General features: G+C 45.1%; 101 protein-coding genes and 1 tRNA gene (1 of these 102 only partly in view). 38 read left to right on the top strand and 64 right to left on the bottom strand.

What is annotated here, in order from left to right; all coding sequences use genetic code 11:
* The first annotated feature begins 10 nt into the window (after positions 1-10).
* Positions 11-1,888, top strand: coding sequence for a DNA-directed RNA polymerase subunit gamma (locus H6G17_RS01020; RefSeq protein WP_192153509.1), 1,878 nt, complete (start codon positions 11-13; stop codon positions 1,886-1,888).
* 87 nt (positions 1,889-1,975) lie between these two features.
* Positions 1,976-6,112 (top strand): DNA-directed RNA polymerase subunit beta', encoded by a 4,137-nt coding sequence (locus tag H6G17_RS01015; RefSeq protein ID WP_347276397.1) that lies wholly within the window; start codon positions 1,976-1,978, stop codon positions 6,110-6,112.
* A gap of 81 nt (positions 6,113-6,193) precedes the next feature.
* Here H6G17_RS01015 and H6G17_RS01010 read toward each other — a convergent pair whose 3' ends face one another.
* Positions 6,194-7,402 (bottom strand): HhoA/HhoB/HtrA family serine endopeptidase, encoded by a 1,209-nt coding sequence (locus H6G17_RS01010; protein ID WP_192153507.1) that lies wholly within the window; start codon positions 7,400-7,402, stop codon positions 6,194-6,196.
* A gap of 254 nt (positions 7,403-7,656) precedes the next feature.
* Here H6G17_RS01010 and H6G17_RS01005 point away from each other — a divergent pair, with 254 nt between their 5' ends.
* Entirely contained in the window at positions 7,657-8,058 is a 402-nt protein-coding gene (locus H6G17_RS01005; protein ID WP_192153506.1) for a metal-sensitive transcriptional regulator, read from the top strand.
* Positions 8,059-8,100: 42 nt separating this feature from the next.
* On the opposite strand, the gene H6G17_RS01000 is transcribed toward H6G17_RS01005, so the two are convergent.
* The 5 genes from H6G17_RS01000 to H6G17_RS00980 form a co-directional block, all read right to left on the bottom strand.
* Complete coding sequence (locus H6G17_RS01000; protein ID WP_192153505.1) at positions 8,101-8,835, bottom strand: class I SAM-dependent methyltransferase; 735 nt, start codon at positions 8,833-8,835, stop codon at positions 8,101-8,103.
* A 21-nt stretch (positions 8,836-8,856) separates the two neighbouring features.
* Entirely contained in the window at positions 8,857-10,845 is a 1,989-nt protein-coding gene (gene cobJ / locus H6G17_RS00995) for a precorrin-3B C(17)-methyltransferase (protein ID WP_192153504.1), read from the bottom strand.
* Between the two features lie 203 nt (positions 10,846-11,048).
* Positions 11,049-11,426 (bottom strand): hypothetical protein, encoded by a 378-nt coding sequence (locus H6G17_RS00990; RefSeq protein ID WP_192153503.1) that lies wholly within the window; start codon positions 11,424-11,426, stop codon positions 11,049-11,051.
* An 85-nt stretch (positions 11,427-11,511) separates the two neighbouring features.
* Positions 11,512-13,224, bottom strand: coding sequence for an AarF/UbiB family protein (locus H6G17_RS00985; protein ID WP_192153502.1), 1,713 nt, complete (start codon positions 13,222-13,224; stop codon positions 11,512-11,514).
* Positions 13,225-13,573: 349 nt separating this feature from the next.
* Positions 13,574-16,183 (bottom strand): M1 family metallopeptidase, encoded by a 2,610-nt coding sequence (locus H6G17_RS00980; protein WP_192153501.1) that lies wholly within the window; start codon positions 16,181-16,183, stop codon positions 13,574-13,576.
* 346 nt (positions 16,184-16,529) lie between these two features.
* Here H6G17_RS00980 and H6G17_RS00975 point away from each other — a divergent pair, with 346 nt between their 5' ends.
* Positions 16,530-17,165 carry a hypothetical protein gene (locus H6G17_RS00975; protein ID WP_192153500.1) on the top strand — a complete coding sequence of 212 codons (636 nt, stop codon included), beginning with the start codon at positions 16,530-16,532 and terminating at the stop codon, positions 17,163-17,165.
* 55 nt (positions 17,166-17,220) lie between these two features.
* Here the strand turns inward: H6G17_RS00975 and H6G17_RS00970 are convergent, their stop codons facing one another.
* Together H6G17_RS00970 and H6G17_RS00965 are read right to left on the bottom strand one after the other, a co-directional pair.
* Positions 17,221-17,421: a type II toxin-antitoxin system HicA family toxin gene (locus H6G17_RS00970; protein WP_192153588.1), complete on the bottom strand. Its 201-nt coding sequence runs from the start codon at positions 17,419-17,421 to the stop codon at positions 17,221-17,223.
* A gap of 18 nt (positions 17,422-17,439) precedes the next feature.
* Entirely contained in the window at positions 17,440-17,658 is a 219-nt protein-coding gene (locus tag H6G17_RS00965; RefSeq protein ID WP_192153587.1) for a type II toxin-antitoxin system HicB family antitoxin, read from the bottom strand.
* Positions 17,659-17,980: 322 nt separating this feature from the next.
* Here H6G17_RS00965 and H6G17_RS00960 point away from each other — a divergent pair, with 322 nt between their 5' ends.
* On the top strand, positions 17,981-19,267 hold the full coding sequence (locus H6G17_RS00960) for a DEAD/DEAH box helicase (RefSeq protein WP_192153499.1): 1,287 nt from the start codon (positions 17,981-17,983) through the stop codon (positions 19,265-19,267).
* Positions 19,268-19,336: 69 nt separating this feature from the next.
* Positions 19,337-20,560 carry an HNH endonuclease gene (locus tag H6G17_RS00955; RefSeq protein ID WP_192153498.1) on the top strand — a complete coding sequence of 408 codons (1,224 nt, stop codon included), beginning with the start codon at positions 19,337-19,339 and terminating at the stop codon, positions 20,558-20,560.
* A 160-nt stretch (positions 20,561-20,720) separates the two neighbouring features.
* Here H6G17_RS00955 and H6G17_RS00950 read toward each other — a convergent pair whose 3' ends face one another.
* From H6G17_RS00950 to H6G17_RS00940, 3 genes are all read right to left on the bottom strand, one after another.
* On the bottom strand, positions 20,721-20,921 hold the full coding sequence (locus H6G17_RS00950) for a hypothetical protein (RefSeq protein WP_199316286.1): 201 nt from the start codon (positions 20,919-20,921) through the stop codon (positions 20,721-20,723).
* Positions 20,918-21,262, bottom strand: a complete 345-nt coding sequence (locus tag H6G17_RS00945; protein ID WP_192153497.1) for a hypothetical protein — start codon at positions 21,260-21,262, stop codon at positions 20,918-20,920. Before H6G17_RS00945 ends, H6G17_RS00950 begins: the two co-directional genes overlap by 4 nt.
* A gap of 84 nt (positions 21,263-21,346) precedes the next feature.
* On the bottom strand, positions 21,347-23,560 hold the full coding sequence (locus H6G17_RS00940; protein WP_192153496.1) for a phosphoketolase: 2,214 nt from the start codon (positions 23,558-23,560) through the stop codon (positions 21,347-21,349).
* A 370-nt stretch (positions 23,561-23,930) separates the two neighbouring features.
* Here H6G17_RS00940 and H6G17_RS00935 point away from each other — a divergent pair, with 370 nt between their 5' ends.
* Both H6G17_RS00935 and H6G17_RS00930 read left to right on the top strand, forming a co-directional pair.
* On the top strand, positions 23,931-25,277 hold the full coding sequence (locus H6G17_RS00935; RefSeq protein ID WP_192153495.1) for a cytochrome P450: 1,347 nt from the start codon (positions 23,931-23,933) through the stop codon (positions 25,275-25,277).
* A 112-nt stretch (positions 25,278-25,389) separates the two neighbouring features.
* Positions 25,390-26,136, top strand: coding sequence for a DUF2993 domain-containing protein (locus H6G17_RS00930; RefSeq protein WP_192153494.1), 747 nt, complete (start codon positions 25,390-25,392; stop codon positions 26,134-26,136).
* A 77-nt stretch (positions 26,137-26,213) separates the two neighbouring features.
* On the opposite strand, the gene H6G17_RS00925 is transcribed toward H6G17_RS00930, so the two are convergent.
* Both H6G17_RS00925 and purU read right to left on the bottom strand, forming a co-directional pair.
* Positions 26,214-26,369 carry a hypothetical protein gene (locus tag H6G17_RS00925; protein WP_192153493.1) on the bottom strand — a complete coding sequence of 52 codons (156 nt, stop codon included), beginning with the start codon at positions 26,367-26,369 and terminating at the stop codon, positions 26,214-26,216.
* Positions 26,370-26,528: 159 nt separating this feature from the next.
* Positions 26,529-27,383: a formyltetrahydrofolate deformylase gene (gene purU / locus H6G17_RS00920; protein WP_192153492.1), complete on the bottom strand. Its 855-nt coding sequence runs from the start codon at positions 27,381-27,383 to the stop codon at positions 26,529-26,531.
* A 473-nt stretch (positions 27,384-27,856) separates the two neighbouring features.
* Between purU and H6G17_RS00915 the strand changes: the two genes are divergently transcribed.
* On the top strand, positions 27,857-28,150 hold the full coding sequence (locus H6G17_RS00915; RefSeq protein WP_192153491.1) for a hypothetical protein: 294 nt from the start codon (positions 27,857-27,859) through the stop codon (positions 28,148-28,150).
* A 106-nt stretch (positions 28,151-28,256) separates the two neighbouring features.
* Here the strand turns inward: H6G17_RS00915 and trxA are convergent, their stop codons facing one another.
* Positions 28,257-28,574 carry a thioredoxin gene (trxA, locus tag H6G17_RS00910; protein WP_192153490.1) on the bottom strand — a complete coding sequence of 106 codons (318 nt, stop codon included), beginning with the start codon at positions 28,572-28,574 and terminating at the stop codon, positions 28,257-28,259.
* 155 nt (positions 28,575-28,729) lie between these two features.
* Between trxA and fabG the strand changes: the two genes are divergently transcribed.
* Both fabG and groL read left to right on the top strand, forming a co-directional pair.
* Complete coding sequence (gene fabG, locus H6G17_RS00905; protein ID WP_192153489.1) at positions 28,730-29,494, top strand: 3-oxoacyl-[acyl-carrier-protein] reductase; 765 nt, start codon at positions 28,730-28,732, stop codon at positions 29,492-29,494.
* A gap of 117 nt (positions 29,495-29,611) precedes the next feature.
* Positions 29,612-31,285: a chaperonin GroEL gene (gene groL, locus H6G17_RS00900; protein ID WP_192153488.1), complete on the top strand. Its 1,674-nt coding sequence runs from the start codon at positions 29,612-29,614 to the stop codon at positions 31,283-31,285.
* A 48-nt stretch (positions 31,286-31,333) separates the two neighbouring features.
* Here the strand turns inward: groL and selD are convergent, their stop codons facing one another.
* The 4 genes from selD to H6G17_RS00880 all read right to left on the bottom strand — a co-directional run bounded on the left by selD (position 31,334) and on the right by H6G17_RS00880 (position 36,410).
* Positions 31,334-33,721: a selenide, water dikinase SelD gene (gene selD, locus H6G17_RS00895; protein ID WP_192153487.1), complete on the bottom strand. Its 2,388-nt coding sequence runs from the start codon at positions 33,719-33,721 to the stop codon at positions 31,334-31,336.
* Between the two features lie 74 nt (positions 33,722-33,795).
* Positions 33,796-34,659 carry a DMT family transporter gene (locus H6G17_RS00890; protein WP_192153486.1) on the bottom strand — a complete coding sequence of 288 codons (864 nt, stop codon included), beginning with the start codon at positions 34,657-34,659 and terminating at the stop codon, positions 33,796-33,798.
* Positions 34,656-35,738, bottom strand: coding sequence for a methylated-DNA--[protein]-cysteine S-methyltransferase (locus H6G17_RS33825; RefSeq protein ID WP_277875901.1), 1,083 nt, complete (start codon positions 35,736-35,738; stop codon positions 34,656-34,658). Before H6G17_RS33825 ends, H6G17_RS00890 begins: the two co-directional genes overlap by 4 nt.
* A gap of 105 nt (positions 35,739-35,843) precedes the next feature.
* Positions 35,844-36,410 (bottom strand): DUF3611 family protein, encoded by a 567-nt coding sequence (locus H6G17_RS00880; RefSeq protein ID WP_192153484.1) that lies wholly within the window; start codon positions 36,408-36,410, stop codon positions 35,844-35,846.
* Between the two features lie 265 nt (positions 36,411-36,675).
* Here H6G17_RS00880 and H6G17_RS00875 point away from each other — a divergent pair, with 265 nt between their 5' ends.
* Positions 36,676-37,278, top strand: a complete 603-nt coding sequence (locus H6G17_RS00875; RefSeq protein WP_192153483.1) for an SMI1/KNR4 family protein — start codon at positions 36,676-36,678, stop codon at positions 37,276-37,278.
* Positions 37,279-37,301: 23 nt separating this feature from the next.
* Here H6G17_RS00875 and H6G17_RS00870 read toward each other — a convergent pair whose 3' ends face one another.
* A complete protein-coding gene (locus H6G17_RS00870) occupies positions 37,302-38,123 on the bottom strand; it encodes a PD-(D/E)XK nuclease family protein (RefSeq protein WP_192153482.1) in 822 nt (273 codons plus the stop codon).
* A 73-nt stretch (positions 38,124-38,196) separates the two neighbouring features.
* Here H6G17_RS00870 and H6G17_RS00865 point away from each other — a divergent pair, with 73 nt between their 5' ends.
* Positions 38,197-39,651: a phosphoglucomutase/phosphomannomutase family protein gene (locus H6G17_RS00865; protein ID WP_192153481.1), complete on the top strand. Its 1,455-nt coding sequence runs from the start codon at positions 38,197-38,199 to the stop codon at positions 39,649-39,651.
* Between the two features lie 53 nt (positions 39,652-39,704).
* Entirely contained in the window at positions 39,705-39,974 is a 270-nt protein-coding gene (locus H6G17_RS00860) for a LapA family protein (RefSeq protein ID WP_192153480.1), read from the top strand.
* 10 nt (positions 39,975-39,984) lie between these two features.
* Here the strand turns inward: H6G17_RS00860 and H6G17_RS00855 are convergent, their stop codons facing one another.
* Positions 39,985-40,521, bottom strand: a complete 537-nt coding sequence (locus tag H6G17_RS00855) for a phosphate-starvation-inducible PsiE family protein (protein ID WP_192153479.1) — start codon at positions 40,519-40,521, stop codon at positions 39,985-39,987.
* Positions 40,522-40,827: 306 nt separating this feature from the next.
* Between H6G17_RS00855 and H6G17_RS00850 the strand changes: the two genes are divergently transcribed.
* Complete coding sequence (locus H6G17_RS00850) at positions 40,828-41,397, top strand: DUF4168 domain-containing protein (protein WP_192153478.1); 570 nt, start codon at positions 40,828-40,830, stop codon at positions 41,395-41,397.
* A 67-nt stretch (positions 41,398-41,464) separates the two neighbouring features.
* Here H6G17_RS00850 and H6G17_RS00845 read toward each other — a convergent pair whose 3' ends face one another.
* The 4 genes from H6G17_RS00845 to H6G17_RS00830 form a co-directional block, all read right to left on the bottom strand.
* Entirely contained in the window at positions 41,465-44,149 is a 2,685-nt protein-coding gene (locus tag H6G17_RS00845; protein WP_192153477.1) for a CHAT domain-containing protein, read from the bottom strand.
* A gap of 371 nt (positions 44,150-44,520) precedes the next feature.
* Entirely contained in the window at positions 44,521-44,757 is a 237-nt protein-coding gene (locus H6G17_RS00840; RefSeq protein ID WP_192153476.1) for a hypothetical protein, read from the bottom strand.
* Positions 44,758-44,949: 192 nt separating this feature from the next.
* Positions 44,950-48,510, bottom strand: coding sequence for a filamentous hemagglutinin N-terminal domain-containing protein (locus H6G17_RS00835; RefSeq protein ID WP_192153475.1), 3,561 nt, complete (start codon positions 48,508-48,510; stop codon positions 44,950-44,952).
* A 69-nt stretch (positions 48,511-48,579) separates the two neighbouring features.
* A complete protein-coding gene (locus H6G17_RS00830) occupies positions 48,580-48,729 on the bottom strand; it encodes a hypothetical protein (protein WP_192153474.1) in 150 nt (49 codons plus the stop codon).
* 223 nt (positions 48,730-48,952) lie between these two features.
* Here H6G17_RS00830 and H6G17_RS00825 point away from each other — a divergent pair, with 223 nt between their 5' ends.
* Together H6G17_RS00825 and H6G17_RS00820 are read left to right on the top strand one after the other, a co-directional pair.
* Positions 48,953-49,177 (top strand): CopG family transcriptional regulator, encoded by a 225-nt coding sequence (locus H6G17_RS00825; RefSeq protein ID WP_181246293.1) that lies wholly within the window; start codon positions 48,953-48,955, stop codon positions 49,175-49,177.
* Positions 49,164-49,499 (top strand): type II toxin-antitoxin system PemK/MazF family toxin, encoded by a 336-nt coding sequence (locus H6G17_RS00820; RefSeq protein WP_192153473.1) that lies wholly within the window; start codon positions 49,164-49,166, stop codon positions 49,497-49,499. Before H6G17_RS00825 ends, H6G17_RS00820 begins: the two co-directional genes overlap by 14 nt.
* A gap of 1 nt (position 49,500) precedes the next feature.
* Here the strand turns inward: H6G17_RS00820 and H6G17_RS00815 are convergent, their stop codons facing one another.
* Entirely contained in the window at positions 49,501-53,466 is a 3,966-nt protein-coding gene (locus H6G17_RS00815; protein ID WP_192153472.1) for a filamentous hemagglutinin N-terminal domain-containing protein, read from the bottom strand.
* A gap of 345 nt (positions 53,467-53,811) precedes the next feature.
* Here H6G17_RS00815 and H6G17_RS00810 point away from each other — a divergent pair, with 345 nt between their 5' ends.
* Positions 53,812-54,714, top strand: a complete 903-nt coding sequence (locus tag H6G17_RS00810; protein ID WP_192153471.1) for a DUF928 domain-containing protein — start codon at positions 53,812-53,814, stop codon at positions 54,712-54,714.
* Positions 54,715-55,004: 290 nt separating this feature from the next.
* The gene (locus tag H6G17_RS00805) at positions 55,005-57,134 is read left to right on the top strand and encodes a CHASE2 domain-containing serine/threonine-protein kinase (protein ID WP_192153470.1); all 2,130 of its coding nucleotides are present in this window, start codon (positions 55,005-55,007) and stop codon (positions 57,132-57,134) included.
* Positions 57,135-57,203: 69 nt separating this feature from the next.
* On the opposite strand, the gene H6G17_RS00800 is transcribed toward H6G17_RS00805, so the two are convergent.
* The 6 genes from H6G17_RS00800 to pds all read right to left on the bottom strand — a co-directional run bounded on the left by H6G17_RS00800 (position 57,204) and on the right by pds (position 65,677).
* Entirely contained in the window at positions 57,204-57,413 is a 210-nt protein-coding gene (locus H6G17_RS00800; RefSeq protein ID WP_192153469.1) for a hypothetical protein, read from the bottom strand.
* 93 nt (positions 57,414-57,506) lie between these two features.
* A complete protein-coding gene (gene polA, locus H6G17_RS00795; protein ID WP_192153468.1) occupies positions 57,507-60,488 on the bottom strand; it encodes a DNA polymerase I in 2,982 nt (993 codons plus the stop codon).
* Between the two features lie 105 nt (positions 60,489-60,593).
* Positions 60,594-61,472, bottom strand: coding sequence for an alpha/beta fold hydrolase (locus tag H6G17_RS00790; RefSeq protein WP_192153467.1), 879 nt, complete (start codon positions 61,470-61,472; stop codon positions 60,594-60,596).
* Positions 61,473-61,607: 135 nt separating this feature from the next.
* A complete protein-coding gene (gene malQ, locus H6G17_RS00785) occupies positions 61,608-63,128 on the bottom strand; it encodes a 4-alpha-glucanotransferase (RefSeq protein ID WP_192153466.1) in 1,521 nt (506 codons plus the stop codon).
* Positions 63,129-63,315: 187 nt separating this feature from the next.
* Positions 63,316-64,251: a 15-cis-phytoene synthase CrtB gene (gene crtB, locus H6G17_RS00780; RefSeq protein WP_192153465.1), complete on the bottom strand. Its 936-nt coding sequence runs from the start codon at positions 64,249-64,251 to the stop codon at positions 63,316-63,318.
* Positions 64,235-65,677 (bottom strand): 15-cis-phytoene desaturase, encoded by a 1,443-nt coding sequence (gene pds, locus H6G17_RS00775; protein WP_192153464.1) that lies wholly within the window; start codon positions 65,675-65,677, stop codon positions 64,235-64,237. The genes crtB and pds overlap by 17 nt, the downstream gene beginning before the upstream one ends.
* Positions 65,678-66,109: 432 nt before the next feature.
* Here pds and H6G17_RS00770 point away from each other — a divergent pair, with 432 nt between their 5' ends.
* Positions 66,110-66,535, top strand: a complete 426-nt coding sequence (locus H6G17_RS00770) for a CAAD domain-containing protein (RefSeq protein WP_192153463.1) — start codon at positions 66,110-66,112, stop codon at positions 66,533-66,535.
* Positions 66,536-67,052: 517 nt separating this feature from the next.
* Positions 67,053-67,778, top strand: a complete 726-nt coding sequence (locus H6G17_RS00765; RefSeq protein WP_199316284.1) for a VWA domain-containing protein — start codon at positions 67,053-67,055, stop codon at positions 67,776-67,778.
* A gap of 50 nt (positions 67,779-67,828) precedes the next feature.
* Here H6G17_RS00765 and H6G17_RS00760 read toward each other — a convergent pair whose 3' ends face one another.
* Complete coding sequence (locus H6G17_RS00760) at positions 67,829-68,191, bottom strand: thioredoxin domain-containing protein (RefSeq protein WP_277875899.1); 363 nt, start codon at positions 68,189-68,191, stop codon at positions 67,829-67,831.
* Between the two features lie 172 nt (positions 68,192-68,363).
* A complete protein-coding gene (locus H6G17_RS00755; RefSeq protein WP_192153461.1) occupies positions 68,364-68,996 on the bottom strand; it encodes a MarC family protein in 633 nt (210 codons plus the stop codon).
* 252 nt (positions 68,997-69,248) lie between these two features.
* On the opposite strand from H6G17_RS00755, the gene rnhA reads away from it, so the two are divergent.
* Positions 69,249-70,169: a ribonuclease HI gene (gene rnhA / locus H6G17_RS00750; RefSeq protein WP_192153460.1), complete on the top strand. Its 921-nt coding sequence runs from the start codon at positions 69,249-69,251 to the stop codon at positions 70,167-70,169.
* Here rnhA and cruG read toward each other — a convergent pair.
* Both cruG and cruF read right to left on the bottom strand, forming a co-directional pair.
* Positions 70,132-71,349 (bottom strand): 2'-O-glycosyltransferase CruG, encoded by a 1,218-nt coding sequence (cruG, locus tag H6G17_RS00745; RefSeq protein WP_192153459.1) that lies wholly within the window; start codon positions 71,347-71,349, stop codon positions 70,132-70,134. The two genes, rnhA and cruG, sit on opposite strands and share 38 nt — an antisense overlap.
* Positions 71,350-71,422: 73 nt before the next feature.
* Positions 71,423-72,340 (bottom strand): gamma-carotene 1'-hydroxylase CruF, encoded by a 918-nt coding sequence (gene cruF, locus H6G17_RS00740; protein ID WP_192153458.1) that lies wholly within the window; start codon positions 72,338-72,340, stop codon positions 71,423-71,425.
* 385 nt (positions 72,341-72,725) lie between these two features.
* Between cruF and H6G17_RS00735 the strand changes: the two genes are divergently transcribed.
* Positions 72,726-73,187, top strand: coding sequence for a hypothetical protein (locus H6G17_RS00735; protein ID WP_192153457.1), 462 nt, complete (start codon positions 72,726-72,728; stop codon positions 73,185-73,187).
* Between the two features lie 94 nt (positions 73,188-73,281).
* On the opposite strand, the gene H6G17_RS00730 is transcribed toward H6G17_RS00735, so the two are convergent.
* The 5 genes from H6G17_RS00730 to H6G17_RS00710 all read right to left on the bottom strand — a co-directional run bounded on the left by H6G17_RS00730 (position 73,282) and on the right by H6G17_RS00710 (position 76,802).
* Positions 73,282-73,521 (bottom strand): type II toxin-antitoxin system HicA family toxin, encoded by a 240-nt coding sequence (locus H6G17_RS00730; protein WP_192153456.1) that lies wholly within the window; start codon positions 73,519-73,521, stop codon positions 73,282-73,284.
* Positions 73,521-73,745 (bottom strand): hypothetical protein, encoded by a 225-nt coding sequence (locus H6G17_RS00725; protein ID WP_015152601.1) that lies wholly within the window; start codon positions 73,743-73,745, stop codon positions 73,521-73,523. The genes H6G17_RS00730 and H6G17_RS00725 overlap by 1 nt, the downstream gene beginning before the upstream one ends.
* A gap of 21 nt (positions 73,746-73,766) precedes the next feature.
* The gene (locus H6G17_RS00720) at positions 73,767-74,054 is read right to left on the bottom strand and encodes a hypothetical protein (RefSeq protein WP_192153455.1); all 288 of its coding nucleotides are present in this window, start codon (positions 74,052-74,054) and stop codon (positions 73,767-73,769) included.
* A gap of 41 nt (positions 74,055-74,095) precedes the next feature.
* Entirely contained in the window at positions 74,096-74,788 is a 693-nt protein-coding gene (gene bioD / locus H6G17_RS00715; RefSeq protein WP_192153454.1) for a dethiobiotin synthase, read from the bottom strand.
* A 124-nt stretch (positions 74,789-74,912) separates the two neighbouring features.
* A complete protein-coding gene (locus H6G17_RS00710; protein ID WP_192153453.1) occupies positions 74,913-76,802 on the bottom strand; it encodes a serine/threonine-protein kinase in 1,890 nt (629 codons plus the stop codon).
* Positions 76,803-77,243: 441 nt separating this feature from the next.
* Between H6G17_RS00710 and H6G17_RS00705 the strand changes: the two genes are divergently transcribed.
* The gene (locus H6G17_RS00705) at positions 77,244-78,236 is read left to right on the top strand and encodes a ribose-phosphate pyrophosphokinase (RefSeq protein ID WP_192153452.1); all 993 of its coding nucleotides are present in this window, start codon (positions 77,244-77,246) and stop codon (positions 78,234-78,236) included.
* A gap of 84 nt (positions 78,237-78,320) precedes the next feature.
* On the opposite strand, the gene H6G17_RS00700 is transcribed toward H6G17_RS00705, so the two are convergent.
* From H6G17_RS00700 to H6G17_RS00690, 3 genes are all read right to left on the bottom strand, one after another.
* Positions 78,321-78,752 carry an NUDIX hydrolase gene (locus tag H6G17_RS00700; RefSeq protein ID WP_192153451.1) on the bottom strand — a complete coding sequence of 144 codons (432 nt, stop codon included), beginning with the start codon at positions 78,750-78,752 and terminating at the stop codon, positions 78,321-78,323.
* Between the two features lie 8 nt (positions 78,753-78,760).
* A complete protein-coding gene (locus H6G17_RS00695) occupies positions 78,761-79,219 on the bottom strand; it encodes a DUF3531 family protein (protein WP_192153450.1) in 459 nt (152 codons plus the stop codon).
* Between the two features lie 94 nt (positions 79,220-79,313).
* Complete coding sequence (locus tag H6G17_RS00690; protein WP_192153449.1) at positions 79,314-80,219, bottom strand: Sll0314/Alr1548 family TPR repeat-containing protein; 906 nt, start codon at positions 80,217-80,219, stop codon at positions 79,314-79,316.
* A gap of 243 nt (positions 80,220-80,462) precedes the next feature.
* Here H6G17_RS00690 and H6G17_RS00685 point away from each other — a divergent pair, with 243 nt between their 5' ends.
* Positions 80,463-81,122, top strand: a complete 660-nt coding sequence (locus H6G17_RS00685) for an ABC transporter ATP-binding protein (protein ID WP_192153448.1) — start codon at positions 80,463-80,465, stop codon at positions 81,120-81,122.
* A 116-nt stretch (positions 81,123-81,238) separates the two neighbouring features.
* Positions 81,239-81,949 (top strand): 16S rRNA (guanine(527)-N(7))-methyltransferase RsmG, encoded by a 711-nt coding sequence (gene rsmG / locus H6G17_RS00680; protein WP_192153447.1) that lies wholly within the window; start codon positions 81,239-81,241, stop codon positions 81,947-81,949.
* 109 nt (positions 81,950-82,058) lie between these two features.
* Here rsmG and H6G17_RS00675 read toward each other — a convergent pair whose 3' ends face one another.
* The 6 genes from H6G17_RS00675 to rpiA all read right to left on the bottom strand — a co-directional run bounded on the left by H6G17_RS00675 (position 82,059) and on the right by rpiA (position 89,710).
* Complete coding sequence (locus H6G17_RS00675; RefSeq protein ID WP_199316282.1) at positions 82,059-84,473, bottom strand: hypothetical protein; 2,415 nt, start codon at positions 84,471-84,473, stop codon at positions 82,059-82,061.
* A gap of 137 nt (positions 84,474-84,610) precedes the next feature.
* Positions 84,611-85,321: a methyltransferase domain-containing protein gene (locus H6G17_RS00670; protein WP_192153446.1), complete on the bottom strand. Its 711-nt coding sequence runs from the start codon at positions 85,319-85,321 to the stop codon at positions 84,611-84,613.
* 4 nt (positions 85,322-85,325) lie between these two features.
* A complete protein-coding gene (locus H6G17_RS00665) occupies positions 85,326-86,333 on the bottom strand; it encodes a glycosyltransferase (RefSeq protein ID WP_192153445.1) in 1,008 nt (335 codons plus the stop codon).
* A 308-nt stretch (positions 86,334-86,641) separates the two neighbouring features.
* Positions 86,642-87,376 carry a superoxide dismutase gene (locus H6G17_RS00660; RefSeq protein ID WP_242038175.1) on the bottom strand — a complete coding sequence of 245 codons (735 nt, stop codon included), beginning with the start codon at positions 87,374-87,376 and terminating at the stop codon, positions 86,642-86,644.
* A gap of 357 nt (positions 87,377-87,733) precedes the next feature.
* Positions 87,734-88,915 (bottom strand): aldo/keto reductase, encoded by a 1,182-nt coding sequence (locus H6G17_RS00650; protein ID WP_192153443.1) that lies wholly within the window; start codon positions 88,913-88,915, stop codon positions 87,734-87,736.
* Positions 88,916-88,999: 84 nt separating this feature from the next.
* Positions 89,000-89,710: a ribose-5-phosphate isomerase RpiA gene (gene rpiA / locus H6G17_RS00645; RefSeq protein ID WP_192153442.1), complete on the bottom strand. Its 711-nt coding sequence runs from the start codon at positions 89,708-89,710 to the stop codon at positions 89,000-89,002.
* 143 nt (positions 89,711-89,853) lie between these two features.
* Here rpiA and H6G17_RS00640 point away from each other — a divergent pair, with 143 nt between their 5' ends.
* Positions 89,854-91,050, top strand: a complete 1,197-nt coding sequence (locus H6G17_RS00640; protein WP_192153441.1) for an esterase-like activity of phytase family protein — start codon at positions 89,854-89,856, stop codon at positions 91,048-91,050.
* A gap of 34 nt (positions 91,051-91,084) precedes the next feature.
* Here H6G17_RS00640 and H6G17_RS00635 read toward each other — a convergent pair whose 3' ends face one another.
* Complete coding sequence (locus tag H6G17_RS00635; protein WP_192153440.1) at positions 91,085-91,477, bottom strand: hypothetical protein; 393 nt, start codon at positions 91,475-91,477, stop codon at positions 91,085-91,087.
* 149 nt (positions 91,478-91,626) lie between these two features.
* On the opposite strand from H6G17_RS00635, the gene rppA reads away from it, so the two are divergent.
* On the top strand, positions 91,627-92,301 hold the full coding sequence (gene rppA / locus H6G17_RS00630) for a two-component system response regulator RppA (RefSeq protein ID WP_192153439.1): 675 nt from the start codon (positions 91,627-91,629) through the stop codon (positions 92,299-92,301).
* A gap of 12 nt (positions 92,302-92,313) precedes the next feature.
* On the opposite strand, the gene H6G17_RS33820 is transcribed toward rppA, so the two are convergent.
* Entirely contained in the window at positions 92,314-92,445 is a 132-nt protein-coding gene (locus H6G17_RS33820; RefSeq protein WP_277875898.1) for a hypothetical protein, read from the bottom strand.
* Between the two features lie 22 nt (positions 92,446-92,467).
* Between H6G17_RS33820 and H6G17_RS00625 the strand changes: the two genes are divergently transcribed.
* From H6G17_RS00625 to H6G17_RS00595, 7 genes are all read left to right on the top strand, one after another.
* A complete protein-coding gene (locus tag H6G17_RS00625) occupies positions 92,468-93,760 on the top strand; it encodes an ATP-binding protein (protein ID WP_192153438.1) in 1,293 nt (430 codons plus the stop codon).
* 293 nt (positions 93,761-94,053) lie between these two features.
* Complete coding sequence (locus tag H6G17_RS00620; RefSeq protein ID WP_192153437.1) at positions 94,054-95,403, top strand: amino acid permease; 1,350 nt, start codon at positions 94,054-94,056, stop codon at positions 95,401-95,403.
* 128 nt (positions 95,404-95,531) lie between these two features.
* Positions 95,532-96,188 carry a class I SAM-dependent methyltransferase gene (locus H6G17_RS00615; protein ID WP_192153436.1) on the top strand — a complete coding sequence of 219 codons (657 nt, stop codon included), beginning with the start codon at positions 95,532-95,534 and terminating at the stop codon, positions 96,186-96,188.
* A gap of 3 nt (positions 96,189-96,191) precedes the next feature.
* A complete protein-coding gene (locus tag H6G17_RS00610) occupies positions 96,192-96,329 on the top strand; it encodes a hypothetical protein (RefSeq protein ID WP_192153435.1) in 138 nt (45 codons plus the stop codon).
* Complete coding sequence (locus H6G17_RS00605) at positions 96,326-97,486, top strand: M20/M25/M40 family metallo-hydrolase (RefSeq protein WP_192153434.1); 1,161 nt, start codon at positions 96,326-96,328, stop codon at positions 97,484-97,486. The genes H6G17_RS00610 and H6G17_RS00605 overlap by 4 nt, the downstream gene beginning before the upstream one ends.
* 95 nt (positions 97,487-97,581) lie before the next feature.
* Positions 97,582-98,697 (top strand): HhoA/HhoB/HtrA family serine endopeptidase, encoded by a 1,116-nt coding sequence (locus tag H6G17_RS00600; RefSeq protein ID WP_192153433.1) that lies wholly within the window; start codon positions 97,582-97,584, stop codon positions 98,695-98,697.
* An 81-nt stretch (positions 98,698-98,778) separates the two neighbouring features.
* Complete coding sequence (locus tag H6G17_RS00595; protein WP_192153432.1) at positions 98,779-99,408, top strand: DnaJ domain-containing protein; 630 nt, start codon at positions 98,779-98,781, stop codon at positions 99,406-99,408.
* Between the two features lie 393 nt (positions 99,409-99,801).
* Here H6G17_RS00595 and H6G17_RS00590 read toward each other — a convergent pair.
* A tRNA-Thr gene (locus H6G17_RS00590) sits at positions 99,802-99,873 on the bottom strand.
* Between the two features lie 34 nt (positions 99,874-99,907).
* On the opposite strand from H6G17_RS00590, the gene H6G17_RS00585 reads away from it, so the two are divergent.
* Positions 99,908-100,186, top strand: coding sequence for a DUF3493 domain-containing protein (locus H6G17_RS00585; protein ID WP_192153431.1), 279 nt, complete (start codon positions 99,908-99,910; stop codon positions 100,184-100,186).
* Between the two features lie 40 nt (positions 100,187-100,226).
* On the opposite strand, the gene H6G17_RS00580 is transcribed toward H6G17_RS00585, so the two are convergent.
* From H6G17_RS00580 to H6G17_RS00575, 3 genes are all read right to left on the bottom strand, one after another.
* On the bottom strand, positions 100,227-100,391 hold the full coding sequence (locus H6G17_RS00580) for a hypothetical protein (RefSeq protein ID WP_192153430.1): 165 nt from the start codon (positions 100,389-100,391) through the stop codon (positions 100,227-100,229).
* A 242-nt stretch (positions 100,392-100,633) separates the two neighbouring features.
* Positions 100,634-100,768, bottom strand: a complete 135-nt coding sequence (locus tag H6G17_RS33815) for a hypothetical protein (protein ID WP_277875897.1) — start codon at positions 100,766-100,768, stop codon at positions 100,634-100,636.
* Positions 100,769-102,568: a DUF1565 domain-containing protein gene (locus tag H6G17_RS00575; RefSeq protein WP_192153429.1), complete on the bottom strand. Its 1,800-nt coding sequence runs from the start codon at positions 102,566-102,568 to the stop codon at positions 100,769-100,771.
* A 180-nt stretch (positions 102,569-102,748) separates the two neighbouring features.
* Between H6G17_RS00575 and H6G17_RS00570 the strand changes: the two genes are divergently transcribed.
* Positions 102,749-103,279 carry an alpha/beta hydrolase gene (locus H6G17_RS00570; RefSeq protein ID WP_192153428.1) on the top strand — a complete coding sequence of 177 codons (531 nt, stop codon included), beginning with the start codon at positions 102,749-102,751 and terminating at the stop codon, positions 103,277-103,279.
* A 51-nt stretch (positions 103,280-103,330) separates the two neighbouring features.
* Here the strand turns inward: H6G17_RS00570 and H6G17_RS00565 are convergent, their stop codons facing one another.
* The 8 genes from H6G17_RS00565 to H6G17_RS00530 form a co-directional block, all read right to left on the bottom strand.
* Positions 103,331-103,531, bottom strand: coding sequence for a hypothetical protein (locus H6G17_RS00565; RefSeq protein WP_192153427.1), 201 nt, complete (start codon positions 103,529-103,531; stop codon positions 103,331-103,333).
* A gap of 6 nt (positions 103,532-103,537) precedes the next feature.
* A complete protein-coding gene (locus tag H6G17_RS00560) occupies positions 103,538-104,173 on the bottom strand; it encodes a low-complexity tail membrane protein (protein ID WP_192153426.1) in 636 nt (211 codons plus the stop codon).
* Positions 104,174-104,221: 48 nt separating this feature from the next.
* Positions 104,222-107,257 (bottom strand): translation initiation factor IF-2, encoded by a 3,036-nt coding sequence (gene infB, locus H6G17_RS00555; protein WP_192153425.1) that lies wholly within the window; start codon positions 107,255-107,257, stop codon positions 104,222-104,224.
* Between the two features lie 469 nt (positions 107,258-107,726).
* Positions 107,727-107,984: a YlxR family protein gene (locus H6G17_RS00550; protein WP_192153424.1), complete on the bottom strand. Its 258-nt coding sequence runs from the start codon at positions 107,982-107,984 to the stop codon at positions 107,727-107,729.
* 65 nt (positions 107,985-108,049) lie between these two features.
* Entirely contained in the window at positions 108,050-109,384 is a 1,335-nt protein-coding gene (gene nusA / locus H6G17_RS00545; protein ID WP_192153423.1) for a transcription termination factor NusA, read from the bottom strand.
* A gap of 145 nt (positions 109,385-109,529) precedes the next feature.
* Positions 109,530-109,991 (bottom strand): ribosome maturation factor RimP, encoded by a 462-nt coding sequence (gene rimP, locus H6G17_RS00540; RefSeq protein ID WP_192153422.1) that lies wholly within the window; start codon positions 109,989-109,991, stop codon positions 109,530-109,532.
* A gap of 204 nt (positions 109,992-110,195) precedes the next feature.
* A complete protein-coding gene (locus H6G17_RS00535) occupies positions 110,196-111,596 on the bottom strand; it encodes a hypothetical protein (RefSeq protein ID WP_192153583.1) in 1,401 nt (466 codons plus the stop codon).
* Positions 111,597-111,796: 200 nt separating this feature from the next.
* On the bottom strand, positions 111,797-112,822 hold the full coding sequence (locus tag H6G17_RS00530) for an ABC transporter permease (protein WP_015157064.1): 1,026 nt from the start codon (positions 112,820-112,822) through the stop codon (positions 111,797-111,799).
* A gap of 1 nt (position 112,823) precedes the next feature.
* On the opposite strand from H6G17_RS00530, the gene H6G17_RS00525 reads away from it, so the two are divergent.
* Positions 112,824-113,768 carry an AraC family transcriptional regulator gene (locus H6G17_RS00525; protein WP_242038173.1) on the top strand — a complete coding sequence of 315 codons (945 nt, stop codon included), beginning with the start codon at positions 112,824-112,826 and terminating at the stop codon, positions 113,766-113,768.
* Positions 113,769-113,850: 82 nt separating this feature from the next.
* On the opposite strand, the gene H6G17_RS00520 is transcribed toward H6G17_RS00525, so the two are convergent.
* Positions 113,851-115,343, bottom strand: partial view of an ATP-dependent helicase gene (locus H6G17_RS00520; protein ID WP_192153581.1) — the 3' portion only. Its footprint extends 949 nt past the window's final position; the window shows 1,493 of its 2,442 coding nt (coding positions 950-2,442); its start codon lies beyond the right edge, outside the window — the gene reads right to left on this strand; the stop codon is at positions 113,851-113,853.

The following is a 115,343-nucleotide window of genomic DNA, read 5'->3' as shown; positions in this document are numbered from 1 at the left end:
CCCCTCAAATATGAGACCAGGATTATCAAATCAGTTCGACTACGTAAAAATTGCGATCGCCTCGCCAGACCGGATTCGGGTTTGGGGTGAAAGAACCCTGCCAAACGGGCAGTTAGTTGGTGAGGTGACAAAGCCAGAAACGATCAACTACAGAACGCTCAAACCAGAAATGGATGGGCTATTCTGCGAACGGATTTTTGGTCCGGCGAAAGATTGGGAGTGCCATTGCGGAAAATACAAGCGCGTCCGCCATCGGGGCATTGTTTGCGAGCGTTGCGGCGTAGAAGTGACAGAATCCCGCGTCCGCCGTCACCGGATGGGATTTATCAAACTCGCTGCCCCAGTTGCCCACGTTTGGTATCTCAAGGGGATTCCCAGTTATATTTCGATTTTGCTAGATATGCCACTGCGGGATGTCGAGCAAATCGTTTACTTTAACGCTTATGTCGTCCTCAAACCAGGCAACGCCGAGACTTTAACTTACAAACAACTACTCAGCGAAGATCAGTGGATCGAGATTGAAGACCAACTTTACAGCGAAGATTCTACCTTAGAAGGCATAGAAGTAGGGATCGGAGCTGAGGCATTAGCAAATTTGCTCTCGGATATCAAACTGGAACCAGAAGCAGAAACGCTGCGGCAAGACATTGGTACGGCAAAAGGACAGAAACGGGCGAAACTGATCAAACGGCTGCGGGTGATCGATAACTTTATCGCCACTGGCTCGAAACCAGAGTGGATGGTAATGAGTTACATTCCGGTAATTCCCCCAGACTTGCGCCCGATGGTGCAGTTGGATGGCGGACGATTTGCTACGTCCGACTTAAACGATCTGTATCGTCGCGTGATCAACCGGAACAACCGTCTGGCGCGCTTGCAAGAGATTTTGGCTCCTGAAATCATCGTCCGTAACGAAAAGCGAATGCTGCAAGAAGCAGTCGATGCTTTGATCGATAACGGTCGTCGGGGTCGCACGGTGGTAGGCGCAAACAACCGTCCGTTGAAATCCTTATCGGATATTATCGAAGGGAAACAAGGTCGCTTCCGCCAAAACTTGCTCGGCAAACGGGTTGATTATTCGGGACGTTCGGTAATCGTCGTCGGACCCAAACTTAAAATTCACCAGTGCGGTTTGCCACGGGAAATGGCGATCGAGCTATTCCAGCCGTTTGTGATCCATCGTCTGATTCGCGGTGGAATTGTCAACAATATTAAAGCTGCGAAAAAACTGATTCAGCGCAATGACCCCAGCGTGTGGGACGTTTTAGAAGAGGTGATTGAAGGACACCCAGTCCTGCTCAACCGCGCTCCGACACTTCACCGTTTGGGAATTCAATCTTTCGAGCCGATTTTAGTCGAAGGTCGAGCAATTCAACTCCATCCTCTCGTTTGTCCGGCTTTCAACGCTGACTTTGACGGCGACCAAATGGCGGTTCACGTCCCTCTATCTCTGGAATCGCAGTCAGAAGCAAGATTGTTGATGCTCGCTTCTAATAATATTTTGTCTCCGGCAACAGGTAGACCGATTATTACTCCCAGCCAAGACATGGTTCTCGGCTGTTACTACCTGACAGCCGAAAATCCCAACAATAATCGTGGTGCTGGCAGTCACTTTGCATCGCTCGATGACGCGATCGTGGCTTACGAGCAAGAGCGAGTAGACCTACACGCCAAAGTTTGGGTACGCTACGACGGCAAAGTAGAGACGGCGAAGCCAGACAGCGAGCCTTTAAAAGTAGAACAGCAGGGCGATGGCACGGTGACCAAACACTTTCGCGAACGACGAGTCCGAGAGGATAGTAGCGGTAATTTGCTGTCGCAGTTCATCCTGACAACTCCTGGTCGGATTATTTACAACAAAGCAATTCAAGACTCGATTGTCAGCTAGGGATTAGGGGCTGGGGACTAGGAAAAATTCAAAATTCGCAATTAACTCACTTTCCCTGTAAGGGCGGGTTTAACCGCAGAAGAATTTATTCCAGAACAGGTATCTTTAAACAACCCGCCCCTACGATTCTCCACTCATCACGCGCCACGCACTACTCACTACTCACTACTTACTAAAAACATGGCAGACGGTAAGGAATTTATTTTTCGCAACCGCGTAGTTGGTAAAAGCCAGCTGAGAAATCTAATTGCTTGGTCGTTCACGACTTATGGCACTGCTCGCACGGCAGTTATGGCAGATAAGCTGAAAGATTTAGGATTTCGCTACGCGACGAAAGCAGGGATCTCAATTAGCGTTGACGATTTGATGGTTCCGCCTTCTAAGCGATCGCTCTTGGAAGCTGCCGAAGCCGAAATTAGAGCCACGGAAGCGCGTTACCAACGGGGAGAAATCACTGAGGTCGAGCGTTTCCAAAAAGTGATCGACACTTGGAACAGTACCAGCGAAGCCCTCAAAGATGAAGTAATGAGTCACTTCGAGCGGACGAATCCGCTGAACTCAGTACACATGATGTCTATTTCTGGGGCGCGGGGTTCGATCGCCCAGGTGCGGCAGTTGGTCGGAATGCGCGGGTTGATGGCAGACCCTCAAGGGGAAATTATCGACTTGCCAATTAAAACGAATTTCCGCGAAGGGCTGACCGTTACCGAATACATTATCTCGTCCTACGGGGCGAGAAAAGGTTTGGTAGATACAGCGCTGCGCACGGCAGACTCCGGTTATTTAACACGACGCTTGGTAGACGTATCCCAAGACGTGATCGTACGGGAATTTGACTGCGGTACGACCCGCGCCATTCCCGTGCGCCCGATGATGGATGGCGATCGCACTTTGATTCCGATCGGCAATCGCTTACTAGGTCGAGTAGCGGCAGTTGACGTAATCCACCCAAAAACGAAAGAAGTTCTGGTGCAGAGAAACCAGCCTATTTATGATGAATTGGCGCAGGCAGTAGACAAAGCAGGCGTTGAAGAAGTGATAGTCCGATCGCCCCTCACCTGCGAAGCAGCGCGATCGGTCTGCCAACACTGCTACGGCTGGAGTTTGGCACACGCTAAGATGGTAGACTTAGGCGAAGCGGTGGGGATCATTGCCGCTCAAAGTATTGGCGAACCAGGTACGCAGCTAACCATGCGTACCTTCCACACGGGCGGCGTATTTACCGGAGAAGTAGCGCGACAAGCACGGGCAGAACAAGACGGCACGATTCGGATGCCGCGCAATCTCCGCAATCGTCCGTTTAGAACCCGCCACGGGGAAGACGCGCTGATGGCGGAAAACAACGGGGCGCTGACTTTGGAGCTTGCCAATGGCAGCAAAGTGAATATTCCCGTCAACCAAGGTTCGATCGTCTATGTCAATGACGGTCAGACAGTGACAGTTGGACAACTGATCGCTGAAGTCCCCGTTGGCAACCGTACCACCAGAGTGAATACGGAAAAAGTTACGAAAGACGTGGCTTCGGACTTGGCAGGAGAAGTCAAATTTGCGGATGTCGTCGCGGAAGAAAAGACCGACCGTCAAGGTAACACGACGACTACTGCATCTAGAGGCGGCTTGATCTGGATCTTGTCGGGAGAAGTTTACAACTTGCCCCCAGGTGCAGAACCAAGCGTCAACAACGGCGATCTCGTCGAAGCGAATAGCGTCTTGGCGCAGATGAAACTGACCAGCGTGCATGGGGGTATCGTGCGCTTACCCCAAGCTGCTGATGGGGCGCGGCAGCGAGAAATTGAAATCATTACTGCCTCTGTGGTTCTCGATACGGCTACCGTGCGATCGGAAAGCTTCCAAGGTCGCGAGCATTACACGATTGAAACAAATAACGGTCAACAATTTTCGCTCTTAGCGACCCCAGGCACAAAAGTGCAAAACGGTCAAGTTGTTGCGGAGCTAATTGACGATCGCTACCGCACTGCTACTGGTGGAATTGTGAAATTTGCTGGGGTAGAAATCGGTAAAAAAGGTAAGGCAAAGCAAGGTTACGAAGTCGTCAAGGGTGGAACTTTGTTGTGGATTCCTGAAGAATCTCACGAAGTCAATAAGGATATCTCCCTGCTAATCGTCGAGGACGGCACGTATGTCGAAGCGGGTACGGAAGTCGTGAAGGATATCTTCTGCCAGAATAGCGGCGTTGTCACCGTGACTCAGAAGAATGACATTTTGCGCGAACTGGTGGTGAAGCCAGGGGAATTGCTGATGTTAGACGACCCAGAAGCAGCACTCGGCAGAGACGGAACTTTAGGTCAGCCTGGAGAAGAAATCGTCCCAGGACATACCCTATCCGAACTACGTTATATCGAGTATGTCGAATCGCCTGAAGGTCCAGCCTTACTGCTACGTCCCGCAATCGAATATGCCGTACCAGATGTTCCACCCGTACCCAGCACGCAATCCGTTAACCAATCGGGTCGCCGGATTGAGTTGCGATCGATGCAGCGTATTGCTTTTAAAGATTCCGAGCGGGTGAAGTCGATTGAAGGAGTAGAACTGCTGCGGACGCAATTGGTCTTGGAAATCGAGCAAGACACTAGCGGAGAACACGGTAGTTCGCCAATGGTGGCAGATATCGAATTGATTCCGGATGCAGAAGATCTCGAACTCCAGCGCTTGCAGTTGGTAATTTTGGAGTCTTTAACAATCCGCCGCGACGTAGCCGCCGATGCTACCCAAGGCAGTACTTCGACCACATTACTCGTAGAAGACGGGCAGAATATTCCGCCTGGTGCAGTGGTGGCACGGACGGCAATTCAGTGCAAAGAAGCTGGAGAAATTCGCGGTATTCGCGAAGGTGCAGAAGCAATTCGCCGCATACTCGTGTTGCGAGAAAGCGATCGCCTATCCATTCCCACTAAAGAACGTCCTCAAGTCAAAATTGGTGAGTTGGTTGTAGCAGGTATGGAAATCGCTCCGGGAGCAGTTGTGGCTGAATCCGGTCAAGTACTAGAAATTAAGAAGGCAACGGGAGACAAAAAAGAGCAGGAGCAACCAGGCGATGGAGCATTGGTTAGCAATGCTTATGAAGTGGTTGTACGCACAGGTCGCCCTTATCGCGTCAGTAACGGTGCGGTATTGCAAGTCGAAGACGGCGAACTGGTTCAACGGGGCGATAACTTAGTGCTGTTGGTCTTTGAACGGGCAAAAACCGGAGACATCATTCAGGGTTTACCCAGAATTGAGGAACTACTGGAAGCACGCAAACCAAAAGAAGCGTGTATCCTTGCCCGTGCTGGCGGTACGGTGGAATACAATCGGATTGAGGATGAAACTGTTGCCATTAAGGTGATTGAAAATTCTGGCAATCTTACTGAGTATCCAATTGGACCTGGGCAAAATGCCATTGTCTCTGATGGAGCGCACATAGAGTTAGGTACGCCACTGACCGACGGTCCAGCAAACCCCCATGAAATTCTGGAGATCTTCTACAATCGCAATGCTGCCGAGGGTGTCTATGCTAGTGCGCTGGAAGCTTTACAGCGAGTCCAGACATTTCTAGTGAATGAAGTTCAGTCCGTCTACCAGTCTCAAGGCATTGATATTTCTGACAAGCACATCGAAGTGATCGTGCGTCAGATGACTTCCAAGGTGCGGATCGACGATGGTGGTGACACGACCATGTTGCCAGGAGAGTTGATCGAACTGCGGCAAGTCGAGCAGGTCAACGAAGCAATGAGCATCACTGGTGGGGCGAAAGCACAGTATACGCCGATGCTCTTGGGTATTACCAAGGCATCGCTGAATACAGATAGCTTCATTTCAGCAGCTTCGTTCCAAGAAACGACGAGGGTACTGACTGAAGCAGCGATCGAAGGTAAATCTGATTGGTTGCGGGGTCTGAAAGAAAACGTAATCATCGGACGCTTGATTCCAGCAGGAACTGGTTTTAACACCTACGAAGAAGTTAGTACGACCAGTAATGATGATTTCGACACCATGCCAACCAGCGTCTTTGATGATGGTGACGATGCTATGGATGTCGTCCTCGACGATCGCACGGCTCGTGCCTATAACCTAGACGGGATGGGAGATAGCTTCGGTTTCGATCGCAACTCTGCCATCCTGGATGAAGATGACGATCTGATGATCGACGACTCTTCAGCTGGCGACGTGGATGATGACGATGATGACGATGATGACGATGATGACTTCGACGACGACATCTAACTAAAAAAAAGGGTGGGCATTGTCCACCCTTTCTGTTTTCTGTCAAGAGGCAAAATTTCACCTCTCGATAAACAAAATCTCTTATTTGAGCGAAGCGCTTTGCAACTCGCCCGTGCGGACGGAAAGTTGTTGAGTTCGATCGCCCCGCCGGACTTTGACTTGGATCGCCTGCCCAACTTGAGTATCCTCAACTAAACTTTGTAGCTGTTCGGCTTTTGTAATCGTCTGCCCGTCTACTTGGACGATGACATCTCCCCGACGCAATCCAGCGGCAGCAGCAGGCGAGTTGGGTAAGACTCGTACTACCAATACGCCATTCACTTCGGGAATTTGAATTGCCGAATTAGGATCGCTGTTATTTTGCTTTGCCAATGAGGGGGTAAGGGTTTCCATTTGTACCCCAATATATGGATGGGCGACTTGCTCACCTCGAATTAACCGATCTTTAATCGCTTTGGCTTTGTCAATTGGAATTGCAAAACCGATCCCCATCCCGTCAGCGCGAATCGCCGTGTTGATGCCAATCACTTCGCCGCGATCGTTCAATAGCGGACCCCCAGAATTACCAGGATTGATCGCCGCATCAGTTTGAATGAAATCTAGCCGTTTATCGGGAATACCAACTTGGGCGCTAGAACGCTTGAGAGTGCTGACAATACCAAGGGTGACGGTGTTATCTAATCCCAAAGGATTTCCTACGGCGATCGCCCAATCTCCAACCTGGACGCTAGAAGAGTCTCCCAAAGGTGCTACGGGCAAATTTTTGCCGTTGACTTTAATCGCTGCCAAATCGGTAACTTCATCTACACCTTGCACCTGACCTTCCAAAACACGCCCATCTTTTAAAGTTACCGTCACCTTATCGGCTTGAGCGACAACGTGGGCATTGGTTAAAATCTCGCCGCTAGAATCGACAATGAACCCAGAACCCAATCCTTGCAAACGTTCAGGTGGCAATTGTTGGGGAAAGTTTTCGCCAAAAAAACGGCGGAAAAATGGGTCGTCTGAAAAAGGATCGGGTAGGCGGCGCGTAATCGTGCGTTCTGTATCGATGCGTACCACCGCTTGTCCGACGCGATTAACTGCCGCAGTCACAAAGCTGTTGGGCTGGATGGCAGCTTTTTGAGTTGGGGCTGCTGGTGTGGCAGCTTGGGAAATAGTTGCTTGAGGTACTGGGTCTGCTTGTGATGGTAGTACCCACAGACAACTGCTTAGAAATACACCTATAACAATCGCCAACACATAAGTACTGAGTTGGCGGATACATTGCATAACTTTTCCTAATTGCATAGAATTAATTGCTCAGTCAGTTATCATTTGTCAGTTGTCATTTGTCATTTGTCATTTGTGAATCACCAATCTCAGTTATCAGGGAACAGCAACCAACAACAGTCAACCAACAACTCATTACCAATGACCAATGACCGATGACCAATGACAAGTCATATCTAATATTTTGGCAAAGCTTGCAGCAGATAGCGGAAACTGACTCAATTGCTCTAGGCTAGAATTTGAACTAACTCTATTAGCGGGTGCGATCGCGCATGAACGGCACAGATAAACTGACAAAAAGCTCCTCGTCAATTGCTAGGACTGAAATACTCTCCCCATCTACTGACTTAGACCTCAGCCACAGTCACGTTCACGAGCGGGGTTCGGCTCACGCTCACGTTCACGTCCATAGTGAAGAATCTCTACGCGCCGTAATCAATCGGCTTTCTCGCATTGAAGGACACATTCGCGGGATTAAAACTATGGTGCAAGAAAACCGAGATTGTCCCGAGGTATTGACGCAGATTGCAGCCGTGCGCGGAGCGCTCGATCGCGTTGCTCGAATGATTTTAGACGAGCATCTGACTGAATGTATTGCTAGAGCTGCTCAAGTGGGAAATTTGGAAGACGAGATTAATGAATTGAAAAAAGCCCTGGATCGATTTTTACACTAGCAGGCAGACGGCACAAATGAGTGCATACCATCAAAACCAGCTCTAAAACCGTACTTTATACAATTGAAATAATTCCCCTGCTTGCCGTGCGACAATTTTAGCACCAGTAGCTTTTATTGTTTTTTCCCACTCAGATATAGGCTCCAGAAACACTTCTGCACCCAGGTAGGTTTCTAAAACTGCCCAATCTTCTGCTAGGGGTGTTTCGGGGTTGAGGATGTCGAAGACAAAAAATCCACTTGGTTTTAGCACCCGCTTGACTTCTGCCATGACATTACTCCAGTACTCGCGGGGAAAATAGCAGCTAAATCCAGTGGCGATCGCTAAGTCAAATTGAGCTGGAGGGTAGTTTAACTGGTGGGCTGGTCTTAATTCAACACCTTTAAATAACTTTGAGTTCAACTGCGGACTGCGAGTATTCAAGGTATCCCTTGCTACTGTACTGACTTCTTGACCGTAAAAAAATGCTTGCCATTCCGTCCAAGGATAAATCAGAAAGCTAACACCGCAGCCAATATCTAGACAAGTTTGGTTTTTCTGCGGTTGAGCCATCTCCCAGAAAGGAGAAGCCAGTCTGCCAGCCAGGATACCAGTTTTCCACTCGTGAAATATTGGCATTGCCTGCACTTCTGGCGGGAGTGCCAAATCTTGACCTTGATACTGTCGGTTAAACCGATATCCTACTTGCTTGACTGTTTCCTCCCAATTCTGCGCTTGAAAGATGTTGCTGCTGTGAAAGCTCTGCGAATCAGAGTTACTGTTGCTCGATTTGGACATAGTAGGAAAGTAACTTGCTGGCTATTCTTTCATTTCTGGCTCAAAACCCAAATAACCCCGTGGGGTAATTATCCAATCGGCATAGGTGCGAGTACTAGAATTACCAATTAATACTGTAGATAGCATATCGACAGGCAAATCGAGTAACTTTTCTAAAGTTGTTAGGTAAATTTGTTCGTCTTGACGGTAAGCCGCACGGACGATCGCAACTGGAGTGTTGGGATCGCGGTATTGTAAGAAAATGTCTCTGGCGATTTGTAGCTGTTGGACGCGCGATTGCGATCGCGGATTGTAAATTGCCGTGACAAAATCAGCCATTGCTGCGGCAATCAAGCGCTTTTCAATCACTTGCCAAGGAGTGAGTAAATCGCTTAAGCTAATGGCGCAAAAGTCGTGCATTAGAGGTGTGCCGACGCGGGCGGCGGCGGCTTGCAACGCCGTAATTCCGGGAAGAACTTGTACTTGAGGCGTGTTTCCGTCCCAGCCTCCAGCTTGCAATTCTTCCATCACCAACCCTGCCATACCGTAAATGCCGCAGTCTCCCGAAGATACCACCGCTACCGTTAAGCCCCACTGCGCCAGTTCGATCGCTCTTTGAGCGCGCTGTCTTTCTTGGGTAATGGGTAAAGTTTCGATAACTTGCTGGGGTTGTAGCAGTGTCGCAATCAATTCTATGTAGAGAGAGTAACCGATAACTGCATCAGCCGTGGCGATCGCGCTTTTGGCAGCTGGGGTGATTTGCTCGAGCGCACCAGGTCCTATTCCCACGAGGAACAGTTTCCCAATACGATCCGTATATTCGATTTCCGATTGGGCGATCGCGATCGTGACTGCACCCGTGAGATCGGGAGTCGTAGGGGCGCACGGCTGTGCGCCCGTACTGGAGTCGGGAGTTGGGGTATTGGGTTTGAAAATTTGTTTGGCAACCAATAGCTTAGGTGTGACGTTGCGATCGGAATCCGTGTGGTGCTTTGTCTCAGGTAGATTTAAACAAGCGCACAAAGCCGCAGCTTCAGCGACGCTAGGAGTCCCGACTTCTCGTTCTACGACTGGGGAGGGGTTGGGGACGGAAATCGCACTCAAGATTTCGGCAGGGAAAGTACGCAAGGGAAAATTATAGGCTTGGCACAATTCGACTAACCCAACTTCATCAGCTTTCAGGTCGATCGTAGCAATCCCGGCGATCGCGTCTATAGCAAGTTGATTTTCTCGGCATACCTGTTGAAGTGCAGCTTCAATCAGCTGTCTTGAGGTTCCCCGTTCGCAACCGATTCCCATCCACAAAACGCGGGGATGCCACTGAATTTGAGGCGTACGCGATCGTGCGTCCTGAATTAGGCGTGGCGTAATCCAAATTTTGGCTGTTGCGTCAGGAGATGGGGTAAAACTCAGATGTGATTGCCGAACGCTAGCTGTCGATCGCCACAAGGTAGAACCAGCCTCTTGAATCACTTGTACGGGTTCGCCACGGACGACTGCCGCACTCACTTCCGTCCAATCTCCTTTACCTTTATGCCACCCAAAGGGAACGCCTAGTAAATCTACGGCAGGTAATCCTAAACTTGTCGAAGCGCTGGTTAATATTGGCGTTGCATCGATGAGCTGGGCAATTATTTTTGTGAGACGATCTGCTCCACCTTGATGTCCGCCACACAAACTGATGACAAACTTTCCTACCTCATCGACGACCACAATTGCCGGATCGGTAGCCTTGTTTTGCAATAAGGGTGCGACAATCCTCACAACTGCCCCAGTTGCCAAACAAAAAATAAAGGCGCGGTGAGATTGCCACAATTCGGCTACGTGAGATTTGAGCGAACCCGAGTAGGATTGGACTCCGGCAATACTCGATAAAGACTCTGGAACCCAGATTGGACTATTAGCTTGACAAATAGACCGCAATCTACTAGCACCAGTAGAAGTTGTCGCGATCGCGCATAAAGGTTGAAAATCTTGCAACAACACAATTTTTCGATCTAAAGCACTGATGTATAAAAATAAGGTGAGCATTGCTCACCCTACCCACGAACCTATTGAACAGGAGCCAGGAGCCAGTAGTCAGGAGTCAGGAGAAATACGATCGGTGAGATTCTGACTCCTCATATTTGTGCCACTCCTTCAAAGATTCGGTAGGGATCTTATACCCTTTGAGTCAGAAGCCACATCAAAAGTAGTCATTCTGACTCCTGACTCCTGACTCCTTCTTCGATAAATTATTCCCAAGAATCAAGATTAAAAGCTTGAAATCCTTCCCGTTCTGCCAAAGCAAACATGCTACCCAACTGATACCAAACTAACAAACCAGTCAGTAACGTCAGAGGAACGGCAAAAGCATAAGACATGACAATCGGGAAGCCAAAAATTTCAATTCCAGAAGCTAGAAAGAGGCAAACACCGACAGCCATGCCCAAGAAAGGGAAAATTAATTGTCCGGTGCGAATCTTAGCGATTGTATCGACATCGGTGGCGCGATCGCTCGACCATTTTTGTAGCATCTGTTTGAGCGTGCCAGAAAACGCCGCTCCAGAAGTTAAGGCGACAAACAAACCTGCAACGAGCAGGAAATAAGGCGGAGTGGACGGGTAAAACATGGAAGATACCTTAAAGTTACAAATTTTTTATTTTAACTTTTGTTACTTTCAACATCTTACCCTTTTGCATCCATCATGTATCCCCTTACCGCTCTCGATCTGGGGTAGCTATGAGTGAAAATACTGCTGTCGGCAGAATTGCCGCCGTTTCTCTAGATAGATTGGCGATCGCTCCAATCGCGGCATCAAACAGACGTGCGGGCTGAATCTCACCCTTGACTAAGTTCCAGATCCGCTGTACTTCTGCTGTATGCAGGCGATCGTCTTCCGTCAGTGCCATCACCAATTGTTGCCGTAGGTATTTCCCTTCTTCAGATAAAAGATACTGCAAGCCGAGTTGAGCGGTGGGTAGAATATCAAAACTATCGTCAGCGCTGGCGATGTCGAGCAAATCTTCCAACCGCTGCCACTGAAACTTACCATTTTTGAACAAGAGATTGAGTAACCTGCGCCGCAGTTCGGGGGTTTCACCCGTCAGTAACCGCCGCGCCACATAGGGATAAGCAACTTCAATGATCTTGAAATCTGGATTAAGGCTGAGGGCAATTCCTTCTTGCGTAATCAAAGAACGGATAATTAACGCAAATTTAGAAGGTACGCGAAAAGGATAGTCATACATCAACTCCGAATAGGAGTCGGTGATGGTTTTAAAGTTAAAATCTCCTACATTTTTACCGATCGCGCTACCCCAGACTGCTTCTAAAGCTGGGATAATCGGGCGAATATCAGTGTCCGGCGTGAGAAATCCGAGCTTGACGTAATCTTCTGCCAATTCGTCATAGTCTTTATTCACGAGATGCACGATCGCATCTACTAGCGTTTCTTTTGTCCGCTCGTTCAATTGATCCATCATGCCGAAGTCAATGTAAGCCATCCGTCCGTCTGGCATGGCAAACAAATTACCTGGATGGGGGTCAGCATGAAAGAATCCGTGTTCTAGTAGCTGTTGCAGCCCAGCTGTTACACCAATTTCGATCAATTCATCTGTATTCAATCCCGCTGCTTGGATGCTAGCAGTGTCATTCAACTTAAATCCGTTAATCCACTCCAGCGTCAGGACGCGAGTATTCGTATAGCGCCAGTAAATTAAAGGAATTTTGACGTGAGGATCGTTACGGAAGTTGGTCGCAAACTTTTCGGCGTTCCGTCCTTCGTTGAGGTAATCGATTTCCTCAAATAACTTCGTCCCAAATTCGTCTACAATCATCGTCAGATCGTGACCGAGATTGAGCGGCAACCAAGGAGATAGCCAACTCGCCGCCCAACGCATTAAGTAAAGGTCGAGGGTAATCGTCGGGCGTAAATTCGGACGCTGTACCTTAACGGCAACTTCTTCGCCACTATGGAGCCGAGCGCGATACACTTGTCCCAAACTCGCAGCAGCTACAGGTTGCGGCGAAATCTGGCTATAAACTTCTTCAACCGAACGTCCGAGTTCGGTTTCAATCGTGCGCAAAGCAATTTCCTGCTCGAAGGCAGGTAGTTGGTCTTGCAGTTTTACCAGTTCGTCTAGAAAATCTTTTCTCACCAAATCTGGGCGAGTGGAGAGCGCTTGACCGACTTTGATAAACGTCGGACCCAGATTGGTAAGGAGCTGCCGCAATTGGACGGCTCGTTTGAGCTTATTTTCTTCTTCGCGATCGCGCCAATCGTCCCACTTTAAACCAAAAATAAACCCAGCAAACAACCAGACGACCTTGAAAGCCCGCGCTACAGCCAGCAAAGGACGGAAGCGATAATACTGCGCGATCGCTTCTGGATCGTAGCGTTTAAGCTGAGCGAGTTGATACTGACCCACGCCTTGACTTGCCTCTTTACAATCGGATATTTACACTCGTTTACTAATCAGGGCAATCTCATGACTACTTTTAACTACGAGTCAATCAGCTTAGATTCCCAAACAGTCAAATATAGCCTCTTTAAACTGCCCTGTCGATGTCTTCTTATAAGTAGAATACGTTATTTAAATTGTATCTATTCTTAACATAGTATATAAAAGTACAAATCAATTGATAAGAAAAGTTAAGAAGAGGAGTCAGGAGTCAGGAGTCAGGAGTCAAAAGATAATTGAGAATTGTGACTTGTGAATTGATTTTGTCTCCCTTGTCCCCCTTGTCTCTCTCGTCTCCCTCGTCTCCCTCGTCTCCCTAGTTAGCAGCTTTAGCCTCCAGACTTTCCAGCCGACTCATCAGGGTTTGGTTTTGCTTTTTGAGCTGGTCGATTTCATCGCGTAGTTGCTTGACGGCTTGCTCTGAACCCGCGGCACTCTGTACTTTTGATACAGCTTCTTCGGCAATCCGTTGGACTCGTCCATCAAGGGATTGCGTCGCTAGAGTTTGTAAAACCGCGATCGCTTTGGGAGTCTCCATTTGTCCCAAGGCAGTAACAACCGAGACTTGGGTGAGGAAGAAACTTTCATGCGATAATTCGGTTAATCGCTCCAGAATTCGGTCTAAGTTAGCAGTAGATTGACCTGTAGAGATAGCTCCGAGGGCGCGAATCGCTGCTAGACGCAAGGCTTGAGGAACTCCTAAGCGGGTGTATTCTAGAATCAAGTCTAGTGCCTCAGCTGAGGTTTTCATTTGACTCAAACCCGCGATCGCCCCAGAGCGCACAACTTCATTCCAGCCTGCTTTTGTTTCTAAAATCGATCTGAGCAGCTTTAAGACTTTTTCTTCCTTGGGCTTTTCTTCCAACTTGGTAGCGGCGATCGTACCAATTGCCCTGGCTGCTGCTGCTTCTACGTAATAACTGCGTAGGGCTTTGCCCTTGCCGAAGGCATCGCCATCTTCCACAATCGGCTTCAGGGCTTTGTAACTAGCATAAGTTTTGATGTTACCCAAAGCCTCGACTACGGCACGTCGTACTAAGGGATTTTCATCGTTCAATCCGACAACTAAAGCCTCAAAAGCTTGGTCGAGCTTAATTTGAGCTAATTGTTTCGCGACTTCGACTTTAACACCCCAAAAGCGATCGCTTTTCAATGCTGCGGCGAGGGCATTGAGCGCTTCTAAACCACCTTTTTTCCCCAAAGCTTCAGCAGCGTAGATGCGAGAAATCGGATCGGGATCGAATTGCAACTGTGCCTTCAATTCTGGAACGGAATATTCTAAAGACACGGTTTTTAAGTAATTATTATTAGCATCAAAGCTAATAAACTGAGGTTTCTCTTCCAAAGGAAAGTAGAAACTCTGTTCCTTTTCATTGACGCGCACGGTGAATGTTTTTTGTAGGGGCGCATAGCTATGCGCCCCTACATCACCTTGTGCATAGCCAAAAGCAATTGGTATTTTTAAATCGAATAGATCGTTTTGGGTTTGGTTAACTGTCACCTTCGCTAATTTACTATCGCCATCCCATGAGTAAGCAATCTTGAATTCAGGATGTCCGCCGCGATAGACGTATTGATCGAAAAGAAATAAAAGATTTCGCCCTGTAACTTTCTCAATTGCCCGGAGTAAATCTACAGTTTCTACAGTATTGTGAGCGTTATCTTGCACGAAAGTTTGGATTGCCCGCCAAAATAACTCTTCTCCCAACTCTGCCCGAATCATGTGGTAGACGCAGGAACCCTTTTCATACAAGTGGCGATCGTATAATTCGATCGCTTCTCGATAAACGTGCGTTACGATCGGACGACGATAGCGGCTGCTGTCTTCAGCGAGATAGTTGCGGGCTTCTAGCAAGCGGTAGTAAGCAGCATCTTCGACTCCATACTCCTGTTCCGTCCACATAACCTCAGAATAGGATGCCATGCCTTCTTTAATCCAAGCATGAGACCAGTGTTTAATCACAACTAAATCGCCAAACCACTGATGTGCGAGTTCGTGCGCGACTAGGCTTTCAGTTAAACGGTTATCAATCGCCGCCCGTTCGTCTAACAAGCATCTATCTGTCAGCAGGGTGGTAGATGTATTTTCCATTCCGCCAAAAATAAAATCATCTACGCAGACTTGAGCGTATTTGGGAAAAGCATAAGAATAACCGTACTTTTGGCTGAAGAATTCGACCATGCGGGGAGTTTTGCCCATGCTGCGCCGCGCATCTTCCTCTCTGCCTTTTTCTACGTAGTAAGTGACGGGTTTGCCGTTCCATTCATCCTGAAGTTCGGCAAAGTTTCCTACTGCTAGAGTCATTAAATAGGATGGGTGGACTTGCTCTTGCAGCCAGTGAAAAATTTTGTAGTCGCTGTTTTCTTCAGTGTCGATTAATCTACCGTTGGAAATGGCGATGTAGGGTTTGGGGACGCGCACCCGAATTTCTGAAGTTGCGAGTTGTCCTGGGTAGTCGAAGCAGGGAAACCAGAAACGGGAGTCTTCATCTTCTCCTTGCGTCCAGACTTGGACTGGTTTGTTGGGGTAGTGCTTATCTGGGGCGATAAAGTAAATTCCGCGTTGGGGTTTCGTGACAGAATAGGCGATCGCAATTTTAATTGATTGTCCCGTTTGTGTAGGGTTAGCTAGATGTACCTGTAGCTGTTGCCCATCATAATCGTATGTCGTTGAGGTAGCATCTACTTGGACTGAGTGAATGTTGAGACTGACTGCATCTAGGGTGAGGCGATCGATCCCGTTGCGGACGGGCTTGAGTTGAATCGTGCAAGTCCCGTCATAGCTTTGGTTGGGGATATCTAAATTGAGATCGAGAAAAATATGCTCGACTTGTCCGGGGCGATCGGGATTATAGTGGGGTTTTGCCCCTGGTAGTTCAAAAGATTTATGACCGTTATTATCTGTATCGAAATAGGATTGCAGCATGGTAAGGGTCAACCTGCGATAGATGAAAAATAGTTGATGTTTATCTTCTATTCTTTCCAGGGTAACGCTTTTGACAGTTATCAGTTGTCAGTTGTTCAGTTGTCAGAGTTGCAGGTGAGAGTATTGCTCGTGCTTTGAGCTATAAAGCGACAGGTTACGTCTGTTTCAGGCGCTAGTTCTACAGCTACGTCTGAAAAACTACAGAATGCTGCTGATTTTTATCCCTATGCGATCGACTTATGCAGAGATATCTGATACAATACAAAAATAGTTAGGAAGCCCCCCGGTCTGACAAACTTGGGACTTCCTAAACCAAAAAGCAAATATAATTTACTTGTGTAACCGTATGTTAGCACAAACAAATTCTGCTGCGATCGCCTCCAACAAAAATTCTTTGAAATCGCGTGACATAAATGAAAGAATCAGACAGCGCGATCGCCTGATAGTCGAGAATGCATTAGCCCAAGGGTGCGACTACTGGCAGATGTCTAAAGCCATGCCCAAAGAGACATTCAAAGCTTGGCTGGAGTCGCAAGGCAAGACTTTGCCTGAAGCGAAAAAGTTCATCCGGCTATTTGAGACATTTAGAGATTTTGCGATCGAGAAGATAGAACGGATCTCTCTAACTACGCTATTTGCTCTAACTCAGAAGCGATATCAACAACTCGTATCCAAGCTGTGGGGACTGCCAGCAGTCAACGAAAAGCAGGTTTCTGAATTGATGGTAGAAGAAAGGAAGAAGCAGCAACAGGACTCTGCGCCACAACGAGATTCAAGTGGATTAATTAACCTACCCAGTGGTGGTAGAGCGTTTCAGTTTCCTCTATTGCACGATGATGAAACAATTGCCCGCTTGTTGCAAGTTTTACAGTATTGGGGGTTAACGCCGCGACAACTCTTAATTGAGGCGATTGCAACTCTGCACTCTAAGCTAGAAGTTGTGTCGAGAGATAGGCAAGTATTTGAGGCGATTGCTGTGTAAGTTTTATATTTGAGAGTTATGCAATTTGCGATCGCGTCTGCCAATCCTATCTGTATTATCTATTTGTCAGAAACTCATCTACCGTCATTCCCGCTTGTCGAATCAAATTTCTCAACAATCTTGGTGCTAATTCTCGATGATTTAGGACTGATAAAGTGAGTCTTGATTCGTGCCAAAGTATCATATGGCTTCCAGTTTGATTGTCTAATACATAATCAAATTTTGCAAAAACTTTGACAGCTTCTTTACCAGAGATATTTGATCATCGACCCATTTATACTACAACTTCCCCAATAAAGGATTGAGATTCTTGAGCAACATAAGGATTGCCGTGTTTAGCTTGTACGTGTAAATAACCTCTTACAGCGTCTTTGATATTTTCAACTGCTTCATCTAAAGTCTTTCCTTGAGTGACACAACCCGGAAGTACGGGAACCTCAGCAACATAACCTTGATATTCTGAATCAAATGTAAATATGACTTGAAATTTCATCATTAATGTATTTTCAATTAATGTATCTCTGTAATAAATTTAGCACTGAGAAGAGGCGAGCGCCTGAAGTATATAATCTTGAGAGCGGCGATCGCTTTTTTTAAAGATTGTGGTTAAAGTCATACTTATACAATAAAACCTGCTGGTGCAGGTTCCAAAACTTTCTTCTATATTAGTCCGCGCAGGCGAACTTTGTTTGTGTAGCCGCGAATTCTATTCGCCTAGTATTTTTTCCTGTTAAAATAATTCGCATTCTGGGAACTCTACATACAAGAGCAGATGGAAATTAACTGCTTACAAAATTGGAGTACTGGAAGTTTTTATGAACGAATGTAAAACAGAAAGCTTTTTTCGCTCTTACGATCTGACCAAAGAGCAAAAGCAACCGAAAGATCCTGCCGCTCATCAACACGATGCGCTAAACAAACTACAAAGATGGTATCAAACTAAGCATTCTACTCATCATGGCGGTATTTTAGTTTTACCAACAGGAGGCGGTAAAACTTTCACGGCTATGCGTTTCCTTTGCACTCATCCACTACCAGAAGGTTACAAAGTTTTGTGGCTGGCACACACTCACCACTTACTTGAACAATCTCTGTATAGTTTAGAATCAGAAGTCAAGCTAATTAGAAATAAGCAAAAGCTGAATGTAAGAGTTGTTTCCGGTACAACAGGACACTTTCGCCCTAGCCAAATTCAAACTAGCGATGATGTATTAATTTGCACGCTACAAACTATTACTCGTGCTTACAGTGATAATAATAAAGATAACAAATTGAAAGAGTTTTTGAAAGCGGCTGGAAATAAACTTTTTGTCGTATTTGATGAGGCACACCACTCTCCAGCACCGAGTTATTGTAGGTTTATTAGAGCATTACGCGAAGACAAGCCAAACATGTATTTATTGGGGTTAACTGCAACCCCAACTCACTCCAATGAAAAAAAAGTTGGTTGGTTAAACACGCTATTTCTCCAAGGAATTCTCTATCAAATTAGCCCAAGAGATTTGATGGCGACTGGAGTGTTAGCAAAGCCAATTTTTGAAACATCATGCACCACTGTCAAGCCTGAATTTGATGAAAATCAATACAAGCAATGGGTAAAAGACTTTCGAGAATTACCTGAAGAAATTATTACTAAACTAGCTGAAAATCAAGAACGTAATGCTTTTATCGCTAAAACTTATGCTGAAAATAGAAAGCGTTATGGTAAAACAATCATTTTTACTGACCGCTGGTTTCAATGCGAACAGTTAAGTGATTTTATTAAGCAACAAGATCGAGAGATAAAGGTAGGAACAGTTTACACTCATATTGATGCCGATCCTGGTAGTGCTGATGCTAGAAATAAACGAAGTAAGAATGAAAATGCTGAAGTTTTAGAGAAATTTCGTAATAATAAATTAGATGTGCTAATCAACGTGCGGATGCTAACTGAAGGCACTGACGTACCTAATGTACAATCTGTATTTTTAACCAGACAAACTACTAGTCAAATTCTCATGACGCAAATGGTTGGTCGAGCTTTGCGTGGTGTTAAATTTGGTGGAACAAAGGAAGCTTACATTGTATCTTTTATCGACGATTGGCAACAGACAATTAACTGAGCTGAATATAAAATAGATGACTTTCCTTCACCTGAAGATTCTTTACCACAGGTTAGTGAAAGAGTAGCTATGCAGCTCATTTCTATCGATTTAGTACGTCGCTTAATTGAGCAGATGGATGGCGGTGCGAATATCAATACACAGCCATTTCTTACCTTTATGCCGATTGGCTGGTATCGAGTTGAAATAGAAACTTGTATAGAGGAAAAGGAAAGTACCGAAATAGTACAACGATTAGTAATGGTATTTGAGCATGAGAAAGCAGACTACGAGAATTTTATTGAATTTGTGAAAAACCTGGAAGCATCAGAACTCAAAGCATTTATCGAGCCAGTTACTAGCTTTGATAGTCATCTTCAGCAGAAAATTGAAAAATTCCAGGATGGAATTTTTGCTAATTTTGGACAGCACATAGGTGGTGACTTACTAAGTAACTTGTTCTACATTACCTGTCATATAGCTCAAAATGATAGAGAAGCTCCTGATTGGTTTGATTTTCAGCAGAGACAGGAACACGATCTTGATGCTCTAGCTCAGGCTTTTCTTAGTGTATCTATGTCAGATTTGACTAAAGATAAAAAGCTATTTGAAGAATATAATCGAGACGATCGCTATTGGAAAATTATCTATCAAAGCTATAGATTATTCAAGTCGCAATACAATGCTTGTGTTGAAAGACTTTTAAACGATCGCTGGACAGAAAAATCACCAACTAATGGTTCAACCTATAAACCAGACTACCCTCCTCTACCTGAACCATCAGATGCAGTTAAAAGACAAGTGAAGGAACGAGATGACTATCGCTGTCTTTGCTGTGGAGAAAATAGACGAAACCTACTACAGATTGACCATATTAATCCTAAATATCACGGGGGTGACCACTCTCTAGATAATTTGCAGACTCTTTGTAGTGTGTGCAATACAATGAAAGGAACTGAAGTCATTAATTTTTGCCTTCATAAAACTTTATTAAATGCCCCGAAAGCGACATTTCCGCACCTACAATTGACACCAAGCCATTATAAAATTGAGGCACACGGTCAATCGCAACTAAATTTACGCCGTAGTATTAATTTTTTATACTACTGCAACGCAATCAATCATACATATATTGATAGCTCTATTTGGCAGATCCATCTTCATGCTGGTAACGATCCACGTTGGATATTATCACATCAAAAATATTTGTTTAGTGAAATTATCCAAGCAAGGAAGAAGGCTGGATATTCTAAACCAGAATCAATGGTTATTAATGCACCTGGTTTTGATGTGGTTGCTCCTATCAAAATATAGATTTTATAAAATCTATTTAGAGATTGAGAAATACTAACCTCTCGCGATCGCAGGTTATTAACCTTTTAAATAGTAATCAAAAACCGCAGATTCACGCAAACTGATTTCAGTTTATCTGCGTTCAGCTGCGTGCATCTGCGGTTAAAAACTACGTGACTAATTATTCACTTTGAATCGTTGATTGCTTCTCTTCCCTCAACTCCTCAATTCGCCGCCGCTGTTCGCGCAGATTTGCCTCTAACAAAGCATTAAAATCATCTAAATCTAAAATATGTTTATCCATACGTCTGTTCAGTTCTCTTAGCTTAGCAATATGACGCGCTCTGATTTCTGGCGATGGCATTCTTATTTGCTGACTCATAATAAGTTAAAATCTCTTCTAATTTCAGAAATGGTAGCCTCTACAGCATCTACAGTAGCTTCAGCCTCAGCAATAAATCGGGCAAGTAATTCAAGGCTATCACGGGTGGCAGCAGGTTGAGAGGGATAAATCTGTCTTAAAGCAGTAAATAAACGCAAGTAGTAGGAATCTGCACGTTCTCTTGCATTTTGGAGTTGCTCGAAGTAATCTATTACTTCTTCTGTCTCGCCATACGCCTCAAATAATCTAAATTCTGTAGCAGTCGCCTCATCAATGCGTTCTAACAGTTGGCGCTGTAACTCGAAGATGGTCAATATTATTTCGTTGGGTAGTTTTGCCATTAGCGGTTTTTAAAAAATTATAGGGTGAGCATTGCCCACCCTACGTTATGTTTATTTATGGAATGTGTAGTTAGTTAATCTAATCTAACCAACCAATTCCATAGCGCGTTTGACCAAATTCTCAGCCGTCATCCCATTAATTGCCATCAATTGTGCGGGACTTGCGGTGGTTTCCCCTCGCTTCCAAGCAAAAGTATCGCGTTTACAGTTACTCCGCAACATAATTGGTTCCAACATCCCACTCGCACCAGATGCTACTCCAACCAAAGCATCGCCACCAAATAACGCCTCAAACCCAGCATCATTCAAAAATTCTCCATCGGGTTCAGAACAGCTATCCCAAGCCACATCGCTAGGACGATACAAACGACGGGGATTGACGACAGAAACAATTCTCACGCCAATTTCTTGCGCTTCTAAATAAGTCGCAGCTTCAAATACTGGCATCAAAACCATATCGCCAATCACAGCAAATACTACTGTCTTGCTACCCTTAATTTCTTGCAGTACCACCGCACCATCTTGAATTGCTTTGCGACTCTGTTCAAATGTCGTGCGAATTGGTAAAGGTGACTTACTCGCTGTAATTACAACGCCCTTATTCTTCGTTGTCAGCGCCCAATCGTAACAAACTTGAATCGAGTTGGCATCGGGTGGAAATAAGGGAAAGACATTGCCATTCCGCATCATGGCGGCGAAATATGCTTCAATTTCAGGGCGTTGGTGCGTCCATCCATTGCGCCCTTGTTCTAACGCCCCAGCAGTAAATAGAGTTACGGTAGAAGGTGTAGGACGACGTAATTCTGCCATTGCTTGCGTTACTGTTTGCCAAATTGGTAAACCATTAATCGCAAAAGACTCATAAGAACACCACAAAGTTCGACAACCCATCAACGCCGAACCAGCTGCTAAACCCGCACAAGCATCTTCACTCAAAGGTTCGTAAACTTGTCCACCTGGGGTTTGGTTATAGACAGGATCTTCGGTGGGGTGAATAATTTTCAATGCTTGGTTAATGTTGGCAATTCCAGATGCTTCATTCCCATCAGCGTTGGTGACGATGTAGTTGCGATCGCATTCTCCCACTTTCGCCACTAATTTACCCATCGCTGTTGTCGAGACTTTCGGATCTCCCCCTACAGCATATTCTTCTAACGGCAATTCCCCAAGTTCTGCTAGCGGTAATACAGATTCCGTCACCGCTACCCGACTCGCCGAACCACCACCAGCGCGTTCGCAGTTCGTCCGCACGATTTCCCACGCAGCAGGCGCTAAAGCACGAGATTTGAGGGCATTGACAATATCGGGGTTGTCGAGAGTATGCATCGCATAGAGGTTGTGAGATTTTGCCCCTCTCGCGTGGACTCCAGCCCCTTTTAATTGTTTGATGATTAATACCGTCAGTTTTCCACTCAAAGCAGAACGGGTAGCTTCATCGGTTGCAACTAACACGGCTTTGGTGAAAGCTAAGCGCCGCTCGAAGGAAAAAGCGGTACTATCGACATAATCGCCTGGTTGGTTTTTGTCGTCAAAGTCTTTGGCATCGACTAACACGACTTCTTCAAAACCGTTACCGTGCCAGTATGCCATCATCCGTTCGTTGGATTGAGTGGACACCATACTATGATGTTCCTGACTGTAGCCATTCCACACCAAGACGGGCAAGAAATTTGTCACGCCTGGATAAGCTGTGTGGAAATGCGCCATGCTACTCATGATGTAGGGTTCGCCTAACCCACCATCGCCAATCGTGACGGGGAATAATTTATCGGGGTGGAGACGGGCGGCTGACATGGCGAAGTGTTGCCCTTGTCCCAATGGTCCAGCAGGGGCGAGAATACCAGGAATAAAGCCAGAAAGGTGTCCCAATAAACCGTTGTGTTCGCGGAAGCGATCGCGCAGTTGTTGTACAGTAGTAATGCCCATGTCTTCTAGCGATCGATCTAAAAACATGGCGCTGTAAAATCCTGGGGCGTGATGTCCGACTTCGGTAATAATGTTTTTGTAGCCCAACATCACCAAGGCTGCGTAAGCTTCTACTTGCGAGGCAAATCCACCAGGGTGTCCCGAAGCTTTACTCCCCGTAACTTGGACTGTTAAATAACGCAGGGCATCGGCATAGAGGAGGGTTTGAAATACAGCCGCCGGATCGTTAGGATCGGTTATAGCAGTTTTATTTGGTGCGATCGCTGCTTGTTTGCCATATTGCTCGAATCCTGGCAAAGTTTCGCCAAAATACTGAATTCCTTGACAAAATTCTGGTGTTACTATCTTTGCCGCTTCGGTCGATGCCGTCATGCTGAAGACCCTCTCTAATTTGAGTATTTGTACTTTTTAGATAATTTTAATTATTTTACATTTAATCTCTGCTTTATGTTGTATACGGTCTGTCTATACATATCAGTGGATTTGTCTAACTATAGATCGCATATTTACAGAGAAAATTCTGACGCTGATGAGTGTGTCTAGAAATAAGTTGTGAGCGAAACTTTATGGAGTGAGATCGAACTGATATGATAAAATTCTGAAATGGATTTTTAACAACTTATACTTGATTCAAAATCGTTGCTGCCGCGACCCTAATAAGGATAAATATATTTTTATTCTCAAATACTTTTTAGTTAATATATAAATAAATCTCCGTAGCAGCATTGTCTACCAATTTAAAATGAAGTTAACTGAGGTAAACAAAACTCCAGCATTACTGCAAACGCTCCAGCTGATTGCCAATCCAATCGAGTTCTTAACCACTTGTGCCAACAGATACAGCGACCCATTTGCTGTGAGAGTTTTAGGTTTAAATTCTCCGCCAGTTGTATTTTTCAGCCAGCCACAAGCAATTAAAGAAATTTTTGCCATTCCCTCAGAGTACTTTGATTATAAAAAAGCAACTCACGTCTTTCAACCTTTGATGGGGGAGCAATCTTTAATTTTACAAGAAGGGAAAAGTCATCAACGCCAACGCCAATTAATGCTACCTCCTTTTCATGGCGATCGCATGAAAACTTATGGACAAATCATTTGTCAAATTACTCAAGCTGTGACTCAACAATGGCAACTTGGCAAACAGATTTCTATTAACCACTTCCTTCCCGACATTACTCTACAAATTATTTTACAAGTTGTCTTTGGAATAAGTCCTGGGGAAAGATACGAACAATTAAAAGTTAAGTTAAGTTCGCTGCTAGAAGACGTTACTACTCCCTGGTACTCCAGTTTATTCTTTTTCCCACCATTACAAAAAGACTTAGGTGCGTGGAGTCCTTGGGGACATTTTGTCAGACGCAGACAACAAATTGACAAATTAATCTATGCAGAAATATCGCAACGGCGACGAGAAAACAATCCGACGCGCACCGATATTTTATCTATGTTAATGGCAGCGCGAGATGAAAACGGACAACAAATGAATGATGATGAATTACGCGATCAGTTGATGTCTCTTTTATTATTAGGCTATGAAACTACAGCAGCAGCGCTAGCATGGGCATTTTACCTGATTCATTCTCATCCACAAGTCCGCGATCGCCTACAACAAGAATTGAATAATGCAGATCGTACTCAACCAGATGCGATCGCCCAACTTCCTTATCTTACTGCTGTCTGTCAAGAATCCCTCCGAGTTCACCCCATTGCATTAATTTGTACTCCTCGAATGGTAAGAGACTCCGTACAAATTGCGGAAGATAACTTCAATGCTGGAACAATTATCGTACCTTGTATTTACCTCGCTCATAGAAGAGAAGAAATCTATCCTCAACCAGAAAAATTTCATCCAGAAAGATTTCTAAAACAGAAATTTTCACCCTTTGAATATCTTCCCTTTGGTGGTGGTAGTCGCGGTTGTATTGGTGCAGCCTTTTCGTTATATGAAATGAAACTCGTACTTGCTACTGTGTTATCGCAGTATGAATTAGAACTAGCAAATTCTCGTCCCGTTTCTCCAGTTCGGCGAGGGATTACAATTGTCCCCTCTGAAAATGGGATGCAAATGTCAGTTGTTGGTTATAAGTAAGGTGGGTATTGCCCACCCTACCATTCATTCTTATGCCAAATTGCAGATACATTCCTTAATACTGCGGGTCTAACATCGATCTCAAGCAGAGTCAAAAGGATGCGATCGCAAGATGGATAACGAGCCACGGTTAGAAGAACAAGTCATCGATGCAGTAGCAGAAGTAGGAATATCTAGCCAAGTAGATAACGCTGAAAAAATTGATGTTGATATTCAAACAAATCTCTTAAAGCTAATTTTAGGGCAAGCAGATTCAGTAGATTTTACTGGACAAGGCGTAGTTATACAAAAAGACATCCGCCTACAAGAAATTGAGGTGCAGACGGATAAAGTTGATGTGAATCCACTCAGCGCTCTTTTTGGCAAGGTTGAATTAGATAAACCGTTAGATGCTATTGCCAAAATTGTCATTACAGAACCAGATTTAAATCGCGCTTTGAAGTCCGAGTACGTATTAAAAAAAGCACGTAATTTTAAACTAAATGTAGACGGACAAACTGTTATTTTAGAAATGCAGCAGATGCAATTACAGTTACCAGGAGATAACAAAATGGTCTTCGATGGTAAGGTGTTGTTGCACGAAAAAGGCGAAACGCAGCCACTCAGTTTTACAGCTACATTTCGCCCCCGTACCCAGAAGCAACCAGTTATCGTTGAGAATTTTCAATGCGATCGCGGAGAGGGAATATCTTTTGCGATCGCGCTGTCATTAATGGAAAAAGTCAAACAATGGATGGAGTTACCCTATTTCGATCTAGAAGGAATAGCACTCAGAGTTGAAGAAATGACGGCGCAAGCAGGTCAGTTAGCTTTACAAGTACAAATCAGAATGAAACAAATACCTCAGAATTTAATTTAATAGGACACAATGCAAATTAATCTATTTCCATTGTAGAGACGTTACATGTAACGTCTCTACAATGGAAACATTCAATATTAACTATTAACCGTTAATTCTGTTTGTCCATACTTACTCAAAATCTTGCGGTAAGTAGCAATTATGCTAGGAATATAGCGCCACCAGGTTGCTATAACAGCTACACTAAAAGTAGAAACAAAGCCGAAGGTGAAGAATTTTTCTAGAATTGACATAGAAATTGCCTTTGTAGATGGAAAAAATATTAGAAAAGTCTTAAGAACTGAATTGATTGTAGATTTTATATCTTAAAATCATCCTCTGTAAAAATACTGTACTTGTATTTTTATCGGTTAGAGCAGCTTTTCATGGTAGTCTACGCATAATCCCTTTCACTACTCAAACACCACAGTCTTATTCCCGTAAATTAAGACACGGTGTTGTAAATGCGATCGCACGGCTCTAGCTAAAACGACTCGTTCCAAATCTTTACCTTTACGAATCAGGTCGCTGACCTCATCTCGGTGGCTGATGCGGACGACATCTTGTTCGATAATTGGTCCAGCATCGAGTTCTGATGTTACGTAATGAGCGGTAGCACCGATAATTTTAACCCCGCGTTCGTAAGCTTTCTGGTATGGATTTGCGCCTACAAAAGCAGGAAGGAACGAATGGTGAATGTTAATTGCTTGAGGAAATCGGGTAATAAATGCGGGACTGAGAATTTGCATATATTTTGCCAGAACGATGAGATCGATGTCGTACTGGTGCAAAAGTTCTAACTGTTTTTCCTCTTGAGCCGCTTTGTTATCTTTGTTAACGGAAATATAGTAATAATCTATACCAAATTGTTTTGCCACCCATTCTAAATCGGCATGATTGCTAATAATCAGGGGAATTTCTGCGGCATACTCTTTTGCCTGTTGTCGGAGAATTAAATCGAATAAGCAATGTTCTTGCCGACTCACCCAAATAGCAAGGCGCGGGATGGTGTCGGAAAAGTGTAGTTGCCATTGAGCCTCTAAAGGCTGCGCGATCGCGCCAAAGGCAGGCGCAATTAGCTCTCGCGGTAGATGAAAACCCTCTAATTGCCATTCAATTCGGGTTAGAAACAAACCAGCAGCAAAGTCTGTATGCTGATCGGCATGGATAATGTTACCACCATTGGCATAGATAAAATTAGCAATTTTTGCTACTAATCCTTGTCGGTCGGGACAAGAAACGAGTAGAGTTGCTGTCAGTCTATTCATATTACTTAACCTTCGCTTGATGTATAAGAAAACCTTTATAAACTGTCTTCTATCTTCAGTACGAACGTAGTATTAGATATATCGAGTTTGAATTTCATTGTCTCTGATAACTGCCTCTGTATTGTCCGCAAGCTAAAAGTGTGAAATAATACATAAACAAGATCGGGAATTGCTGGAAGCGCGTGTGAGGGTATACGAGCATTCATAGCACTAGTCTGGAATAACTTTTTGGGCTGGCGTATTTTATTGTCAGAGTCTTTTGTGGCTTGAAAGCGAGTTACTAGCAAGGTGCGGTGCTACGGATAAATGTCGATTAGTTGAGGCTTTCAAGTCAGATTGTTACAGGGTGTTCGGGCTACATAGCGCTCAAAAGAGCGTGTTAACGAGAACTTCGTCGATCGCGCTGCTGATTTGGGGTAGCTGCTGAATTCTTTTCCGACTCAACCTGTTTTTAGAAAATGACTTTTTAGAAAATGATGCTACAAACAATTATTACTGCTGGGGCGACTTTCTATATTACAATCGCGGCTTGTCTGTTTACTCAGTGGGCAGACATCATGCAGCGAGACCTTGGCAAACACTCTCAATTACTTCTACTCAGAATATTTTTAGTCATAGTCACTCTTTTTTGGCCAATTATCGTACCCATTGCTTATCTAGAATTGTTAACTAAAGTTAAGAAAGACAAAGAAAAGATGAGTTGGTTGGCGGAGCGATCGCCTGAAAGTTTTTCAGCGACAACCGCTGACGATTCATTGCTGTCATAACTGATATCATTACCGTTATCATAATTGTCATCATTGCTAATAAAATAGCTTTTTCCTACAGTAAAAGCCCGCATTTGCGGGCTTTTTATTGAATGAAATATTTTGACTAAATTAGAGCTTGTAAATGTTCGATTAAATTAGGTGCTGGTACTACGCCCTCAATGCGATCGACTGGTTGACCCTGCTTAAATAGTACTAATGTTGGCAAGGCATGAATTTGATATTGACTGGCGAGTTGTGGATATTTATCAGTATCGATTTTCACAATACGGATTTTAGATTTGAGACGCTCGTTTACTTGTTCTAAAATTGGAGCCATCATCTGGCAAGGACCGCACCATGCAGCGTAAAAATCTACCAGTACAGGCACATCCGCACCAGAAAGCATTTCAGCAAAATTATTGAACTGCTGTTTAGTAGTCATGAGATTTAACTCAGTTTTTTTACTGTTATATCTTAATTATTGTGGTTGGTAATGGGTAATGGGTCACTGATAACTGGCAACTGTTGATAAGATGGTTAGCGCGGTGGTTTAAGTGCGATCGCTAAGTGAGAGTATCTACGCAAGAGTCATTGTTTATGGAAGTATTGCCAGAGGATTTACAACGGTTACGCCAACAAGTCGCAATCGTTACCGGGGCTTCGCGAGGAATTGGACGGGCGATCGCTTTGAGTTTAGCCGCAGAAGGGGCGAACGTTGTTGTAAACTACGCGAGTTCTAGTTCCGCTGCTAAAGAAGTGGTAGAAGAAATTGAGGCGGCGGGGGGTAGTGCGATCGCAATTCCGGCTGATGTCTCAGATGCGGCTCAAGTAGATACTCTGGTTAATACTATTGTAGAAAAATGGCAGCGAATTGATGTTTTGGTAAACAATGCTGGTATTACCCGCGATACATTGTTATTGCGAATGAAACCGGAAGACTGGCAAGCAGTCATCGACCTCAATCTTACAGGCGTATTCCTTTGTACCAAAGCTGTCAGCAAAATCATGCTCAAACAACGCAGCGGGCGCATCATTAATATTGCTTCTGTAGCCGGACAAATGGGCAATCCCGGTCAAGCGAACTATAGCGCAGCAAAAGCTGGGGCGATCGGATTTACTAAAACCGTTGCGAAAGAACTTGCCTCCCGTGGCATTATCGTCAATGCTGTTGCCCCTGGTTTTATCACCACTGACATGACCAGTAACATTGATTCTGAAGATATTCTGAAATATATTCCCTTGAGTCGCTACGGCAAACCCGAAGAAGTTGCTGGTATGGTGCGCTTTCTCGCCGCCGATCCTGCGGCTGGATACATTACAGGTCAAGTCTTCAACGTCGATGGTGGCATGGTTATGGCTTAAGAGCGATTAGCGTTTAGCAATTAGCTGTGAGCTAATTGCTAAACGCCAGTAGTTTCATTAGCACTCAACTCAAGAGAGTGCTAAATTGACTAATGGAAGCTTGAGGAAACGAAGCGTATGTCAAAAATCGTTGCGTTTGATGATGAATCGCGGCGGGCATTGGAACGGGGTGTGAATGCCCTTGCCGATGCCGTGAAAATTACCCTGGGTCCAAAAGGTCGCAACGTCCTGTTAGAGAAAAAATACGGTGCGCCTCAGATTGTAAATGATGGGATTACCGTAGCTAAAGAAATTGAGTTGGAAGACCCCCTAGAAAATACTGGGGCGCGTCTGATTCAGGAAGTTGCATCGAAAACCAAAGATGTTGCTGGAGATGGTACGACGACGGCGACGGTTCTCGCCCAAGCGATGATTCGTGAGGGATTGAAGAACGTAGCAGCGGGTGCTAATCCAGTGGCGCTGCGTCACGGAATAGAGAAGACCGTTGCCAAGCTGGTAGAAGAAATTGCTGCTGTCGCCAAACCAGTCGAAGGAAATGCGATCGCCTCTGTGGCGACTGTCTCGGCTGGAAACGATGAAGAAGTCGGGGCGATGATCGCTGAGGCAATGGAACGAGTCACCAAAGACGGTGTGATTACCGTTGAGGAATCCAAGTCTCTCACAACCGATTTAGACGTGGTAGAAGGGATGCAGTTGGATCGAGGTTATATTTCTCCCTACTTCATCACCGACAACGAGCGGATGGTAGCAGAGTTTGAGAATCCTCGCCTGTTGATTACAGACAAGAAAATTAGCACGATTCAAGATTTGATTTCGATTTTAGAAAAAGTCGCTCGTGCTGGACAACCTTTGATTATTATTGCTGAGGATGTCGATGGAGAAGCTTTAGCAACTTTGGTTGTGAATAAAGCTCGTGGCGTGTTGAGCGTCTGCGCGATTAAAGCCCCAGGATTTGGCGATCGCCGTAAAGAAATGTTGCGCGATATTGCCGTACTGACTGGCGGTCAGTTGATTTCGGAAGAAATCGGCTTGAGCTTGGATACCGCTTCTCTGGAGATGATGGGTGTCGCTCGTAAAGTCATCATCGACAAAGAATCTACCACAATCGTCGCCGAAGGCGAAAATAAAGCTGATGTGGAAAAGCGCATCAGTCAAATTCGCAAACAACTAGCAGAATCTGACTCCGACTACGACAAAGAGAAACTGCAAGAGCGAATTGCCAAGCTGGCTGGTGGTGTTGCAGTCATTAAAGTTGGTGCAGCTACCGAAACCGAACTTAAAGACCGCAAACTGCGAATTGAAGACGCGCTGAACGCGACTAAAGCCGCAGTCGAAGAAGGTATCGTCCCTGGTGGTGGTACGACCTTAATCCACTTAGCGAAGAAGGTGGACGAATTCAAAGCCAGCCTGCAAGACGAAGAAAAAGTTGCCGCTGAAATCATTGCTAGAGCGCTGGAAGCTCCCTTACGCCAAATGGCAGACAATGCAGGGGCTGAAGGCTCTGTCGTGGTTGAAAGAGTGCGGGAAACCGATTTCAACGTTGGTTACAATGCGGCAACTGGCGAGTTTGAAGATCTGATTGCTGCTGGCATTCTCGATCCTGCTAAGGTCGTGCGTTCGGCATTACAAAATGCTGGTTCGATTGCTGGTATGGTGTTAACGACCGAAGCCCTAGTCGTTGAAAAGCCAGAGAAGAAAGCTGCTGCTCCTGACATGGGCGGTATGGGCGGCATGGGCGGCATGGGCGGCATGGGTGGTATGGGCGGTATGGGTGGCATGGGTATGATGTAATATCGTCCGCGTGTATGACCCTCGTAGGGTGCGTTACAATAACGCACCCTACCGCTCGGATAAATTGATGGGTTGGCGATCGCCCTCTAAATCTACTATCTTGCCAATAATGCAACTTTGTGTATAACCTAAACTGTGTAGGTTATTTAAACATTGACTGGCTTGCTCTGCTGGAATTGATGCTAGTAAACCGCCCGATGTCTGCGGATCGAATAAGAGAGAGTACCGAGCAGACTGGCTGACGGATTCCGAACGAGCGATGTTTAGATCGGTAATAAAATGAGCAATGCGTAAATTTTCCGCTTGCAGCGAACTGACAATCCCTTTTTGTAATGTAGCGATCGCACCTTCTAGAGCGGGAATTGCGGCTAAATTTAAAACTACAGCCACTTGGGAAGCTCGAACCATTTCATACAAATGTCCGGCAAGTCCAAAACCTGTAACATCAGTACAAGCAGTGGCTCCATGTGCCATCAAACAAGCAGCTGCGACTTGATTCGATCGCAACATTGATATTATGGAGCGATCGATCCAATCTCCTTTAGCTTCCCGTTGCATCTCGGCAGCAAAAAGGGTTCCCGTACCGAGGGCTTTTGTTAAAATTAGCACTTGTCCTGACAGCATCCCACCTTTGCGGAGAAGTTTATCGGGGTGGACTAAACCGTTACAAGATAATCCAAATTCTAATTCAGCTCCTTGAGTGGTATGTCCGCCTACCAAAGGTGTCTGTGCATCAGATAGCACTTTGACTGCACCGGATAGTAACTGATAAAGAGTTTCTTCTATTTTAGATTCTAAAGCATAGGGAATAGTTGCGATCGCCAATGCACTTTGAGGTGTCGCACCCATTGCAAAAATATCGCTGAGGCAATGGTTGGCAGTAATTTGTCCAAAAATATACGGATCGTTGATGAGACTGCGGAAATGATCTATGGTGTGTACCATCCACAAACCTCCTGGTACTTCCACCACCGCCGCATCGTCAGGAGCATCTAGCCCGATAATAATATCTTGGCGATCGCACCAGTTAGTACTATCCTGCTTGATTTGATTGAGTACCCTTTCTAAAACTGTGGTGCTAACCTTAGAACCGCAGCCAGCGCAAGGCATTTTTTGGGAGTTGGTAGTTGCTTCCTTGTCTCCCTTGTCTCCCCTGTCTCCCTTGTCCTCCATTTGCGGTAAATTGCTAAACCGTTCCATAAATTTGCGATCGATCGCATCTTTCCAGCGCCACAGCCAGCCAGTAGCGCCAAAACCAAATTTTCCCCATGCCGCGATCGCTTTGCCGTCTCCCGTACCGATTAAGCTTAAATATTGTTTCTGTGGTTTGTAAGGCTGTAAAGATCGCTCTAATATTGCCCATTGCAGGTTTTTAAATAAAGGTTTACCCTGACGCACGGCAAATACTCCAGCTTTAGGACGGGGATAATTTACCACTGAGGCAATATCACCCGCTGCAAATACATCTGGATGAGAAATCGATTGCAATGCATCGTTGACGAGAATAAAACCGCGTTCGTCAGTGGCGATTCCGGCGGCTTGCAGCCAATCGGGTGCGGAGGCTTGCGTTACCCAGAAGATGCGATCGCATTCTACTTGCAATCCAGATTCACATTTGATGGTGTAGGGTGTAGGGGCGCACGGCTGTGCGCCCGTACGGGAGTCGGGAGTCGGGAAAGATTTGACTTGAATTTCACAAACGGTTTCTTTTAGATGCAATTGAATTCCTTTGTGAATTAAAATCTCTTGACAGCGATGCCGTACCCAGGAATTATAATTCGGCATCAATTCATCACCGCGCTGGAATAGATGAATTTCTAGATCTCGATCTTCCCTCTCCTCCCTGAATAAGCGAGAAGACTTAGCCCCCCTTTTTAAGGGAGGTTGGGGGGATCTTATAGACTGCAAATGACCCTGCATTGCCATTGCTAACTCGACTCCGCCAGCACCTCCACCGACAATTCCCAGGCGCAATGTAGAGACGTTACATGTAACGTCTCTACACAAGTCATACCAATGTTGCAGAAACTGCGCTACTGGTTTCGCTGGAATCGCGTACTCTGCTGCACCAGGTACGGAAATTTGAGCCGGAGTGCTGCCAATATCAACAGAAAGTAGATCGTAGGCTACAGGCGGACGATTGGCACAAATAACTTTTCGATTAACTAAATCTAATCCAACAACACGATCGCGATAAAATTGCACCCGAGCAAATTGGGCTAAACGTCGTAGATCGATGTGGCATTCTTCATGAGTGTAAAATCCGGCAACGTGACCGGGTAACATTCCCGAATAGGGGGTATCTGACGCTTCTGTAATCAATGTAACTCGAATACCTGGTATCGGTTTCATACCCAGCATTCTCAGAACAATAGCATGGCTGTGACCGCCGCCAATCAGGACTAAATCTTTAGTAACGAGTTGCGATCGCTGCATTCACTCTCAAAATAAAATATCTCTCATATTGATTCTGACAAATTAGTCGAGGTGAAGGCGGAACGCGATCGCCATTATTTCTGCTGTTTTGGATTAATGACTAACCAAACGCTCAGTAAAATTGTTATCAATCCAAAAATTAAGCCAGAATTCACGGGTTCGCCGAGGAAAACATTGCCAAATAACAGACTGAAAACAGGAATTAAAAAAGCAACGGTTATTGCTCCAGTCGCGCCGATATTGGAAATTAGTTGAAAGTAGAGTGGATAGGCAATGGCAGTACACGCGATCGCCAGTACGACGACTGCAAAAATAACTTCGAGCGAGGGAAGTGTTTGAGGAAAAGTTGCAACAGCAACCGGCATCAGCAAAATACTCGAACTAGTTAACTGTCCGAAGGCAGTTTCAGCAACTCGGTCGTGTATAAATCTGCGACGGGCATATACAGCAGCAATACCATAGGAGAGGGCGGCAATTAAAGCTGATATTCCTCCAAAAATGACTGGAGGTGATAGCGGTAAGGGACTCCATCCGACTAAAATAGTAACTCCAACAATCCCTAACACTAATCCGATAACTTTACGTTTGTTTAGCGATTCTTTCAACCAAATAGCTGAAACGATCGCTGTAAATAGAGGAGCTGTTGCATTTAAAATTGCCGCAATTGAAGCATTAAGGTTGACAATAGCGATCGCGATTAGTAAGAAAGGAATGACATTGTTGAATAAGCCCAACAAAAGATAAGACTGCCAACGACTTTTGAGTTTGAATGGTGAGGCGATTGCGCCAGATAAACCTAATGCAAATGCTGCTAAGATAATCCGTAAGCTGATGGTGAAGAGAACTCCTAAAACAGGAGCTGCAATACGGATAAATAAATACGAACCACCCCAAAGCGCAGCGAGTAAAAACAAGCGCGCTAGATCGATTGGTTTCATTTAGATTTTCCAGTGTGTTCTAGTTCTAGTAGCAACCGTTTTCGCCAAATTCCGCCGTTGTATCCAGTTAACTGTCCATCTTTGCCAATTACGCGATGGCAGGGAATCAGGATATCGATTCGATTCATCCCATTTGCTCTAGCTACAGCACGAACTGCTGTTGGCTGACCGATGCGCCGAGCTAGTTCATCGTAAGATATTGTCGTCCCATAAGGAATGCGTTGTAACTCCGACCATACTTTTTCTTGAAATGCAGTTCCTTGTGGAACCAAAGGAATTGTAAATTTGGTTAGCTTACCTGCGAAATAACACGCCAGTTCATCTCGCAAATGCTCTATATGATGATTCGTCACGGGGAGAATGGGATAGCCAAAACGTTTGCGAATTGTGGCATAGTTATGCTCAAGCATTTGCTTATCTGTATAGGCGATCGCACATATCCCTTGACTAACTGCACCAACAAGTAATGCTCCTAAAGGTGTTTCTAAAATTTGCGTGGCTACAAAGTCGCTAGTTTGGCTTTGTCCTGGGGGGACACCAAAGACTTTGCTGAAGGCTTCTCTAAACCCACTATGAGATTCATATTGATTGGCAAAGACAACATCATCTAACGTGGCTCCCGCTCGGATTTGAGTGAAAGCATTCGCCAATCGTCTGCCGCGACACCATTCTACAAATGTCATGCCGTAATGCTCTCGAAACCAGCGTCGAACTCGTTCGGGAGTTGTTTTTAACTCACGCAGTTCTGCGGCTGTAATTTTTAGATCTGGTGCGGTTTCCACGCGCTGCATTAATGTCGTCACCCAATCTGGCAATGCTCCGTACGCTAAAAGCGGATGACATCGTTTGCAAGGACGATAACCCGCAAGCACGGCATCTCGGATTGAGGGAAAGAATTCAACGTTTTCCAGTTTCGCACGAGCAGGACAAGAAGGGCGACAAAAAATTCCTGTCGTGCGGACAGCCACAAAAAACACGCCGTCATAGCTAGCATCTTTATTGTGAGCCGCTCGTTCCATTTCAGTGCGCGATGGCAAGAGATTTAAGTTCATTTGCACGGGTACGCAATTCAATTCCATACTGGCTATTGTTGCAAGCCCATACATCGCCGTCTACCGAAAAAGCGACACGATCGTCGATTCAGTAAGCTAGCGTGAAGGATGAAGTGCGATCGCCTCTACTCTTTAGTCAATCCATTCTAGAAGTCCTAAAGAGGTTATACTACCAACTAAATGAGTTCCGATTAAGTTAACGTTAGATAAGATTACCAAAATATCTAAAGAACGAATTAAATTTTGGCGATTGTAGATTGCAACTCCTTGGGGAACGGATAAAGATTTTGATAATACGGCGATCGCGCTGACTTCTGAGGCGATAAAAGCGATTAGCATTCCGATAAAGCTGACGATTAAACCGATTTTTAAGGCTTGAATTACTTCTTCTTTGCGAGGATGGATCGTGCGATCGCTTGATTGCAAGCGTCTGGCTAAGCTTCGATCTCGAAAAGCCCAAACTATACTAAAGGCAGCTAGTAATACACCGACAATAGCTAGAAAAATACTAAAACTAAGACCTGCACTGTTAGGTATTTCGCCAACATTGCGGCTGAGGATAGCAAATATCAAGGCAATTCCAGAGGTACTCGCTAGTGCTAATTGTATCCAAAAGCTAAACCGACTGACAAGGCGAAAAGCAGCGGCGAATCTTTGTTTGGTTGGTGTTGGTAGAGAGTCTTTGATTAATTCAGACATAGATTTCTCTCGAAGGTAGATTTTACATTTGTTGTAAAGAAATTTTTGAGAGAAATCATCAACCAAAAGTTAGCTGTTGGGATAATTTTATATATAATGATATAGACCGAGGGATAGGTTCACTAGCAATCTCTGCGTTTATGTAAAGATATTTGTAAACTTGTCCTTCTCGGAATGTTAGCAAGGGATTTATTTTTGTGTCGCGCAAAGTCGCAAAGGCGCAAAGAAGGACGGAAAAGGGATAGTGATAAGCTAATTTATGTTTATGTCAAGGTTAACTGAGGCTTTAGAATATTTATACAATTTTCTATGTTTAGAGTATCCAGAAATTGCTTCGTCATTACAGCCAGGTTTAACCCGCGAAGAAATTGACGAAAAGGTTAAACACTTAAGATTTTCATTGCCAGAAGAAGTCTACGAACTCTATCAGTGGCGAAATGGAATGCGAGGAACTATATTTTTTGAATTGTTATACGACGGATATAGATTAGATATAGAGATAAATGATACAGTGACTATAGCTCTTTTTTACTCTTTGGAAAAAGCTATAAATTCATATTTTATGAAATACACGCCTTTTCTCATGCCTCTTTTTTCTTGGTACGACAATATGGTTGCAGGAGGTTTTTTTGCTGTTAATCTGGAACAGGGAGGTTCGCCTATAGTTCATTACATCGATAGATATTTAAACGAGCTAGAGCAGGAAAAGGATTTTTATAAGAATAATATAATATATTCAAGCCTTACAGATTTAATTTTAGCAATCGCTGAGTGTTGTGAAGCAGCTCTCTTACCAAGCTCTAGCAAAGGTGTACTTCTTATAGACGAAGATAAATTCGAGCAAATCTATCTGAAATACAAGGTATAGAGATAAGGCGGGCATTGCCCACCCTACTTGGAGGGTTTAAAGTTGGAAAATTCGCAAATTGCACTGAAGGAACAGTACCGACAGTGATAACCTGGATTGGGAGGAAAGATTTTACTAAAATTATAGGGGTTTTGTTCGTATTTATTAATATCTCGCTGGTGGCGAATTGCAATCCTTGCCAGTTGACTTTCAATTGCGTCGAGTTGACTGGGAGTGACGCGAATTAGAGCGGAGGTTTTACACTGTTCTAAATTATAAAAGGAAGCAACTGCTGTATATTGAGGATATAAATAACGGGCAGCAACGAGATAGACAAATGCTTGTCTTTGGTCGAAGATAGATTTACCTGTTTTAAAATCGATAATGTGTAATGTTTTATCTGGTTCTGTTAAAATACAGTCCATCGTGGCATAGAGCCGAAAGCGATAATTTTGTTGTTCGATCCAAATTGGTTTAGGAAATCCTTCCTCACCACTAGTTAATTCAATAATATGTTTTCCTGCTAATAGTGGATGAGCGTGATAATTTTTGAGAATCTGCGTTACTCGCTGCTGAACTTGTGCGGTTAATTTGCCGAGTTTAAGTAACTGCGAGACTCTTTCCACGCCATCAGGTTGAGTCAGAAATTGACGGTGACGGTGGAACTCGTAAACGCCTTTCTGCGCCAACAACCCAATTCGCTGCGGAATGCTAGCTTGGGTAAGTAATGATTGAACGATCGGTTCTTTTTGTCTCGCTTTGATAAAACCCCGCTTCATTTGGCAATGCCAGCGTTCTTGTCCTACGGCTGGGACAATTAACGACCACAAGTGATAACTAACAAAGGGTTGCCCAAGAATTGGCATTGTTCTTAGAGGAAACAACAAAGATACGGACTGTCTAACAAAGGTATGAAGCAATAAACTTCTTGTAATATTGATGATGAATATAGCGTGGCAAACTGTGAATGCCAGTCAGATCGGCAAAATTAAATTTGGTACTGATGGATGGCGGGGAATCATCGCTGACGATTTTACCTTCGCCAACGTCCGACGAGTGACAAGGGCGATCGCAAGTTACCTAGAAACTGCATACACTAAAAGTAGACCAGTTTTGGTGGCTTACGACACCCGTTTTTTGGCAGAAAAATTTGCCCGTACCGCTGCCGAAGTCTTAGCAGAATTAGGATGGAGTGTGAAAATTACCGATCGCGATTGTCCGACTCCGGTAATTGCTTATAATGCCCGTTACTTAAATTCAGCAGGGGCATTAATGTTCACTGCTAGCCATAACCCTGCACCATATTGCGGGATTAAATATATTCCCGACTATGCTGGTCCTGCGACTCCAGAGATTACTGATACAATTGTGGCAAATATTTTTAGTGTGGAGGATACTCCGCCAAAATTTATCCGCAATGACAGAATTTCTACTTTTAATCCCCAGCCCGAATATTTGAGGTTTATCTACTCTCTCATTGATATCGAAAAAATTCGTCATGCTAGGCTGAGGGTAAAGTACGATGCGCTTTACTCGACTTCTCGCGGCTACCTAGATACGGTATTGAGATACTGCGGTTGCGAGTTAGAAACATTCCACGCCTACCGAGATGTCTTATTTGGTGGTGGAATGCCGGAACCACAAGGCAAACAGTTAACTCAGTTGGTAGCAGCCGTACAAGCAGATGCCGCTGACTTTGGCTTAGCTACGGATGGAGATAGCGATCGCTTTGGCATTGTAGACGAATTAGGCAATATCTTAACGCCAAATGCCGTCTTGTTATTGCTTGCCCGTCACTTAATTGAGAATAAAGGCAAAACAGGGGCGATCGTGCGTACCGTCGCCACCACACGTTTACTCGATAATTTTGCCGCTAAATACCGATTACCTTTATACGAAACTCCTGTAGGATTCAAGTACATTGGGGAAAAAATGCGCGAAACCACCGTATTAATTGGCGGCGAAGAATCGGGTGGTTTAAGCGTAATCGGACATATTCCCGAAAAAGATGGGATACTCGCAAATATGCTAGTTGCTGAGGCAATCGCCTATGCAGGTAAGCCATTGAGTCAGCTAGTTGCAGAAGCAATTGCTGATGCTGATGGTCCCCTGTACAACCACCGCATCGATTTGCACCTCAGCGATGCCCACAAAGCCGCCATTGTTGACTGTTTTACCCGGAATCCTCCCAGTGCGATCGCCGGAATCGCCGTTAAAGAAGTGGGTCGTAAAGACGGAGTTAAACTGTATTTAGCAGAGGGTAGCTGGATACTGCTACGCCCTTCGGGTACGGAACCCCTCATGCGCGTCTACATGGAAACCAACTCTCTCGACAAGCAAGATCGAATTGTGATGGAAATGGAAAGATTAATTCAGCACATTGGTAATAGGTAAGTCAAAAGTTAAAAGTCAAAACTAACTACTCCCGACTCCCGATTTCCTAATTTATGAAATCCCTTGCAAGTCTTCTCACTTCTTCTGTTGTCGCTGTTTGGATTGTGGCGATCTCGCTGCTATCTATGCAAAATGCCGATCCAATTCGGCTGAAGTTTTTACGCTACCAGACAATTCAATTACCCGTTGGTTTTGTTTTGGCTGTTAGTGCTGGTGTAGGAGTCGTTGCAACAGCCTTGATGCAGCCTCTGTGGGGTATAGAGGGTACGCCTGCACGATCTATTGAGGAAGACATCGAAGATGAGTTTTCTTTTGATGAATAGCGTAGAAACGTTACATCTCATGTGAAGACGTTACATGTAACGTCTCTACACGATCTTCTGGCATAGATCCATTGTGGTAGGTTTTGGCAAATCGTTTTTCAGGATCGATACCTCTGAATGTGGGGGGTATCCAAACGCGGACAACGAGTAGGGCTGCTAATACCAACAAAAAGGCACATGCAGCTAAAATTTGATTCCAGGGTACTTCCAAAACTCCCCGCACGATCACTTCTCTTAATACAGATACGATCGAAACTTCTACAGCGACACCAATTGACACTCGCTGTTCTTGCAGGTAAATAATTAGCAGTCGAAACAACTCAACCAGAATTAACAAAAAGAGAATATCTGCAGTGATTTGATGAAAGTTGAGAGGAGGTAGCAGCATAAAGAAGATTCCCCTCAGTTGAATTGCCATGACACAGAACAAACCGACGCACAGAGAGATGACAATTAAATCCTGAATTGTTTCTAGGCTACGTACGATCGCACTACGATTGAAAAATTCGTACCAATAATGCAATGGGCTTTTTAAAGGTTGATTCATTGGAAAATTCTCCTGTGTGCGGTTTGCTCGTTATGCTTACATTAACTTATGCTTTTAAGTTTTAAGTTTTGAAAAAGTTATATAAATAATTATTGTCCTCGATCGCACCCGATAAATCCGACTATTTGCAGAAGACTGGTAATCATTGCTGGGTTGAGTATCTGGAGCGATCGCCTGCCAAATTTTTTTCAAAATAGGTAAACATACCGCAGAGATTTTGTTCTCTAAGCACATCTTTCCTTAGGAGGATTTGGGAAATTATGTGCGATGATTTCATGGAAAAAGTTTGTTCGAGGTGTAACTTGCATGAAAGCTAGATATCTATCATTCATAGGTATGGCGATCGCAGTGGCATTGAGTGGTAGTGCTGCTTGGGCGCAATCAAGTTCTGTACCGAAAGAAATCCAGCTTTCACAGGCAGATAGCCCGTCCCAAAGTCCGACTCAACCAACTCAACCCTCCCAGTCTCAGCCACCAACTCAAAAACCAACCCAATCTCAGGTTAGTCAGAAAGAACTAGAACAATTTGCTAGCGCAGTCAAAAAACTACAACCAATTCAAGAGAACGCCCAAAATCAGATCGTTCAAGCAATTCAGCAGGAAAAATTGAGCGAAAAACGGTTTGGCGAAATTTACCAATCGCGCCGAAATCCTCAAGCGCAGCCCACAACCAAAATCACCCCTGACGAAAATAAGAAGTTCGACCAAGCCAACGCTAAAATTGAAAAGATCGAGCAGTCCACGCAAGGGCAAATGGAGCAGGCTGTTAAGGGTGAAGGTTTAGATATTCAGCGATTCAATCAAATCTTTCTCACCCTGAGACAAAACCCAGACTTACTGCAAAAAGTGCGAGAAATGATCAAGACTTCCGGCTAATTAGTGGTCAGTGGTTAGTGGCTAGACAAAGATTCTAGTCACCAGCTACTAACCACTAGTCCCTAGACTACAGCCAATTACCTACCAAAACGTAGGGTGCCCAGTAAACAGGATGGCGATAGCGAGGGTTTTCTAGTAGAGCGAGTTGAGCGCGGCGCAGTGCCTCGGCTTTTGTCATCTCAGCCGTAGATAGCTCCTGGTAAAACTGACTCATTAACGGTACGGTAGCGGCATCGCTGACATACCAGAGAGTTGCCAAGGTACTACGCGCTCCGGCTCGTACTGCGACTCCAGCCATGCCAAGCGCAGCTCTTCTGTCTCCGGCGACGGTACGACAGCCGCTTAACACCAGAAGTTCGATCGCATTTGGTCGTTCTAAGTCCGAGCTAGGTTCGCGCACCCGCAGAAGTTCGTCTAACTGCTTAACATTGATCGGTCCATCCCAAGCGAGAATATATGTCTGATCGGCTTGCGAGCCAAACTGAGCGTGACTGGCAATGTGGACGATGGAAAAAGGCAGAGATTTAATTTGGTTTCTCAGCGATGTGCTAGTGAAATTTTGATTGAGTAGCTCTCTTCCTGGCACTTCCGAGCGAATTTGATTCAGCTCTAAGGCTACATTAGTTAAAGCCGGATAGTCTCCTCGTGGTTCGGTCAGTCCAGCAGTCAAGGCTCTCAAACGCTCTCGGCTTAAAGGCTGGGGCTGGAGTAATTCTAGGCTGGGCGTGAGAGCAACGCTATATTTTTGAACGAGAAACTGTTTGCCGTCGTGCAGAGCCGCCATTGGTAGCTTCTGCAAGGAAATATCCAGCACGAATACCAAAGTTTTTACGCCACTCTTTTCAATATCGGCAGCAGCAGGACGAATCAACCAGTCATAGACTTGTTGGGAGAGAGTCAAAAAGTCTTGAGAGTAACGGATCACTAAATTTTGCCGCAACTGGTCGATCGCGCTTTCGACTTGAGCGCGAGGTAAAGCCGTAGCATAATGGCGCAAAGGTTGCTTGGGCAAGCTGAGAATAACTTCCAAACGGTCTTCTAAAATCACCGGATAAATCACAGCCGCTTGAGGATCGACGCGATCGATTTGAGTTGGCTGGGTATCCAAACAAGCTGCGCGAAAGAAATCGACGAGTTCGGCAGCTTTGAGAGATTCAAAGACGGTACGAGCTTGGTTGAGATTGTCTTGGCTTGGTTGAGTGCCATCATCTTGCAACAGCAACCCGACAAACTGCCGATACACGGGTTCTACGCTCTCGCGGAAAGAAAACTGCACGCTGGGATTGATACTAACAAGATCGTTACGCAGAGATTGGAGAGTTTTCACCGCATCAGCATAAGCCGCGATCGCACCTTGATTATCTTTCTCCGCTTTTAGCAGCCTTCCCAACTGCCATTGCCAGCTATAAGCAATATCTGGGGCATCAATTGACTGAGTAATCGACAGTGCTTGCTGAGTCAGTTTTTTTGCCTCTGCCAACTGTCCAACCTGTTCGTACAATCCACCCAAGCTACCCAAGGCATAAGCTTCAGCCCGTGGATCTTTCAAACTCCGTGCCTGTTGCACCGCAGTTGCTAGAACTTGGGCAATTTCTTGGGTAGTTGGTTGTTGGTTGTTGCTCTTCTGCTCCTCAGCTCTCTTCCCCGACTCCCGACTCTCCAATTTCATCAAACTATCGGCAAAGTTAATATGGGCGTAAACTGTAGCTCTGCTGGGAGGTAGTTGGGCTAGTTGAGTCTCGATTTGGGGAATTAATTCCCGTGCGGCTGAATCTGGTTGAGTTTGACTTAATAATTGCAGTTGATTTAGCTGGGCTTGAAGTTTGATATTGGTAGTAGGAGCAGACTTTTCTGCTTGTTGATAGTAATCTAAAGCAGCGTCGGTATCTCCTTGAGCGCTGACGGTATTACCTAAACTCAAGAGCGTTGCTGCGGTTTCTTGAGCAGAAGGTAGGCTTCGAGCAATCTGCAAACTTTCTTGTAGGGTTTTGCGAGACTGTTCTAAGTCACCAACTTGTTGTAGGACTTCTCCTAGACTACGCAAACTGACTGCTTTAGTCAGAGAATCGGGAGTATTGCCCAGAGATTTGTTGATTTCAGTCGATTTTGTCAAGGCACGGCTGTACAATCCCATTGCCCGTAATGCTTGGACGGAATTGATTTGGCTGCGGATCTCTCCTGCTTTATTACCAACTTGAGTATAGAGCGCTGCCGATCGCCCCCAAGTCTCGATCGCCGTTTCTGCTTCCCCTGTTAGTAGTTGCAATCTAGCTTGGATATCTAAAGCTTGGGCGAGAACTTCTTGAGTACGGGAGTCGGGGGGGGTTCCTCTGCTCCCCTGCTCCTCTGCTCCCCCGTTCCTCTGCTCTTTAGAATATCCCAGCAACTTCAGACTCTCATCGATCGCCTGTTTTGCTTCTGTCCAAGCGCCGAGTTGTTGATATGTCAGCGAGAGATTGCTCAAAGCTAGGGCTTGCTTGAGAGTATCGTTTTTAGTTCGATAATCTTGCAGTGCTTGTTGCAAGACATTGACTGCCTCTGCATACTTACCTGCGTCGTAGAATGTTTTACCTTGTTGCAGGCGATCGCCCGTCTGTGCAATTGGGATTGACTGACTGGGAATCGTTGCAGAGGGGGCGGGAATTTTGGCGATCGCGGGTACTTGAGTCGTACACAGCACTGCTACTAAGGCAAGCAAGCTATAAATAATCCGTTTTCTGCCCGATCTGGGTTGGAAGTAGGGAAATCTCATACGTTTTTCCGTATCGCGTTTCTTATACCAATTAGCTTGTAAGATGAATTATCTAATATCAACTCGCGATCTGGATGTAAATTTTACGATCTTTCCTAGTTTAGGTAGACTAGGGAGATAAATTTATCATTAAATCTGCTTTTAGCTATGGCTATGTAGATTTAGTTGATTCCAATTTGTTTGGGCAATCAGTAGAATTTTACTTGTTTAAATTAGATTCATATACAGGTATTTTGTAGAGGCGAGTTTAGTCAAGATTGGAAGTTGCGATCGGCTCACCTCTACATTACTGAACTGAATTATCAGTTCGGCTTAAAACTCTAGTGACAACCATTAAATAGCAAATACTATTCCAGAGAATAGTATTTTATCTATTGATTTAATGCTCGAATCATTGAATTAACAGATGCAACTAACGATCTACCAGATGAACCTGCACTTGCTCCTATCACTGCAGAACCTAACGCTGCACCTGCTGTACCTGCATTTGAGCCGCCTACTGTCTTAACAGCTTCTTCGTCCACAAGTTCGATAAAAGATGAATTAGTTAGGTCGGTCGGGGGGCAATTGTTGGTATTTTTCATTGCTTTTTCTTGTTGAAGAACCAAATTAAACTAATCAAAAGCTCCTGCATTAACTCTATATTTGCAGAACGCTTTGTAGTGTTAATTTTGAACACTTTTAGCTTTCAACTATAGTTTTTATATCGAGGAATGAAACTCTGAACCTAATGTTTTTAATTTTTCATAAATCTAATTTGACTGTTACATAGAAAAACATAAATTCTTCAAACCAACTAATTAAGATGAACTACTACAAGACGTTGGTGTTGCATCAAAACTATTTGGAGTTGTGCTGCTATTAGCGTTGGTAAGAATAATCTCACCTTGAGAACCAAATTGCCAAGTAGTAGCTTCTACTATGGGAGTAGCTGTAGGGTTAGTTGTCTGTGAGATAGCTTTTTCTACCGTTGAACTGTTACTAGTTTCAGTCGGTAAACTTGCCCAATTGGTAAGGAGGGCATCAGGACTGAGTTTATCCCCTGGTGCAGGCGGTAAACCACCACGTCCAGTAATGGCAAAGCGATTTTCGGCTCCAGATGGACATCCAGCTGCGACTAAGGTAGAAGCATCGACTAATCCTGTAGGTAGTTCTACAACATCGCGACTAGGATCGATATCGGCAGCGTTGAATGTCACAGTTCCGCTAAGAGAGGGATTAGTTTGAGAAATTGCCGTAATATCGTTGCTGGGTAAGAAACCAGGATCTAACCGTGCCGGATCGTCAGTGCCTAATAACGTTTGAAGCTCTTGACGAGAAAGTGGCGCGAGTCCAAAAATACTATCGGCTGTAATATCGACCCTACCGCCGCTACCACTAAAAGCATTAGCAGTAATATCGTTATTGCCGTTGGAATTGGCAATAATCAGAGGGGAATCAATTGTAATGTTACCGCCATTCCCAGCTTGTTGTGCTGCACCTGCTGTAGCTGAGATTCGGCTGCTGTTACGTAAGCGCAAGCTTTTGCTAGCCCGCAGTTGAATGTTGCCACCGTCGCCCGAATTTGTGGCAGCCAAAATATTCCCTGCATCAAGGTCAAGCGATCGAACTTCTATGTCGATGTTGCCTGCATTGCCCTGCCCTTGGTTGCTGCTATTTAATTGAGCGCCATTAGTTAAGAAAAGCGATCGTCCATCGATCCTGATGTCGCCACCTCTACCTTCACCTTGAAATTGGTCTATCTGCCCTACAGCACTGTATATCCCACTAGATACACCATTTGTGCCAATCCCATCAATCGAAATGCGATCGCCAGCATTAACGCTAATATTACCTGCATTGCCTCTGCCACCGGAAATAGCCTGCAATACGCCACCTCCACTGACTGTTACATCGTCGGTAGCATCCACTCTAATATCACCTGCATCTCCTTGTCCAAAGGTTGAGGCTATGATTTGCGCTCGATCTGTAACAGCAAGCGATCGCGCTTTAATTTCAATATCACCAGATTGGCGATTGTCCTCAAATTGGACAGTTGGTCCTAAACTATTGACAATGCCACTAACCAGACCATCTGTTCCCACTCCATCTACACTGACAAGACCGCCAGCAGTGATGTTAATATTCCCTGAGCTACCTGGACTGCTAGAAATAGCTCTGAGAAGCGCGCCGCTGCTAATTGAAACAGAATCGCTTAAATTCAGTTGAATATTGCCAGCATTGCCGGAATTACGAGCTGAGGTTTCTAATAATGCTCCGTTGGATAAAAATAGCGATCGCGCCCTAATATTTATATCACCAGCGCGGCGATCGCTCCTGGGAGTATTTTCCTCGATAGAGCTGATAATTCCGCTAATATCGCTGCTCGCTCCCGTACCGCTAAAAGCAACACGATCGCCTGCATTGATAGTGATATTACCTGCATTGCCTTCACCGTTAGAAAAAGCTTGGATAAATGATTTGCCGCTAGCATCAAGCGAATCGGCTACATCAATCTGAATATTGCCAGCATTTCCTCGTCCCTGAGATGAAGCACCGACTTGCGATCCGTTAGATAGAGAAAGAGATCGCGCTTTGATATTAATATCACCACCTTCACCTTCGCCGCGAAACTGACCGAACTGGATTACAGCACTGAGAATCCCACTACTATCGTCTATAACAATGCGATCGCCTGTATTCACTGTGATATTACCAGCGTTACCAGTGCTAGCAGAAATTGCTTGTATTGCTGCATTGCCAAGTATGCTCACATCATCTGTCGCATCTACTCGGATGTTGCCAGCATTTCCCCGTCCTACGGTTGTAGTAGCGATTTGCGCTCCGTTTGTGACAGATAGCGATCGGGCTGTAATGTTAATCTCTCCACCTTGGCGAACGCCTTCAGACGCTGCTGTTGGCAATAGCAGGCTGCTGATGCCGCTCAGATTGCCTCTAACTCCTCCATCAAGGGAGACGAGTCCGCCAGCAGTAATCGTAATATTGCCGGAATTGCCTTGGCTGGCAGAAGTCGCTGTCAGAGATGAACTACCATTGATGGATAAGGCATCAGCAACATTCACTTGAATGTAACCAGCAGAGCCTTGTCCGAGAGTGGAGGTTGTCAGTTCGGAGTCATTGGTCAGAGACAGCGATCGCGCAGCAAGCGTTAGATTACCACCGTTACCCTTAGCTGTTTCTCTAACTCTGCTGAAAATAATGCTACCGCCGTCTAAGGCAATGCGATCGCTAGCAGTGATATTCACATTGCCTGCATCTCCAGTCCCAAAAGTGCTGGCAGCGATCGTGCCTCTATTGGTCATCGATAGCGAACCCGTTTTGACATTAATGTTGCCACCTTTACCCGTACTACCTCGGCTGACGTTGTTAAAGAATCCACTGGAAAACCCTGCTTGGTTTTGTCCGTCAATGGTAATAGCACTAGCATTAATGTCTATATTCCCTGCTACAGCATTGACTGTTCCTTGATTTGGGGCAATGCCGGAATTAATTTCACTGCCTCCAAAAAGGCTCAAGTTGTTGGCGTTGACGGCAATACTACCGTCACCTCCAGCCGCCACATCCACGAAAGAGTCATTAGTCAGCGATATATCTCCGAGGGCTAAATCTGTAGGAAAGCTGAGGCGAAAACCACTGTTGTCTGTGTTCAGCCCTACAACACCTGGGGCGGCAACTGCACCTAATTCGATACGTCCACCCGCAGCGGTTATGTCTCCGCCTTCCAAGCTGACATTGCCACCAATTAATCCTATGGTTCTCCCAGGCTGTACCTGTAAACCAAAAGTACTAGCACGATTGACGATATTCCCTGGATTCGTACCGAATTGCAAACCCAAAGGGACGCTGACGGTGAGTAGCGGCGCACCCGTACCTGGGGTAGTGCTAAACTGCGTCCCATCGGCAAAATTAATACTGTTAGCTGTTGTAGCAATGAAGGAACCACCGACTATGAGTCTGGCATTTTGACCGAAAATAATCCCATTGGGATTGAGTAGGAATAAATTCGCCGTGCCTCTTGCTGCTAAAATGCCATCAATCTCAGAAACTGAGCCACCTGTAACTCTGGTGAGGATATTTTGAATATTTGCTCCGTTATCAAATAAAGCTGCTCGTCCATTGGGGATGGAAAATTGCTCGAAGCTATGAAATAAATTACTTCCCCGCGTGGCTCCACCAGAAATTCTATCTATACCGTCTGGGCTGGAGTTGACTGTAGAATTATCTACACCTAGAGTATTATCAGGTCTAAGTTGGCTATCCGGTGGAACTTGAGCTAGCGTATGACTCCCAAACGCTGTACTTCCTATCACCACGCCAGCTAGTCCTAGTCGCACTACCTCACGCCAAAAAATTCGCATCATTTCTCCTCTCCCCGCTCATTCTACTTGTGATTTTTGAGACAAGTATCTCAGTATCCAAGGCTACATTGCCTAAAGTGATATTGCCAGAAAAATCACCTGTCTGCGGTTAAGAATGCTTGCAAGGGTGTAGAGAAGCGCAAACGTTGCGATCGCATTATTTTTATCTACAGCAATTCGCGATCGCGCATATAACACTGGTAGGGGCGCACAGCTGTGCACCCCTACAGTCTGTGTATTTCACCCAATTGAAAACCGCTATGGTGATGCCAGGTGCAACCAAATTTATAGCCCTTTTTAGAGAGTTGGGGAACTATAGCCCTCTTGTTAATACCATTTCACTAAAGCTATGTGATTGCCGATTTCCTGTAGCCCTGCTTGGAAAGGGGGGAATAAAAGTAGTATCTTGAGTAGGATAGAAAAGTATTCTATGTGGTACTACTAAGTGGCTACAGAAAAAATTTCCATCTCTCTCTCCTCATCTTTGATGAGATTTATTGAGACTTACAAGAATACACATCAGCATAAATCTCGCTCTCAGGTAATTGAAACAGCTTTGCAGTTGTTACAGCAGCAGGAGTTAGAAGCAGCTTATCGCGAAGCAAACCAGGAAATCGATCCTGATTGGGAAGTGACTGTTGCTGATGGACTTGCTAATGAAACGTGGTGAGATTTATTACGCTAATCTTAACCCTACAATTGGTTCTGAAATCAGCAAGCGCCGCCCCGTACTAATTGTTAGTAATAATGCGAATAATCGGGCTGCTGATATGGTTACAGTACTGCCAATTACATCAAATATAAGTCGCATTTACCCGTTTGAAGTGAAGCTAGAACCAGAAGATAGCGGTTTGACAAAATCGTCTAAAGTTCAAGCACAACAAATTCGTACCATCTCAAAACAGCGTCTTGATGGTGAATGCATTGGTTGCTTAAGCAAAGAAATGATGGCATTAGTTGATAACGCCATCAAACTACATCTTCAGCTTTGAGTTAAGAACTAGGGCAGGAAGTCGGTGTTGTCTTTAAATGACTTGGTGATGTGGTATCGCCACTAGTGAGAATTATCGCGCCGTTGCGATCGTATTGCCAGGATGTGGCTTCAGTTATGGTTTCTGCGGGGGGAGTAGGTGTAGTATTAGTTGCTACTGGGGTAGTTGTTTCTACTGCGACACGGTTTTGAGTTTCTGGTGTTTGCAGAGTTGCCCAATCGGTGAGGAGGGCATCAGAACTGAGTTTATCTGCTGGTGCAGGGGGTAAGCCGCCGCGTCCGGCAACGGTGAAGCGATTTTCGGCTCCAGAGGGACAACCAGATGCGACTAAAGAGGAGGCATCGACTAGTCCTGTTGGTAGTTCTACAATATCGCGGCTGGGGTCGATGTAGTCAGCATTGAAGCTGACATTGCCTAAAGAAGGATCGGTAAGAGAAATTGCAGCAACATCATTAGACTCTCGTTCGTTTAAGACTCTCTCAAAAACTTCTGTGCTGGGAGTGTCAGTTCCTAACAAAGATGGAAGTGTTTCGCCGTCAATTCGCGTTAGTCCAAAAATGCCTTGAGCATTAATCTCAATTCTACCCCCGCTACCACGGAAAGCATTAGCTGTGATGTCATTGTTACCATTGGCATTGGCGATGACTAAAGGAGAATTAATTGTGATGTTGCCACCATTGCCACCTTGTTCTGTGCCTCCTGCTGAGGTAGAGATCTGGCTGCCGCTGCGTAGCCTCACGCTCTTACTCGCTCGTAATTCAATGTTTCCACCATTCCCTGATGTAGACTCAGCAAAGATATCGCCGTTATCGAGGTCAAGGGTGCGAACGCCTATATCGATGTTGCCTGCATTTCCCTGCCCAAAGTTACTAGCATTCACTTGAGCGCCGTTAGTTATGGATAGCAATCGCGCTTTGATAGTAATATTTCCACCATTACCGATACCTCCTTGTTCCACATTACTAAAAGCTGCACTGGTAAATTCGCCTCCAAAGCCATCAAAGGAAACAGTATCGCTGATCTCTATGTTGATATTGCCTGCATTCCCTTGCCCACCACTGCGAGTTGAGGTTATCAGTTGTCCACCATTGGTTAAAGACAGCGATCGCGCTTTGATAGTAATATCTCCACCATTACCGATACCTCCTTCTTCCACGCTACTAAAAGCCGCGCTTGGGTAAATGTCCACTACACCATCAAAAGATACAGTATCGCTGACATCTATGTTGATATTGCCTGCATTCCCTTGGCTAAAAGTGTTTGTATTTAATTGAGCGCTATTGGTTAGAAACAGCGATCGCGCTTTGATATTAATGTCACCACCTCGGCGATCGCTCGGTACTTGTAGTATCTGTTCTGTGGAATCGAGCTGAATTGGCAACAAACTGCTAGTTATGCCATTTGTATCAAAAGTCACATCACCGTCAGCAGTGATAGTGACGTTACCTGCATTTCCCGTACCAGAGGAGCTGGTCTCAATAATCGAGCCACCACTGAAAGATACAGAATTATTTGGGTCGGTGGCAATAATTTGAATATTGCCAGCATTACCTTGTCCAGAGGTACTAGTGTCTATTTGTGCTCCCTCTGTTAAAGAGAGCGATCGCGCTTTGATGCTTATATCGCCACCTTGACCAATACCTCCTTCTGTCACAGCACGGCTAAATACTCCACTACTTACACCATTACTTCCAGTTCCATTAAAGGATACTTGCCCATCAGCAGTTATGATGACGTTTCCGGCGCTGCTTTGACTAAAGGATTCAGACTGAACGTATGAACCGCTCTCGAATATTACGGAATTGCTTGGATTAGTAGCAGTAATTTGAATATTGCCAGCATCACCTTGACCCTGAGTGTTGGCAGTAATTACAGAACTATTTGTAAGCAGCAAAGAGCCTGTTTTCAGATCGATGCTCCCACCCTTACCTATGCTTGCTTCTGCCACATCGCTGAAAATTGAACTGTTATCTAGAGAAATGCGATCGTCCGCAGTAATGCTTACACTTCCTGCATCTCCTGTACCGAGAGTGCTGGCATTTATCCTTGCACGATTGGTTAAAGACAGCGATCGCGCTTTGAGCAAAATGTCTCCACCTCGACCTGTCCCTCCTGCTTTCAATGTACTTAATATCTGACTACCCTCGTCAAAAGTAATGCGATCGCTCGCAGTAATAGTTACGCTGCCCGCATTACCTTGTCCAGCACTGCTAGCATTCAGAAGACCATCGCGCATAGAAACTATAGGTGCTGAAATTTGAAGATCGCTGCCGTTAGCTACAGCACCAGATTCCACATCAGTAAAAATTGCACTAGGAGAATCATCGCTATTTCTACCTGCAAAAAAGATCGATTCTGTTGCTTCTAAGGAGACAATACCAGGATTTCCTTGTTGTTGCGCATTAGGCAAAAAACTAGCTTGTATTTGCGAACCATTCGCTAAAGTAATTGTTTTAGCTTTAATCCGAATATTGCCGACGTTACCTATGACAGAAGTGGTTGCTTGTCGATTGCCTACATTGCTGAAGAGATTGCTATTGTCTAGAAAAATACTGTCCTGCACCTGCACATCTATATTTCCAGCATTGCCTTGTCCTTCGGATGTGGTTGTGAGTCTTGCTCCATTAGCCAGGGATAGCGATCGCGCTTTAACTATAATATCGCCGCCATTGCCTCTGCCTGTTTCTTCCACCGTACCGAAAATTGTACTTCTGTCTAGAGAAATTCCTTCTGTGGCAGTTATGTTTATGGCACCTGTATCTCCGTTACCAAAGATGCTGGCAGAGATTACACCCTCGTTGGTTAGTAACAAAGAACCAGTTTTAACATTGATGTTGCCACCTTTGCCTGTGCCACCCTCGTTGACATTATTGAAGATTCCACTACTGAAAACCCCGTCTGGAAATGTACCTACACCATCAATAGCTACAGTACCTTGAGCGTTAATGTCTATATCTCCTGCCACAGCATCAGATGCACCTAAATCTTGCCCAATGCCAGCTACAATTTCGCTCCCTCCCCTAAGAGTCAAGTTGTTGGAGTTGAGGGCAATACTACCACCACCTCCAGCCCTGACATCAACTAAAGTTGGTCTTGGTGGTGATACTGATGCATCTGCTGTCAGCGATATGTCGCCTAAAACTAAATTCGTAGGATAACTGAAGCGAAAACCACTGGGATCGGGGTTGATTCCTATAACTCCTGGGGCGGCGACTGCGCCTAGTTCTATACGTCCACCCGCCGCAGTTAACCGACCTCCCTCCAAGTTGACGTTACCACCAATTAATCCGAGAGTTCTGCCAGTACCTACCTGTAAACCAAAAGTACTAGCACGGTTGACAATCTCCCCTGCACCAGTACCAAATTGCAAACCCAAAGGAACGCTGACGGTGAGTAACGGCGCACCTGTCCCTGGTGTAGCGCTAAACTGCGTCCCATCGGCAAAATTGAGACTTCTAGCTGTCGTGGCAATGAAGGAGCCACCGATTCTGAGGCTAGCATTCTGACCGAAAACTATGCCGTTAGGATTGAGTAGGAATAAATTAGCTGTGGTGTCTCTTGCTGTTGCCAGGATTCCATCAATATTAGAAACCGAGCCACCCGTAACTCTGGTGATGATATTTTGAATATCTGCTCCATTATTAAATAAAGCTGCTCGTCCGTCAGGAATGGAAAACCGATCGAAGCTGTGAAATAAATTACTTCCCCGCGTGGCTCCACCAGAGATCGTGTCTAAGCCATTTGGATTGGAGTTGACTATAGAATTATCTGCACCCAAAGTACTATCGGGTACGATTTGAGAATCTGGCGGAACTTGAGCCAGCGCAGTACTCCCAAAGGCGATCGCACTCCCGACGATCGCCCAAGCCAATCCTAGCCGCACGCACCAGCGTCCAGAAACTGAAGATATTTGCAGATACATCTCTTCTATAAAAATATTTAGGTTAATACCGATGACAGATGCCAAACCACCAATAACTATAAAATAGTCGCCATAACAAAATAAAGCCCTGAAATCTGGAGAAATTGCGATCGCGCCATTTCCTCACACCACCAGCACAAAAATGTGCTATTCATCACATTTTCCGAAGACATACACCATCTTCAGGAAAAATTCCACATGATTTTGTAGTATTTAAAATAAATGAACGAACCGAACTTTCAATTGGGGGAAAGCCGTATTATAAGAATACTTAAATCAACTTCCTCCTAATTGAAGTGCGATCGCGTCGTTTGCTACCCTCTGGCTTAGTTGAATTTCTATCCAGAAAAGTTAATCGGTATAAAAAATATCTGTCTACGGAGAACTGCAATGAAGATTAAACCGTGGCTGAAGTACGTAATCCCGATCTTGGCAATTGGTTGTTTTGCCCCTGTAGTCCCTACAACGACGCAGGCTGCACCCGCTAAAGCAGTCCAAAACGCCCAGTCCGATTATGATAACTTCATGCGACAAGGCTATCTTGCCACTGCTCAAAGAGACTATGAAACAGCTCTAGTCAATTTTCGCAAGGCTCTCAACCTCCGGCAAGGAAACCCGTACGCTACTAAAGCAATTAACAACATCAGTAGCTATCTTTCGCAGCGCGGCGAAGCGACAATTTCCTTCGTACCCCCGGAGTGGGGCGCACCAGGAAACCGGGTTGGTGGTGCAACGCGGGGCTGTTTTAGTGGCAAACAAGCACTCACAGCTTTAGTCCCAAATACTAATACGGGAACGACGATCGCAGCCCAACCGACCTTATCGTTCTACGTACCTGCAAATAAAGCCGAACAGCTAGAATTAGTCTTACTCAACGATAAACAAAAGATCCTGCACAAATCTATTGTTGCTTCGCCAAAAACTCCAGGGATTGTCAGCGTCAACATGGCTAAAATGCCAGGTGCGCCATCCCTAGAGACGGGGAAAAACTATCAATGGTATTTCTCCATGATCTGCGATCCAAAAGACCGTTCGGCAGACGTAGTTGTAGACGGTTGGATTCAACGAGTTGAAGCCGATCCGATTCTGCAAAGCGAAATTCGAAAAGCCAAACCGAGCGATCGCGTCTCTTTATATGCTGCAAATGGCATTTGGTACGATACTGTAGCGGCAATGGTGGCAAGCCGTCAATCAACACCCAATAATTCAACCGTATCGCGAGAATGGTCGGATTTACTCAAATCTGTAGGATTGGGTGCAGTTGCTCAGGCTCCAATTGTATTGCTGAATTAAGATTCGTTCAACTCACTCGATCGAACAAAGCAATTATGCCCCTTGTCCCTAAAGCGCCCCATGATTACGATAATTATGGACGTGCTTAGGGAATTCTTGCTAATGGTCAGTTGTTAGTAAAGAAAGGGAGTAGGGAGTAGGGAGCAGAGGGGCAGAGGGAGCAGAGGGGCAGAGGGGCAGAGGGGCAGAGAGAGGGGCAGAGGGAGCAAGAGCTATCAACCAACTACCAACTACCAACTACCAATGACCAACAACAGTCATAATGCAGGATATGATAACTCAATATAAATATGCGCTTATTATCCAAAGCTTCTCAATTGAGTCGTCTACATAAAATTACAGAGGCGATACCACCCATATTAGTTGCTAGCGCAGCCGTCTGTGGCTTGGTTATTGGCGTGCGTCACTTAGAACGGCTAGAAGGACTGGAGCTAAACTATTTCGATCGCTTCGTTCAATTGCAACCTGATGAAGGTTCCGATCCGCGCTTGCTGGTGGTTGCAGTCACGCAAGACGATATTCAAGCACTGGATCGCTGGCCTGCATCCGATCGCACTATAGACCAGCTTTTACAAAAACTCAAACAGTATCGCCCTCGCATCATCGGCTTAGATATTTATCGCGATCTACCCGTAGAACCAGGTAACGCAGAACTCACCGCGCGCTTGCAGGTAAACGATAACATTGTTGCGGTGTGTAAAGTGGGAGACGATAAGGGTTTGGGAGTCGCACCACCGACAGTAGTTCCTAAAACTCGTTTGGGATTTAGCGATTTAGTCTTAGACCGAGATGGGGTAGTACGGCGAGGTTTGCTGTTCATGACCCCAGAAAAAACCTCTAAGTGTCCTGCTACGACCTCCTTTAGCTTGCAACTGGCGCTGAAATACCTCAGCCGACAAGGTGTGCGAGCGCAACTAACTCCAGATAAGAATTTAAAGATCGGTACGGCAACTTTTCCCGCGATCGCCAGTAATAGCAGCGGTTATCAAAATGTTGATGCGAGAGGATATCAACTCTTAATTAATTATCGCTCTCCTACTGCCGTCGCTCGCCAGGTATCGCTCAGTGACGTTCTCTCTGATTCAATCAACCCTAGCTGGGTGGAAGATAAAATCGTCCTAGTCGGCGTGACAGCGACGGAGATCAAAGATTATTTTTATACACCTTACGACCTCAGCCAGCAGCCGGAAACAAAAGGAAAAATGGCAGGCGTACTCGTCCACGCACAGATTTTAAGCCAACTGCTGAGTACGACATTAGATGGGCGATCGCTATTTTGGTATTGGTCGGAAACGACAGAAATTCTCTGGATCTGGGCTTGGTCTATATTAGGTGGGGCGATCGCCTGGTACGTGCGTCCCTCCTGGCTGCTGGGAGTCATTGGGGCAACTGCTTTATTAGGATTGGGTAGTATTTGTTTTGTCTTATTTCTCCAAAAAGGCTGGATTCCCCTCGTCCCTCCAGCACTTGGTTTAGTGGGAACAAGTGGGGCTATAGTGGCTTATCAAGCCTACTTTAAAGCACGTCAAATTAGCGCAAAGCCAAACAATTCTGCGGAACAATCCTTTTCATCACTCACCACAGCCGCAGGCACTCAATCAACTCGAACCATATTAAAGGAACGATACCAAATCGTGCGTAATATTGGTGCGGGTGGGTTCGGTCATACTTTTCTCGCTGAAGATACTCAACGTCCAGGTAAACCCTATTGCGTCGTCAAACAGCTGATTCCATCCACGGATGAGAGATATATGCAACTGGCGCGGCGCTTGTTTCAATCTGAAGCAGAAGCTTTAGAAACATTGGGAAGCTTCGATCGCATTCCTCAATTGCTCGCTTACTTCGAGCAAGATCGACAATTCTATTTAGTAGAAGAATTCATCCAAGGACACCCTTTAAGTGAAGAATTGGTTCCAGGTAAACGCTTATCTGAAACTGATGTTGTAGCACTCTTAAAAGATGTTCTACTCGTCCTCGATTTTATTCATCAGCGCAGCGTCATTCATCGAGATATTAAACCCAGCAATATTATTAGAAGACAATCGGATCATAGCTTAGTTTTAGTTGATTTCGGTTCCGTCAAACAATTGCAAACTCAAATCACGATGGCGCAGGAAAAATACACCGTGGCGATCGGTACAATGGGATATGCTGCACCAGAACAGTTTTTTGGTAAACCTGTCTTTAGCAGTGACATTTACGCCCTCGGTACAATTGGGATTCAGGCTTTAACCGGAATTCCCCCAACAGAATTAGAGGAAGATCCCACCACCCATGAGGTAATTTGGCGACACCACGTTCCTGCGATCGATGAAACGCTAGCAGCTATTTTAAATAAAATGGTGCGTTATTATCCCAGCAATAGATTTCAATCAGCAACTGCAGTTCTGAGAGCATTGGAAAGCGTTTATATATATTAAAGTCAAAAGTCAAAATATTGGCGATCGCGCGACATGTGTTCTGTAAGACGCGATGTATCGACGACAGTTTTACTGCGATAGAAGCGTTTTCATATCTACGTCCAACGCTGCTGCTAGCTGCACCAATTCATCTGCATAAGCAGGTGATACATGTGTTACCTCTGGCGTAGCACCCACCGCACCACCGACGATCGCGTTTAGTTCTGTCTCTTCTAGTTCGCTCAAATAGTCGAACTTGTCTAATCGATTTAAAAATTCATTCTTTTCCGAAAGATTCATAACTCCTCCGGTTTATTCAATTAAGCTATGTTTGAGTCTAGGATGAACCAACGTTATTTGTCAATAATTATATCTAAATATACATAGTGCGATTTATTTCGTTTCCATCCAATTTTGTCCGGCGCGGACATCAACGAATAAGGGAACGCTAAAATCAACGTCTGTACGTTCTAAGGCTGTTTCCATTGTCGTTTTGATTTGCGGTTGCAGTTCTTTCCATTCATGAGGAGGAATTTCAAATACTAATTCGTCGTGGACTTGTAATAGTAAACGTGCCTGATAGTTGTGTAATAATTCATGCAGTCTTACCATAGCAATTTTGATAATGTCTGCACTCGATCCTTGAATTGGGGCATTAGCAGCCGCCCGTAGCAATCCAGCATCGTAAGCTGATAGTCCTTTGATACTATCAAGATCGATGTCTTCTGGTTTTACATTTAATAATCTTCGCAGGCGATCGCTGGTAAAATTAAAGTAGCGCCTGCGTCCTAAAATTGTTTCTACATATCCTTTGGCGATCGCATCTTTTTGAATCCCTTGTAAGTAGGCAAATACTTTCGGATATGTTTGGTTAAATTTCTCAATAAAGATTTTACCATCTGCGGCTTTCATACCCGTTTCTCGCGCAAATCTTTGCGCCCCCATGCCGTAAATCACACCGAAATTAATAATCTTACCCAAACGGCGCTGTTCTGAAGTGACAGTCTCTTTTTCAAACAACAATTTCGCCGTGACTGTGTGGATATCTTCATTATTTTGGTAAGCCGAAACTAAAACAGGTTCCTGTGTCAAATGCGCTAAAATTCTCAATTCAATTTGAGAATAATCGGCTGCTACCATTAACCAACCTGATTCAGGTAGAAAAGCTTTGCGAATTTGCCGACTAAACGCAGTCCGAATCGGGATATTTTGTAAGTTGGGATTAGAAGAAGACAATCGCCCTGTAGATGTTGCAGTTTGATTGAAATCTGTATGCACTCGGTGAGTATCTGGACGCACCAAAGCTGGTAAAGCATCAACATAAGTAGATTTTAACTTTGCCAAAGTGCGATATTCTAAAATTGCGTCTACAACTGGATGATCGCCTTGTAATTTTTCTAGTGTCGCCGCATCTGTCGAATAACCAGTTTGAATTTTACGTGACTTTCTTCGGTCTAATTTCAACTTGTCGAATAAGAGTTCGCTGAGTTTTTTAGGCGAACCTAAATTAAACTTCTCACCAGCTACAGCATAGACTTTTTCTTCTAATCGGGCTAAATCTGCTTCGAGTTGTTTAGAAAATTCATGCAGGTAATTACTATCAATTCTAATTCCCGTATATTCCATTTCTGCTAAAACTGGTTCTAGAGGTTGTTCTACCTCCAGTAACAGCTTGTGCATAATTGGAGTTTTATCTAATTCTGCCCGTAATTTCGCCACTAATTGATACGTGACATAAACATCCATGCCGCAGTAATCGGCGACACTAGAAATATTAATATCAGCAATAGTCTGACCTTTGGGAACTAATTCTGAATAACTAACAGTATCTAATTTTAAATAGCGATCGGCAAGTACGCCTAAATTGCGAGTCACATCTGAATCTGGATTCAAGACATAACTTGCTAATAACGGATCGAAAACAACTCCAGCTAGTTGAATTCCTTGACAGCGTAGAACTAAGCGATCGAACTTAGCATTTTGTAACGCTTTTGGATAGCGATCGCTCTCTAAAATCGGACGTAGTTGTTCTAAAACTGTTGCCTTATCTAAATTATTACCATCTTGATGACCGACTGGAATATACGCCATGTCATCTAATGCATTTCCCCAACAGCAGCCAATTCCAACTAATTCTGCATCCCGTGGTTCTAAATCTGTCGTTTCCGTATCCCAAGCCACAGGATGAGTTGCATCAGTATATTTTTGCAACCTCTTAACTAATTCCGTCAATTTAGCCGCAGTATCGATAATTTGGGGTTGAATTGGCGACTGCGATTGTTGCTGCGCCACCTCCGTATCTTCTGCACTGAAAAACCATAAATCGTCATCCGATTGGTAATTGGTAATTGGTAATTGGTAATCGTCCTCCTTGTCTCCCTTGTCCTCTTTGTCTCCCTTGTCTTCAAACTCGCCGCCAAATTGCTGCTGAAGTTGGTTGACTTTTCCTAAGAAAGTTCTAAATTCTAACTTTTCTAAAATTGGTTCGAGGATGGTGCGATCGAATCCTTTAAGCTTGCAGTTTTCTAACTCAACTTCTAGCGGTACATTTAAGACAATTTGCGCTAAATGACGGGAGTGATAAGCTGCTTCTTTGCCTTCTTCTAACTTCTTTTTAGTAGCACCTTTAATTTGCTCGATTGAAGCATAAATATTATCTAAATTGTCATAAGTACTGAGGAGTTGTATCGCAGTTTTTTCCCCGATTCCCCTCACACCTGGAATATTATCAGATGGGTCGCCACACAAAGCTTTAAAATCAACAACTTGTGATGGTGAAACACCCATTTTCTCTCGTACTTGTTCTACACTAAATTCAGCCGTACCAGTATTGTTGCGCTGAATAAAAGCCGTACTGAGATATAAGACGCTAATTGCTTTTTCGGGATCGACAAGTTGAAATAAATCGCGATCGCCTGTCAAAATCTTTACCTGATATCCGACTTCACTCGCTCGTAACGCTAGAGTCCCCAAAATATCATCCGCTTCAAACCCGGGTGCGGTCAAGACCTCGACTGCCAATCCTGCAAGTAATTCATGCAAATTCTTCAAATCGGGGACGAAATCTTCCGGTGTCCCGGGACGATCTGCTTTATAGGTGTCGTCGGCTTCGTGGCGAAATGTTGGTAAACCTAGATCGAAGGCGATCGCCATTGCTTCTGGCTTCTGGGTAGCCATCACCTCCAGCAAAGATTTCAAGAAACCAAAACAAACACTCGTTGGAATACCCGTTTTCGTCCGCAGTCCGCCATCTCGTCCCTTAGCAAAGGCAAAATAAGAGCGAAAAGCTAAAGAATGCCCGTCTACTAGGATAAATGTAGGGTGCTGTGGTGGGCTACTGTTAGTAGGGGTAGAATCGGATGCAGCTTGAGTCATAAGCCTATTCTAGCGATGTTAGATTGTGGGGGCGGGTTTATCGAGATGATTTATCCTATAATGTAGAGATTTTTGAAAAACCCGCTCTGACGATAATATTGTGGTTCAAACACATCCAATATAATTAGCAATAATTTCCGGTTGTTCTATTTGAGGAACGTGACCGCAATTTTTTAACCAAATTAATTGCGATCGCGCGATCGCTTGTTTAAATTTCATCGCATCAGCCACACCTAACGTCTCGTCTCTATCTCCCCACAAAATTGTAGTTGGCTTATCGACTTTAGCAATTTTATTTGCAATTTCTCCATAACCGCCGCTTTTCGTAAAGCTTACCATCGCTTCCGACCAACCAGACATTTCTGTATGTAATAAAGCACAACGGATTGCATCGATTTCAAATGAGGTCAATTTTCCCAAACTAGTACCCAAATTCAATGCTTGTATTTTTCGCTGTCGCCAAAATTCTACAGCTAAATAATCGAGCGGAAAAAACAAAAACTGACCCAAGGGAAAATCACCGCTAAAACCAATACTATTAATTAATACCAAGTATTTTACAGCTTGAGGATAAGTCAGGACAAAATCAATCGCCGTCGCTCCACCCATCGAAGCACCTACTAAAATAACTGGTTTGTCAATTAAAGTTTTCCAAAAGTCATAAAGATGAGATTTAATTGTTTCTGGATTGTAATTGATTCCCCGTGGGCGATCGCTAAAACCAAAGCCTAACAGATCGACTGCCCAAGTTTCATGTTGTGCTGCTAAAAGCGGGATAAGACGGCGAAACTCCAATACCGAACTATCAAAACCATGTAGCAATAGGATCGGTATGTTCCCCTCACCTTGACGGACAAAACTCGTCACGATCGCCCCAGAATGTATGGGAGTTGCGATCGCGCTTCGTTCGATCTTTTGCGCTAAAGCAATTGACTCAGGCTGTTGCAACAACTGCACTTGAGAGGGGAGAAAAGAGGGAAACATTTCAATTATCAGTTATCAGTTGTCAGTTATCAGTGAAGAGTGGTAATTGGTAATCAGTAATTGCCCACCTGCTTCCTTGTCCCCCTTGTCCCCCTTGTCCCCCTTGTCCTCACACCCCACACCCCACACCCTCTTCTATCCCCCATGCGTCACCTGCGGGGCGCGTCCGTACAATTCGGTATATAACTTCAGACGATCGCTTAATTCTTGTGTCAGTACATCGGGTTGATAGCGCCAAGCCCAGTTACCTTCAGCTTGACTGGGGACGTTCATTCTCGCTTCGCTTCCCAAGCCTAAAATATCCTGTAAGGGAATAATGGCTTGATTTGCCGTAGTACTAAAAGCTAGCCGAATTAAGTCCCAATGAATGCCGTCAGGACTAATACAACCCATGTAAAGTAAAAGTCTCTGTTTTTCGTAGTCGGATGCGGTGTTAAACCAACCTACGCTCGTATCGTTATCGTGGGTTCCGGTGTAGACTACGCAGTTGCGGGGATAATTAAAAGGCAAGTAAGGATTTGCAGCATCAGAACCGTAGGCAAATTGTAAAATCTTCATGCCTGGGAATTCAAACCGATCGCGCAATGCTTCTACTTCTGGAGTAATAATTCCCAAGTCTTCAGCGAGTACGGGTAACTTACCCAACTGCTGGGCGATCGCTTCAAATAACTCTACCCCTGGCGCTTCAATCCAAGTCCCGTTAATTGCGGTAGTCTCGCCTTCTTTAACTGCCCAGTACGACTCAAAACCTCTAAAGTGGTCGATGCGAATGATATCGACATAATCTAACATCGCCTCAAATCGCTGCACCCACCATTTAAAATGTTGTTGCTGCAATGCCTGCCAGTTATAGACGGGGTTGCCCCACAATTGCCCCGTGGCGCTAAAATAATCGGGCGGAACTCCCGCCATTAGAGCCGCCGCACCCGTTTCCTCATCTAGACAGAAGATTTCGGGGTTTGCCCAGACATCAGCACTGTCATGCGCTACGTAGATGGGGATATCGCCAATAATTTGAATGCCGTGCATGTTGGCATAGCGCTTCAGTTTTGACCACTGCTGGAAAAATTCAAACTGGATGAATTTTTGATAAAAAATTTCGCCATCTAACTGCTGTCGCCATTTTTCCATTGCTTGGGGCTGACGGCGGGCGATTTCTGGTTCCCAGTCGTACCAACTCTTACCCTCTAAGGCATCTTTGAGCGCCATAAATAGGGCGTAGTCATCTAGCCAGTAGGCTTTGGCTCTACAAAAGCCAGCAAATTCTTGCTGCTGTAACTCTGAGGCGGTATTGCGAAAATTTTCGCAGGCTTTACGCAGTAAAGGAATTTTAATTTCAATCGCGCGATCGTATTCTACGCGATCGCTCTCGAACTCAGGTAAATTGGCAAGATCTTCTTGACTGAGCAACCCATTTTCTTGTAATTGTTCTGGGCTAATTAACAACGGATTTCCCGCCATTGCTGAATAGCACATATAGGGAGAATTACCATAGCCCGTAGGTCCCAAAGGTAAGACCTGCCAGAGTTGCTGGTAGCTATTGCTTAAAAAATCTATCAAACGGTAGGCAGCTAAACCGAGGTCGCCAATACCAAAGCGACCAGGTAGGGAAGTCGGATGCAGCAAAATTCCAGCGGCTCTGGGAAAAGTCGGCATAGATTATCGAATGGTAACAGCAGGCAACAGCCAAAAATCTACCACGCCGTAGCGAGGTTTTATCCCTATCTCTGGTTAAGATTTACAGTTATCAGTGACTAGTGGTTGGTGGCTAGTGACTAGAAGAATTGCTCCCTTGTCCCCCTTGTCTTCCTTGTCTTTTCTTTCCCTACTCCCTGCTCCCTCATTAAAGCACTTGCGCCCGTAGCAAGGCTGTTGGTAGGGAACAGAGCTTTTGCAAATTAGGAACATACGCCCTTTGCCGAAACACGTCGTATTGGTTGCGTTCGATTCGATCCAAAATTTGACTGTAAAGTATCAAGGCTGACCATACAGGCAAACGAGCGCTAGGAGCTAGATAGCTGATTCCCTTTTCTGCCTTAGCATAAATCTCGCGTGTCCTACGAATTTGAAAGCGTACGAGTTCTCGCCAGCGATCGTCAACCACTCCGTTAAATAAATCTTGCTCAGTGTAATTAAATTTGGCTAAATCTTCTAAAGGGATGTAAATTCTGCCTCGTCTTGCATCTTCCCCAACATCTCGCAGAATATTAGTCAGTTGACTAGCAATCCCCAAGGCGATCGCTTCATCTGTGGGAATATACGGTTCTTTTTCCTGATTCCAAGCTGCCGTGTCTCTTGTGGTATCTACACCCATGACTGCTGTGGACATCAAACCTACCGTTCCGGCAACGCGATAACAGTACAGATGCAACTCTTCAAAAGTTTTATAGCGGCTCCAGCACAAATCCATGCGCTGTCCGGCAATCATATCTCGAAACGGCTGAATCTCTAGTGGGAAGTTCTGCAAAGCATCAACCAACGCCACATCGTAGTCTTCCAAGGGATTACCCGCAAACACCGATTCTAGATGCTGCTCCCACCGATCTAAAGTTTCTAGGGTGGTAATGGCAGCAGCCGGACCATCAACTAATTCATCAGTGCGGCGACACCAGGCATAAATTGCCCACATAGCTCGTCGGCGCTTTGCCTCTTTCATCAGTAGCGTGCCAGGATAGAATGTCTTGGCATACTTTGCCGTGATTTGGCGACACAGTTCGTAGGAATCCTCCACAGAGGCGAGCTTTTTCATGCACGAGGGGGAATCAGGCAGTTGCAGCATTTGTTGCAGGCTGAGTATTGAGCGTGGGCGTACTGGTTTGAGAATTCACTTCGCTAGCAGCTCTAGCAATTGCCTGCGCTGTCAGCTTACCAGAAAGTACAGCACCTTCCATACTACCTAGATAAGGTTGCATGGTGTAACTACCAGATAAGTAAAAATTGCTAATTGGCGATACCTGACTGGGACGATATTGTTGTCGTCCTGGTGTTGCTGTGTACACAGAGCGGGGTGTTTTTACGACATGATATTTTCGCAATCCAGCAGGATTGTCGCCGCCAAAGTGTTGCGGAAACAATTTTTCTAGCTCTGTTAAAGTTACCTGTAAAATCTCTTCATCGGATTTGTTAATCCAATCTTGAGCCGGAGCCAAGACTAATTCCAGCATCGAGCGATCGGGATCGGCATATTCGCGACAAGTATTGCTCATGTCGGCGTATACGCTTAACAGTGGCGATCGCGAAAATAATAACTGGTCTATATCTGTCAATTTGCGATCGAACCACAACTGGATGTTAATCACGGGTACGCCTTCTAACCCGTTTAACTGCTGGAAATACTCTAATTGTTTCCAAGGAGTTGGAATCAATTTTTTCAGCACGTCTACGGATGTGGCACTGACGTATAAATCTGCTGTTTCTACATAGTCAGCTGCACCGTTCAAGCCTCTGATAGCAAATCCCTTTACCGTACCATCGGGGTTCAGTAAGATTTCCTTAAGAGGCGCATTCAACCGCACTTCGCCACCGCGTTTAGTAATGCAATCTACCATCGGTTGACACAGGCGCTCTGGCGGAGAACCGTCTAAAAACGCCATTTTTGAGCCATCTTTTTGCTGCAAAAAGCGGCTGAGAGCCGTCAGAAGCACGGTAGCTGAGATTTCGTCAGGATTGATGAAATTGAGTGACTTAGAAGCAGCAATAAAGATGTCTTGCTGCACGTCTTCGCTCACACCTTGAAGCTTCAACCACTCAGAGAAGGTATACTTGTCGGTTTGCTCGACATACTTTTGTCCCCGCAGCATTGCTGGGACTAGTCCCTTAGCCAGTTGAATTTTTTCCCCCCAGGTTAGCATGTCGTTATTCCGCAGAATTGCGGCGATTCCATTGAAGGGTGCTGGCAAGTTGGGAAAATCAAAGCGACTGTAAGTCCCTGGCTTTTCCGGCTGATTGAAGATCATCGTGTGTTTTTTCCACTGCAAGCGATCTTCAATCCCCAATTCTTTCAACAGCTGCAACATGTTGGGATATGCCCCAAAAAAGACGTGCAGCCCCGTTTCATACCAGTCGCCATCTGCGTCTTGCCATGCTGCGACTAATCCACCTAGTACATCTCTGCTTTCTAGGACGATGGGGGTATAACCCACATCAGTCAGATATTTAGCGCAGGAAAGCCCTGCGAGTCCTGCCCCAGCGATCGCTACTCGCATCAACTGTTATTGCCCTTAAGTTCAGCATTTACTCGGTCTCATTATACTTTGCATTCCGTTACATTTGGTAGCTATTTTTTTAGTGGTGCGTGAGGAGAATTCGGAATAACGCTTCGCTTCGCCTTCGGCTGACGGAATTCGGAATTCGGAATTAATTGCGAATGCGCGACTTGTCTTGCTACCTCAGCTCCCGAGCGCAACCTTGCGTCTTCCCCCCCCCTGTTCCCTGTTTTCTGGAAGGGAATCTTAAATTTTAATGAGATATGACGCTTGAATTCAAAATGATTTTGTCGCCGAGCTAGCATTGCTTTCGAGTTAGTATTTGGTCGTAACTCAATCGATAGATGACTGCTAGACTGAATGGGATAATATTGAAGGTATCTGACGACTGAAAGCCGCAATTTTTTCAAGCTACATTCACAAAATTTAACTATGGAAGCCCAAATGCAGCAAATCGAAAATTCAAATCCCACTTCCCCAGAGGAATCAACTGCATTAAGCACTGTGTCATCAGAATCTCAGTTTTCACCTACTACCCAATCTATTAAAAAAGGCGAGTGGATCGTATCCCAAGTCTTGACATTTTTATCCAACATGTTTGGGATCTTAAAAGATTTCTTTAATAGATACAGACAAGCAATTATTAGCATTCTGCTCATTGTAGGTGCAATTGTCTCTCTGCGCGTTGTACTAGCTGTTATGGATGCGTTGAATGATGTTCCTCTGTTGGAGCCGACTTTTCAGCTGATTGGGATTGGCTACTCAGCTTGGTTTGTCAGCCGCTACTTGCTCAAACCTTCCACGCGGCAAGAATTAGCGCAAAAATGGCAAGGGTTTTTGGGTGAACTAGAGAAATAGCGCGATAACAACGTTTGCGCTAAACGCTGCGCTACACTACTCCTTCGGAGAAGCAAGCTACGTGAATGCTAACGCATTTAGATCTAAGGCAATTGAGTTGTGTTCAGCTTCATTAGCCTTAAAAATTACTGAATTCACTCGATTCAAGCCTGCAAGCACAGTATTTTGTTTGCAGGCTTTAGACTTTTGTAGCAGTTAAGACAGACTCTTTTGAAACGATGGTGGAAACATACATCTTACTTCTTACCCATACTTCAGCAACAAAATCAATTTAGCTTTGTTTCCGAAATCGCTACTCCTTGGCTTGAAGTCTTCAATAGCAATTTATTAAGCTTAATTGAGTCATAAAATATACTCAATATCAGGCGGTCGTTTTTTCAGAATGCATTAGCAACCCCTTTTGTTGTATGAATTGTATGAAGCGATCGCTTTTCAGTTCGTGTCACCGTAGCACGAAATAATACACAGATTATCTTCCGAACGTAGTTTTGTAGGCAAAAAAAGTTGGAGGTGCTTCATGAAAGTTTGGAATCCGCGATCGCTACTGTCCAAATCCGCTGGTAATGGTACGACACCATCGATTCTAGAAGATGCAGTTGAGTTTGCCGAAAATCCAGAACCCCGTTGTCCGTGCATTTTGCTGCTCGATACTTCTGGTTCTATGAAAGGGGAACCACTGGATGCTTTAAATGAAGGCTTACGAACTTTTCAACAAGAACTCGATCGCGATAGCTTAGCAAAAAAGCGAGTCGAAGTGGCGATCGTCACGTTTAATAGCGATGTTGAAATTGTTCAAGATTTTGTCACGGCTGACGATTTTCAACCACCCGTACTGAAAGCGAAAGGCTTAACACACATGGGTGAAGCAATTTTGCGGGGATTGGATATGCTTCAGATTCGCAAAGCATTGTACCGCGAACATGGAGTTTCCTACTACCGTCCGTGGCTATTTTTGATCACCGATGGCGAACCTCAAGGAGAAGCCGAGGAATTGATCGAGCAAGCCACTCAAAGGATTAGAGATGATGAAGCAAACAAGCACGTAGCCTTCTTTGCTGTTGGTGTAGAAGCGGCGGATCTGAGTCGCCTCAGTCAAATTTCCGTGCGCGATCCCCTCAAACTTAAAGGGCTAAACTTTAAAGAGTTGTTTGTTTGGCTCTCGGCAAGTATGCAACAAGTTTCTCAGTCAGCTCAGATGGACGAACAATTACCTTTACCTCCAGTGACTTGGACTGGAGCATAGTGTTCCTAAAAGCTTACCGTATTGAGTAGAGGCATGTTTTGTGCCTCTACTCAAAATATTGCCTGTAAACGTTGCAGTAGGTGCGCAGCTGGCAGTAAATCTTCTATCCTCTCTTCTTCAATTCTTCCTATTAACTGCCCGTTTTTAAAAATTAATAGCGTAGGCAATGCATGAACTTGATATCGATCGGACAAAGCTGAATTTTGTTCGCTGTCAATTCTGACAATTTGTGGCTTTTGCGGCAAATGAGAGATTGCATCTGCTAAAACAGCATCTAGCAATCGAGAGGGACCGCAGCCAGGAGCAGAAAATACAGCTAAAACTGGTGATTCTGAGCTAGAAATCAGCTCTTCTAATTTTATGTGTTGTTCGAGTATCATAAATAGCTTCTGCTCCGCATTTCTAGCTAACAAGTGGTGGCGTAAAATACAAACTCGCGATCGCCGATCGCAAAACGTAACATTATTTTGCTCCGTCTACATGATAGCGATCGTCTCTAATAAATCATCACTCAAAAGATAGATTCGATGCTACCTACTACTGCAGGGGCGCACAGCCGTGCGCCCCTGCTCAATACTTACTAATTTAAGAATTATTCAAAGCACTTTTAAGTAAAACAGTAATCCCGTTAGCAATATACTGTACGGCTAAAGCTGCTAGTAAAACTCCCAAAACCCGCGTGACGACATTCACTCCCGTTTGTCCCAAAATTCGTGCTAGGCGGGGTGACAGACAGAGAAAAATATAGGCAGTTAATAGTACAACTGCGGCGATCGCTAATACAATAACTAAACCGAGAGTATAGGTGCTAGCCTCATTCACCAAAATCAGTACGCTAGCCAAAGTACCGGGACCAGCAATGAGCGGAATTGCTAGGGGAAAAACGCTGATATCTTGTCTGAGCTGTGCCTCTTTTTCTTCTGCTTCTGTTTCGCGTTCCCGTTGCGCAAATACCATGTCTACCGCAATTTTAAATAGTAATACCCCAGCCGCAACCTGAAAAGCTTCAATACTGATGTGTAAGTAACTCAGTAATAGAGAACCTACTAAAGCAAAAGCTAAGACAATTCCGCCAGCGACTAAAACTGCTTTTCGGGCAATTTTAATTTGCTCGTGAGAAGAACGACTTCCGGCTAATGTGACGAAAATCGGTGCTAAGCCGATGGGGTCGATGACGACAAATAAAGTCAAAAATGTTCTAATAATGAGCGAAGACACGGTTGATTTAGGATAAAAATCGTTATTTTTTATTCTCTCTTATGAGGACTTTTCTCCCATTTAACAACTCCAAAAAATGCGATCGTCCTCACACAGAAATTAAGAAAATCTATTGCTCTACGCTCATAGAATTATCGTAACTACCCCACCCTTGCCTAGTTTGACTCGCCGAGCGTTACTACACAGATAATTTTATTGTGCTAACGTAATAAGTCGCTTTCCTTTGCATTTTCATGGTTTGCTCTCTCATCCATGCCGATATCTGCTAACATCCAAAGCATCTATACAGATGGAGCCTGTACGGGCAATCCCGGTCCCGGTGGCTGGGCTGCTGTTGTCTATTTTACTGATGGTTCGCTGCACGAAATCGGTGGTAGTGCCGCTCAAACGACTAACAACCGGATGGAAATGCAAGCGGCGATCGCAGCCCTTCAACTCATCGCAGAATCCAACCGATCGTTACCCGTTACTATCCATACAGATAGCGAATACTTAATCAACGGTGTCACCAAGTGGGTTAAAGGATGGAAAAAGAAAGGCTGGAAAACTGCCCAAGGCAAACCCGTCCTCAATCAAGACCTGTGGGAAACGCTAGATCGACTTAACCATCCCTCTATAGAGTGGCGACACGTTCGCGGTCATGCTGGTATTATTGGCAACGAGCGCTGTGACGCGATCGCCCGTGCTTTCGCGAGTGGGAAACCACCTCATTTGCAGCAGCAACCCGCCTCCAACTCCAAAGCTACCGACGCTCCAAATTTTCTCGCCTCTGTATCAGAAGTAGCTGATTTTTCCAGCAACGAGCTGATAATTGACAAGTCAAATACAAATAGCCACCTTGCCTCAAACACTTCTATGATTGATTCGTCTACTCCTTCATCTATCAGCAACGAAGAATTACCCCGCGAAGTCAGGGTGGCTCAACTCCGCAATCTATTAGAAACACTGCGGAGCGCCGATGAAATTGCCACTAAAGGCTATCTTATTACCAGTTCCGAACTAGCAGATTTGATGGATGTCCACGCTAGCGCCGTCACCAGCCGAGGAGAAGAATGGCGTTGGCGCAACTGGATTGTCTCTCGCGTACGACGAGAAGGCAACCAAATTCTTTGGGAATTAGAACGCGTCGATGCAATTAATCCTGATGATAACTCCGACCACGCCACTGAGTAGGAGTGCGAAACGCCGAGAGGAAAATTCTCAACACCGCTAGCGGATCGGCTAAGGGAGACAGCCAAAATAACCAACCTCCCTTAGCTTGGCTGCGATCGTAGGAAGGGGCGATCGCAAATAAGAGGGCGAAGCGGATCGCCAGTAGGAAAGCATTTAATCCCAATAAGAGAGAGGGAGTCGGTAGGGGCGCACAGCTGTGCGCCCGTACTAGGGAGTCGGGAATCGGGAGTAGAAAATAGATCGGTAGAACTAGCAAAGGCAGGGCTTGCACTGAAAACAGCAGCCACAGATCGCACCAGAGTTGAGCGGCGGGGGAAGCATCTTTAAGATCGAGCGATCGCCCCCACTCTTGCCAAGTCTCCCTAGCTCCCTCATACATGCGGACTTTGAATACCTTGGCTCCATCGAGAAACCCTACCTTGAAGCCGCTAGCAGCAATATTTCTGGCTAAGGTGACATCATCGCAAAATGAATTTCTCGCACTCGTATAGCCGCCTACAGTTGCCAGCACAGAACGACGACATAAAAAACATTGCCCGTTCGCCATCACTCGTTCTGCTACCTGAGCATCCACACCAGCAGAATCGAAGCGATATAACAGCGTCATTAACAATGCTGGTTGCAACCAACTTTCGCCGGGATACTTCAGAATGAACTGAGGCGAGAGTGACACCAGATCGTACCCCTCAGTTTCCGCTGTTTGGACTAAACTCGCAACTAAACCTGGTTGCGGTTGAGTATCTGCATCTACGCCCAAAAACCACTTGCTCTGTTCTGAAGTCTGCAAAAAACCGTTGTGTAACGCCCAAGGTCTACCCACCCAGTTTGGAGGGAGGGGGTCATCGGTCATCAGCTGAAATCGAGGGTCTTGCTGTTGGGCGGCTTTAACTAATTCCCTCGTCCCATCCTGAGAGTTACTATCGACGATCGCAATTTCTCGGACTTCGTAACTTTGCCGACTCAATCCTGCCAAACAGGGATTAATCCGTTCCGCTTCATTTAGCGTTGGTACGACGACACTAACGCTACCTAGCATATCTGGTGTAGGAGTGCGGGGGATCAGGGGAGGATGGCGACTGGGACCTCTCAGCAGGCGTGATAGTAAAATTGCCGCTGCTGGCACTTGCAGCAGCAACAGACCGAGAAATATTCCGTTGATTAAGTTCGACCAGTCAGCCACAGGATAAATTGCTCTCCAGATTGTCCAGCGAATAGCTATTCACGATAAATATTTAGCTAGTAGCCAGTTGTTTCTACTTCAGTGCCACTTCTATAGGAGCGACACTCATACCGTGGGTCTCTTCCATTGCAGGTTTTGTCACATTTGGTTGCGCCATCCACCATAGTAGTAGGGCGGGTATGACTCCAAAAACGATGCTTAAGGACACAGGTAGCCAGTATCCCCCTGCTAAGCTAATCCCTGCTGCGAAGGCAACATTACTAAGGTATACCACCAAAGGAATGTTCAATTGCGATCGCTTGAGTTGCAGCGACACTTTGCCCCACAGAAAGGCAGCGACTGCCATAAATAGGGCGCTCGTACCGAACCAACCAGCATAATTTTGATACGGCGTGCCAAAGAAAGCCCCTGGTTGATGCCAATACCAGAAAGGGAAGCTCGTCTGACTCATGGCTGGTTCGAGGGCAAAATCCCATGAGGTAAATAGCATCGCGCCTAACAGCACAGCTCCCACATGACGCAACCACATCGGTTTTACTGTTTGTAGGGCTACCCGGGCGATCAGGTAAGCCGAAAGCCCCATATAGAACCAAGATAAGGGAATGGTAAATGGCACTAACCCAGCAATTTTATAACCCAAGCCACTCAAGTAGCTGTAGTCTCCAAAGGGAAAGCCCGTACCCGTTCCCAGTAATTCACTGCTTAAAGAAATACACACTGCTGGCAGCATAAACGTCAACCACAGTTTTATTCCTAGCGTTCGATAGGCATAAATGGAGACGGCAATTAATCCAAACAGGATATCGATCACTCCACCCCCTGCCATCGATCGCTCTACGCTCCACTGGAAAACGTTTTGTCCTGAAGCAGCGATCGCGCTTAAAATTGCTTCAGCATGAGGCACGACTAGCAATAATCCTGCTAGTCCAAAGGCTTTTGATGCAATATGACCAATTAAGCAGATGCGTTCAGCTCTAACAAGTTGGTTCATGAGAATTCCTTAATTCAACGGGACGCTGGGAGAGGTTTTTCTGACACAGTTCGGCAAGTCACAATTTGGCAAGTCACAATTTGGTCAGTCATAATCGGGAGCAATCGTAGGTACTGTTGCCCATAGCTCTAACTGTACTTTTGGGCTACAGTTCTGGACTAGGCTTCTATATAGGCGTGAGTGGTTTTGCCACTGCCAGGTGATGATGTAGAAACACCAGATTTTGTTCTTGCACTGTAATCTTTGCTATTTGTCAATCAAATCTTATTAATTTTTGTAAATCATACCAAAAATTTGCTCGCTTGCATCACAATACCAGTAAAGATCGATCGCCCATAGCAGGAAACTAGGTGAGAGAATATATATCTGAGTAATTTTCCCTAAAATGAGACGTAATGCGATCGCAATTAAAAAGTTTCCCTGGATTTCTCTAGCTTTGCTGCTAGCCACTTATGGTATTATCGGTTGGCAGCTATCCGCGCTTGAAAGTCACTGGGTATTATGGATACTCGCTGCTGTAGCAACTGTGCTACTGGCTGTTGCCGTGTCCTCTCCGTGGTCGAAAGTCAGAGACGGTTTTGCGAGTTGTTTTAAATCTGATAGCAAGGCTTTTTTAGTTGCTGTAACGATCGCTTTTTTTAGCGTTGTCATCATTACCTGGCTGCATATTTTCGTTCATATCCTCGTCGTCTTGTCTGCGAGTATGCTAGTTAGGTTAGACGTTCAAGCCACGCGCTGGAGCAGTCGTCAGAGTTTCTGGTTGATTGCGATCGCTTCTCTGGTTAGCTTAGCACTGGGAGCGTTCGTGCATATAGGGGTTGAGCCACATTTGACAGTTATCAGTTGACAGTTGACAGTTATTCAGTTATCAGTTTCTGTTGCAGCATTTTGAACGCGATCGCTTTGTTAATTACCTTGAGCAAAATAGAACAAACGCTATCCTAGCTTTGATTGTATGCCCTCAAAAACTCTTCGCGGGAAATACCGATTTGAGTACAGATAGCTCTCAAAGTACCGCTTTTAATTTGTGGTTGGTTTGGCATCACAAGTGGCGTTTGAGTTCCATCTGAATTATTTCTCGTCATGACAATATGTTCTCGTTCGCGAACTATACAAAAACCCAGTAATTCAAAAGCTCTAATTACTCGTCTTTTAGAAGCATCTACTGGGAATTTTGCCATTAAACAGCAACCTCTGCCTCAGTAACAAAAATTTCTACAGGAGCATCGTCTAGCATTGTCTCGCCAAAAATTTCAATATAACAAGTAATAGCTGACTTCACATCTGCTAAAGCTTCCTCATAAGTCTCTCCTTGTCCAACAATTGCACCTACAATCCCGATAGGATAGGCAACATATCCGTCAGAATGTTTTTCAATGACGATTTTAAACTGTTTTGCTGTCATCTGTTTAGTGTTTCCCTGCTGCTATAATTTTCCCCAAACTATTGAATAACGCCAGAATAAGTGTACTTTAACATTTGCTCCCGTTAGCGAATTTTTATAAATATATTGTACTTGCGATCGCGTCAAATATTTATCTGTACGAAGATGTTCTTTCCAGGCTGTTCTAGCTTCTATTGTTGGTTTATTGTTTCTGTTTTTGAAGGCATGAAATATCCAGTTTAAGTGGCTATTGTGATGCCACATTGGCTGCTCAAGCAACGCAATTCGGTCAAAGTCTTTCTGAATCTTTTGATTCATGGCTGCACTCATACTTCTTACCTAGATTTGAGCAGTAAAATCCGAATTGCCAACTACCAATTACCCATTACCACAGGCATCAACCTTTCTAAATCCAAATCCGAAGCTATATGAGCTAATTTATCTAAATCTTTCGGCTCTTCTAAATAAGGTAAACAACCCAATATAGGAATATTTGTCAGAGATTGAATTAAATCAGTTGGTGTCAATTCAGCAATTTCTGTCTCAGAACGCGGCTGGGTACAATTAAGCACGATGCCGCGCAAATCGATCCGAGATAACTTTGCTAGGGCGACATTTGCTACCGATTGAGCGATCGCCCCCAATTTTACCGGAACCACCAGCACCGTTGGCAAGCGCCAGGAAGCAGCTAAATCGGCAACGGTTAACTCCTGGGTTACAGGCGTACCTAAACCGCCTAACGCCTCGACAATCACCCAATCCTTTCTTGCTTGCAGACTTTGTAAAGCTTGCCAAACAACACCTAAATCGATATCTCTCCCTTCTTTCGCAGCGGCTACAGGTGGGGCGAGGGGTGCGTCAAAATAAAGCGGGGCAATTTCTTGGGGTGATTGGTCGAGGGAGAATAGACTAGTATACAACTCGCGATCGCCCACTCCTGCTTGGATCAACTTCATCATACCCACAGCACGCTGAGGTTGATATTTCTGCCCGTAGGCGGTCAAAGCCGTAGTCAGAACTGTTTTGCCAACTTCCGTATCAGTCCCCGCGATCAGAATTATCATTTTAGATTTGAGATTTTAGATCGATTCTACTCCCGACACCCCTGTACGGGCGGATTTTGAGCAAAGATTTATTGATGTCAGCCGCAAGTCATCTGCTAAACCCGCCCCTACGACTCCTTGCTCCCTACTTATACACCCCCACATTCGCCCCAAACTCAACCTCGTTATTAGCCAGTGGCACGACATCTATCTGATATTGTCCGCTACGCTGTACTCGTCCTTGCCAGTGAAATTCATTTTTTCCCTTTAATACATTGCCATCGGGATCGCGCACGTCTAAGGTTACTGCTCCTTTCGTCACAATGACCGATAACTGCTGTCCTTCCTCCAAATTGACCAGATAGCGCTGAATTTGCTGCCTGCTGGTACGACCTGACACCTGCGTTCTACTCTGTCCCTCGGCAAAGTTAATCGTTTCTGTTTCAGCCGTAGGAACTTCTACCCCGGGACTAGTCGGAGATGAGGCAGGTAGTGATGGTGTGGGTGTGGGTGTAGCTGCACTTGCCAAACTTAAATTCAGTTGGTATTGACTTTCATCAACACCAGGCGCGGGAGTCAGTTGAACCGTATAAATTCCGGTTGATGGTAGCGTACCTTGATAGCTCGTCACCTGGCTGGCATCGGCGATCGCTTGTTTATCTGGTCCTAATACTGTAAGTAATACCCCTTCTTGTGCCAATGCCGCACTCAGTTGTTGCCCTCGTTCGGCAACAAACGTGTAGTTAACCGTAACATTAGTTCTCAGGCTACCTGTAACGTCGCTGCTGCTACCTGGGACTAAATTGAGCGCCTGACTGTATACGACTGGCGATTGGTCGAGTGTGGGTGTTGGCGTAGCAAAGGGAGTGGGAGAATCGGGTGTGGGTGTCTGTTGGGCGCTGGGAACGACTGGTGAAGGAAAATTCTGCGGTGTGGGGGGTTGCGATCGCTCAGGATTGCGACCGAGCATAGCAGACATAATCGCCCAACCGCCAATTCCAGCTAAAACAGCGACGAGCATTAAGATTGGCACGATTAACCAAGTTTGATTCCAGCGATTTTTAGAGGTGGTAATAACTGGATTGGATTTGATAGAGGATGCAACGAGGTCGGGATTGCTAGCAACAGCCAAAGTTTGTACTGTTGAAATTGGTGCGGCAGGCGACTGAGCAATTTGGGATTCGATCGCTTGCAGCGCTTTGGCAACTTCGGCTACATTTTGGTAGCGATCGTTTGGCTTGTAACTTAACATCCGGTTTAATATCTGAGCAAATCTAGGCATGACTGTCGCCCACCGCTGCCAGTGCCAGACTAATGTGAGATCGTCAAATAATTCCTGTGGCTCTCGACCTGTCAGGAGTACGACTGCGGTTACGGCTAAGGCATAAAGATCGCTGCTGGGATAAGCTCTGCCAGTTTGAATTTGTTCGCTGGGAGCATAACCTAGTTTTCCTACTGTGGTTGCTTGAGCTGGAGTACTATTGGAAGACTGAAGGCGGGTCGCTAATTCTTTAACGACACCAAAATCAATTAAAACGGGTTTAGCATCGCTTTCCCGCAAAATAATATTATCTGGAGAAATATCGCGATGGATAATACCACGCGCGTGAATGTGGGCGAGAACAGGTAGTAGTTGTTTGAGTAGATGGAAAACCTCTGCTTCGGAAAAAGTTTGCCCGTTAGCCTGATATTGATCCAATAGGGTTCTATAGGTTTTCCCAGCCACATAATCCTGTACCAAAAATAAACGCCGATCTTCTTCAAAAGTGGCGCGAAACTGTGGGACTTGCGGATGTTGAATTTGATAGAGAATTGCTGCTTCACGTTGAAAGAGTTGCTGGGACTTTTCTAAGGCATAATTGTCCGCCTGCGCTGGAATTAATTCTTTTAAAGCGCACAACTCGTTAAACCGCCCGAGATCTTCTGCCAAATAGGTTCGTCCAAACCCCCCCTGACCTAGAACCCGATCGACACGATAGCGATTTTGCAGAACAGTACTAAGCTGGAGCGGAGGTTGTAGGGGAGATTGATTCATAGTCTCAAGCAGGATGTCTAAAGGCAGGAATTTGATTTTGGGTTAGCAAGCGAAGGTTTTCTGCATCGATTTTGCCATTTCATTAACTATATCTGCTGCTTCCACGTTGAAGGATTGCCGACCTCTCTCCTGTTATAGCTATTACCATCTGATTTTTGACACATAACACATTGACGCATAGCACATATAAATAGGTTTCTCCGCTTGGCAGAGCTACGTGCAGAGAATCTAAGTAGTTCTACTTAAGGTTTAGCGGTAAGTTTATCCGATCGCCATAACAGCGATCGCAGTCTTTCCAAGATTTCACTAAATCTGACTAAAAAATTGTTAAATTTTTACCTAATTTCATATATGCTTAATAATTGAATTTCCAAAAATTTTTCTAGGAAACACCCGATTCTCAAATGATAAGATGGAAGCGATCGCGCTTCGAGGATTACCGTGCTACGATCGGCAACTTTGAAATTGCAACCTGCTCCGATCGCAGTTGCAGATAACAACCGACTGAGATTATTTTCTGGCTCTGCCAACGTACCTTTAGCCCAGGAAGTTGCTCGTTACCTGGGCATGGATTTGGGTCCGATGATTCGCAAGCGATTTGCTGACGGCGAATTGTATATTCAAATTCAAGAATCGATTCGCGGTTGCGATGTTTATTTATTGCAACCAACGTGCAATCCCGTCAACGATCACTTCATGGAATTAGCAATCATGATTGATGCCTGTCGGCGAGCATCGGCAAGGCAAATTACAGCGGTACTGCCTTATTATGGCTATGCCAGGGCAGACCGCAAAACGGCAGGGCGGGAATCAATTACGGCGAAGTTAGTAGCTAACTTAATCGCTGAATCAGGAGCCAGCCGAGTTCTGGCAATGGATTTACATTCAGCACAGATCCAAGGATATTTTGATATTCCCTTCGATCACGTTTATGGCTCTCCAGTCATTATTGATTATTTAGCAAGTAAGCAACTCACTGATATCGTAGTTGTTTCCCCAGATGTTGGGGGTGTGGCAAGGGCGCGGGCATTTGCCAAAAAACTCGACGATGCACCACTGGCAATTATTGACAAACGCCGTCAGGCTCATAATGTCGCTGAGGTATTGAATGTGATTGGCGATGTGGCTGGTAAGACAGCCGTGCTAGTCGATGACATGATCGATACTGGCGGGACGATCTCGGAAGGAGCGCGGTTACTGCGTCAAGAAGGGGCGCGTCAGGTGTATGCTTGTGCTACCCATGCAGTATTTTCACCTCCGGCAGTTGAGCGGTTGTCTAGCGGATTGTTTGAAGAGGTGATCGTCACGAATACGATTCCCATTCCTCAAGAAGCGCGTTTTCAACAATTAACTGTGCTTTGCGTAGCTAATTTGTTAGGAGAAACTATCTGGCGGATTCACGAAGATAGTTCTGTTAGCAGTATGTTTCGCTAATTAAGTCTTCATTTCGGCGTTATTTGCAAGCGTATTATTATAGATAAAACCTGCTAAGGCGGGTTTTATTTTTTATGTCAAACTTTATGACAGATACTTAAAAAATTGTTCTGGCACAAGTCTTAATTCTCCCGATTTAACCCGATCGCATTCTACCCAAAGAGCACGTTTTTTGCGCTTTTTCTCCATAAAGGTTATTTCTTCAATTTGATAAAACTTTGGATCGACGAAATCGCATTCATAAACAAATAAAATTTCATGACCTGGTTGTCCGTTAAAGATAAATAAATTTTCTTGACAATCGAGGTATTTTATATTTTTAATTTCTGCTTGAAGTTCCTCTTGAAATTCTCGTTGTAGAGCTTCAAGACTTGTCTCTCCAAACTCTACGCCACCGCCCAAAGCGCGATAAAAAGTTTGTTGTTTTACCGGATCGTAACCTTCAGAAATAAAAACGCGATCGCCCTGACGGACAATTCCCAAAGCTAAAACTCGGATTTCTCCTGGTTTATGCATATGAACTTTTAATTCCCATCGTAAATAAATCTAGAACGATCTTCGTCATTATCTTCTACAGTCCAATCGTCATTTTCACCACCAATATATAGCCGTTCGATACTAACGTATTCTTGACTCAATTGCCGGAGAGAATTAATGAGAATATCGATCGCGATTGCGTCGCTCGTACCTAGATCGAACCAGCAGCGCGCCCAAGTTCCTTGATACTCAAATTCACCCATGTTGTGCATCAGCGCCATCATGCTATCATCAGCCTGCTGCGTGTCATATTCCATGTAGCTGAGATCTAATCCTTCTTCTTGAACTTGCAAATTTTCGGCATTGAACCCACCTAATTTTCCTAGATAAAACCAGGACTGAAACACTTCCTCAACATACTGCTTTTCCATCGGGGCAGGTACATTACTAAACTCGATCCAAAACCAGACATCAAAGGGGTTAAATTCGCGAAATTGAACTTGCATTTTGATTGGGTAATGGGTAATGGGTAATCGGAAAGTCGTAAGTCGTAAGTCGTAAGTGAAAAGACAATAGCCAACAACTACCAACTACCATTATTTATTTTTGCTGCGCTACTACACTTAGCCGTTGAGCTGCCTTGCGTCTCTCTCGCTCGATTTGTTTTACTAAGTCGGGTGGGAGTTGGTCTTTTTTGGCGATCGCTAAATCGAAATTCTTCACCGATTCCTGTAACATGGCTGCACTTTTTTGCTGATTGCCATAAGTCGAGAGAATTTGTCCTTTAAGATAATACAACTCTGGGTTGCTATTACTCGCTTTCATCGCTCTATCTACAGCTTCTATGGCTTGGGGAAATTTTTTCAAATCTCGATAGCCAACCGCTACACCCCTTTCGGATAAATACTTAGGTCCGGCAAACCTTTGCAAGCGCCCAATTGCTTGTTCTGGGTTGGAAAAGGGCAGATTGACAGATACCATTAAGTCCATGTATCCCCGCAGCAAGTTTAATTCGGGGTCTGTAGAGGAGATCGCTTCAGCTTTGTCCATGTACTCGTAGACTTGCCTTAATTCTGCCAAAGCCTGCGGCGTTCCCTTCACTGTCCCTTCTCGAAACAAAGCAGATGCACCCAATAAAAAATGACCGACTGCTGAGTATAAGTTACCTCGCAACGGGTCTGTTGGTGTTAGTTGGCGAGCCGTGTCTAATGTCTTTTTGCCATAGTTGCCTAAAGAATTGTAGTCCTCGTTGAGGACGTAAGCAAGGGAAGCTTTCATGGCATAAGCTAAAGGCTCTTGCTGCTCGTTACCTGAAATTGCCTTGAGATAGCGATCTGCTGAAATGTAATCTCCCTGCTCGAACATGGCTCTAAAAGCGGCTTCAGTTTTTTCGCCAATCGGTCTTTGATTCGTAGCACGAAAGGGATCTTGAGCCAGAGTCGGAGAAATGAGGTAAAGAGTGAGTGTAGTTGAAAGTGCGATCGCACTAAAGATTTGCCTGATCATAGGAGTTAGGGGCTGAGACAAGGAGAACAAGGAGGACAAGGAGGACAAGGAGGACAAGGGAGAAGTCACAAGTCGCTTTCTACTGATAACTGATAACTGATAACTGAAATAGACGAATCCCCGGTAGGGAAGTTGCAGCTATCGCTCGGTATTAACGTCTGTTTGCCAGAATCTAGGCAGAATTATACTTGGTATATTTAGCGCTGCCGAATGTCCGTTAATGTTTGTTGGTATATTTAACTGATGCTTTATCTGAAAAATCTGACTTATCACCCCCCAGCTAGTTCAACAGCTATTTTAAAATCGATCGACCTAGAGTTAGCACCCCAGCAGTTGGGATTGATTATTGGTCCTAGTGGTTCTGGCAAGAGTACGTTATTAGAAATCTTATCGGGGTTGGTATCGCCAACTGCAGGTAACGTAAGTTGGGGAACGCAAGAATTACAACCAGAAAATTTACAAGAGTTAGCAGGATTGGTATTTCAGTTTCCAGAGCGTCATTTCTGCGGTGGTACAATTTTAGAAGAATTACGCTTGGGACATCCCGAATTAGGTTCGGAACGAGTCAAACAAGCTTTATCAGATGTCGGTTTGGAGAATTTGCCCCTACACACACCACCACAAGTTCTCAGCGGTGGACAGCAACGCCGCTTGGCTATGTCGGTTCAGTTGATTCGCAAACCCGCACTGCTTTTATTAGACGAGCCTACGGCTGGTTTAGATTGGTCGATGCGCAGGCAGCTAGTTCATTTATTATCCCAACTTAAGCAACAACGGACGCTGTTAGTTGTAACTCACGATGCAGGAGATTTATTAGCGATCGCCGATCGCTGTTGGTCGATTCAGCACGGTGAAATTTATCCTACAGCACCGTTGGCGATCGAACCGCATCAAGTAGTATAAGCGTAAGTATAGGTAGGGGCGGGTTTTGACCGAAGATTTACAGATAAGGTTGTCAATTCATTTGCTAAACCCGCCCGTACAGAAGTTGGAATCAGCAGTGATAATTTAAATCTTTTATGGAAGAGTCTCATCCCTCTGTGTTGCCGGAAATGCATGAGATTTGGCAGCAAACTTTAAATTGGCAGCCTAGTATCGCACAACAAGTGCAATTTCAGCAGCTTTATGAAGCAATCGTTATTGGTAATCAAAAATTAAATTTGACTCGCATTACTGCACCAGAAGAGTTTTGGGAAAAGCATCTATGGGACTCTTTGCGGGGGATTGTATCTTTATTGCCAACAAATTATGTAGGGGCGCACAGCTGTGCGCCCCTACATAAGATAATCGATATTGGTACGGGGGCTGGTTTTCCTGGAATTCCTGTAGCGATCGCTTTACCTGATGCTGAGGTGACTTTACTCGATTCTACGCAGAAAAAAGTTGCTTTTCTGAATTCTTTAATGACTGAAATGAGCCTGCAAAATGCTCGAACTTTAGTTGGTAGGGCTGAAAATATCAACAAGCAACCCCAACAGTATAGCAGTTATGACATAGCTTTAGTTAGAGCTGTGGCGGCGACTGATGTTTGTGCAAATTACGCTTTACCTTTTCTCAAAACGGAGGGATTAGCTATTTTATATCGAGGTAATTGGACAAAAGAAGAAGAAGCAACTTTAGAATATACTGTAAAAAAATTAAACGGAAAAATTGAAAAAATTGAAAACTTTACCACTCCTTTAAGCCACGGTATGCGCCATTGTATTTATTTGCGCAAAATTAATTCCTAATTGTTAGAAACTATAGAAACACGCGAATATAGCGATTTCCATCTAGATACAATACAGTAGGGGCGCACAGTTGTGCGCCCCTACAAATACATATACCTCATGCAAATTTTTATGCCTTTTGACTCCTATTTTCTTTGACTGGTTGAATTGAAAGCTGCCGAAATCGGATCGATCGCTGCGATTTCCAGTTACCGTACTGTGCTTCGAGTGGCAGCGGTTTAATTTCTAAATTTTCATGCTTCATGGCATATTGCAAGACATCAAAAAAGGAACTGCGATTTTGATACTTAAATGTAATAGTATTCTGTCCGGCAATTCCTTGAAATTTCAGTTGACGTTGAACGCGATCGCCAACTTTAATCGGAGCAATTCTTTCTATCTGTATGCCATCAATCTCTACAATTATATCTTGAGGGCTAATCGGATTGTCAAAACTATATGTCAACACTAAATCTTGAGGAACAGATAAATGGAAAGTCACTTCTGTTTTTTCTCCTAATCCCCAGCGAAACTTATTCTGTTGTTCATCTTTAGTAATTCTCTCCAATCCAGTTAAATTCAAACTATAGGGCGCGCTATTTTGCAGTAAATTTGTCTCAGAACTATCTAATAAAGGTTGAAATTTTAAGCTAGTACCTAAATCTGAATTAACTTGAAGTTGCCAATTAGTAGATTTAGGAATAAATTCTATTCTTCCTCCCGTAGGTGCTTCTGTCACCATTGTTGGCACGCCAAAACGACCGTAAAATTCTTGAGTACAGTCTTTCGTGAGTAAATCTGTATATAAATTAATTCCAGCAAAATCGTTCAGTTTATAAAAATCTGTAAAAAATGACCACTCATCAGAACGGAAACATTTTACTTGTGGAATTGACGTTTTCTTTTGCGTGTCTGGTGCGAGTAATTTATCCCAGCCTGCTGCAATGTAAGGTTCTGCTTGAGATGGGTGTAAGCGTCCGAAATACTGTCCCATAACTTTTTTCTCATGGAATCGTCTTAAGGTAAAAATACCGCTGTTATGGACATAATAAGGGCAAGGACCAATTCCATTACCACCATGAACGCAGAAGGGAAAATCTAACACTGCTTCCCCTGGCTGCTCCTTGATATAATTCATATAGGCGTAAAAATTTTCATTTAGTGAAGCGGGTTGGTAGTAAGCTTTATACGAATAAGCAGTGTAAAGTTCAGTACAAGCTAGTAGAACTAATACAACAGCTAAGAACTTTTTACCGAAGGAACGCCAATGTTCTAAATTAATTCCTAAAGCAAAAATGCAAAAAATTACGGCATAAACTAGCGTGCTACGTCCGCTAACGCGATTGAAGCTAAACCAAGGAAAGATTTTTAAAGTTGGTAGAAAAGTGGGATGGTAGAGCAGGCAGAATAAGAGAATAATTAGTAAGGGAACAAAGATGCCAATGTGTTTCCTAGCTTGCCACAAGCCTACAGTTCCTACTATTAATAAAAACCAACCAGGACTCCCATCAAAAAAAGCTTCTGTTGAGTCTAAAAAGAAGTTGGCATAATTCTGTCCTGGGTTGAGAAAAGGAAAAAATGGTATTATTAGTCGCGCTGGATTCGTCCACCAAGCACCATAAAAATCTCCTGTATCGCTTAAACTTTTAGCCGCTTTGCCAATTTGCAGAACCAAAGGTAGGTATATATAACTGGCGATCGCAATTATAGCTAATAAGATTAAACTAGTTTTGGGATGAGTAAAGAAGTCTCTTTTGTAACTTAAAAGTTGCAGTCGCAGGATTTTTTTGATTTTGACTTCTTTTTTAATTAAATATCTATGAATATTGAGAGCAATAATATAAAGTATAGAAACCGTAAAGGATGTCAATGCATAACCAGCAACATATCCCAAATCTTGACCGAGAGATAAGACGAGCAAACACACCCTAAGTAGAATCAATCTTAGAGATACGTGTTGCCTCATGACCACTCGTTTGACGATGAGAAAGTCAGCAAAAAAACTGAGAATTGTCCAGTGTAAGATTGCGTAACCGACGTGCTGAGGATATTTTGCGATCGCGTAAAAGTTAAAAAAAGCAGCAATAAAACCAGCACCAGCAGCGCGATATAAGCCGTAGTCTTTTCGGAGCAGAAAAAAAGTAAAAACTACCGTAACTGCGATTGAAAGTAAATAATAAAGCTGCAACCAAGGACCAGTTTGAAATAGAGAATAAAGTCCAGCGTAAAATAGATCTTTCTCAATTCCCCAAGGCTGAAACACGCTATTGGTTCCGTAAGGATAGAAAGCTTGATTGTTAGTTAAATTTAGATGAGGTAGGGGAAAAAAATCAAAATTTTTGGCAAAATAAAAACCTGTATATTCCCACAGGTCTACATATTCTTTATTGACAGTTGAATCTGGATAGCCTGGAAGTCCTGGACCAGTAAATCCGGTTAGCGGGTGGTAAAAATCTTTAATAACTAGAACGCTAAATGCTAGACAAAGGCAAATAAGAATTACAATTTGAGTTGCGACGATCGGAGAGCGAATCGTCTTTGGCATCGGTTTATTTTTTACTTTGAAGCTATTCATTCTTTCAGCGATTAGAAGTAGCAGCTACACAGACAAAGCCTACCTTCGCAAGCTAGAATAGTTGTCTCGGATAGGCTTAGTACGTGTAACCTCAGACTCGTAGTCTATCAGCTCTGTTTTTGCCATATTCCTAAAACAGATTTACCTAAAGAATATTGCAAAACTGGATCGATGTTTCTAGATAAAGGTATCATGACTTTATCCCAAAGTTGTATCTGCTGTTTTGTCGGCGTTTTACTTTTCAACACGAAACGGTTGCCTAATGAGGCGAGTAATCCGATGGAGTCGAGATAAATCAGCTGAATACAATTAAGGCTTCTGGGGATGGTGGATGCTAAACTTTGCTTGTTATAGCGTCGATAGTGTCCTATAGCTCGATCGAATGGCGTGAATAGCCACTGATGTGCGGGAGCTAGTACAACTAAGTAACCGCCAGCTAATAAATGCTGCGTTACAGTCTTCACTTCTGTGCGATCGTCTTTTATATGCTCCAAAACATCCATGTAGATAATGGTATCAAAGCGATCGTTTGAAGCTAAATCTGCTGAGGTTCCCACTCTCGATTTACAACACGCTGGCACTCTGCCAACAGAAATTTTTAAATCGATCTTTTCCGTTAGAATTGGGTCTGGCTCTAAGCAAAGCCACTCTTTTTGATGACCTTTGCAGAGAAATTCAGTGGTTGCGCCTATCCCTGCACCTACTTCCAATACTTTACCTTGTAAGTATTTTTGAACTAGATTTCCATAATAGTTTTTCCAGTTATAAGCTTGAGAAAATAATTCTAATTCCGAGCCAATATAGGAGTAATCTTGCATCGACTTATTTAGACAAAACTTCTCTAGAAAATACTTCTTTCAACTTAGAAACAAAGTAATAATAGTCTTGACCAAGCATAAATCCATAACTATTCCTAGTATTTAAAATCATTAATGCAAAAACAATCGACAACATGACTGCTTGCATGAGAATCGAGCAAAGAATTCCAACTGCGATCGATGTCCAACCAGGAATTGCTAAACTGGTGAAGAGTTTAATAGATACAATTCCACCTAGAGATATTAGAATCAATAACACAATTACAGATACAGAAATAATCAGTCTCGTACCTACTATATCTGCATAGACAGAAATCGAACTGATTCCGTGAGTTACCAAGGAAACAAAGTTCATTTTAGAGCGTCCGAACAAACGGTTGCTGCGCTTGGTAGCAATTTCAGTGTATGGTATTCTCGCCCGCATAATTCCAGCGGCATAGTGATTCCAAATCTCGGAGATGACCACAATTCTAGATAAAAGTTGATAAGGAATTACGCTGAAGTTTCCTACTTGAATGTGATGTCCGGTTAAGAGTTTGTAGACGAGTTTATAAACTAGATAAAAAGCTTTGAAAAGATATGTTTCCGATCGCTTAGTTCTTTTAGCGAAAATAACTTTAGCATTGCTTTCTGCTTGGCAGCAATTAATTAGTCTAGGAACATCTTGCGGATTGTCTTCGCCATCTCCATCCATAACGACAACGACTTTACAATTTAAGTTTGCTGCGATGTAAGCTAAACCAATCGCGATCGCTCGTTGATGCCCCAAGTTTCTTTTCAGTTCTAAAATATTGACTCTCTCGATGGCTTTAAAACTAAAAAATTTCAGTTCCGTAGGGGCTGGAGCGATCGAAGCATCGTCTACAATCAAGATATCTGCGCGGATATCTCGGTCTAGAAAAGTTTCATCTAAACTCCAGAGTAACCTTTCCAGTGCCTCCCAATCATTAAACACTGGAATTAGCACGATCGCAGATGGAGAACGATGGAGATCGCTATCGAGCAATGTCATTTTAGTACGAATCCTAAGCTAGACATCTTAGATGAGTAGTTGGCGATCGCGAGTACGATAGATATCTACATCGCACTGAGTTATATATTTGCATCAACAGCAAATTTCTGCGTTCATCTTACCACCCCTCAATGACGTAAAACTATTTTTAGGGTTCCGCGTCAGAATCGGGAGTTGGGAGTGGTTAGTGGCTAGTGTCTGGTGGCGAGTGGCTGAGAACTTCTCCCTTGTCCCCCTTGTCCCCCTTGTCCCCCTTGTCTCCCTGCTCCCTGCACCGAAGCGCTCCCTGCTCCCTCTTCTACTGCCAATTACGCCGCTTTCGCTGCCATTGCTAAGCGCTGGTTGATTTCCTGCCAGTTGACGACATTCCACCAAGCCTTGAGATATTCGGCGCGGCGATTGCGATACTTGAGATAGTAGGCATGTTCCCACACATCATTTCCCATAATTGGATAGTTACCTTCCATTAGGGGGCTATCTTGGTTAGCACTACTGGTAACTTGAAATTTACCGTCAGGAGTGCGAACCAACCAAGCCCAACCGCTACCAAACTGTTTTTCTCCCGCTTGATTAAATTGCTGTTGAAAGTTGGCAAAGCTACCAAAGTTTTTCTTGATAACAGAGGCAATTTCTCCCGTTGGTTGCCCGCCACCTTTGGGACTCATAATTTCCCAAAACATACTATGATTGACATGACCGCCGCCATTATTGCGGATTGTCATGCGAATATCTTGTGGTAGGCTGTCAAGTTTTTGGATGAGTTGTTCGGCAGTTTGACCTTTGAATTTTGGGTATTTGGCGATCGCTGCATTTAAATTCTTTACATATGTCGCGTGATGTCTGTCATGGTGAATTCGCATTGTCTGCGCGTCGATGTGCGGTTCTAATGCCTTATAGTCATATGGCAAAGGTGGTAATTTAAAATCTCCACTAGCGCTTGGAGTTTGCGCCCAAGCTGAATTGTGCGAAGTATAAGTTTCTACAGCATAAGCACCAGCCGTTGCTCCTAGTAAGAACAAGAAATTACGACGCTTGATAGACATAGGGACTTACCTTTACTGAGTTAATCAAATTTGTTACAACGATTTTCTGGGAATTGGTAGTTGGTAATTGGTAATTGGTGGTTGGGATTACCTTAGTTTTTAACGTCTCAACAATAAATTTTTGCTGCAACAGTTTTCATATTCTCAGGTTTGATGTCATTGTGCCTATATTATTTCGCTAACCCTTGTACGGGCTGGTTTAGCTGAAATATCTCTAAGTCGTAAAGTCTGCTGGGTGAAACCCGCCTCTACAATTTCATAACTCCTAATCTTGGGATAGTACGGGCGGGTTTGGCTGAAATATCTGTCAGTCCTAAAGTCTGTTGGGTGAAACCCGCCCCTACAATTTCATAACTCCTAATCTTGGGATAGCCGCTTGACTTCTGCACCGCTTAATAGTTTGTGTGCTTCGGCGAGGATAGCAGGAATTTTATCGGCGTGCAGGCTGTTAGCAAGGCACGCTCGCAAATCTAACCGCTCGATCTGCTTGGCTTGATTGCCAGGAAACCAATGACCACCATTGCCGAGGAGATTGTACCGCATTTTGGCATATTCCGTTAAATCGTAGGCGATCGCTAAGTTTCTCAACCATAGTATTGTCGGAATATTGACGTTACCTGGCGTTTCGTCATATCTGGGTAAACCTATCTGCCAAGTTTTTACCCAATCTTCCCCTAAACTGTCGCAAGCTGCTTGCTCTAATCGCGCCAAAATCGGTGGTAAAATCTCATCTGCCCGATCGAGACATTCTAAAGTTTTGAGGTGTTCGTCAAAATCCTGCGGTTTGGCAGCCCCTAAACTGAGAGTATGCACCTGAGAATGACTCAGACAAAATAAGTCGTTGAACACCATTGGACTGAGGGGAGAACAGAGTTCTACTAGCTTCTGGGGTGGTTTGTAAAGCATTCCACCCTTGTCGGAGGGGCTAATAATAAATACGCCCATATCGTGGCGGTTGGCGGCTGCAACTGCCTCCCAGTTGGCTTGGTTGATATAGTACCAGTGGAGATTAACGTAGTCGAATTCGTTTGTGGCGATCGCCTGTGTAATAATTTCAGTTGCGCCGTGGGTAGAAAAGCCGATAAATCTTACCTTACCTTGAGCTTGCCACTGCCGTGCTAATTCCAAACATCCACCAGGACGAATGGTTTGATGTAGGGTTTCAGCATTGTTAATGCCGTGGATACCTAGTAAATCGATGTAATCTAGGCGAAGATTGCCCAAAGACTGTTCAAATTTCTGGCGAAACTCGTTGGGATTTTGGCTGGGATTAACTTTCGTTTGGACGATTAAGCGATCGCGATCGCATTTTGGTAGAATGCGCCCTAGTTGCACTTCTGAAGTGCCGTAACCTCTGGCTGTCTCGATGTGATTGATGCCTAGTTCAATTGCCCTCCGAATTGTGGCTTCTAAGTTACGCTGATTGTGCTGCGGAATTGTCCAAGCAGGGACATCTTGCCATTTGAACTGATAGCGCATACCACCGCAAGAAAATACGGGCATGGGTATTTCTGTGCGTCCAAATCGTCGGTACTGCATAGACTTTAACGGGCGCACACCTGTGCGCCCCACAAATTACATTTGTCTTACCTTTAACGGGCGCACACCTGTGCGCCCCACAAATTACATTTGTCTTACCACGGGTTGACCGTCTTGCACTTCGCCAATCAGGACGAGATCGGTACAGTTGACAAAGATGCCGTTTTCCAGTACACCGGGAATGTTGTTGAGGGTTTTTTCTAATTCGGCGGGGTTATCGATCGCATCAAACCTAACATCAATCACCATGTTACCTTGGTCGGTGATTACAGGTCCGGCTTTTTTTACGCCCATCCGTAGTTCCGGTTTACCACCTAGCTTTTCAATTGCCCGCATGACGGGTGAAATTGCCATTGGGATGACTTCTACTGGGACTGCAAATACAGAACCCAATCGGTCTACCAGCTTACCGCTATCGACAACGACAATAAATTGTTGTGCTAGGTAGTCTACAACCTTTTCACGGGTATGGGCAGCACCACCACCTTTAATTAAATTTTTCTGCGGATCGACTTCATCCGCACCATCAATTGCCAAGTCAATATGGTCTATAGCGTCTAGAGTAGTGAGAGGAATGCCATATTGTTTAGATAGGACTTCGGCTTGAAATGAAGTAGGAATACCAACAATATCTTTGAGGTCGCCAGATTTGAGGCGATCGCCGATATATTGAATTGCATAGGCTGTAGTAGAACCCGTGCCAAGTCCGACAATCGTACCAGATTTTACCAAGGCAGCGGCGGCTTTGCCGACTTCCTGTTTCATCTCTTTTACTGGATCTGCTGCTGCGGTCATGCTCAAAACTCAATTTCAAAACTCAATCTTCTGCCGCGATTAGTATATAGCGCTACGGGACGTTGAGAAAGAGGGAGCCGTAAGTCGTAAGTCGTAAGTCGTAAGTTGGGGACAAGGGAGTGATAAGTAGGAAATCTGGAGGAATGGAATTTATATCTACACAAGCTAAGTTTATTAGTGCTGAGTTGAAACTCGTGAGATTTTTGAGAACCTACGTAGGCAGGTTTTGTCCGTTTAGCGGTGACTTTAATCGTCTGTTTAAGCAAGTAATTTTAGTTAGCGCGATCGCATTGTTGAGTCTACTCTCGTTCGCAACTCCAGCACTAGCGGCAAAAGATCGATTATTTCTCGACCTGTCGCTGGAATATTTAGGAGAATATCAACCGCCAACAAACATTTCTAACGCACCAGCAGGGTTTTCGGCAATTACTTATGATAAACGTCGCGATCGCTTTTATGCTATTTCTGGTAATGAAATAGTCACTCTTAAGTTGAGTTTTAAAACCGCTCCTGAAGAGATAAAAATTCAAAATATTGAGCTTGAATCTGTAACTTCACTTCTCGATAAAGACGGCAAGCTTTATGACTCAGAAACCTTTTTTGCTAAGGGAATCGCTTTAACACCGCAGCAGACTGTATATATTTCCGGTTCTCAGATAAGTGGGGAACGATCGCTTCCTTTTATCCGAGAATTCGATCTGAAAAATGGACGGATGCTGCAAAGTCTTACTCTTCCTAAACGATATATTGCTAAAAGCATACAGGAAAAAGAGCAAAACCAGAATACTCAAATTACTCAAGACGATATAACATTTGCAGCTTTAGCTTTTAACGCGACTGGTACTGTTCCTACGAGTGGCGAACCAGTGAATTTATTCACTGCTACTGAGTCAACGCTAGTACAAGACCGAGATACGCCTAATTCTAAACAGGGAAAAGCTCGGTTACTACATTACTTAATTGGCTACGGTACGCCGATGCTGCTAGCGGAATATGCTTATCCTCTTGATGCCGAACTTGAGGAATTGTTATCGGTAGAGGGCGTTCATTTTCTCAGTTTAGAACTTCAGCCAGAAACAAAAACTGGAAAGATTTATCAGGTTGTGACAAGCGGCGCAACCGATACATCAAAAGTCGAGAAACTTAAAGGTAAAATTAAAGGAGTTCGAGAAATTAAGAAAAAGCTGGTTTCAGACTTGCAAGAGTTAGGGATTACTTTAGAAAATTCGTCAGGTATGACTTTCGGTTCTCGCTTATCTGATGGTACGAAAAGTTTGCTTGTCATGAGTCATGACCAACAGGTAACTAATTTTCTGCTTTTTCGCCTGCATTATCAATGATTTGAAACTGTCTTCAATCCGATTTATTAACGATTCATCTAAAATCAACTTGATAGTGAACTGTCTTTTGAATTTGCTCTAAAGATAAACCTAGTTCGCGCGACAATGCGACTTCAATTTGGCTAACTTCTGTAAAAGGAAACTCAAACTCTAATTTTTTCAAGGCAGAATTAGCAGTTTTCACTTTGACTTTAGAAAAGCCCTGATGATACTTAATCTCAACACCAATTGAGAGGATAACTTTAGTCGATTGCTCTTGTACTTGAGCGCTAGCTTGGATCGGAGTTGTGACGTAATAAGAGCGTTGTAAAATTTTATCGGCGATTGCTGCTCCACCGCTCCAAAAAGCGATCGCCAAAATCGGTAGCGGCAACCAAAATTCTAATCCCAGGGATTTGAGAGGGTAAAGCGATCGCAGTCTGCGCATCAGTTAGTCAACACAGTTCGGCTACTATTATCCATATAAGTCTATCTCGATTTAGAAACATTAACTGTAATACCCTTCAACGAACAGCGATCGGCTACTAGTAACTTTTTTTGACTTCTGACTTTTGACTTCTGATTTCGGGTTAGCCTATGGTAATTTTACTCGTAGAAGACGATCCAGCGCAGTTAGAACCCATACACGCTGCGCTTTCCCAAGCAGGACATACTGTAGATACTGCCAAAGATGGTGAAACGGCGCAATGGTTGATGACTCAGAAAGATTATGACTTGCTAATCGTAGACTGGATGTTGCCAAAAGTGAGTGGCGTGAGTTTGTGCCAGCAGTACCGTCAAACTGGTAAAACTGCCCCAGTACTGCTTTTGACGGCAAAAGATACCATAGCAGATAAAGTTGTAGGCTTAGATGCAGGAGCAGATGATTATCTCGTTAAACCAGTCGATCTGCTAGAGTTATTGGCAAGAGTCAGGGCATTAGGCAGGCGATCGCCCCAATGGCAAGGTGACACCACTATCGTTGGCGATCTTCAACTCCATCGTCCCACGCTAACTTTAGAAAGAGGAGAGGCGATCGCTCAACTCTCAGTGCGAGAATTTCAACTGATGGAATATTTCATGCGTCATCCCCGCCAAGTTCTCTCTCGCGAACAAATTGAAAGCACTTTATGGGAATGGGGAACAGAACCAGAAAGTAATGCCGTGACTACACTCGTAAGAAGACTACGCCAGCGAATGCAAGCCGTCGGAGCCAAAGATTGGTTGGAAACTGTTTATGGTATGGGATATCGATTGAATGCACCAGAATAGACTGGTTGACAGTTATCTGCAATCGGTAGAGAGTGGTGCGTGGTGCGTGGTGTAGGGAATTGGTAGTTGGTAGTTGGTAGTTGCCCCTGAAGTTCCCCTGCTTCCTTGTCCTCCTTGTCTCCCTTGTCTCCCTTGTCCCCTCACTCCTCACTCCTCATCCCTCATCATGTTCAGTCGCAGTCGTCGTAACATAGCTTGTTGGTTTGCTCTATCGATGGGAAGTATCCTCGTGGTTTTTGCAGGGGTAGTTTACTACTTGGAAGTGGAAGAGCAATTGCGGAATTTCGATCGCAATTTGTATAAAAAGACGAAAGCGATCGCGACGGATGCTGAATACCAATATTATCAAGGTCGATGGCAGTTCGATCTCGAACAACTGCCGATGCTAAGCAATAATGCATTACCAATAACAGGCGATATTGCTTACGCTCGCTGGTACAACTCTAAAGGGGAATTAGTCCAATTTGTTGGTTCTCCGCCTGCACCCAAGTATCTCAAGCTGGCTCCTGGTTTTGAGACAATTCAAACTCCCACACGCTCAAAACTGCTTAAACTTTCTAGCTCTAAAACATGGCTGCGGCAGATCACATTACCAGTTTTAAAAGCGGATTTGCTCATCGGTTATTTGCAAGTTGCAACTCCAATGACTTCTATGCGCCAGAGTCTAGAGCAAACGCGCTTGTATCTTTCGCTCGGCGTACCGCTAGCTCTCAGTACAATTGGGCTGACGGGGTGGTACTTAGCAGGGCTGGCGATGAAACCAATTCGCCGTGCTTACGAGCAATTACAGCGTTTTACTGCTGATGCTTCACACGAATTACGCGCCCCTCTCGCAGCAATTTTGAGTAATGCCCAAGTGGGCTTATTAACACCAGCAGAGGATACAACGAGTCCGCGACAGCGTTTAGAAAATATTGTCGATTTGTCAAAATCAATGAGTACGCTGATCGGTAATTTGCTATTTTTGGCACGTCATGAAGGAGCGTTGGCTACTGAAGCTCTCAAAAGTATCGATCTAGTCAGCTTGCTGAAACGATTAGTGAGTGAATATCAAGCACAAGCAGCAACACAGAGATTAGATTTTGTTGTTCAACTGCCAGAACAACCAATAAAACTCGTTGCCGAACCAGATTTATTGCAACAAGCGGTGAGAAATTTGCTGAATAATGCCTTCAAGTACACTCCCTCTGAAGGTAGAGTTTGCTTGCGAATATTTAGCCAATCTTATCGAGCGATCGTCCAAATTGAAGACAATGGCATCGGCATTCCATCTGAAGATTTACCCCATATTTTTGAGCGATTCTATCGCGTAGACACCGCGCGATCGCGGCAAACAGGTGGATTTGGTCTGGGCTTAGCGATCGCCAAACAAATTGTCGAGGCACACAAAGGCAAGATCGCCGTTCAAAGTACCCTGGGACAAGGCGCAACTTTTAAAATCGAACTTCCTCTAAGGTAATCGATCGGCGATCGGCTAATTCCGACTTACGACTTACGACTTTCCAATGACACATTCATGTCATATTTGTGCGGCAAACTCAATTTAAAGTAATATGCAGAAGTCGCTGACTTCTAGCAACTTTTACTTGTAAATACCCGTTGAGAAATTTAGTTATACAGCAATGAGCTGTGGCTAAAAATCGACGAACTTACCATCAAGTACCTTTTTAATACAAGTACCATTAGCCAGAAGCAGTAGATATGACCGAGCTTTCTAATTGACATTAAGTCTTCACCTAAAAAATTGACGATATGGCAAATAAAGTAGCATCACCAGCGCTGAAGCCAACCCTTTCAGTGGTGGACGCAAGCGCGATCGTCGTCGGTATGGTGATTGGCGCTGGAATTTTTGAGACTCCCACTCTGGTGGCTCAGAATGCTGGTAGTCAAAGCGTTATCTTATTCGCTTGGCTGCTAGGTGGGGTTGCCTCATTGATCGGCGCTCTCTGTTATGCCGAACTGACGACAGCATATCCTCACCCAGGCGGGGATTACCACTATTTCATGCGTGCCTTTGGCACGAACATTGCTTTTCTCTTCGCCTGGGCGCGGATGACGGTGATTCAAACTGGTTCGATTACGCTGTTTGCTTATGCGTTTGGTGACTACGCATCCCAAATCTTGCCACTAGGGAGCTATTCTTCTGCGATCTATGCAGCCCTCTGCATTGCTATTCTGACCGGATTGCATATCATGGGCGTGCAGCAGGGAAAGTGGACGCAAAACTTACTGACGCTAGCAACAGTGGCGGGTCTGGCATTGGTCATCATTGCTGGAATGATTACTGTAGCTAGTACTACTCCCGTGCCTGACACGACACCCACTAGTAATGGTGGAGCTTTCGGACTGGCAATGGTCTTCGTATTGTTAACATACGGCGGCTGGAACGAAGCAGCTTACATTTCGGCAGAAGTGCGGGATGCCAGACACAACATGGTTAAGACGTTGCTGTTGAGTATCGCTCTGATTGCTGGACTTTACATGTTAGTCAACTTTGCTTACATCCACGGACTGGGGATTGCTGGTGTAGCAAATTCCAAAGCGGTAGCAGCCGATCTGATGCGGCGGGTGTTTGGCGAAAGTGGGGCAAGATTAATTAGCTTTATCGTTGCTGTGACTGCACTGAGTTCGATCAACGCCACAATTTTTACAGGAGCGCGGACGAACTTTGCTTTAGGACAAGACTTTCGCTCTTTCTCTTTGTTGGGGCAATGGAGCGATCGCCGTCACACACCTACCAATGCTTTACTCATACAAGGGGCGATCGCATTAGGACTCGTTCTTCTAGGAACGATCACTCACGAAGGCGAGAAAGGCTTTGAAACGATGACAGCCTACACCTCACCCGTATTTTGGTGCTTTTTTCTACTGTCGGGAATAGCATTGTTCGTCCTCCGCCAACGGGAACCCAATACACCTCGAACTTTTCAAGTCCCTGGCTACCCGATTACTCCCTTGATTTTTTGTGCTATTTGTGCATACCTACTTTACTCTAGTATTACCTATGCTTCCAGTCAGGCATACAGTATCGGAGCGATCGTCGGTATTAGCGTGATGGTTGTGGGTGTACCTGTACTGTTTTGGGTGCGTCGCAGAAACTAGAGATGGGACAACAAAAAAAGTCGTAAGTCGTAACTCGTAAGTCGTAACTTCAGGAATCGGAAGTCATTCTCTGTGCTCCCTGCTCTCTGCTCCCTTTCTTCACTGATAACTGACAAGAGGAAATACAGATGCAATTACCACTAATACTCAAACCGATCGCGGTAGGTGCGATCGCCGTTAGTATGGGCATTATCGGTTGTACGCAACAGACAGGGCTGAATGCTCAGGCAGAGCCTAATACTGCTCAAACAACTCAAACAGCACCACCAGCAGGACAAACCGAACAACGGGAACCTGACGTACCTTACGTGCCTACACCTCAAGAAGTTGTGGATGAAATGCTCAAACTGGCAAAAGTTCAAAAAGGAGATGTCCTCTACGATCTAGGTAGCGGTGACGGACGCATCCCCATTACTGCCGTGAGAGAATATGGTGTAAAAAGGGCTATAGGTATAGATATCAATCCCCAGCGGATTGAAGAAGCAAACGAAAATGCCAAAAAAGCAGGCGTGAGCGATCGCGTGCAATTTCTCAATCAAGATTTGTTTAAGTCCAATTTCAATGAAGCCTCTGTCGTGACGCTGTACCTACTACCAGATATCAATGTCAAACTGCGACCCCAGTTATTCAAACAATTGAAACCTGGTACTCGGATTGTTTCTCACGATTTTGACATGGGTGAATGGAAACCCGAGCGCACGGTACAAGTACAAGGACCAAACCGGACTCACACCCTTTATTACTGGGTTGTTCCTGAAAAACCACCAGCTAATTTACAGGGGTGAGGAGTGAGGGGAATTCGGAATTCGGAATTAATTGCGAATGGGCGACTTGCAACTTCTCCCTTGTCCCCCTTGTCTCCTCTTCCCGACTCTCGGACGGGCGGGTTTGGAAACCCACCCCTACCGACTCCCGACTCCCTATGAAATACGCAATACTCATAACTACTTTAGTCGCCCTACCGACGGCGAGTTTGGCGCAGTCTGGACGGGCTGGAGCAGATGTGGAAGCCTTGGTAAAACTCGGTCCTAGAGTGGCTGGTACGCCAGTTATGGCAAAGGCTAGTGACTATCTAGAGGCGGAGTACCGCAAAGCTGGCTACAAAACTCAAATTCAAACTTTTACCTACTCTCGATTTGAGGATTTAGGTTCGAGTTTGACAGTAGGAAAGACCAAAACTACAGGTTTACCTCTAAGTGGATCGGTTGCAGGTAAAGTTGATGCACCGCTGGTAGTTGTACCCAACGTCGGACGACCAGTGGATTTTGCTCGGGTTGATGTTAAAGGCGCGATCGCAGTTGTCCAAAGAGGAGAAATTCGGTTTTCCGAAAAGGTACAAAATGCCAGTACTGCGGGTGCGGTAGCCGTGGCAATTATTAATGACAGATCGGCAAAACTTGCGGCTTCTCTTGGTGGTGGAGTCAGTAAAATTCCTGTTTTGGCTTTATCTAGAGAACAAGGCTCTGCTTTACTACAAAGTTCTCAAACCCAACAGCCAGCTAGCTTACATGTCAATACTCGGCAACGTCAAGTTACTGGACGTAATGTAGTAGCTCATCTACCTGGTAGCGTCAGACCTCAAATACTCCTGGGCGCTCATTACGACTCCGTACCAGGTGCGCCAGGGGCGAATGACAACGCTTCTGGGACGGCTGTTGTTTTAGAAATTGCCCGCAGAATCTCTAAAACTCCCTTAGCAAACCAAACTTGGTTTGTGGCTTTTGATGGCGAAGAAGACGGGTTACATGGTTCTAAAGCTTTCGTACAAACCGCCCAACCGCAGTTTATCTCTAGCCTTAAGGCAATGCTAAATTTTGATATGGTAGGTGTAAATTCTAGTCTTCGCGTGAGTGGTACACCTCAGCTCACTGCCCGAGCAAAAGCAGCGCAAAGTGGGTTGTCTACTTCTGAATCTTACAGTGGTAGCGACCATGCTTCTTTTGCAGCGGCAAAAGTTCCAGTTTTATTTTTTCACCGAGGGCGCGAACCTAACTATCACACGCCTAACGACAAACAAGTAGACTCAAATCTACTTGATGAGACTGTCAGCGCGGGACTAGAGATTGTCAAGCAATTGCTTTGAAGTGTGGAGTGTTAATGGTTGATGGTTAACGGTTGGCGATCGCCTATCAACCATCAATCAACAACTAATAATCAACAACCAACAACTAACATACAATGTCTCAGAATTCTGCTGTGAAAAAGTCAGTCACTTATTTATCTTTAATCTTTTTGGGGGCTGCGGGTAGTTTGTTAGGAACTCAACTGTTGCCTAATAAACCGGAGTTAATGCAACCATCAATTGCTCAAGTTCCCACTCAAGTTCCTAGCGGAAATACTAACTTTATTGCCAACGCTGTCGAGCGTACTGGTGCGGCAGTCGTCCGTATTGATGCTGCACGGGCTGCCAGACGTGCTACGCAATCTCAAAGAGTCGTGCGGGGAACTGGTTCGGGCTTTATTATTGAGCCGGATGGTTTGATTTTGACAAACGCTCACGTTACTGGTGGAGCTGATACGGTCAATGTCACCCTGAAAGATGGACGCAAATTTACTGGTCGGGTCTTGGGTAGAGATGAATTGACAGATGTGGCTGTAGTGAGAATTCAAGCCAATGATTTACCTACGGTAACAGTAGGCAACTCTGACAACCTCCGACCTGGAGAGTGGGCGATCGCGATCGGCAATCCTTTAGGATTAGATAATACTGTTACTGCTGGTATCATCAGCGCTACGGGTCGTTCTAGCAGTGATGTAGGCGTTCCCGACAAGCGCGTCGGTTTCATTCAAACTGATGCGGCGATTAATCCCGGTAATTCTGGCGGACCCCTATTAAATCAACAAGGGCAAGTGGTGGGAATGAATACGGCAATTATCGGCGGCGCTCAAGGTTTGGGTTTTGCGATTCCGATCGATCGAGCGCAGCAAATCGCCGAACAATTAGTTGCTAAAGGTAAGATCGATCGCGCCTATTTAGGGGTTCAAATGGCAACTCTCAACGATGAGATTCGAGAAACCCTAGCCCAAGAGTCAAATGGAGATGTCACGATCTCCGCCAACCAAGGGGTAGTCGTGTTAGGAGTCGAGCGCAATTCTCCTGCTGCTGCTGCGGGTATTCGTCCTGGCGACGTGATCCAGCAAATTAACGGGCAACAAGTGAAAACTGCCGATCAAGTGCAGCAAGCAGTAGAAAACAGCCAAATCGGTGTCAATATCCCGCTTGAAGTCAGTCGCAATGGGAGAAATATTCAGCTCTCAGTAAGAGCTGGTGAATTTCCTGCCAGCGCTAGCTAAAGGATGCATATTAGGTATGGGGAGCAGAGACGTTCCACGCAACGTCTCTACACCTCCAAAATATTTTCCTGTCCCTTAAGTATGGATAATCTGCCCAATCCCAACTGGTGTTATCAAGTTTTAGAAATCTCCCCAACGGCGACGGCGCAGGAGATTAAAATGGCTTATCGCCAGCTGGCGCGGAAATATCACCCCGATCTCAATCCAGGCGATCGCACTGCCGAAGATCGGTTCAAACTAATTGTCCAAGCATACCGCACCTTACTCACCCTCCAATCGCAGTCATCTTCCAGCACTTCTACAAAAACTACACCACATCCAGACACCACTTCTACTTACAGTACAGGTGGCGTGCGCTTCCATGTCAAGCAACGCGACTGCACGCCTTCCTCTCCTCCCCTCTCTTCAGAAGAAAAGTTACTCAAATTGAGTACGCTCAACCAAGTCTACACTTTACTCAAGCGTCAGAATTTTCAGCAAGCAGTAGACATAGCAGAAAAGCTAGCTATCCGCTTTCCCAAAGATTCAGACGTGCAACCGTGGCTGGCTGTAGCTTACCATCGTTGGGCAAAACAGATGATCTCGCGACAACAGTGCGATCGCGCTAGAACTTACCTCAAAAAAGCTTTGCAAGCCGATCCTCATAACCAGAAGTTATGGCGAGAAATCGAGCGCGATTACAAAGCTATAGAACGCCAGTTAATGTTTTGATCCGCAAAAGCTATTGATCGTATCAATATTGATGACATTGATGACTTCATTTTGTAGCCAAATTAATATCTAACTGTCACAGTCATGTCACATTCATTCACTATCTTATAAATGGCTGCAACGAGTAAATGAGTTACTCCTCACCCTATCCTCAATTCAGCGAGTAAATAGCCTCTCCATATTTTGGAGAGCTTTTTTTATGTGACTTGCAATAAGCGGTCTTCCTCTACACATCCTGTCCCAAATTTCCGCTAAGTTAGCTTTTGGGGTAAAAATTGGGGTAATTGGGGTAATAGTACTGAGGAGCCAGCCATGTGCAGGGGTTTTCTCCGTTGAGCGGACTGGCGTTGCTAATTTTGGTTTGTAATTTTCTGTAGAGCTTAAAATTTAGAAAGCCGATGGCGGGATTTGAACCCGCGACCGCTCGATTACGAATCGAGTGCTCTACCACTGAGCCACATCGGCGCTGCCAAACCTTTATTATACTATCAAAACTTTGATGATAGAGCAAAATCCTAAAAATCGCAGCGACAAACGGTTGACATCAGAACAATACGCTCGGTTGAGAGCAGAAGCAGCCGCTCCTTATCGAGGATTGAGAAAATTTATCTACTTTTCTTTCGGAGCATCGGGTTTAATTGGCGCTGTCATCTTTTTAGCTCAACTAGCAGCGGGACAAAACGTCAGTAATGCTTTACCCAATTTTGCTCTCCAAGTAGGAATCGTTGCCTTGATGATTTTCCTCTTTCGTCTGGAACGGGGGCGAGCAAAGTCGTAGTTAATAGAGACAAGGAGGACTTAGGGGATACGGGAAACTCTTAGACTTCAAGATTCTGAATTCCCCTCACTCCTTCTAAATAAATTTGGAAGAAATACTCAGGATTATCTCTGGTCAAATGTATACTATTACTCGTTTTGGCAGCTCGGCGGCGCGATCGCCCTGTTAAACGACCGCTCCTTAAAGAAAGTTCAAGTTCATTCACAACTCTCAACAGTATCGTAGAAAAAATAAAGAAAACATTAGAAAAGTCATTATTTCAGATAGAGTTTGTCATACTATATACATAGGTTCAAACGGGGTCAGCTTATATAAAGACCCTGACTATATCTCCGCTAACTCAAAGGGGTCAGCTATAAATATATAAAGACCCCACTGCATATAAGAAGCAAAATAGCGCCAGCACTCCTGTCGGAATGCTGGCGTTGTTAATTCAGTTATCAGTTTTCAGTTACCAGCGATCGGGGTTTGGGTGTGGGAAGTGTAGGGTGTAGGGTGTGGGGTGTAGAGTGTAGAGATTGTAAATTTCTTTCTCCCTTGTCCCCCTTGTCCCCCTTGTCCCCCTGCTCCCTTCTCCCTCATCTAAGGCAAGCTAACGAGGTAGGGTGAGGGAATCGCTTTAGCTCGTCCGGCGTTCACGAGTGCTTGATAGACAAAAGCAGCAACCTCAGCACGGGTAGCCTCGCGATTGGGATTTAACTGAGTGGGTGTAGGATAGTTGATTACCAATTGTTTCTGAGTGGCAGCGGCTACGGGTTGAGTGGCGTAGTTGGGAATTTGAGCTGCGTCAGTGTAAACTGCGATCGCGCTAGAATTATCCGCACTCAATTTTAGACCGTTTGCCAAGGATACCAGCGCTTGGACTCTGGGAATTTTCTGCTCGGGTTCAAATAAATTGCCAGGATATCCAGCCACAAAACCACCTTGATATGCCGTTTGAATTGCTTGATAGCCCCAATATTTGCGCTGAACGTCCTGAAAATTAACGACTGGGCGTTGTCCTTTGGGTGTAAAGGCTTTACTGACAATTGCGGCAAATTGGGCGCGGGTAACTGGTTCGTCTGGCTTAAAAGTACCATCAGGGAAACCAGCAATAATATTTTTAGCAGCTAAGGCTTCAATATAAGGCTGCGCCCACAAACCTTTGATATCGCGCAGAGCAAATTGAGCGGGAGTAAATGTGACTTTGCCAGAAATGCGCTTGGGATCGATATCGTTACCAATCGCAACCAGAGCGTTACCCCGTGTAGCATTGTATAAGTCATAGCGCTTGTTACCGCGAATCAGATTCTGTCCGGCGTTATCAGCAGAACCAATATCGGGTTGAGCGTTGACAGTGGCGACAACTCCATCGCGATCGTTATTTTGAATCACGTTATTGCGTAAAATCGGTTGAGCCGCCTCGGAAACATAGATCCCGTCTTTATTTTGTTGAATTTGGTTATCACTGACTAATGGTGATGACGTACCACCAATTGCGAGTCCAAAACCTGTAGCTTGAAAGACGTTGTTGCGAATTTCTCCCTGTGCTGCCCGTGCTACAGAGATTCCGTTACCACCATTTTTAATGAATCGGTTTGCTTCTATTTTGGGGCTAGCCGTTCCAGTCACAAAAATCCCGTCTCGATTGCTGTTAGCAAAAGTACTGTTCGTTACCGTAGGATTAGTCGATTCAATCCACAAGCCCGTGCCGCGTGTATTAGTGTTAGTCACGGTGACACCACTAATTGTTGTCTCTTTCTCGGCACGAATCGTGACGTTCTGTCGGGCAAAGGTAGGGCTGATATACTCTCCACCACCACTGATGATAATATTCTCACCCTTAGTTGCTTCATCACCGCGCAGCGTCACGCCGGATTTGAGAGTGAGGGGAAAGGTTTCTCCAGTTTCGTTAGTGTAGTTACCAGCAGCAAGTTGAACGACCGTGCCAGGTTCGGCTTGAGTCAAGGCAAAGGTAATAGTTTTATAAGCAGATGCTTCGCTCGCACCAGCACCAGGAGTATCCGTACCGACTTCGGGATTAACGTAAATAACTTTGGCAGTGGTGGGAGCAGCAATTGGAGGTGTAGTTTGAGCTTGAGCGTGTACGATAGAAGTATCTGCTAGTGTAGCGATGGGGATCGTGCCACTGGCAACTAACAGTAAGGCGGTTAGTCCAGTTCGCCAAGGAAATAACGAGCAAACAAGCGGTTTGACGGACGAAGCGCGATTGGCAGACGAGAAAATTGGAGAATCTTGGCGTGTCATACTTGTAGGATTTGTCATGTGCTGACGATCTGCATCTAGTAAGACAAGCGATCGCAAAAATTGCACAAAAATTTTACTTTTATTAACATTCTTGGAACGAATTCGCTTGTCCTGAGATTTGAGCTGATGACACATACCACTGCTACTATGTTCCGCAATTTTCTATAAATCTTTCGCAGAGTAGATAGTACCTGCTTTACCAAACTCGGTTGGTTGTGAGAAACAATCTTGTAGGATGAGTCTTGACTGAAAGCAACCGTGCTACCGTGTTGAAGTTAAAACAATAAAAACAACTTAAATCTTAACTTTTAATTAATGCGCTTATTTTCGTTGTCGCTGCGTTATGGTTTCGCCTCCTGGGTAAGTGCAGCAATTGTATTTTCTAGCACCTCCGTTTTTGCAGCCGAACGAGTCGTACTGAAGTACCGAGCTTTTCGCGAATCAATCGCGGTTGAGGATTTGACAAAGTTTGTGCGCACTGGAGAAATGTCACCCGATCTACGGGTAAATTTGGCATTAGCCCGACAAGATCCCCAGACAATTCGTCAATCGCTTACAAATACAATCACAGTCGATCCCATCTTGTTAGATCGATTTCTCAACAATGCTTTAGGAGAATTATTGTTAGATGAGATAGGAAAAACCGTTCATCCACCTGCGCGCCAAGCAAATCGACAAGCTCTACGCGCTGCCATGACCTTATCTGCGCGCGATCGCCAGCTCTCGCTGCTGGAAATTCTTCAAAACTACCCAACAACAGAAGTAGAAGTGGAAGGCGATCGCCTGGAAGCCGTTTACAGCCAACTACGTCGCCTAGAAGGAACTCTGAAAAATTTTTTGAAATAGTCCTGTGAGAAACAAGGAGAGTCAACCTAAAATTTGCCTTTTCCCTACTCCCTAATAAGCCAAAGTTTCCAGCGTTTCGCGCAAATATAGACTTACTTGACGATCGAGGTTCACCTCTTGCAGTTGGCGATCGCCAGACATCTTTTCTAACCGCCAGCGCTGAAAGCCGGAGCTAGAAGCGATCGCGTCTTTTAGTTCGTCCCAGATTTGGCTATCTTCGGATCTGCTGGTATCTGTAGCTGGATGAGCCATGTTTCCTCATTCCTTTACTTGAGCTGTTACTTGAGCTGTGTCTGTTTGAGAGTTGGTGAGTTGGGGCAAGATGCGGTTAACTTGCCAGCCAACAATCGTAAAATCTCGCGCTATTCTTTCTACAGGATAAGGTTTTGCCTTAGAAAATTCTGTTTCGCTAGTAACGAAAACCCGTGCCACGCTGACAGGGATTTGCAGAAATAGATTGCTTGCTAAAAAAGCAACGCTAGCTACCAACAATCCTAAGCCTCGCCATTGGGGTGGTAAGGGTATGACATCTGCCGCGATCGGCGCGGTACGATACAACAACCATAATAGCCATACTAGCAATACTGCTGCTACCATAGCCAGCAGGCGATTGGCAGTCGTACGAATTAACCTGAGAACTTTTCTTTGCTGCTCGTCGAGCTGAGTTGGTTTTTGTGCGACTCCCAGCACGGCAAAGATCAAAAAAGGACGCGATAGCTGCATCCACAGAACGGGTAAGACTCCGAATGCCGCCACAATTGAGAATTCTAACCACACGGGCAAGATGGGATCGCCCACAGCCAAGCCGAGCCAGCACAACTGCAACAGAATCGGCAGCGTTGCTAACCCAGCTAGGTGAATCCACAAAAACGGTTCGGAGCGAAATGATTGCATAGTTTTCAAGATGTCAAGACGCGCGATCGCTCGCACATCTTGACAGTGCTACCTCGTAAGCGTACGGCGTTTTGTCACCATGTGATAGGCTTCGACGATATCGCCTTCAACCCAATCGTTGAATTTATCAACGCCAATACCGCATTCGTAGCCGGAATTGACTTCGCGGGCATCCTCTCGCATCCGCTTGAGAGAATCTAAAGCACCTTCGTAGATCACCTTACCACCACGACGCACCCGCAGCTTGCAGTTACGCACGAGCTTGCCCGACTGCACGTAGCTACCAGCCACCTTACCACGACCGACTGGGAAGACCTGACGAACTTCTGCCTGACCGAGAGGTTCTTCTACCAATTCTGGCTCTAGCATACCTTCTAGGGCAGCTTGAATGTCTTCCAGCAGTTTGTAGATAATGTCGTATTCTCGAACATCCACCCCTGCTTCGTCGGCTGCTTGTCTAGCACCGCTAGCAAGCGTGGTGTTGAAGCCGATAATCACGGCGTTACTAGCTGCTGCCAAGTCGATGTCAGTTTCAGTGACTTCTCCAGGTGCGGACAACAACATCCTGATTTGGACTTCGTTTTGTGGCAGTTGTTTGAGCGCCCCGACGATTGCTTCAACGGAACCTTGGACATCTGCCTTGAGGATCAAGTTGAGTTCCTTCAACTCGCCTTCCTGAGCCTGTGCGGATATGGAAGTTAAGGTCGCGCGTCCTTGCAGCAAGCGGAACTGACGTTGTTTCTCTGCCCGTTCGTTAGCGATCGCCCGTGCTTCCTTCTCGACGAGATACACCTCGAAATCGTCTCCAGCTGCTGGCACGTCGCTCAAGCCCAAGACCTCCACGGCGAAGGAGGGGCTAGCGATATCTACCCGCCGACCGCGATCGTCCACCATAGCGCGTACTTTGCCAAATGCCGACCCAGCCACAAGGATATCGCCTACGTGCAGCGTTCCGTTTTGTACCAGCAAGGTTGCGACCGGACCTTTGGCTTTGTCAAGATGGGCTTCAATTACCGTTCCTTTCGCCGTCCGATCTGGGTTAGCATATAGGTCTTCTACCTCTGCAACCAACAGAATCATTTCTAACAAGCCGTCAAGGTTTTCACCTTTAATGGCGCTGACAGGAACCATAATCGTGTCTCCGCCCCATTCTTCAGGAGTTAGGCTGTATTGAGTTAACTCTTGCTTGACGCGATCGGGTTGAGCGCCTTCTTTATCAATCTTATTGATTGCGACGACAATTGGTACTTCTGCTGCTTGGGCATGACTGATCGCCTCAACCGTCTGGGGTTGAACGCCATCATCGGCAGCAACCACTAAGATAGCGATGTCCGTCACTCGCGCTCCTCGCGCCCGCATCGCCGTAAAGGCTTCGTGACCTGGGGTATCTAGAAATACGACTTGCTGCATTTGCCCGTTTTGTTCGACATCAACGTGGTAAGCACCGATGTGCTGGGTAATGCCTCCAGCTTCGCCCTGCGCCACTTTTGTTTTGCGGATGGCATCGAGCAAAGTCGTTTTTCCGTGGTCTACGTGACCCATAATTGTTACGACTGGCGGACGGCGCTGGAGATTTTCCAAGTCTGCCGCATCGAGCATTTCTGTAACCTTACGGGCTTCTGCTTCTGGCTCGGCAGTTTCTACCTCTACGCCCAGTTCTTCCGCCACCATTTTAATCGTGGCAAGATCTAAACTTTGGGTAATACTAACTGCTATCCCCTTCATGAACAGAACCTTGACAATTTCTGTATCTGGAGTTGCTAAACTCTCAGCTAGTTCTTGCACTGTGAGATTGCCCATGACGACCACTTTTTCTGGGCGTTCGCGTTTCTGTTCTGGTTCGCGGCGACGGTTGTTTTCTCGTGCTTGGCTAAACTTTTTGCTTCTAACTACACTAATGGCAGCAGGCTGCGGCTGTCCTGGGCGAGCTGCTGTTTTCTGTTTTGGCGGACGAGCTATAGACAGGCTAACTTGAATTGGAGTATCGCTATCTCCGTCCTCCTCATCGTCAAAGTCTTCTTCGTCATCCAAATCGACTATAGGCTTGAGACGTTTGGTTTTTACACCTGCCTTCGTTGCCTTTGCGTCTTGTCCTTCGTCTATCTCCTCTTCTTGCCATTTCTTGCCACCTTTACCCACTGGACGCGGCATGGGGCGTTTGAGAATTGGCTTGTCGTCCACACCGATCTCGGCGATTTCTTCCGTTCCCGGTACAGCTTCTGCCCCATCTGGTTTAGAGCGTTCTGGTGCTACTGCTTCGCCTGCCCTCACTGGCTTAGGTCTTTGCAGTTCCAGCACGGGTTTAGGTCTAGCTGGCGTGCTTTCCGAGCTAGCAGCTGCCTCCTGCGAACGACGCATTGGTTTTTCGACTCTATCTGCCTTCGCCACTGGACGATTGGCTGCGCGATCGTCTTGCTCCCGCTTGAGAATTGGTCGCTCCGGTCGTTCCGATCGCTCCAAGCGCTCCGCTCGCTGTGGTGGCGACGGTGGTAGTCCGGCAGTTTCATCCACACCGTCGTCTCTTACCACTGATGGTCTAGGGGGTGGTGTTGACAGCTTGGGTGATTCTGGTGGTCTGGATTTGTTTGTAGGTGTTAGATTATCGCCCCGCTCGCTTTGAGTTGTAGGCTGAGTTTCTACTGCTTGCACTGGCTTTTGTGCTTCGGGACGGGTCGGCGTTGTTGTCGGTCGCGCAGGTGAATTAGAAGCGGTCGGACGAGCTGGAGGTTGAGGTGCTACGGCAACAGAAGGTTCTGGGGGGTTAGGACGATCGGGGTTGTGCTTTGGTTTGCGAATTTCCAAGATTTGCTGTTTGTGAGGCACGACAGGTTTTGGTTTAACTTTGTGAGTGGCTGGTTGAGGATGTGCCTTGTAGCTGTTGGCATGACCTTCTCTACCAGCAGTGACGGGGTTGGCAGCTTGTTTTTCTGCTGCTTGTCTGATTCGCTCTGCTTCTTCTTCGCTAATAGTGCTGCTATGACTTTTCACTGCAATATTAAGCCGATCGCAAATGGCTAATATTTCCTTGTTATCCAAATTCAATTCCTTTGATAGATCGTAAATTCTGACTTTGCCGTTGTTCATCCATTCTTCCCCTTGTACCTACCAGCTATAACTGGATGGTTGCCCGATTTACAACATCTCCATCCTCCGATTTTTGTATATTCGTTTACTGTTTGAATTGCGGTTCTTGCCTCCAAATGATATAACAGAGAAGCTTTCTATCTGGCTTAACTCCCTACTTTGCTAGGGTTAGCAGGTGTTAGCGTGCTTGTGTTTTTTGCTTGTGTTTTTTGCTGGCGCTCCAACTTGAGGAAATCCGGTCGCAACTTTTGGTTGTCGATCTACTACTACGCTATTTTGACCCATATATTATTTTGGCATCAAGTTAGGTTTGCAGAAATTACCAGCTGCAAATTCCTTAACCTGTCAATGGGAATGCCGATGTGTTTGTAGGCTTGATGCTCGTTTGCTCTCGTTAAGTTCAAGGAGTGGGTAAGTATAAGGGGTTTTACATATCGCTGCTATCTGGCTCTGTCACCTGGTTCCGTACCTATGGTTCTGTAGCTAGGCGCTGCAATAGAGTCTGATAAAGCACCTCTGAGACTGTCTTGACCTTGAGCGATCGCCCCAAGCGGTTTTTCTTTTGCGCCACTTGTAGACAGCTTGCTTGGGGACAGATGTAAGCAGAACGCCCCATGCCCCGATCTAATTGTAACTCTCCCGAGTCGCGATCGCGGACAATGCGCCAAAACTCCGATTTTAATGCCACGCGACCGCAGCTGATACAACGGCGATAGTTAGGTTTCATCAGGAGAAGGGGGTTGGGACGGCGAAGAGAGCTTCAGGGGCAGTTACCAAATCACAAATCACAAGTTACAGTTCGTTAGCCGCCGATTCTTCTAGCTCCTCAGATGTTTCCAGTTCTTCATCTAATTCTTCGCCAGTGTCATCTACTGTTTCTATCATGTCTTCTAGTTCTTCCTCTGCCAATTCTTCCTCTGCTAATTCTTCCTCTAACTGTGCGGCGGCTTGTTGTCTAGCTGCTGCCGCAAATTTAGCATCTTCAGCGGCGTAATCGTATTTGTCGCGGTCTTTGATGTCAATTTTCCATCCTGTCAAACGGGCGGCTAGACGGACGTTTTGTCCTTCTTTACCAATTGCCAAACTGAGTTGATCTTCTGCCACCAATACGTGAGTCTGTCGAGTTTCCGGGTCCATCAACCGTACTTCATCCACCCTAGCCGGACTCAAAGCATTGGCAATATAAGTAGCTGGGTCAGGCGACCAGCGAATCACGTCAATTTTTTCTCCTCGTAATTCGTTGACTACGACTTGAATTCGCGACCCTCTAGCGCCAATACATGCCCCTACTGGGTCTACATCTCGGTCTAGGGTATCGACAGCAATTTTTGTCCGAGGACCGACATGCCTGGAGGGAGGATTGGCTTCCCTAGCTACAGCGACAATGCGGACGACTTCATCCTCTATTTCCGGCACTTCATTCGCAAATAAATACACGACTAAACCAGCATCAGCCCTGGAAACCAATAACTGTGGACCTCGATGCTGTCCCTGCAAGACTTTCTTGAGATAAACCTTAAAAGTAGCATTGGCGCGATAATTATCGTTAGGTAGTTGCTCCCGCTTGGGTAATTCTGCTTCGACTTCTGGCTGACCGAAGCTGCTACTAACCGCCATAATCACTGACTGTCGCTCAAACCGTAGTACTCTAGCTTGCAGTACGGTATCTTCTATATCTTGAAATTCCTCTTGGATCATTTGACGCTGCTGATCGCGGAGTTTTTGCGACAAAACTTGTTTTGTCTGCATCGCTGCCATGCGTCCAAACTCTTCTTTATCTGGAGTCACGTCAACTAGCACAGAATCACCAATTTGAGCTGCATCCCCTGCAAATTCTTGCACGTCTTTGAGGGAAATCTCGTGGTCGGAGTTAGTGACTTCTTCGATAATCGTTTTAGTTGCTAGAACTCGAAAGCCTTGTTCTTCAACGTCCAACTCTACTTCAAAATTGTCAAAATATTCTTCTTCAAAATGCTTTTTGTCTAAATTTTGCGCTCGTCGATAGCGCTCGTAGCCTTTTAGCAAAGCTTCTCTCAGGGCGTTTTGTACCGCATTCCGAGGTAAATTCCGTTCGCGGCTGATGCTTTCAATTAATTCTTTTAGACCAGGTAGGCTAACCATTGACATAATATTTAAACCTCTTTATCTGTAGGGAGTCGGAAGTGGGGACAAGGGAGACAAGGAGGACAAGGGAGACAAGGGAGAGATTGCAATCCGAAATCTAAAGTTCAAAATTTCCCTAACCTCTAATCCCTAACTCCTAACCCCCGATCTAGTCGCGCTCGTCCAGTTGTACCCTGGTGATGAGAGAGCGGGGAATGGCGATCGCCCGACCTTTTTGATTCAAAAACACCGCTGTTTCATCGCGCTTAATTAATTGACCCGTCCACTCTGTATGACCTTCGTAGGGTTCGGATAAGGTGACGATCGCAGGGAATCCTTTAAAAGAGACAAATTCTCGATCTGCAACCAGCTGGCGCGATATCCCAGGACTAGAAACCTCCAGCACGTAAGCATCAGGAATGACATCTGCTGTATCTAGCGTTGCTTCTAAAGCGCGGCTCATGCGTTCGCAGTCATCTAGTCCGGTGTCTTGCTGTGGATTGCGGATGTCCACGCGCAGCACTGGCGGACGATGGTTTGTATGGAAAACAACATCAACAATTTCCAATCCTAGATCTTCTGCTACAGGCGAGGCGAGTTCAATGATTTGAGGAATTAAGGGATGAGCCATTGTTCAGACATAAAAAAAGCGGGGTTGACACCCACTTCCTGAGAAACAGTAATTTTTCCAGAAAGTTTAAAGGCGAAACAAATTCGTTTCGCCCTTACATTTGAGTTTAGCGCATCTAGAAAGAGGCGTGGTGCGTGATGAGTGGTGCGTGGAGAGAATTCGGAATTCGGAATTCATTGCGAATGCGCGACTTGTCTTGCTTCCTCAGCTCTCTTTTTCTCCGACTCCCGACTCCCGACTCCCAACTCCCCTCTTAAGCAGCCGGGTTTGTTCCATAATTTGCTCGACATCCTCTTGTGCTAGTCTGCGGACGTAGTTGAGTTTGACTTCTTCTAAAAAGTCAGAAATCAGAGATTGAATGCGTTCTAAGGTATGTTTTTCCTGCATTTGCGTACCTAAAGCTTGGCTGAAATGTTGAGCTAGCTGGCGGGAAATTTTTGCCCCAACCGGATCTTCTACAGCTTTGACGATCGCGGTATAAAAATTTTGGGTAATGGAGGTCGCTAGTTGCTGGCTTAGCGTGCGGGGTAAGTTGCCGACTCCTGGTAGATTATGGATGTTGCGATAGAGAGGGGATTGGTCGAGGGTGCTTTCGATGCTGTGGCGTAAAATGGCAATGATATCTGGTTCGATTTGGGGGAAGACTTGGTAGACGAGGACGTTGACGACCAGAGAAGCGATCGTCTCAATTTCGTTAATATTATTTAAATCTATGTATGGTTGCCGCTTAGAGCTGGCAGATAGCCAATTTGTTAACTCTCCCCGTCGTACCGAAACTTGTAACTGATTAATAAATTGAATTAAAACGACTTCAGTGATTTCCTGTGCCAAACTGGCGACAAATCCTTGAGTCGCTTGTCGTCGGACTGGTTCTAAATTTAATAATTTTGCTTGGTGCAAGCGAATTGTTACCGGAATAATTCGCAGCCACGTCCAGCGCAAAAAAGGTAATAGCTCAAAGGGAACGATGAGTAGAATGTCATACCATCGCCATAACATCGCATCTTGCCATTTCAAACCAACATGACGACGGCTAATGATAAAAGTGCGGATGAGAAATTCTACGCCAAACAGGACGATGAAATAAGCGTCAATTCCCCAGAATTCGTCGATAAATTCTCCGTTTTCACCGATCGCACGATAATAATTTGTGGCAACTAAAGGGCGAATACTGCGATTGAAAAAGTCAATCTCTTTTTGCCACCCAGCTTTGAGTAGATATTCTTGACTCCAAAAAATATTAAAAGCAGTACGCGAAGATTCTTCACCGATGCGATCGCGCATTCGATTTTTAATTCTTTCTAGCGTCCCCGTCTTATTTGCCAAGGCAAACGGATTAGTTTCGATAATGTCACTGCTGTAGCGGCGTAGTTGCTCTAACACGGCTGCTGTCTGGGGTGACTGCAATCCTGTTTGACTCACCTGTTGTTCTAAGGCATTGACTAGCTTTAAATACTGCTGAGTTTCGCGGTGCGGCTCAATACCTTTAATTGGATCGTAAATTGTTGTAACTTCAGGAATGCGGTTGAGGTAAAAATCGCGCCAGGGGACGTAGGTGAAGTCAAAAATGACTAGACCAAAATTTACTGTAGCTGCGATCGCCATTAAGCGCTCGAACCACAGATGGAAACGCCGTTTGGAAAAGTCAAAAGTCAAAAGTTAAATGTCAAAAATTAGGATATAGGAGATAACAGTGATGACCAGGCATGAAAACTAACCCGCTCTAACTAGCAACCACCAACTACCAATTACCCATTACCCATTACCATTACAACCTGCGTGTCTTCTAGATCTTACCAGTAGTATTAATAACGAATGCGGGGATCGATAGAGGCATTGAGAATATCAATGATGATGCTGGCAAGCACGACGATCGTACCAAAGAATACTAAAATCCCTTGAACGGTAGGATAATCGCGCAAGGAAATTGCTTCGTAGAGGCGGTTGGCTAAACCAGGCCAAGAAAATGTCACTTCAGTTAAGATTGCTCCACCTAATAAAGAGGCGAAAGTCAGTCCCATAATCGTAATCACAGGAATTAAGGCATTTTTTAAAGCATGGGCAAATAAGATCCGTCGTTCGGGAATTCCCCTAGCACGGGCAGCTTCTACATAGTCAGCTTTAAGGGTATGTTTGAGGTTGACGCGAACAATGCGCTCGAAAATTCCCGATAGTAAAAGTCCTAGAGTTAGACTCGGCAGCAATAGGTAATAGATAGCACTGAAAAATTGGGTAAAATTGCCGCTTAATAGACTATCAATAGTGTAGAGTCCTGTAAAACCTTCAGGCGCGGGTATAGAAGTTGGAAAGCGCGTTCCCAAGGGAAACCACCCCAACTGTACCGCAAATACCAACTGCATTAACATTCCTACCCAGAATAAGGGTAAGGCATAAGTGATAATCCCAAATAATCGCCCCCCTACATCTAACCAAGAATTAGGGCGGGAAGCAGCTAGCATTCCGACGCTAATTCCAATGATGAGCGCAAATGCCATGCTAAATACGGCTAATTCTGCCGTCGCGGGGAAGTGCTGTCCGATGGTTTGCCAAACGGATTCCCCTTGAGTCGTAATGGAACTACCGAGATCGAAACGCAAAAGACTACCAATGTAACGGATGTATTGAATTGGCAATGGATCGAGTAGCCCTAGCCGTTGCCGATATTCTTGCTTGACGCTTTCTGGGGCGCGTCCTCCTAACACGGCATCGACGGGATCGCCAGGAGTTGCTCTTAACAACAGAAATACCACAGTCACGATCGTCCACAGCATGAGTGGTGTCAGCAGCAATCGAGCCAGAATGTAATATTGCAGGGATTTTGAGCGAGACATTTTGAGGGAAGAACGATTAGTCAGCAATATCTTAGATCGGCAACTGCCATTAGTGCTAATCTTCCGTCAGGGAAAAGCGATCGCTACGAACTGCTATCTTATGGATAACGCTGCTAGAACTCCAGCTAGGTGCGAACGTGCTAAGTTTTGGCGACAGCCGGAGTTTGGTAATTTGGAGTTACTTAGAGCAACTTATATTACTCATGCTTTCTGCCGACACATTCACGAAGCTTATACTATCGGTGTCATCGAACAAGGGGTAGAAAAGTTTACTTACCAAGGCGAAATGCATTTTGCCCCTGCTGGTACGGTGGTGATTGTCAACCCCGGTGAGGTGCATACGGGAAGTGCGGGAGTCGAGCATGGTTGGACATATCGCGTGTTATATCCCGATGTGAGTTTATTGCAACAAGCTGCGGCTGAGGCTTTTGTGGGGCGACAGGTTATGCCTTATTTTCCGCAAGCCGTGATTGACGATCGCCAGCTTGCTCAACAGATATTACAACTACACCAAAGTTTAGAAACTTCGCCATCGCAGTTAGAAAAAGATACACGCTGGCTGGGGACGTTAGTAAAATTAATTCAACGTCATGTAGGCGATCGCCCTACACTGAAACAAATAGGTAGAGAAGACCAGCCAATTGTACGGATTAAGTCATATTTAGAATCGAATTCTACGGAAAATATTTCTTTAGATAAGCTTGCCGCGATCGCCAATCTCAGTCCGTTTTATTTATTACGAACATTTCGCGATCGCGTTGGTATGCCACCTTACGAATATTTAACTCAAGTGCGGGTGGCAAAAGCAAAAAGGCTTTTATCACAAGGATATGCGATCGCGCAAGTGGCGCAACAAACGGGTTTTGCCGATCAAAGTCATTTAACCAGGCAATTCAAGCGTTTTGTTGGAGTCACGCCAGGGAAGTATAGTAAACCAGTCGGATAATACCATCACTTTGCGCTCTAGGCATTTGTGGCGACTGAGAGAGACGAGCTGCTGATAATTATGTTCGGGACAGTCAATATTGTTATGTTGTGACTACCGATCGCGGAAATTGGCGCAATAAAGCCGAAAATACCGGACAGGGGCGACTGTTATCTAAATTTTCAGGTTTGCTCCAGGTGAAAGGTGCTTTTTGTGCCGCGGAAATCCACAGTAACCGTTTGGCGCGAGTGATGGCAACATAAAGTAAGCGAAACTCTTCTGCTGTCTTGAGTTGTTTTGCTTGTTCCCACGCCGTAGCAACATCGGGTAAGGGAAATTGTTCGTGCAAAGCAGCGCGAATTTGGGCGCGGGCAACTTCTGCAACGGTGAAATCTCCCAAAAAATGAGCTTGAGGTAAAACGCGCAGATTTCCAGGAATTGTATTTTCGTGTAAAAACGGAATGAATACGCAGTCCCAATCCAATCCTTTCGCTTTGTGCATGGTAATAATTGTCAGTTGCCCAGGACGGGTATAACGCGCTTCGGAATCTTCCGCGTCCACCGCTTCAAATCGTTCCGAATTGACGATCTCGCTCAACACTAGCAACATGGCAGCCAAATTATTGTTGCCATTACCAGCAAGTTGTTGCTGCACTCGTTCCGCCAGCTTATCTGCTGTCGCGAGTTCTGCTTGGTCGTAATTTAGAGTTAAGGCAAGAAAGGAAATTAATTGATAGGGAGGTAGCTCCATTCGAGCGCGGAGCAAGCTGCGGCACAAATGACTTGCTTTTTGAGCTGGTTCGGGTTGAGGTGCGTCTAAAGGACCAGGATACAGAAATTGTTCGGGAATGGTTGCTAGAGCATTCAAATCTTGCGGCTGAATTAACTGGCGTTGTACCAAAACTTCCAAGGCAGCTTTGAGATAGTCAGGAGAGTGGGGACGGTCGAGGAATTGCAGCAGCGCCAGCACTTCCGCCGGAACTTGAGAATGGCGATCGCTTTCTGAAACCTCGTATACTACGATATTATGCTCTTGGCAAATCGGCGCGATCGCTTCAGCCAGCCATCGTCCCTGTCTATTTTCCCTGACTAAAACAGCCATCCGCAGACTGTTCGGCGTTTCTGTAGTGGGTTCTCCATTCAATCCTGCTTGACATAATGCCACCACCCGCCGACCAATCAATTCTGCCGTGTGATGAATATCGCGAGGCGTATGCAACTCCAATCCCCCACCAATTGGTGCAGGATTAGCATCCGGCTGCGGGTCGTCCAGGCTAACCGGATAAATCGTTTGCGCTCGAAATGGCAGTGGTGCGTGGCTAGTGGTTAGTGGCTGGTGGCTAGAATTGCTCCCTTGTCCCCCTTGTCCCCCTTGTCCCCTTCTTCCCTGTTCCCTGCTCCCTGCTCCCTGCTCCCTTCCATTCACCCACCCCAACATAAAGTTAGCTGCGGCAATGACAATCCTAGTACTGCGTCCTGCCATATCCATTGTCGCCAAACGTTGTTGCTGCTGGCACTCTTCGCAGAAGCGACGAAAATAGATTGGGTCGGCAGGGGTAAAAGTAGAATTAATTGCTTGGTTGGGGTCGCCAACTC

Source organism: Chroococcidiopsis sp. [FACHB-1243] (assembly GCF_014696895.1).
In the GTDB taxonomy this organism is placed as follows: Bacteria; Cyanobacteriota; Cyanobacteriia; order Cyanobacteriales; family Chroococcidiopsidaceae; genus Chroococcidiopsis.
The sequence above is the reverse complement of the archived record's forward strand: the minus strand, read 5'-3'. Positions and strand labels throughout refer to the sequence as shown.

What these genes read in the sequence shown, in the direction of transcription:
- H6G17_RS01020 (WP_192153509.1), top strand. Translation starts at nt 11, where the DNA reads ATGAGACCAGGATTATCAAATCAGTTCGACTACGTAAAAATTGCGATC.
- H6G17_RS01010 (WP_192153507.1), bottom strand. Translation starts at nt 7,402, where the DNA reads ATGCAATTAGGAAAAGTTATGCAATGTATCCGCCAACTCAGTACTTAT.
- H6G17_RS01005 (WP_192153506.1), top strand. Translation starts at nt 7,657, where the DNA reads ATGAACGGCACAGATAAACTGACAAAAAGCTCCTCGTCAATTGCTAGG.
- H6G17_RS01000 (WP_192153505.1), bottom strand. Translation starts at nt 8,835, where the DNA reads ATGTCCAAATCGAGCAACAGTAACTCTGATTCGCAGAGCTTTCACAGC.
- cobJ (WP_192153504.1), bottom strand. Translation starts at nt 10,845, where the DNA reads ATGCTCACCTTATTTTTATACATCAGTGCTTTAGATCGAAAAATTGTG.
- H6G17_RS00990 (WP_192153503.1), bottom strand. Translation starts at nt 11,426, where the DNA reads ATGTTTTACCCGTCCACTCCGCCTTATTTCCTGCTCGTTGCAGGTTTG.
- H6G17_RS00980 (WP_192153501.1), bottom strand. Translation starts at nt 16,183, where the DNA reads ATGCTGCAATCCTATTTCGATACAGATAATAACGGTCATAAATCTTTT.
- H6G17_RS00975 (WP_192153500.1), top strand. Translation starts at nt 16,530, where the DNA reads ATGTTAGCACAAACAAATTCTGCTGCGATCGCCTCCAACAAAAATTCT.
- H6G17_RS00965 (WP_192153587.1), bottom strand. Translation starts at nt 17,658, where the DNA reads ATGAAATTTCAAGTCATATTTACATTTGATTCAGAATATCAAGGTTAT.
- H6G17_RS00960 (WP_192153499.1), top strand. Translation starts at nt 17,981, where the DNA reads ATGAACGAATGTAAAACAGAAAGCTTTTTTCGCTCTTACGATCTGACC.
- H6G17_RS00955 (WP_192153498.1), top strand. Translation starts at nt 19,337, where the DNA reads ATGCAGCTCATTTCTATCGATTTAGTACGTCGCTTAATTGAGCAGATG.
- H6G17_RS00950 (WP_199316286.1), bottom strand. Translation starts at nt 20,921, where the DNA reads ATGAGTCAGCAAATAAGAATGCCATCGCCAGAAATCAGAGCGCGTCAT.
- H6G17_RS00945 (WP_192153497.1), bottom strand. Translation starts at nt 21,262, where the DNA reads ATGGCAAAACTACCCAACGAAATAATATTGACCATCTTCGAGTTACAG.
- H6G17_RS00940 (WP_192153496.1), bottom strand. Translation starts at nt 23,560, where the DNA reads ATGACGGCATCGACCGAAGCGGCAAAGATAGTAACACCAGAATTTTGT.
- H6G17_RS00935 (WP_192153495.1), top strand. Translation starts at nt 23,931, where the DNA reads ATGAAGTTAACTGAGGTAAACAAAACTCCAGCATTACTGCAAACGCTC.
- H6G17_RS00930 (WP_192153494.1), top strand. Translation starts at nt 25,390, where the DNA reads ATGGATAACGAGCCACGGTTAGAAGAACAAGTCATCGATGCAGTAGCA.
- H6G17_RS00925 (WP_192153493.1), bottom strand. Translation starts at nt 26,369, where the DNA reads ATGTCAATTCTAGAAAAATTCTTCACCTTCGGCTTTGTTTCTACTTTT.
- purU (WP_192153492.1), bottom strand. Translation starts at nt 27,383, where the DNA reads ATGAATAGACTGACAGCAACTCTACTCGTTTCTTGTCCCGACCGACAA.
- H6G17_RS00915 (WP_192153491.1), top strand. Translation starts at nt 27,857, where the DNA reads ATGATGCTACAAACAATTATTACTGCTGGGGCGACTTTCTATATTACA.
- trxA (WP_192153490.1), bottom strand. Translation starts at nt 28,574, where the DNA reads ATGACTACTAAACAGCAGTTCAATAATTTTGCTGAAATGCTTTCTGGT.
- fabG (WP_192153489.1), top strand. Translation starts at nt 28,730, where the DNA reads ATGGAAGTATTGCCAGAGGATTTACAACGGTTACGCCAACAAGTCGCA.
- groL (WP_192153488.1), top strand. Translation starts at nt 29,612, where the DNA reads ATGTCAAAAATCGTTGCGTTTGATGATGAATCGCGGCGGGCATTGGAA.
- selD (WP_192153487.1), bottom strand. Translation starts at nt 33,721, where the DNA reads ATGCAGCGATCGCAACTCGTTACTAAAGATTTAGTCCTGATTGGCGGC.
- H6G17_RS00890 (WP_192153486.1), bottom strand. Translation starts at nt 34,659, where the DNA reads ATGAAACCAATCGATCTAGCGCGCTTGTTTTTACTCGCTGCGCTTTGG.
- H6G17_RS33825 (WP_277875901.1), bottom strand. Translation starts at nt 35,738, where the DNA reads ATGGAATTGAATTGCGTACCCGTGCAAATGAACTTAAATCTCTTGCCA.
- H6G17_RS00880 (WP_192153484.1), bottom strand. Translation starts at nt 36,410, where the DNA reads ATGTCTGAATTAATCAAAGACTCTCTACCAACACCAACCAAACAAAGA.
- H6G17_RS00875 (WP_192153483.1), top strand. Translation starts at nt 36,676, where the DNA reads ATGTCAAGGTTAACTGAGGCTTTAGAATATTTATACAATTTTCTATGT.
- H6G17_RS00870 (WP_192153482.1), bottom strand. Translation starts at nt 38,123, where the DNA reads ATGCCAATTCTTGGGCAACCCTTTGTTAGTTATCACTTGTGGTCGTTA.
- H6G17_RS00865 (WP_192153481.1), top strand. Translation starts at nt 38,197, where the DNA reads ATGATGAATATAGCGTGGCAAACTGTGAATGCCAGTCAGATCGGCAAA.
- H6G17_RS00860 (WP_192153480.1), top strand. Translation starts at nt 39,705, where the DNA reads ATGAAATCCCTTGCAAGTCTTCTCACTTCTTCTGTTGTCGCTGTTTGG.
- H6G17_RS00855 (WP_192153479.1), bottom strand. Translation starts at nt 40,521, where the DNA reads ATGAATCAACCTTTAAAAAGCCCATTGCATTATTGGTACGAATTTTTC.
- H6G17_RS00850 (WP_192153478.1), top strand. Translation starts at nt 40,828, where the DNA reads ATGAAAGCTAGATATCTATCATTCATAGGTATGGCGATCGCAGTGGCA.
- H6G17_RS00845 (WP_192153477.1), bottom strand. Translation starts at nt 44,149, where the DNA reads ATGAGATTTCCCTACTTCCAACCCAGATCGGGCAGAAAACGGATTATT.
- H6G17_RS00835 (WP_192153475.1), bottom strand. Translation starts at nt 48,510, where the DNA reads ATGATGCGAATTTTTTGGCGTGAGGTAGTGCGACTAGGACTAGCTGGC.
- H6G17_RS00820 (WP_192153473.1), top strand. Translation starts at nt 49,164, where the DNA reads ATGAAACGTGGTGAGATTTATTACGCTAATCTTAACCCTACAATTGGT.
- H6G17_RS00810 (WP_192153471.1), top strand. Translation starts at nt 53,812, where the DNA reads ATGAAGATTAAACCGTGGCTGAAGTACGTAATCCCGATCTTGGCAATT.
- H6G17_RS00805 (WP_192153470.1), top strand. Translation starts at nt 55,005, where the DNA reads ATGCGCTTATTATCCAAAGCTTCTCAATTGAGTCGTCTACATAAAATT.
- H6G17_RS00800 (WP_192153469.1), bottom strand. Translation starts at nt 57,413, where the DNA reads ATGAATCTTTCGGAAAAGAATGAATTTTTAAATCGATTAGACAAGTTC.
- polA (WP_192153468.1), bottom strand. Translation starts at nt 60,488, where the DNA reads ATGACTCAAGCTGCATCCGATTCTACCCCTACTAACAGTAGCCCACCA.
- H6G17_RS00790 (WP_192153467.1), bottom strand. Translation starts at nt 61,472, where the DNA reads ATGTTTCCCTCTTTTCTCCCCTCTCAAGTGCAGTTGTTGCAACAGCCT.
- malQ (WP_192153466.1), bottom strand. Translation starts at nt 63,128, where the DNA reads ATGCCGACTTTTCCCAGAGCCGCTGGAATTTTGCTGCATCCGACTTCC.
- crtB (WP_192153465.1), bottom strand. Translation starts at nt 64,251, where the DNA reads ATGCTGCAACTGCCTGATTCCCCCTCGTGCATGAAAAAGCTCGCCTCT.
- pds (WP_192153464.1), bottom strand. Translation starts at nt 65,677, where the DNA reads ATGCGAGTAGCGATCGCTGGGGCAGGACTCGCAGGGCTTTCCTGCGCT.
- H6G17_RS00770 (WP_192153463.1), top strand. Translation starts at nt 66,110, where the DNA reads ATGGAAGCCCAAATGCAGCAAATCGAAAATTCAAATCCCACTTCCCCA.
- H6G17_RS00765 (WP_199316284.1), top strand. Translation starts at nt 67,053, where the DNA reads ATGAAAGTTTGGAATCCGCGATCGCTACTGTCCAAATCCGCTGGTAAT.
- rnhA (WP_192153460.1), top strand. Translation starts at nt 69,249, where the DNA reads ATGCCGATATCTGCTAACATCCAAAGCATCTATACAGATGGAGCCTGT.
- cruF (WP_192153458.1), bottom strand. Translation starts at nt 72,340, where the DNA reads ATGAACCAACTTGTTAGAGCTGAACGCATCTGCTTAATTGGTCATATT.
- H6G17_RS00735 (WP_192153457.1), top strand. Translation starts at nt 72,726, where the DNA reads ATGAGACGTAATGCGATCGCAATTAAAAAGTTTCCCTGGATTTCTCTA.
- H6G17_RS00730 (WP_192153456.1), bottom strand. Translation starts at nt 73,521, where the DNA reads ATGGCAAAATTCCCAGTAGATGCTTCTAAAAGACGAGTAATTAGAGCT.
- H6G17_RS00725 (WP_015152601.1), bottom strand. Translation starts at nt 73,745, where the DNA reads ATGACAGCAAAACAGTTTAAAATCGTCATTGAAAAACATTCTGACGGA.
- H6G17_RS00720 (WP_192153455.1), bottom strand. Translation starts at nt 74,054, where the DNA reads ATGAGTGCAGCCATGAATCAAAAGATTCAGAAAGACTTTGACCGAATT.
- bioD (WP_192153454.1), bottom strand. Translation starts at nt 74,788, where the DNA reads ATGATAATTCTGATCGCGGGGACTGATACGGAAGTTGGCAAAACAGTT.
- H6G17_RS00710 (WP_192153453.1), bottom strand. Translation starts at nt 76,802, where the DNA reads ATGAATCAATCTCCCCTACAACCTCCGCTCCAGCTTAGTACTGTTCTG.
- H6G17_RS00700 (WP_192153451.1), bottom strand. Translation starts at nt 78,752, where the DNA reads ATGCATAAACCAGGAGAAATCCGAGTTTTAGCTTTGGGAATTGTCCGT.
- H6G17_RS00695 (WP_192153450.1), bottom strand. Translation starts at nt 79,219, where the DNA reads ATGCAAGTTCAATTTCGCGAATTTAACCCCTTTGATGTCTGGTTTTGG.
- H6G17_RS00690 (WP_192153449.1), bottom strand. Translation starts at nt 80,219, where the DNA reads ATGATCAGGCAAATCTTTAGTGCGATCGCACTTTCAACTACACTCACT.
- H6G17_RS00685 (WP_192153448.1), top strand. Translation starts at nt 80,463, where the DNA reads ATGCTTTATCTGAAAAATCTGACTTATCACCCCCCAGCTAGTTCAACA.
- rsmG (WP_192153447.1), top strand. Translation starts at nt 81,239, where the DNA reads ATGGAAGAGTCTCATCCCTCTGTGTTGCCGGAAATGCATGAGATTTGG.
- H6G17_RS00675 (WP_199316282.1), bottom strand. Translation starts at nt 84,473, where the DNA reads ATGCCAAAGACGATTCGCTCTCCGATCGTCGCAACTCAAATTGTAATT.
- H6G17_RS00670 (WP_192153446.1), bottom strand. Translation starts at nt 85,321, where the DNA reads ATGCAAGATTACTCCTATATTGGCTCGGAATTAGAATTATTTTCTCAA.
- H6G17_RS00665 (WP_192153445.1), bottom strand. Translation starts at nt 86,333, where the DNA reads ATGACATTGCTCGATAGCGATCTCCATCGTTCTCCATCTGCGATCGTG.
- H6G17_RS00660 (WP_242038175.1), bottom strand. Translation starts at nt 87,376, where the DNA reads ATGTCTATCAAGCGTCGTAATTTCTTGTTCTTACTAGGAGCAACGGCT.
- H6G17_RS00650 (WP_192153443.1), bottom strand. Translation starts at nt 88,915, where the DNA reads ATGCAGTACCGACGATTTGGACGCACAGAAATACCCATGCCCGTATTT.
- rpiA (WP_192153442.1), bottom strand. Translation starts at nt 89,710, where the DNA reads ATGACCGCAGCAGCAGATCCAGTAAAAGAGATGAAACAGGAAGTCGGC.
- H6G17_RS00640 (WP_192153441.1), top strand. Translation starts at nt 89,854, where the DNA reads ATGGAATTTATATCTACACAAGCTAAGTTTATTAGTGCTGAGTTGAAA.
- H6G17_RS00635 (WP_192153440.1), bottom strand. Translation starts at nt 91,477, where the DNA reads ATGCGCAGACTGCGATCGCTTTACCCTCTCAAATCCCTGGGATTAGAA.
- rppA (WP_192153439.1), top strand. Translation starts at nt 91,627, where the DNA reads ATGGTAATTTTACTCGTAGAAGACGATCCAGCGCAGTTAGAACCCATA.
- H6G17_RS00625 (WP_192153438.1), top strand. Translation starts at nt 92,468, where the DNA reads ATGTTCAGTCGCAGTCGTCGTAACATAGCTTGTTGGTTTGCTCTATCG.
- H6G17_RS00620 (WP_192153437.1), top strand. Translation starts at nt 94,054, where the DNA reads ATGGCAAATAAAGTAGCATCACCAGCGCTGAAGCCAACCCTTTCAGTG.
- H6G17_RS00615 (WP_192153436.1), top strand. Translation starts at nt 95,532, where the DNA reads ATGCAATTACCACTAATACTCAAACCGATCGCGGTAGGTGCGATCGCC.
- H6G17_RS00605 (WP_192153434.1), top strand. Translation starts at nt 96,326, where the DNA reads ATGAAATACGCAATACTCATAACTACTTTAGTCGCCCTACCGACGGCG.
- H6G17_RS00600 (WP_192153433.1), top strand. Translation starts at nt 97,582, where the DNA reads ATGTCTCAGAATTCTGCTGTGAAAAAGTCAGTCACTTATTTATCTTTA.
- H6G17_RS00595 (WP_192153432.1), top strand. Translation starts at nt 98,779, where the DNA reads ATGGATAATCTGCCCAATCCCAACTGGTGTTATCAAGTTTTAGAAATC.
- H6G17_RS00585 (WP_192153431.1), top strand. Translation starts at nt 99,908, where the DNA reads ATGATAGAGCAAAATCCTAAAAATCGCAGCGACAAACGGTTGACATCA.
- H6G17_RS33815 (WP_277875897.1), bottom strand. Translation starts at nt 100,768, where the DNA reads ATGAGGGAGAAGGGAGCAGGGGGACAAGGGGGACAAGGGGGACAAGGG.
- H6G17_RS00575 (WP_192153429.1), bottom strand. Translation starts at nt 102,568, where the DNA reads ATGTGTCATCAGCTCAAATCTCAGGACAAGCGAATTCGTTCCAAGAAT.
- H6G17_RS00570 (WP_192153428.1), top strand. Translation starts at nt 102,749, where the DNA reads ATGCGCTTATTTTCGTTGTCGCTGCGTTATGGTTTCGCCTCCTGGGTA.
- H6G17_RS00565 (WP_192153427.1), bottom strand. Translation starts at nt 103,531, where the DNA reads ATGGCTCATCCAGCTACAGATACCAGCAGATCCGAAGATAGCCAAATC.
- H6G17_RS00560 (WP_192153426.1), bottom strand. Translation starts at nt 104,173, where the DNA reads ATGCAATCATTTCGCTCCGAACCGTTTTTGTGGATTCACCTAGCTGGG.
- infB (WP_192153425.1), bottom strand. Translation starts at nt 107,257, where the DNA reads ATGAACAACGGCAAAGTCAGAATTTACGATCTATCAAAGGAATTGAAT.
- H6G17_RS00550 (WP_192153424.1), bottom strand. Translation starts at nt 107,984, where the DNA reads ATGAAACCTAACTATCGCCGTTGTATCAGCTGCGGTCGCGTGGCATTA.
- nusA (WP_192153423.1), bottom strand. Translation starts at nt 109,384, where the DNA reads ATGTCAATGGTTAGCCTACCTGGTCTAAAAGAATTAATTGAAAGCATC.
- rimP (WP_192153422.1), bottom strand. Translation starts at nt 109,991, where the DNA reads ATGGCTCATCCCTTAATTCCTCAAATCATTGAACTCGCCTCGCCTGTA.
- H6G17_RS00535 (WP_192153583.1), bottom strand. Translation starts at nt 111,596, where the DNA reads ATGGCGATCGCAGCTACAGTAAATTTTGGTCTAGTCATTTTTGACTTC.
- H6G17_RS00530 (WP_015157064.1), bottom strand. Translation starts at nt 112,822, where the DNA reads ATGTCTCGCTCAAAATCCCTGCAATATTACATTCTGGCTCGATTGCTG.